Annotated in this window: 86 protein-coding genes, 3 rRNA genes and 25 pseudogenes (2 of these 114 only partly in view); 86 read left to right on the top strand and 28 right to left on the bottom strand. The window is 73.3% G+C overall.

Annotated features, from left to right (window positions below; all coding sequences use genetic code 11):
* Window positions 1-3289, top strand: a pseudogene (gene dnaE, locus QQK45_RS19830) (DNA polymerase III subunit alpha); it begins 244 nt to the left of the window's first position.
* Window positions 3290-3364: 75 nt separating this feature from the next.
* On the opposite strand, the gene QQK45_RS19825 reads toward dnaE, so the two are convergent.
* Window positions 3365-4687: a carbohydrate-binding protein gene (locus tag QQK45_RS19825; protein WP_284294682.1), complete on the bottom strand. Its 1323-nt coding sequence runs from the start codon at window positions 4685-4687 to the stop codon at window positions 3365-3367.
* Window positions 4688-4776: 89 nt separating this feature from the next.
* Here QQK45_RS19825 and QQK45_RS19820 point away from each other — a divergent pair, with 89 nt between their 5' ends.
* Window positions 4777-5217, top strand: coding sequence for a pyridoxamine 5'-phosphate oxidase family protein (locus QQK45_RS19820; RefSeq protein ID WP_431310302.1), 441 nt, complete (start codon window positions 4777-4779; stop codon window positions 5215-5217).
* A gap of 9 nt (window positions 5218-5226) precedes the next feature.
* Here QQK45_RS19820 and QQK45_RS19815 read toward each other — a convergent pair whose 3' ends face one another.
* Window positions 5227-5475, bottom strand: a complete 249-nt coding sequence (locus QQK45_RS19815) for an RNA-binding S4 domain-containing protein (RefSeq protein WP_431310301.1) — start codon at window positions 5473-5475, stop codon at window positions 5227-5229.
* A 79-nt stretch (window positions 5476-5554) separates the two neighbouring features.
* Between QQK45_RS19815 and hisD the strand changes: the two genes are divergently transcribed.
* The 3 genes from hisD to QQK45_RS19800 all read left to right on the top strand — a co-directional run bounded on the left by hisD (window position 5555) and on the right by QQK45_RS19800 (window position 7813).
* The gene (gene hisD / locus QQK45_RS19810; RefSeq protein ID WP_284294680.1) at window positions 5555-6907 is read left to right on the top strand and encodes a histidinol dehydrogenase; all 1353 of its coding nucleotides are present in this window, start codon (window positions 5555-5557) and stop codon (window positions 6905-6907) included.
* The gene (locus tag QQK45_RS19805) at window positions 6904-7341 is read left to right on the top strand and encodes a QcrA and Rieske domain-containing protein (RefSeq protein WP_284294679.1); all 438 of its coding nucleotides are present in this window, start codon (window positions 6904-6906) and stop codon (window positions 7339-7341) included. Before hisD ends, QQK45_RS19805 begins: the two co-directional genes overlap by 4 nt.
* 67 nt (window positions 7342-7408) lie before the next feature.
* Window positions 7409-7813, top strand: a complete 405-nt coding sequence (locus tag QQK45_RS19800) for a VOC family protein (protein ID WP_284294678.1) — start codon at window positions 7409-7411, stop codon at window positions 7811-7813.
* Here QQK45_RS19800 and QQK45_RS19795 read toward each other — a convergent pair.
* Window positions 7741-8520 carry a helix-turn-helix domain-containing protein gene (locus tag QQK45_RS19795; RefSeq protein WP_284294677.1) on the bottom strand — a complete coding sequence of 260 codons (780 nt, stop codon included), beginning with the start codon at window positions 8518-8520 and terminating at the stop codon, window positions 7741-7743. The two genes, QQK45_RS19800 and QQK45_RS19795, sit on opposite strands and share 73 nt — an antisense overlap.
* A gap of 67 nt (window positions 8521-8587) precedes the next feature.
* A pseudogene (locus QQK45_RS19790) lies at window positions 8588-10775 on the bottom strand (RecQ family ATP-dependent DNA helicase).
* A 270-nt stretch (window positions 10776-11045) separates the two neighbouring features.
* On the opposite strand from QQK45_RS19790, the gene QQK45_RS19785 reads away from it, so the two are divergent.
* The 6 genes from QQK45_RS19785 (at window position 11046) to QQK45_RS19760 (ending at window position 15582) form a co-directional block, all read left to right on the top strand.
* Window positions 11046-12221, top strand: a complete 1176-nt coding sequence (locus QQK45_RS19785) for a histidinol-phosphate transaminase (RefSeq protein WP_284295117.1) — start codon at window positions 11046-11048, stop codon at window positions 12219-12221.
* Window positions 12218-12883, top strand: a complete 666-nt coding sequence (hisB, locus tag QQK45_RS19780) for an imidazoleglycerol-phosphate dehydratase HisB (RefSeq protein WP_284294676.1) — start codon at window positions 12218-12220, stop codon at window positions 12881-12883. The genes QQK45_RS19785 and hisB overlap by 4 nt, the downstream gene beginning before the upstream one ends.
* Window positions 12880-13371 carry a hypothetical protein gene (locus tag QQK45_RS19775; protein ID WP_284294675.1) on the top strand — a complete coding sequence of 164 codons (492 nt, stop codon included), beginning with the start codon at window positions 12880-12882 and terminating at the stop codon, window positions 13369-13371. Before hisB ends, QQK45_RS19775 begins: the two co-directional genes overlap by 4 nt.
* A complete protein-coding gene (gene hisH, locus QQK45_RS19770; RefSeq protein WP_284294674.1) occupies window positions 13368-14036 on the top strand; it encodes an imidazole glycerol phosphate synthase subunit HisH in 669 nt (222 codons plus the stop codon). Before QQK45_RS19775 ends, hisH begins: the two co-directional genes overlap by 4 nt.
* An 87-nt stretch (window positions 14037-14123) precedes the next feature.
* The gene (priA, locus tag QQK45_RS19765) at window positions 14124-14855 is read left to right on the top strand and encodes a bifunctional 1-(5-phosphoribosyl)-5-((5-phosphoribosylamino)methylideneamino)imidazole-4-carboxamide isomerase/phosphoribosylanthranilate isomerase PriA (protein ID WP_284294673.1); all 732 of its coding nucleotides are present in this window, start codon (window positions 14124-14126) and stop codon (window positions 14853-14855) included.
* Window positions 14809-15582, top strand: a complete 774-nt coding sequence (locus QQK45_RS19760) for an SseB family protein (RefSeq protein ID WP_284294672.1) — start codon at window positions 14809-14811, stop codon at window positions 15580-15582. The genes priA and QQK45_RS19760 overlap by 47 nt, the downstream gene beginning before the upstream one ends.
* A gap of 18 nt (window positions 15583-15600) precedes the next feature.
* On the opposite strand, the gene QQK45_RS19755 is transcribed toward QQK45_RS19760, so the two are convergent.
* Both QQK45_RS19755 and QQK45_RS19750 read right to left on the bottom strand, forming a co-directional pair.
* The gene (locus tag QQK45_RS19755) at window positions 15601-16266 is read right to left on the bottom strand and encodes a hypothetical protein (protein WP_284294671.1); all 666 of its coding nucleotides are present in this window, start codon (window positions 16264-16266) and stop codon (window positions 15601-15603) included.
* A 95-nt stretch (window positions 16267-16361) separates the two neighbouring features.
* The gene (locus tag QQK45_RS19750; RefSeq protein WP_284294670.1) at window positions 16362-16724 is read right to left on the bottom strand and encodes a DUF1844 domain-containing protein; all 363 of its coding nucleotides are present in this window, start codon (window positions 16722-16724) and stop codon (window positions 16362-16364) included.
* A 153-nt stretch (window positions 16725-16877) separates the two neighbouring features.
* Between QQK45_RS19750 and infC the strand changes: the two are divergent.
* From infC to thpR, 11 genes and pseudogenes are all read left to right on the top strand, one after another.
* Window positions 16878-17543 (top strand): annotated as a pseudogene (gene infC, locus QQK45_RS19745) (translation initiation factor IF-3); the annotation flags it as partial.
* 660 nt (window positions 17544-18203) lie between these two features.
* A complete protein-coding gene (rpmI, locus tag QQK45_RS19740; RefSeq protein WP_036951275.1) occupies window positions 18204-18398 on the top strand; it encodes a 50S ribosomal protein L35 in 195 nt (64 codons plus the stop codon).
* 90 nt (window positions 18399-18488) lie between these two features.
* The gene (rplT, locus tag QQK45_RS19735; protein WP_284294669.1) at window positions 18489-18875 is read left to right on the top strand and encodes a 50S ribosomal protein L20; all 387 of its coding nucleotides are present in this window, start codon (window positions 18489-18491) and stop codon (window positions 18873-18875) included.
* Window positions 18876-18943: 68 nt separating this feature from the next.
* A pseudogene (locus tag QQK45_RS19730) lies at window positions 18944-19812 on the top strand (TrmH family RNA methyltransferase).
* A gap of 77 nt (window positions 19813-19889) precedes the next feature.
* Window positions 19890-20366 (top strand): nitroreductase/quinone reductase family protein, encoded by a 477-nt coding sequence (locus tag QQK45_RS19725; RefSeq protein WP_284294668.1) that lies wholly within the window; start codon window positions 19890-19892, stop codon window positions 20364-20366.
* 7 nt (window positions 20367-20373) lie between these two features.
* Window positions 20374-20754 carry an RrF2 family transcriptional regulator gene (locus tag QQK45_RS19720; RefSeq protein ID WP_284294667.1) on the top strand — a complete coding sequence of 127 codons (381 nt, stop codon included), beginning with the start codon at window positions 20374-20376 and terminating at the stop codon, window positions 20752-20754.
* On the top strand, window positions 20751-20897 hold the full coding sequence (locus QQK45_RS19715) for a hypothetical protein (RefSeq protein ID WP_284294666.1): 147 nt from the start codon (window positions 20751-20753) through the stop codon (window positions 20895-20897). Before QQK45_RS19720 ends, QQK45_RS19715 begins: the two co-directional genes overlap by 4 nt.
* A 137-nt stretch (window positions 20898-21034) precedes the next feature.
* Window positions 21035-22045 carry an extracellular solute-binding protein gene (locus tag QQK45_RS19710; protein ID WP_284294665.1) on the top strand — a complete coding sequence of 337 codons (1011 nt, stop codon included), beginning with the start codon at window positions 21035-21037 and terminating at the stop codon, window positions 22043-22045.
* A 94-nt stretch (window positions 22046-22139) separates the two neighbouring features.
* Window positions 22140-23771 carry a sulfate ABC transporter permease subunit gene (locus QQK45_RS19705; protein ID WP_284294664.1) on the top strand — a complete coding sequence of 544 codons (1632 nt, stop codon included), beginning with the start codon at window positions 22140-22142 and terminating at the stop codon, window positions 23769-23771.
* Window positions 23768-24826 (top strand): sulfate/molybdate ABC transporter ATP-binding protein, encoded by a 1059-nt coding sequence (locus QQK45_RS19700; protein WP_284294663.1) that lies wholly within the window; start codon window positions 23768-23770, stop codon window positions 24824-24826. Before QQK45_RS19705 ends, QQK45_RS19700 begins: the two co-directional genes overlap by 4 nt.
* Window positions 24795-25406, top strand: a complete 612-nt coding sequence (gene thpR / locus QQK45_RS19695; RefSeq protein WP_284294662.1) for an RNA 2',3'-cyclic phosphodiesterase — start codon at window positions 24795-24797, stop codon at window positions 25404-25406. The genes QQK45_RS19700 and thpR overlap by 32 nt, the downstream gene beginning before the upstream one ends.
* 79 nt (window positions 25407-25485) lie before the next feature.
* Here thpR and QQK45_RS19690 read toward each other — a convergent pair whose 3' ends face one another.
* Window positions 25486-25848, bottom strand: coding sequence for a hypothetical protein (locus QQK45_RS19690; RefSeq protein ID WP_284294661.1), 363 nt, complete (start codon window positions 25846-25848; stop codon window positions 25486-25488).
* Between the two features lie 382 nt (window positions 25849-26230).
* On the bottom strand, window positions 26231-26395 hold the full coding sequence (locus QQK45_RS19685; protein ID WP_284294660.1) for a ribbon-helix-helix domain-containing protein: 165 nt from the start codon (window positions 26393-26395) through the stop codon (window positions 26231-26233).
* A 288-nt stretch (window positions 26396-26683) separates the two neighbouring features.
* On the opposite strand from QQK45_RS19685, the gene pheS reads away from it, so the two are divergent.
* The 7 genes and pseudogenes from pheS (at window position 26684) to QQK45_RS19645 (ending at window position 35301) form a co-directional block, all read left to right on the top strand.
* Window positions 26684-27787 carry a phenylalanine--tRNA ligase subunit alpha gene (pheS, locus tag QQK45_RS19680; protein WP_284294659.1) on the top strand — a complete coding sequence of 368 codons (1104 nt, stop codon included), beginning with the start codon at window positions 26684-26686 and terminating at the stop codon, window positions 27785-27787.
* The gene (gene pheT / locus QQK45_RS19675; RefSeq protein ID WP_284294658.1) at window positions 27787-30396 is read left to right on the top strand and encodes a phenylalanine--tRNA ligase subunit beta; all 2610 of its coding nucleotides are present in this window, start codon (window positions 27787-27789) and stop codon (window positions 30394-30396) included. The genes pheS and pheT overlap by 1 nt, the downstream gene beginning before the upstream one ends.
* A gap of 25 nt (window positions 30397-30421) precedes the next feature.
* Window positions 30422-31045, top strand: coding sequence for an alpha/beta hydrolase family protein (locus QQK45_RS19670; protein ID WP_284294657.1), 624 nt, complete (start codon window positions 30422-30424; stop codon window positions 31043-31045).
* 415 nt (window positions 31046-31460) lie between these two features.
* Window positions 31461-33007 (top strand): annotated as a pseudogene (locus QQK45_RS23485) (penicillin-binding transpeptidase domain-containing protein); the annotation flags it as partial.
* A 175-nt stretch (window positions 33008-33182) separates the two neighbouring features.
* Window positions 33183-34031: a bifunctional hydroxymethylpyrimidine kinase/phosphomethylpyrimidine kinase gene (gene thiD / locus QQK45_RS19655; RefSeq protein ID WP_284294654.1), complete on the top strand. Its 849-nt coding sequence runs from the start codon at window positions 33183-33185 to the stop codon at window positions 34029-34031.
* Window positions 34031-34960: pseudogene (locus QQK45_RS19650) on the top strand (MFS transporter); the annotation flags it as partial. The gene thiD and the pseudogene QQK45_RS19650, both read left to right, overlap by 1 nt.
* Before the next feature lie 80 nt (window positions 34961-35040).
* Window positions 35041-35301, top strand: coding sequence for a hypothetical protein (locus QQK45_RS19645; RefSeq protein WP_284294653.1), 261 nt, complete (start codon window positions 35041-35043; stop codon window positions 35299-35301).
* A gap of 4 nt (window positions 35302-35305) precedes the next feature.
* Here QQK45_RS19645 and QQK45_RS19640 read toward each other — a convergent pair whose 3' ends face one another.
* On the bottom strand, window positions 35306-36289 hold the full coding sequence (locus QQK45_RS19640; protein ID WP_284294652.1) for a quinone oxidoreductase family protein: 984 nt from the start codon (window positions 36287-36289) through the stop codon (window positions 35306-35308).
* A gap of 60 nt (window positions 36290-36349) precedes the next feature.
* Between QQK45_RS19640 and QQK45_RS19635 the strand changes: the two are divergent.
* The 28 genes and pseudogenes from QQK45_RS19635 to QQK45_RS19495 all read left to right on the top strand — a co-directional run bounded on the left by QQK45_RS19635 (window position 36350) and on the right by QQK45_RS19495 (window position 73332).
* Window positions 36350-37437, top strand: a pseudogene (locus QQK45_RS19635) (N-acetyl-gamma-glutamyl-phosphate reductase).
* Window positions 37434-38645: a bifunctional glutamate N-acetyltransferase/amino-acid acetyltransferase ArgJ gene (argJ, locus tag QQK45_RS19630; protein ID WP_284294651.1), complete on the top strand. Its 1212-nt coding sequence runs from the start codon at window positions 37434-37436 to the stop codon at window positions 38643-38645. The pseudogene QQK45_RS19635 and the gene argJ overlap by 4 nt, the downstream one beginning before the upstream one ends.
* Window positions 38642-39612, top strand: a pseudogene (argB, locus tag QQK45_RS19625) (acetylglutamate kinase). The gene argJ and the pseudogene argB overlap by 4 nt, the downstream one beginning before the upstream one ends.
* Window positions 39609-40896 (top strand): annotated as a pseudogene (locus QQK45_RS19620) (acetylornithine transaminase). Before argB ends, QQK45_RS19620 begins: the two co-directional pseudogenes overlap by 4 nt.
* Window position 40897: 1 nt before the next feature.
* Window positions 40898-41845, top strand: a complete 948-nt coding sequence (gene argF, locus QQK45_RS19615; RefSeq protein ID WP_284294650.1) for an ornithine carbamoyltransferase — start codon at window positions 40898-40900, stop codon at window positions 41843-41845.
* Window positions 41842-42378 carry an arginine repressor gene (locus QQK45_RS19610; RefSeq protein WP_284294649.1) on the top strand — a complete coding sequence of 179 codons (537 nt, stop codon included), beginning with the start codon at window positions 41842-41844 and terminating at the stop codon, window positions 42376-42378. Before argF ends, QQK45_RS19610 begins: the two co-directional genes overlap by 4 nt.
* Window positions 42379-42434: 56 nt before the next feature.
* Entirely contained in the window at window positions 42435-43664 is a 1230-nt protein-coding gene (locus QQK45_RS19605; protein ID WP_284294648.1) for an argininosuccinate synthase, read from the top strand.
* Between the two features lie 3 nt (window positions 43665-43667).
* Window positions 43668-45166 (top strand): annotated as a pseudogene (gene argH, locus QQK45_RS19600) (argininosuccinate lyase).
* Window positions 45167-45298: 132 nt separating this feature from the next.
* The gene (locus QQK45_RS19595) at window positions 45299-45775 is read left to right on the top strand and encodes a uridine kinase family protein (RefSeq protein ID WP_284294647.1); all 477 of its coding nucleotides are present in this window, start codon (window positions 45299-45301) and stop codon (window positions 45773-45775) included.
* On the top strand, window positions 45772-46521 hold the full coding sequence (locus tag QQK45_RS19590) for a DNA-3-methyladenine glycosylase (RefSeq protein ID WP_348525303.1): 750 nt from the start codon (window positions 45772-45774) through the stop codon (window positions 46519-46521). The genes QQK45_RS19595 and QQK45_RS19590 overlap by 4 nt, the downstream gene beginning before the upstream one ends.
* 63 nt (window positions 46522-46584) lie before the next feature.
* Window positions 46585-47871 carry a tyrosine--tRNA ligase gene (tyrS, locus tag QQK45_RS19585; RefSeq protein WP_284294646.1) on the top strand — a complete coding sequence of 429 codons (1287 nt, stop codon included), beginning with the start codon at window positions 46585-46587 and terminating at the stop codon, window positions 47869-47871.
* A 764-nt stretch (window positions 47872-48635) separates the two neighbouring features.
* Window positions 48636-50154, top strand: a 16S ribosomal RNA gene (locus QQK45_RS19580).
* 534 nt (window positions 50155-50688) lie between these two features.
* A 23S ribosomal RNA gene (locus QQK45_RS19575) occupies window positions 50689-53798 on the top strand.
* An 85-nt stretch (window positions 53799-53883) separates the two neighbouring features.
* Window positions 53884-54000, top strand: a 5S ribosomal RNA gene (gene rrf, locus QQK45_RS19570).
* Together the 16S, 23S and 5S rRNA genes form the textbook arrangement of a ribosomal RNA operon.
* Before the next feature lie 1548 nt (window positions 54001-55548).
* On the top strand, window positions 55549-56406 hold the full coding sequence (locus QQK45_RS19565) for a tetratricopeptide repeat protein (RefSeq protein WP_284294645.1): 858 nt from the start codon (window positions 55549-55551) through the stop codon (window positions 56404-56406).
* Complete coding sequence (locus tag QQK45_RS19560) at window positions 56403-57434, top strand: HAD-IIA family hydrolase (protein ID WP_284294644.1); 1032 nt, start codon at window positions 56403-56405, stop codon at window positions 57432-57434. Before QQK45_RS19565 ends, QQK45_RS19560 begins: the two co-directional genes overlap by 4 nt.
* Window positions 57435-57549: 115 nt before the next feature.
* Window positions 57550-57714, top strand: coding sequence for a hypothetical protein (locus tag QQK45_RS19555; protein ID WP_194174376.1), 165 nt, complete (start codon window positions 57550-57552; stop codon window positions 57712-57714).
* Between the two features lie 3 nt (window positions 57715-57717).
* Entirely contained in the window at window positions 57718-58650 is a 933-nt protein-coding gene (locus QQK45_RS19550; RefSeq protein ID WP_284294643.1) for a TlyA family RNA methyltransferase, read from the top strand.
* Complete coding sequence (locus QQK45_RS19545) at window positions 58647-59582, top strand: NAD kinase (protein WP_284294642.1); 936 nt, start codon at window positions 58647-58649, stop codon at window positions 59580-59582. The genes QQK45_RS19550 and QQK45_RS19545 overlap by 4 nt, the downstream gene beginning before the upstream one ends.
* Window positions 59583-61339 (top strand): annotated as a pseudogene (gene recN / locus QQK45_RS19540) (DNA repair protein RecN). It abuts the gene before it with no gap.
* A gap of 5 nt (window positions 61340-61344) precedes the next feature.
* Window positions 61345-62526, top strand: a complete 1182-nt coding sequence (gene steA, locus QQK45_RS19535; protein ID WP_284294641.1) for a putative cytokinetic ring protein SteA — start codon at window positions 61345-61347, stop codon at window positions 62524-62526.
* Between the two features lie 94 nt (window positions 62527-62620).
* A complete protein-coding gene (locus tag QQK45_RS19530) occupies window positions 62621-63625 on the top strand; it encodes a copper transporter (RefSeq protein ID WP_284294640.1) in 1005 nt (334 codons plus the stop codon).
* Window positions 63626-63773: 148 nt separating this feature from the next.
* A complete protein-coding gene (locus QQK45_RS19525) occupies window positions 63774-64472 on the top strand; it encodes a hypothetical protein (protein WP_348525300.1) in 699 nt (232 codons plus the stop codon).
* Window positions 64469-66148, top strand: coding sequence for a murein biosynthesis integral membrane protein MurJ (gene murJ, locus QQK45_RS19520; protein WP_284294639.1), 1680 nt, complete (start codon window positions 64469-64471; stop codon window positions 66146-66148). Before QQK45_RS19525 ends, murJ begins: the two co-directional genes overlap by 4 nt.
* Window positions 66149-66379: 231 nt before the next feature.
* A pseudogene (locus QQK45_RS19515) lies at window positions 66380-67033 on the top strand (glycosyltransferase); the annotation flags it as partial.
* A 310-nt stretch (window positions 67034-67343) separates the two neighbouring features.
* A pseudogene (pyrG, locus tag QQK45_RS19505) lies at window positions 67344-69070 on the top strand (CTP synthase).
* Window positions 69067-69777, top strand: a complete 711-nt coding sequence (locus tag QQK45_RS19500; RefSeq protein WP_284294637.1) for an NUDIX domain-containing protein — start codon at window positions 69067-69069, stop codon at window positions 69775-69777. Before pyrG ends, QQK45_RS19500 begins: the two are co-directional and overlap by 4 nt.
* 63 nt (window positions 69778-69840) lie before the next feature.
* The gene (locus QQK45_RS19495) at window positions 69841-73332 is read left to right on the top strand and encodes an AfsR/SARP family transcriptional regulator (RefSeq protein ID WP_284294636.1); all 3492 of its coding nucleotides are present in this window, start codon (window positions 69841-69843) and stop codon (window positions 73330-73332) included.
* A 57-nt stretch (window positions 73333-73389) separates the two neighbouring features.
* Here the strand turns inward: QQK45_RS19495 and QQK45_RS19490 are convergent.
* From QQK45_RS19490 to QQK45_RS19465, 6 genes and pseudogenes are all read right to left on the bottom strand, one after another.
* A pseudogene (locus QQK45_RS19490) lies at window positions 73390-74222 on the bottom strand (ABC transporter permease).
* Window positions 74219-75262 (bottom strand): ATP-binding cassette domain-containing protein, encoded by a 1044-nt coding sequence (locus QQK45_RS19485; protein WP_284294635.1) that lies wholly within the window; start codon window positions 75260-75262, stop codon window positions 74219-74221. Before QQK45_RS19485 ends, QQK45_RS19490 begins: the two are co-directional and overlap by 4 nt.
* Window positions 75263-75352: 90 nt before the next feature.
* Entirely contained in the window at window positions 75353-75538 is a 186-nt protein-coding gene (locus QQK45_RS19480) for a hypothetical protein (protein ID WP_284294634.1), read from the bottom strand.
* A gap of 30 nt (window positions 75539-75568) precedes the next feature.
* The gene (locus tag QQK45_RS19475; protein WP_284294633.1) at window positions 75569-76555 is read right to left on the bottom strand and encodes a COX15/CtaA family protein; all 987 of its coding nucleotides are present in this window, start codon (window positions 76553-76555) and stop codon (window positions 75569-75571) included.
* Between the two features lie 66 nt (window positions 76556-76621).
* A complete protein-coding gene (locus QQK45_RS19470) occupies window positions 76622-77413 on the bottom strand; it encodes an ABC transporter permease (RefSeq protein WP_284294632.1) in 792 nt (263 codons plus the stop codon).
* A complete protein-coding gene (locus tag QQK45_RS19465) occupies window positions 77410-78414 on the bottom strand; it encodes an ABC transporter ATP-binding protein (protein WP_284294631.1) in 1005 nt (334 codons plus the stop codon). The genes QQK45_RS19470 and QQK45_RS19465 overlap by 4 nt, the downstream gene beginning before the upstream one ends.
* Before the next feature lie 167 nt (window positions 78415-78581).
* Here QQK45_RS19465 and QQK45_RS22650 point away from each other — a divergent pair.
* The 13 genes and pseudogenes from QQK45_RS22650 to QQK45_RS19400 all read left to right on the top strand — a co-directional run.
* A pseudogene (locus tag QQK45_RS22650) lies at window positions 78582-78713 on the top strand (transcriptional regulator); the annotation flags it as partial.
* Window positions 78714-79337: 624 nt separating this feature from the next.
* Window positions 79338-80771: a Fe-S cluster assembly protein SufB gene (gene sufB, locus QQK45_RS19455; protein WP_284295116.1), complete on the top strand. Its 1434-nt coding sequence runs from the start codon at window positions 79338-79340 to the stop codon at window positions 80769-80771.
* A 78-nt stretch (window positions 80772-80849) separates the two neighbouring features.
* Window positions 80850-82073, top strand: a complete 1224-nt coding sequence (gene sufD / locus QQK45_RS19450) for a Fe-S cluster assembly protein SufD (protein WP_284294630.1) — start codon at window positions 80850-80852, stop codon at window positions 82071-82073.
* Window positions 82070-82408, top strand: coding sequence for a non-heme iron oxygenase ferredoxin subunit (locus QQK45_RS19445; protein ID WP_284294629.1), 339 nt, complete (start codon window positions 82070-82072; stop codon window positions 82406-82408). Before sufD ends, QQK45_RS19445 begins: the two co-directional genes overlap by 4 nt.
* Window positions 82409-82445: 37 nt before the next feature.
* A pseudogene (gene sufC / locus QQK45_RS19440) lies at window positions 82446-83209 on the top strand (Fe-S cluster assembly ATPase SufC).
* 1 nt (window position 83210) lies between these two features.
* Window positions 83211-84532 (top strand): annotated as a pseudogene (locus QQK45_RS19435) (SufS family cysteine desulfurase); the annotation flags it as partial.
* A gap of 10 nt (window positions 84533-84542) precedes the next feature.
* Window positions 84543-85073, top strand: coding sequence for a Fe-S cluster assembly sulfur transfer protein SufU (gene sufU, locus QQK45_RS19430; RefSeq protein WP_284295115.1), 531 nt, complete (start codon window positions 84543-84545; stop codon window positions 85071-85073).
* Window positions 85070-85438, top strand: coding sequence for a metal-sulfur cluster assembly factor (locus tag QQK45_RS19425; RefSeq protein ID WP_284295114.1), 369 nt, complete (start codon window positions 85070-85072; stop codon window positions 85436-85438). Before sufU ends, QQK45_RS19425 begins: the two co-directional genes overlap by 4 nt.
* 166 nt (window positions 85439-85604) lie before the next feature.
* A pseudogene (locus QQK45_RS23480) lies at window positions 85605-85859 on the top strand (MarR family transcriptional regulator); the annotation flags it as partial.
* A 20-nt stretch (window positions 85860-85879) separates the two neighbouring features.
* Window positions 85880-86104 (top strand): hypothetical protein, encoded by a 225-nt coding sequence (locus QQK45_RS19420; protein WP_284294628.1) that lies wholly within the window; start codon window positions 85880-85882, stop codon window positions 86102-86104.
* A 2-nt stretch (window positions 86105-86106) separates the two neighbouring features.
* Window positions 86107-87110: pseudogene (locus QQK45_RS19410) on the top strand (MFS transporter).
* The gene (locus QQK45_RS19405; RefSeq protein ID WP_284294626.1) at window positions 87107-87394 is read left to right on the top strand and encodes a hypothetical protein; all 288 of its coding nucleotides are present in this window, start codon (window positions 87107-87109) and stop codon (window positions 87392-87394) included. Before QQK45_RS19410 ends, QQK45_RS19405 begins: the two are co-directional and overlap by 4 nt.
* A 97-nt stretch (window positions 87395-87491) precedes the next feature.
* Window positions 87492-87761 (top strand): VOC family protein, encoded by a 270-nt coding sequence (locus QQK45_RS19400; RefSeq protein ID WP_284294625.1) that lies wholly within the window; start codon window positions 87492-87494, stop codon window positions 87759-87761.
* Between the two features lie 4 nt (window positions 87762-87765).
* Here QQK45_RS19400 and QQK45_RS19395 read toward each other — a convergent pair whose 3' ends face one another.
* Window positions 87766-88086: a hypothetical protein gene (locus tag QQK45_RS19395; RefSeq protein ID WP_284294624.1), complete on the bottom strand. Its 321-nt coding sequence runs from the start codon at window positions 88084-88086 to the stop codon at window positions 87766-87768.
* A 426-nt stretch (window positions 88087-88512) separates the two neighbouring features.
* Between QQK45_RS19395 and QQK45_RS19390 the strand changes: the two genes are divergently transcribed.
* Both QQK45_RS19390 and QQK45_RS19385 read left to right on the top strand, forming a co-directional pair.
* Entirely contained in the window at window positions 88513-88647 is a 135-nt protein-coding gene (locus QQK45_RS19390) for a hypothetical protein (protein ID WP_284294623.1), read from the top strand.
* A gap of 194 nt (window positions 88648-88841) precedes the next feature.
* A pseudogene (locus QQK45_RS19385) lies at window positions 88842-90143 on the top strand (Nramp family divalent metal transporter).
* 12 nt (window positions 90144-90155) lie between these two features.
* Here QQK45_RS19385 and ypfJ read toward each other — a convergent pair.
* A complete protein-coding gene (gene ypfJ, locus QQK45_RS19380) occupies window positions 90156-91031 on the bottom strand; it encodes a KPN_02809 family neutral zinc metallopeptidase (protein WP_284294622.1) in 876 nt (291 codons plus the stop codon).
* An 87-nt stretch (window positions 91032-91118) separates the two neighbouring features.
* Between ypfJ and QQK45_RS19375 the strand changes: the two are divergent.
* Window positions 91119-92716: pseudogene (locus tag QQK45_RS19375) on the top strand (ABC-F family ATP-binding cassette domain-containing protein).
* On the opposite strand, the gene QQK45_RS19370 reads toward QQK45_RS19375, so the two are convergent.
* From QQK45_RS19370 to QQK45_RS19360, 3 genes are read right to left on the bottom strand one after another with little or no spacing between them, the layout of a single operon-like run.
* On the bottom strand, window positions 92689-93699 hold the full coding sequence (locus QQK45_RS19370; protein ID WP_284294621.1) for an SURF1 family cytochrome oxidase biogenesis protein: 1011 nt from the start codon (window positions 93697-93699) through the stop codon (window positions 92689-92691). The pseudogene QQK45_RS19375 and the gene QQK45_RS19370 sit on opposite strands and share 28 nt — an antisense overlap.
* Window positions 93696-93956, bottom strand: coding sequence for a hypothetical protein (locus QQK45_RS19365; protein ID WP_284294620.1), 261 nt, complete (start codon window positions 93954-93956; stop codon window positions 93696-93698). The genes QQK45_RS19370 and QQK45_RS19365 overlap by 4 nt, the downstream gene beginning before the upstream one ends.
* Window positions 93953-94405: a DUF3099 domain-containing protein gene (locus QQK45_RS19360; protein WP_284294619.1), complete on the bottom strand. Its 453-nt coding sequence runs from the start codon at window positions 94403-94405 to the stop codon at window positions 93953-93955. Before QQK45_RS19360 ends, QQK45_RS19365 begins: the two co-directional genes overlap by 4 nt.
* 221 nt (window positions 94406-94626) lie before the next feature.
* Between QQK45_RS19360 and fabG the strand changes: the two genes are divergently transcribed.
* From fabG to QQK45_RS19345, 3 genes are all read left to right on the top strand, one after another.
* Window positions 94627-95361, top strand: a complete 735-nt coding sequence (fabG, locus tag QQK45_RS19355) for a 3-oxoacyl-ACP reductase FabG (protein ID WP_284294618.1) — start codon at window positions 94627-94629, stop codon at window positions 95359-95361.
* 80 nt (window positions 95362-95441) lie between these two features.
* A complete protein-coding gene (gene fabI, locus QQK45_RS19350) occupies window positions 95442-96218 on the top strand; it encodes an enoyl-ACP reductase FabI (protein ID WP_284294617.1) in 777 nt (258 codons plus the stop codon).
* Between the two features lie 14 nt (window positions 96219-96232).
* Window positions 96233-96805 (top strand): SixA phosphatase family protein, encoded by a 573-nt coding sequence (locus QQK45_RS19345; RefSeq protein ID WP_284294616.1) that lies wholly within the window; start codon window positions 96233-96235, stop codon window positions 96803-96805.
* A 103-nt stretch (window positions 96806-96908) separates the two neighbouring features.
* Here QQK45_RS19345 and serB read toward each other — a convergent pair.
* Window positions 96909-97531 (bottom strand): annotated as a pseudogene (gene serB, locus QQK45_RS19340) (phosphoserine phosphatase SerB).
* A 63-nt stretch (window positions 97532-97594) separates the two neighbouring features.
* Window positions 97595-98831: pseudogene (locus QQK45_RS19335) on the bottom strand (glucose-1-phosphate adenylyltransferase).
* Between the two features lie 78 nt (window positions 98832-98909).
* Here QQK45_RS19335 and glgA point away from each other — a divergent pair.
* Window positions 98910-100154 (top strand): glycogen synthase, encoded by a 1245-nt coding sequence (gene glgA, locus QQK45_RS19330; RefSeq protein WP_284294615.1) that lies wholly within the window; start codon window positions 98910-98912, stop codon window positions 100152-100154.
* Window positions 100151-100564, top strand: a complete 414-nt coding sequence (locus QQK45_RS19325; protein ID WP_284294614.1) for an NUDIX hydrolase — start codon at window positions 100151-100153, stop codon at window positions 100562-100564. Before glgA ends, QQK45_RS19325 begins: the two co-directional genes overlap by 4 nt.
* A 53-nt stretch (window positions 100565-100617) precedes the next feature.
* On the opposite strand, the gene QQK45_RS19320 is transcribed toward QQK45_RS19325, so the two are convergent.
* Window positions 100618-101421: a hypothetical protein gene (locus tag QQK45_RS19320; protein ID WP_284294613.1), complete on the bottom strand. Its 804-nt coding sequence runs from the start codon at window positions 101419-101421 to the stop codon at window positions 100618-100620.
* Window positions 101422-101448: 27 nt separating this feature from the next.
* On the opposite strand from QQK45_RS19320, the gene QQK45_RS19315 reads away from it, so the two are divergent.
* The 3 genes and pseudogenes from QQK45_RS19315 to QQK45_RS19305 form a co-directional block, all read left to right on the top strand.
* Entirely contained in the window at window positions 101449-102234 is a 786-nt protein-coding gene (locus tag QQK45_RS19315) for an ABC transporter ATP-binding protein (protein WP_284294612.1), read from the top strand.
* Between the two features lie 148 nt (window positions 102235-102382).
* Entirely contained in the window at window positions 102383-102856 is a 474-nt protein-coding gene (locus QQK45_RS19310; RefSeq protein WP_284294611.1) for an NfeD family protein, read from the top strand.
* Window positions 102857-102920: 64 nt separating this feature from the next.
* Window positions 102921-104143 (top strand): annotated as a pseudogene (locus QQK45_RS19305) (SPFH domain-containing protein); the annotation flags it as partial.
* Between the two features lie 95 nt (window positions 104144-104238).
* Here QQK45_RS19305 and QQK45_RS19300 read toward each other — a convergent pair.
* Window positions 104239-105393 carry an RNA polymerase sigma factor gene (locus QQK45_RS19300; RefSeq protein ID WP_284294609.1) on the bottom strand — a complete coding sequence of 385 codons (1155 nt, stop codon included), beginning with the start codon at window positions 105391-105393 and terminating at the stop codon, window positions 104239-104241.
* Complete coding sequence (locus tag QQK45_RS19295) at window positions 105375-105749, bottom strand: YciI family protein (RefSeq protein ID WP_284294608.1); 375 nt, start codon at window positions 105747-105749, stop codon at window positions 105375-105377. Before QQK45_RS19295 ends, QQK45_RS19300 begins: the two co-directional genes overlap by 19 nt.
* Window positions 105750-105926: 177 nt before the next feature.
* Between QQK45_RS19295 and QQK45_RS19290 the strand changes: the two genes are divergently transcribed.
* From QQK45_RS19290 to QQK45_RS19280, 3 genes and pseudogenes are all read left to right on the top strand, one after another.
* Window positions 105927-106625 carry a TetR/AcrR family transcriptional regulator gene (locus QQK45_RS19290; protein WP_284294607.1) on the top strand — a complete coding sequence of 233 codons (699 nt, stop codon included), beginning with the start codon at window positions 105927-105929 and terminating at the stop codon, window positions 106623-106625.
* A 70-nt stretch (window positions 106626-106695) separates the two neighbouring features.
* Window positions 106696-108429, top strand: coding sequence for an ABC transporter ATP-binding protein (locus QQK45_RS19285; protein ID WP_284294606.1), 1734 nt, complete (start codon window positions 106696-106698; stop codon window positions 108427-108429).
* Window positions 108426-110503, top strand: a pseudogene (locus QQK45_RS19280) (ABC transporter ATP-binding protein). The gene QQK45_RS19285 and the pseudogene QQK45_RS19280 overlap by 4 nt, the downstream one beginning before the upstream one ends.
* Before the next feature lie 99 nt (window positions 110504-110602).
* Here QQK45_RS19280 and QQK45_RS19275 read toward each other — a convergent pair.
* Window positions 110603-112054, bottom strand: a complete 1452-nt coding sequence (locus QQK45_RS19275) for a chitinase (protein WP_284294605.1) — start codon at window positions 112052-112054, stop codon at window positions 110603-110605.
* Between the two features lie 608 nt (window positions 112055-112662).
* Between QQK45_RS19275 and QQK45_RS19270 the strand changes: the two genes are divergently transcribed.
* A complete protein-coding gene (locus tag QQK45_RS19270; protein WP_284294604.1) occupies window positions 112663-113583 on the top strand; it encodes an MFS transporter in 921 nt (306 codons plus the stop codon).
* Between the two features lie 37 nt (window positions 113584-113620).
* Here the strand turns inward: QQK45_RS19270 and QQK45_RS19265 are convergent, their stop codons facing one another.
* Window positions 113621-114034 (bottom strand): MarR family winged helix-turn-helix transcriptional regulator, encoded by a 414-nt coding sequence (locus tag QQK45_RS19265; protein ID WP_284294603.1) that lies wholly within the window; start codon window positions 114032-114034, stop codon window positions 113621-113623.
* A gap of 54 nt (window positions 114035-114088) precedes the next feature.
* Between QQK45_RS19265 and QQK45_RS19260 the strand changes: the two genes are divergently transcribed.
* Entirely contained in the window at window positions 114089-114700 is a 612-nt protein-coding gene (locus QQK45_RS19260) for a TIGR03086 family metal-binding protein (protein WP_284294602.1), read from the top strand.
* A gap of 35 nt (window positions 114701-114735) precedes the next feature.
* On the opposite strand, the gene QQK45_RS19255 is transcribed toward QQK45_RS19260, so the two are convergent.
* On the bottom strand, window positions 114736-115343 hold the 3' portion of the coding sequence (locus QQK45_RS19255) for an epoxide hydrolase family protein (protein WP_284294601.1). It continues 517 nt past the right edge of the window; only the last 608 of its 1125 coding nucleotides appear in the window; the start codon falls outside the window, past its right edge; the stop codon is at window positions 114736-114738.

The following is a 115343-nucleotide window of genomic DNA, read 5'->3' as shown; positions in this document are numbered from 1 at the left end:
AGACGCGCGTCCGGTTCGGCCAGCAGGGCCAGGAGTCGGACGACGTGTCGGCGCGCGGCGCGTACACGCACATGACGATGTGGGCGCGGAACAACGAGGGCCTGCACAACCTGTTCCGGGCGAGCTCGCTGGCGTCGCTCGAGGGCCAGATGGGCAAGTGGCCGCGCATGGACCGGGACCTGCTGGAGACGTACGCGGGCGGGATGGCGGCCTCGACGGGGTGCCCGTCGGGGGAGATCCAGACGCGGCTGCGGCTGGGCCAGTGGGACGAGGCCGTCCGGGTCGCGGGCGAGCTGCAGGACATCTACGGCAAGGACTACTTCTACGTCGAGCTGATGGACCACGGGCTGGACATCGAGCGGCGCGTCATCAAGGACCTGCTGCGCCTCGCGGAGACGATCGGCGCACCGCTGCTGGCGACGAACGACCTGCACTACGTGCGCCAGGAGGACGCGACGTCGCAGGAGGCGCTGCTCGCGATCAACTCGGGCTCCACGCTGGATGACCCGGACCGGTTCAAGTTCGACGGCGACGGCTACTACGTGAAGTCGGCCGAGGAGATGCGCCGGGTGTGGGCGGAGCTGCCGGAGGCGTGCGACAACACCCTGCGTCTGGCGGAGCAGTGCGAGGTGTCGTTCGACACGGCGGCGAACTACATGCCGCGGTTCCCGGTGCCCGACGGCGAGGACGAGACGAGCTGGTTCGTCAAGGAGGTCGAGGCGGGGCTGCACCGCCGGTACCCCGACGGCGTGCCCGAGGCGTCGCGCAAGCAGGCTGAGTACGAGACCGAGGTCATCCTGCAGATGGGCTTCCCGGGCTACTTCCTCGTGGTCGCGGACTTCATCAACTGGGCCAAGTCACAGGGCATCCGGGTGGGGCCGGGCCGTGGCTCCGCGGCGGGGTCGATGGCGGCGTACGTCATGGGCATCACCGAGCTCGACCCGCTGCAGCACGGCCTGATCTTCGAGCGCTTCCTCAACCCGGAGCGCGTGTCCATGCCCGACGTCGACGTCGACTTCGACGAGCGCCGGCGCGGCGAGGTGATCAAGTACGTGACCGACAAGTATGGGGATGACCGCGTCTCCCAGGTCGTCACGTACGGCACCATCAAGGCCAAGCAGGCCCTCAAGGACTCCTCGCGTCTACTGGGTTTCCCGTTCGCGATGGGGGAGAAGCTCACCAAGGCGATGCCCCCGCCGTGATGGGCAAGGACATCTCGCTGGGCGGGATCTTCAACCCGCAGGACCCGCGGTACGCCGAGGCGGAACAGTTCCGTCAGCTCCACGGCGCCGACCCCGACGCCCAGCGCGTCGTCGAGCTCGCGCGGGGCATCGAGGGACTGAAGCGGCAGTGGGGCGTGCACGCGTGCGCCCTCATCATGTCGAGCGTCCCGCTCACCGATGTCATCCCTACCATGCGCCGCCCGCAGGACGGCGCGATCATCACCCAGTTCGACTACCCGACGTCGGAGACGCTCGGGCTGATCAAGATGGACTTCCTCGGGCTGCGGAACCTCACGATCCTCGACGACGCGCTCGGCAACATCGTCGCGAACGGCAAGGAGCCGGTCGAGATCGAGTCGGTCCCGCTCGACGACGAGGCGGCCTACGCCCTGCTGACGCGCGGGGACACGCTGGGCGTGTTCCAGCTCGACGGCGGGCCGATGCGGGCGCTGCTGCGGCAGATGCGCCCGGACAACTTCGAGGACATCTCCGCAGTCATCGCCCTGTACCGGCCGGGTCCGATGGGCATGAACTCGCACACGAACTACGCGCTGCGCAAGAACGGGCTGCAGGAGATCACGCCGATCCACCCCGAGCTCGAGGAGCCGCTCGCGGAGGTGCTGGGCGAGACGTACGGCCTGATCGTCTACCAGGAGCAGGTGCAGCGCGCCGCCCAGATCCTCGCGGGCTACTCGCTCGGCCAGGCCGACCTGCTGCGGCGCGCGATGGGCAAGAAGAAGAAGGAGATCCTCGACAAGGAGTTCGTGCCCTTCCAGACGGGCATGCGCGAGCGGGGCTACTCGGACAAGGCGATCCAGGCGGTCTGGGACACGCTGGTCCCGTTCGCGGGCTACGCGTTCAACAAGGCGCACTCGGCCGGGTACGGCCTGGTGTCGTACTGGACCGCCTTCATGAAGGCGAACTACCCGACCGAGTACATGGCGGCGCTCCTGACGAGCGTGCGCGACGACAAGGACAAGTCGGCGCTGTACCTGTCGGAGTGCCGACGCATGGGCATCACGGTGCTCCCGCCGGACGTGAACTCGTCCGCGGCGAATTTCACCGCCGTCGGTGACGACATCCGCTTCGGCCTGACGGCGGTCCGCAACGTGGGTGCGAACGTCGTCGACGCGATCACCGCGACCCGTGAGGAGAAGGGCGAGTTCACCTCGTTCACCGACTTCCTGGACAAGGTCCCGGCCGTCGTGTGCAACAAGAGGACCATCGAGTCGCTCATCAAGGCGGGTGCGTTCGACTCGCTCGGGCACACGCGGCGTGCGCTGCTCGCGGTCCACGAGATGGCCGTCGACTCGGTGATCAGCGTCAAGCGCAAGGAGGCGGAGGGGCAGTTCGACCTGTTCGCGGACTTCGCCGCCGACGCCGACGGCGCGACCGTCGGGTTCGCCGTGGACGTCCCGGACCTGCCCGACTGGGAGAAGAAGCAGCGTCTCGCGTTCGAGCGCGAGATGCTCGGCCTCTACGTCTCGGACCACCCGCTGTCCGGGCTCGAGCACGTGCTCTCGCGCGCCGCGGAGACGACGATCGCGAACCTCCTGGCCGACGAGGAACGCGCGGACGGTTCCGTCGTGACGATCGCCGGGCTGCTGACGAACGTGCAGCACCGGTGGTCGAAGAACGGCAACCCGTGGGCGTCGGTCGCCGTCGAGGACCTCGAGGGCTCGGTCGAGGTCATGTTCTTCGGCGAGACGTACCTCGCGTACTCGACGATCCTCGCGGAGGACACCGTCGTGACCCTGCGGGGGCGGGTGCGGCGCCGGGACGACGCGATGCAGCTCCAGGCGATGGAGGTGTCCTTGCCGGACGTCTCGGCGTCGCCCGACGGCCCGGTGACCGTGAGCCTCCCGTCGGTGCGGTGCACGCAGCCCGTCGTGGAGCGGCTGCGGGAGATCCTGCGCACCCACCCGGGTGCGTCGGAGGTGCACCTCAAGCTCACCGAGCCCGGCCGGGCGACCGTCATGCGCCTCGAGGACACGCTACGGGTCGAGCGGACCCCGGCGCTGTTCGGCGACCTCAAGGCGCTGCTGGGCCCGAGCTGCCTGGCCTGACCGAGGCACGACGACGGCCGCCCCGGATGCTCTCCGGGGCGGCCGTCGTCGTGTCGGGCGCCGTGTCGGCGGGTGTCAGCGTCCCTGGAGCGTCCTGACGTTGTCGCCGAACGTCCAGCCCTTCGAGCCGTCCCAGTTGATCGACCACGTCATCAGTCCCTTGAGCTGCCCGCTGAACGCGTTCCACGACTGGCTCACGAGCGACGGCGCCAGGTAGCCGCCGCCCGCGCCGGGCTGGGCGGGCAGACCGGGGACCTGCTTGTCGTAGGGAACGGTCACCGTGGTGCCCTGGATGGTGAGCCCGTTCGCGAGGCACGTGGTCTGTGCGATGAACCCGGCGACGGTGCCGGCGCCGTACGAGTCGCCCGAGCAGCCGTACATGGAGCCGTTGTAGTACTGCATGTTGAGCCACCACAGCCGGCCGTCGTCGACGTACTTCTTGATGATCGGGAGGTACGAGCCCCAGATCGAGCCGTAGGTCACCGAGCCGCCGGTGACGTACGCCGTCTCGGGGGCCATCGTGAGGCCGAACCCGGCGGGCATCTGGGCGAGGACACCGTCGATGATGCGTTCGAGGTTCGCCTGCGAGGTCGACAGGGTCCCGATGCTGCCGCTGCCCGACAGCCCGGTCTCGATGTCGATGTCGATCCCGTCGAAGTGGTTGGCCTTGAGGATCGGGACGATCGTCGCGACGAACCGGTCCGCGACGACGGACGAGCTGAGGTCGATCCCGGCGGTCGCGCCGCCGATCGACATGAGGAGCGTCAGGCCGTTCGCCTTGGCGGCGCACATCTCGGCCGGCGTCGGCACCTTGACGCCCGCGTCCATCCCGTCCTCCCACAGCACGGTGCCGTCGGAGCGGATGACGGGGAACGCCAGGTTCACGACGTCGTAGCCGTGCTGCGCGACCCGCGGGTCCGTGATCGGGATCCAGCCGAGGCCCGGGTGCACGCCGTTCGACGCGCCGTCCCAGTTCTCCCAGTAGCCCTGCAGCACCTTGCCGGCGGGGCGGGCCTTCGTGGCGCAGCCGTCGTCGGGCGGGGTGGTGGGGGTCGTCGTCTGCGTGGGGGTCGGGGTCGCCGTCTCGGTCGGTGAGCCCGTGCCCGACGGCGACCCGGTGCAGGCGCCGGTGTCGCTCCACAGCGTCGGTGTGGCGGCGGGCGTCCAGCCGGCACCGACGTACGCGGTGTGCGTGACGAGCGCGGTGTACGCGTGCCCGGCGTAGGTCACCTGCGTGCCCGCGGTGTAGGTCGAGCCCTCGGCCCACGCGGGTGCGGTGCAGGTTGCGGTCGCTGCCCCCGCCGCGCCCGCGACGGCGAGGGGGACGGCCGCGACGGCGGCGGCCGCCGCGACGGTCGCGACGACGAGCAGGGCGGACGCACGGCGTCGTGCGGTCATGTGTCACCTCCAGGTAGGTGGTACCGACGCTAAGCACCGCAGTGCGCGCGGGGCATCAGGGGAGTCCGCACGGTGGGCCGGACGGTGGAGTGGGTAACCCGTACACGCTCGTAGAGTGGGGCCTCGTGGTCCACCTCAACCCCGAGCAGCGGGTCTTCGTGACGGAGCGGCACCTCGCGACCCTGACGACCCTGCGCGACGACGGCTCGCCGCACGTCGTGCCCGTCGCGTTCACCTGGGACGACGACACGGGCGTGGTCCGCATCACCACGAACCGGCACTCCGTCAAGGCCCGGAACGCGGCGCGCCGTGGCGATGGCACCGCCCCCAGGGCGTCCGTGTGCCAGGTCGAGGGTGGTCGGTGGATCACCCTCGAGGGCTCGGTCGAGGTCGTGCCCGACTTCGAGGAGATCGTCGACGCCGTGGCCCGCTACGCGCGCCGCTACCGTCCGCTCGAGCCCAACCCGGACCGCGTCGTGCTCCGGATCGCGGTCGACAGGGTGATGAGCTCCGCCTACATGGCGGGCTGAGGACGGTCGTCAGCCGACGACGGCGCTGCGTTCGCCCTGCGGGGTCGCCACCACGACGACGTCGCCACGCCCCAGGCGGCGCCCACGGCGCAGGTCGACCTCCCCGTTGACCCGCACCTCGCCGTCGGCGATCAGCTCGCGGGCCTGGGCGCCGGACTCGGCGAGGTCGGCGAGCTTGAGGAACTGGCCGAGGCGGATCTCGTCGTCGGCGATGGGCACGTGCAGGGCTTCGGGGGTCGCGTCGCTCACGTCCCCCATCCTCCCGCACCGACGAGGCGCCCGGTTCGCGCACCGGACGCCCGGCGGACGCCCAGGTCCACCGCACTATGCTCGACACGTGATCCAGCGCATCGACCTCAGGGGCCGCACGCTGTCCCGCCGCGAGCTGACCGACGTCCTGCCGCGCACCGAGGTGCGCGTCGAGGACGCCGCCGAGCGCGTGGCGCCGATCATCGCGCAGGTGCGCGAGCATGGCGCGGCTGCGCTCCGCGACCTCGCCGAGCGGTTCGACGGGGTCAGGCCGGAGCATCTGCGGGTGCCGCCCGCGGCGCTCGCCGCCGCGCTCGAGGGGCTCGACCCGGACGTCCGGGCCGGGCTCGAGGAGGCGATCCGCCGCGTCCGCGCCGTCCACGCGGCGCAGCGCCCCGCGGAGCACACGGTCGAGCTCGCCGACGGCGCACGCGTCCGGCAGCGCTGGATCCCCGTCCGCCGCGTCGGGCTGTACGTGCCGGGCGGGCTCGCCGTGTACCCGTCGACCGTGGTGATGAACGCCGTCGCCGCGCAGGAGGCGGGCGTCTCCGAGCTCGTTGTGACGTCGCCCCCGCAGCGCGAGAACGCGGGTCTCCCGCACCCGACCGTCCTCGCCGCGTGCGCGCTTCTCGGCGTCGACGAGGTCTACGCCGTCGGCGGGGCGCAGGCCGTCGCGATGCTCGCCTACGGCGCGCGCGGGACCGAGCCGCAGGACGGCGACGTGCTCTGCGAGCCCGTCGACGTCGTGACCGGCCCCGGGAACGTCTACGTCGCCGCCGCGAAGCGCCTCGTGCGCGGCGTCGTCGGCATCGACGCGGAGGCCGGGCCCACCGAGATCGCCGTCCTCGCGGACGACACCGCCGACGCCGACCACGTCGCGGCCGACCTCGTCAGCCAGGCCGAGCACGACCCTATGGCTGCGGCCGTCCTCGTGACGCCGAGCACGGCGCTCGCGGACGCGGTCGAGGCCCGGGTCGAGGTCCGCGCCCGTGCCACGAAGCACGCCGAGCGCGTGGCCGAGGCGCTCGAGGGCACGCAGTCGGCGGTCGTCCTCGTGGACGACCTCGAGCAGGGCCTCGAGGTCGTGGACGCGTACGGCGCCGAGCACCTCGAGCTCCAGACGGCCGACGCCGCCGCGCTCGCGGACCGGGTGCAGAGCGCGGGCGCGATCTTCGTCGGTCCGTACGCGCCCGTGTCGCTCGGCGACTACATGGCCGGGTCCAACCACGTGCTGCCCACGGGCGGCTCGGCACACTCGTCGTCGGGGCTCGGGGTGCACAGCTTCGTGCGTGCGGTACACGTCGTCGAGTACTCGCGGGACGCGCTCGGCGAGCTTGCCGACCGGATCGTCGCCGTCGCCGACGCCGAGGACCTGCCGGCGCACGGCGAGGCCGTCCGCGCCCGCTTCGAGACCACCGCGACCGACGGGGAGCACGCATGACGGAGACGCCCGGAGCCTGCTGCGGCGGGGTCTCCCGACGCGCCGTGCTCGCTGGGGCGGGCGCGGGGGTCGCGGCCGTCGCGCTCGCGGCGTGCAGCCCGGGCGGGACCGGCGACGTCCAGATCACCCCGCCCGCGACGCCTGCAGCGGTGGCGCAGCTCGCCGACGTCCCCATCGGCGGCGCGGTCGCGGCCAAGCTGCCGGCGGGTGCGCAGATCCTCGTGACCCAGCCGACCGCCGGCGACGTGCACGTGCTCTCCGCGATCTGCACCCACATGGGCTGCGGTGTGGTGCCCGGCCAGGGCGACCTCGAGTGCCCGTGCCACGGGTCCACGTTCGACCTGACCGGCAAGGTCACGCACGGTCCCGCGAAGAAGCCGCTCCAGGTGCTGACGGCGTCGGTCCAGGACGGGCAGGTCGTCGTCGGCGGCTGACGCGCGCGGCCCGGTGGTGTCCGAATCCTTCAAGACGGTCAGGCCGCCGAGTCCTAGCGTCGGGTCCATGGCACCCACCCTGAACCTCGTCGGCATCGTGACCCGCGACCTCCCCGTGTCCCTGGCGTTCTACCGCCGGCTCGGGCTCGACCTGCCCGAGCCCGACGGCCCGGACGACCACGTCGAGACCACGCTGCCCGGCGGCCTGCGGGTCGCGTGGGACACCGTCGACGTGGTCCGCTCGTTCACCCCGGGCTGGACCGAGCCCTCCGGCTCGGCGCGGATCGGCCTGGCGTTCCTCTGTGCCGACGCCGCGGAGGTGGACGCGACCCACGATGCACTCGTGGCGGCGGGCCACCACAGCGCGCACGCACCCTGGGACGCGTTCTGGGGTCAGCGTTATGCGACGGTCCTCGACCCGGACGGCAACCCGGTCGACCTGTTCGCCTGGCTGCCTGGTTCCCAGCCTTGAGCGGTGCGCGGGGCCGGGACGAGCGTCGTCGGCGACACCCCCGCGAGCGCACGGACGTCGCGGGCCAGGTGGGCCTGGTCGGCGAACCCGGACCGTGCGGCGACGTCGGCCCAGGGCACGCCGCGGCGTGCGAGCCCGACCGCCCGCTGCAGCCGCAGCACGCGGCCCAACGTCGCAGGTCCGTAGCCGAGCGCGGGCAGGGCGCGGCGGTGGAGCGTCCGCTCGCTGACGTCGAGCTCTCTGGCCGTCTCGCCGACGCCGAGCCCTCGCCGGACCGCGGCGACCATCGCCAGGACGAGATCGTCCGCTGGCGGCGCCGCGTCCACGAGAGCCCGCGCGACGGCCTCGAGACCGACGACGAGTCCGGGCGGACCGCCCGGCGCCTGCCGCACATGCTCCGCGGCGCTCACCTGCGCCTCCCACCGGGCGACTCGCGACCCGGCGAGCAGGGCGTCGAGCGGTACCCGCTGCCCGACGGCCTCGTGCGCGCGCAGACCGAGCGTGCGCGGCCCGGTGCCCGGGGCGAACCGGAGCCCGGCGACGAGCGAGCCGGCCGGGCTGCCCGTGGTGAAGGCGACGACGTCGGGTCCTGCGACCTTCAGGTGCGTGCCGGTCCAGAGGAGGTCGACGCATCCGTCGGGCAGGACGCGCTTCTCCGGTGTCTCCGGGCCGGACCGCGACCACCACAGGACCGCACCCGGCACCACGGAAGCCACCTCGTGGTAGCCGTCCGGAGCGGGAGCGTCGTCCGGGGCCGCGCCGCCCACGTTCGCCTCAGCCCACCGCGAGCACGAACGGCAGCACCGCGGTGGCGCCCGCGCGCCGCAGCGCCCGCGCGACGACGGTGAGGGTCCAGCCCGAGTCTGTGCGGTCGTCGACGAGCAGGACGCGCTTGCCGGCGACGTCGAGCCCCTCGTCGGGACCGAGGCGCCGGACCACGCCCGCGAGCCGTGCGGTGGAGTTCACGTCGTGGCTGCCGGGCTCCTCGCGTCCGGGCACCGGCCCGACGGACCCGGCGACCGGCACCCCGAGGTAGCGGGCGAGCCCACCGGCCAGGTGGGCGACGAGCTGGGGGCGGGTCGCCGAGCGGATCCCGACGACGCAGTCGACGGTCCCGGCGCCGTCGGGCCCGAGCCAGTCGTCGAGCACCCGGACGGCCGCGGTGCGCAGCGGTATGGGCGTCTCGCCGTCGGGGGTGGCGGCCGCGAACAGGTCGCGGAGCGGCCCGGACCAGCCGAGGCCGTCGAGCCTGGCCACCGCGCGACCGGTCTCGGCGCGCTCGTCGGGGTCGATCCGACCGCGCAGGTCGAGGCCGAGCGCGTCCATGCCGCTGGGCCACTGCCGTCGCGCGACGATCTCGACGCCGGGCCGGTCCAGGTCGTGCCGGGCTTCGGCCACGGCGTCCGGGTCCGGGGCGCCCGGCAGCTCGACGCCGCCGCAGCGGTCGCAGCGTCCGCACCGCCAGCCCGGCTCGAGCTCGGGGTCGTCGAGCACCTCGCGCAGGAACGCCATGCGACACCCCGTCGTGCGCTCGTAGTCGACCATCGCCCGCTGCTCGTCCGCGCGGGTCTCGGCGACCCGCGCGTAGCGCTCGGCGTCGTACTCCCACGGCCGCCCGGTCGCGACCCAGCCGCCCTGGACGCGCCGGACCGCGCCGTCGACGTCGAGCACCTTGAGCATCTGCGCGAGACGCGAGCGCTTGAGGTCGACGTGCGTCTCGAGCTGCGCGACGGACATCGGCCGCCCCTCGGCCGCCGAGCCGAGCGCGTCGAGCACGACGCGCACCTTCGGCTCGGGCGGGAAGCCGAGAGAGTCGAAGTACTCCCAGATCCGCTGGTCCTCGGTGCCGGGCAGCAGGACGACGACGGCGCGCTCGACCCCGCGCCCCGCGCGCCCGACCTGCTGGTAGTAGGCGATGGGCGACGACGGCGCGCCGAGGTGGATGACGAACGCCAGGTCGGGCTTGTCGAAGCCCATGCCGAGCGCGCTGGTCGCGACCAGGGCCGTGACGCGGTTCTCCTTGAGGTCGGCCTCGAGTGCCTCGCGCTCCGCGGGGTCGGTCTGCCCCGTGTACGCGGCGACGGCGAGGCCGGTCGCACGGAGCTGGCTCGCGACCTGCTCGGCCTGCGACACGGTCAGGCAGTAGACGATCCCCGAGCCCGGCGCGTCCTGCAGGACCTCGGCGAGCCACGCGAGCCGGGTCGACGGGTCGGGCAGGTCGACGACCGCCAGGTGGAGCGACTCGCGGTCGAGCGCGCCGCGCAGCACCAGCACGTCGGCACCCGGTCCCGGAGCGGGGGCGTCGCCGCGGACGCCGAGCTGCTCCGCGACGTCCGCGACGACGCGCGCGTTCGCCGTGGCCGTCGTCGCGAGCACGGGGATGCCGGGCGGCAGGTCGGCGAGCAGGGTGCGGATGCGCCGGTAGTCGGGCCGGAAGTCGTGGCCCCAGTCGGACACGCAGTGCGCCTCGTCGACCACGACGAGCCCGGCGTCGGCGGCCAGCCGGGGAGGACCTCGTCGCGGAACCCGGGGTTGTTGAGCCGTTCGGGCGAGCACAGCAGGACGTCGACCTCGCCCGCGGCGATCGCCGCGTGGATCTCGTCCCATTCGGTGACGTTCGACGAGTTGATGGTCACGGCCCGGATCCCCGCACGCTGCGCCGCGCCGACCTGGTCGCGCATGAGCGCGAGCAGGGGCGAGACGAGCACGGTCGGCCCGGCGCCGCGGGCGCGCAGCAGGGCGGTCGCGACGAAGTAGACCGCCGACTTCCCCAGCCGGTGCGCTGCACGACGAGCGCCCGCCGGGAGTCCGCGACGAGGGCCTCGATCGCGCGCCACTGGTCCTCGCGCAGCCGGGCGTCCTCGCGTCCGACGAGCGCACGCAGGACGCCCTCGGCCTCCTCGCGCAACGCGGCGCGGGCGGTCGGGGCGGCGGGCGTGGGGTGCGTCGTCGGCTCGTTCACCCGGTCGACTCTACGGGCGGCCCCCGACGCCCCGCCCCGCCGTCCCCACGCGCTCAGCGCCGACCCCCTGGGGTTCGGCTCACCCGCCCGTCGGGGGCCTCCTTCCACGGTGGCATCGCGAGGCCCGCGTCGCGCGACGCGATCCCGGCATACGGTGCAGGTCAGGTGCCCGCGTGCCGGACGTCACGTCGGTGTCCCGGGCGTCCTCCGTAGACTGGCCCCGTGACTCCCACGCTGCCTGCGCCGTCGTCCGTGCCGTCCGCCCCCGGCGTGCGGCACCATGACGCGACGCGCGGCACGGGAGGCGGTCGGCTGCCCCTGCGCGCCGACCTCGCGGACGAGGTACCGTACGGCGCGCCCCAGCTCGACGTGCCGGTCCTGCTCAACGTGAACGAGAACCCGTACCCGCCGTCGGACGCCGTGGTCGCGAGCATCGCGCGCCGCGTCACCCAGGCGGCGCACGGGCTCAACCGCTACCCCGACCGCGAGTTCCTCGACCTGCGCGCCGACCTCGCCGACTACCTCGCCGTCGAGTCGGGGGTCCGGCTGGGGCCCGAGCAGCTCTGGGCCGCCAACGGCTCCAACGAGGTCATGCTCCAGCTGCTCCAGGCCTTCGGCGGCCCGGGCCGCACCGTCCTCTCGTTCGCGCCCACGTACTCGATGTACCCCGAGTACGCGCGCGACGCGATGACCGGCTGGGTCGCGGGACGGCGCGAGGAGGACTTCACGCTCGACCCCGACCGTGCGGCCGCGACCGTCGCGGAGGTGCGGCCCGCCGTGATCCTGCTCGCGAGCCCCAACAACCCGACCGGAACTGCTCTGCCGCTCGCCACGGTCGAGGCCGTGCTCGACGCCGCCGCCCGGGTCGAGGTCGACGGCGCGGCGGGCGCGTCGCCCGTCGTCGTCGTCGACGAGGCGTACGGCGAGTTCCGGCGGCGCGGCGTCCCGAGCGCGCTCGAGCTGCTGGCCGGCCACCCGAACCTCGCGGTCTCCCGCACGATGTCGAAGGCCTTCGGGATGGCGGGCGCGCGCGTGGGCTACCTGGCGGCCTCGCGCGAGCTGGTCGACGCGCTGCGCGTCGTGCGGCTGCCGTACCACCTGTCGGCGGTGACGCAGGCGGTCGCGCGCGCGGCGCTCGAGCACTCGGACGAGCTCATGGCCCAGATCGGGTCGCTGCGCGCCGAGCGCGACGCGACCGCCGAGTGGCTGCGCGGGCGCCTCCTCGACGGACGCCCGCTCGAGGTCGCCGACTCGGACTCGAACTTCGTGCTGTTCGGCCGGTTCGCCGACCGGCACGCCGTCTGGCAGGGGATGCTCGACGAGGGCGTGCTGATCCGCGAGGTCGGGCCCGAGGGATGGCTGCGGGTGTCGGTCGGCACGCCGCAGGAGATGGAGACGTTCAAGGCCGCCCTCGTGCGGGTGGCCGGACTGGAGGAGGCACGATGAGCGCACCGACCACGGACGCGGCGGCGGGGCAGGTTCCCGACGCGACGCAGCCGGGCGGGCCGGGGCACCGCACCGCGCGCGTCGAGCGTGCGACGAGCGAGTCGAGCGTCGTCGTCGAGCTCGACCTCGACGGCACGGGCCGGACGGACGTCTCGACGAGCGTCCCCTTCTTCGACCACATGCTCACGGCGCTCGGTAAGCACGCGCTCTTCGACCTCACGGTGCGCTCGACGGGCGACACGCACATCGACGTGCACCACACGGTCGAGGACACCGCGATCGTCCTGGGCGAGGTGCTGCGCCAGGCGCTGGGGGACAAGCGCGGCATCGCGCGCTTCGGTGACGCGACCGTCCCGCTCGACGAGGCGCTCGCGCTCGCGGTCGTGGACGTGTCGGGCCGGCCGTACCTCGTGCACTCGGGCGAGCCCGAGGGGCAGGAGTACCACCTCATCGGTGGTCACTTCACCGGTTCCCTGACGCGGCACGTCCTCGAGTCGCTCGCGCACCACGCCGGCATCTGCGTGCACGTCCGCGTGCTGGCGGGACGTGACCCGCACCACATCGTGGAGGCGCAGTTCAAGGCGCTCGCCCGTGCGCTGCGCGCCGCCGTCGCGCTGGACCCGCGCGTCGAGGGCGTCCCGTCGACGAAGGGTGCGCTGTGAGTGCGGAGAGCGCCCCCGAGAACGCTGCGGAGGCTGCCGTCCAGCCGGCGCGCGCCGTCGTCGTGACCCAGCTCGGCGCAGCCGAGCCCGCAGCCGCGATGTGCGCGATCGCCGGCCTCCCCGTCGACGCGGTGCTGTCGGGCGTCGGGGTGCTGGTCTGGTGCCGCGACACGTCCGTCGGCGGCCCCGAGCAGGTGGCCGCGACGATCACGCGCGCGACGCCCGGGCTGCCTGCGGTGCTGCTCGTGCACCGCGACGGTCAGATCACGGCCCACACGTGGCTCGACGGTGCGGTCGGCGACGAGCTCGCCGCGGGCCTCGCGCTCGACGGCGCTCCCGAAGGCCTGACCAACCTGCTGCTCGGCACCGAGACCGTCGACGACTTCCCGGACGTGGTCACGAGCGTCGGCGTCGGCCGGCTCAAGGCCGTGCGGATGATGACCAAGGCCGGGCGCGCTGCGCGCCGCGACCGGAAGAAGGCAGTGTGAGCGAGTCCGGGCGCCCCAGCGTCGTCGTCCTCGACTACGGCTTCGGCAACGTCCGCTCGGCCGTGCGTGCGCTCGAGCGCGTGGGTGCGGACGTCGAGCTGACCCACGACCGGCGCCGCGCGCAGGAGGCCGACGGGCTCGTCGTGCCGGGCGTCGGCGCGTTCGCCGCCTGCATGGCCGGGCTGCGTGCGGTGCGCGGCGACGAGGTCGTCGGGCGCCGGCTCGCGGGCGGACGGCCTGTGCTCGGGATCTGCGTGGGCATGCAGATCCTCTTCGAGGCGGGCGACGAGCACGGCGTCGTGACCGAGGGCATGGGGGAGTGGCCCGGGACCGTCCGGCGCCTCGACGCACCCGTCGTCCCGCACATGGGCTGGGCGACCGTCGAGGCCGCGGAGGGGTCGCGGCTCTTCGCGGGCGTCGAGCGCGAGCGGTTCTACTTCGTGCACTCGTACGCCGCCCAGGAGTTCCCCCTCGAGGCCGACATCCCTGAGGACTCGCCGTTCGCACGCACCACCATCCGGCCGCTCGTCACCTGGGCCACGCACGGCGACCGGTTCGTGGCGGCCGTCGAGAACGGTCCCCTCTCCGCGACGCAGTTCCACCCCGAGAAGTCCGGCGACGCCGGTGCGCACCTGCTCGAGAACTGGGTCGCGACCCTGCGCTGACGGGTACCGACCCCGCCGTCGCACCCCGCCCGATCCCCGAAGCACCTCGACCGGCCCCGCCGGTCCCGAACCCCTGGAGCACCCTCGATGACCGATCGCCTCGTGCTGCTGCCCGCCGTCGACGTCGCGGACGGCCAGGCCGTGCGCCTCGTCCAGGGCGCGGCCGGCTCGGAGACGTCGTACGGCGACCCGCTGACCGCCGCGCTCGACTGGCAGACCGGCGGCGCCGAGTGGGTCCACCTCGTGGACCTCGACGCCGCGTTCGGTCGCGGCTCGAACGCCGCGCTCCTCGCCGAGGTCGTGGGGCGCCTCGACGTGCAGGTCGAGCTCTCGGGCGGCATCCGCGACGACGTGAGCCTCGAGCGCGCGCTCGCGACCGGCTGCCGTCGCGTCAACCTCGGGACCGCGGCGCTCGAGAACCCCGAGTGGACCGCGCGCGTCATCGCCGAGCACGGCGACCGCGTGGCCGTCGGGCTCGACGTGCGCGGGACGACGCTCGCCGCTCGCGGGTGGACGCAGGAGGGCGGGGACCTGTGGGAGGTCCTCGACCGGCTCGAGGCGGCGGGCTGCTCGCGGTACGTCGTGACCGACGTGACCAAGGACGGGACGCTGCGCGGCCCGAACCTCGACCTGCTGCGCGACGTCGCGGCCCGCACCGCGTCGCCGGTCGTCGCGTCGGGCGGCATCTCGAGCCTCGCGGACCTCGAGGCGCTCCGTTCCCTCGTCCCCACCGGGGTCGAGGGTGCGATCGTCGGCAAGGCGCTCTACGCGGGTGCGTTCACGCTCCCGCAGGCGCTCGACGTCGCGGGCCGTCCGTGAGCGCTGGGGGCGGGCCCTGCCGCCGTCGTCCGGGTTCGCGGGCGACGACGGCTCCGCCGACACCGAGCTGGCCGAACTCCTCGCCGGCCACGTCGCGGGCCGTGCGGCGCTGCGCGACGTCGTCGCCCGGCTGGCCGCGACCCGTGTGCTCGTGCCCGTGCTCGCCGAGCTGGGGGAGCTGGGCGAGACCGAGGACGGCCTCCACGTCGACAAGGAGGCGTCCGCCGGGGTCGTGGCGCTCGAGGCTCCCGACGGCCGCCGCGCGCTGCCCGTGTTCACGTCGGTCGCCGCGATGACGGCATGGCGCGCCGACGCGCGCCCCGTGCCCGTCGAGGCGCCGCGCGCCGCGCTGTCAGCGGTCAGCGAGGACTGGTCGCTCCTGGTCGTCGATCCCGCTGGGCCCGCGACGGTCCTCGTCCCGCGCCCGGCGGTGTGGGCGCTCGCGCAGGGCAAGCCGTGGCGTCCCGCCGTCGAGGACGGCGTCGTCGACCCGGAGGTGGTCCAGGCGGTGACGTCCGCGGTGGCGCCGCTCCAGCACGTGGCGAGCGTCGACGCCGAGCCCGGCCGGACGGCGGAGGTCGCGGTCGTGCTGCGCCTCGACCCGGGCCTGGACCGTGGGGGTCTCGACGGGGTGCTGGCCGCGGTCAACGCGCGGCTGGGCGCGAGCGAGGTCGTCGGCGAACGCGTCGACTCGCTCGAGCTGCGGATCGGCGCGGCGCGCGGCTGACGTGCCCCGGCCGGGGTCTCAGCGGCGACGGCGCCCGATCGCCCACGCGAGCGCGACCGCGGCGACCGCCGCGAAGGCCTGACCGCCGACGATCGTCCGGTTGAGGTCGAAGACCGGGATCCAGCGCGTGGCGCCGTTCTCGACGACCACGACACCGACCGGCTTGACGCGGACGCCGTACGCGCCCCCGCCGGCCCCGGCCTCGCCGCGAGCGTCGCCGGTCGCCTCGCCGTGCGCCTCGCCCTGGAGGTCGCCCTTCGCCTCGGCCTGGGCGTCGCCGTTCGCGCCGTTGCCGTTCCCGGAAGGTGCGTCGTCGGACGCGGGGGCGACGAGGTCCTTGCCCTCCTCGCCGGTGGCCTCGGCGGCCCCGAGCCGCTGGCTGCCGGAGACGGACCCCTGCCGCAGGAACGAGAAGCTGCCCCGGCCGGAGCCGCGGCCGGTCCCGCCGCCCGAACCGCGTCCGGTGCCGTTGCCCGACCCGCTGCCGCTCCCGGCGCCGGAGCCGTTGCCGGCCCCGCCGCCCGCTCCGGTGCCGGCGGCGCCCAGGACGCGCGCCACGGGGATGACGAGCGTCCCCTGGTGCTCGTAGGCCTGGCCGAACACCCGTCCGACCGTGAAGGCGTCGTCGGCGGCCTGCGTGAGGCGGCCGAGGTCAGGGGTCCATTCGCGCGCGTCGTCGCTCATGGCGCCCACGCTACGAGCACCCGGGCGAAGCGGCGCGCCGACGCGCCAGGGGACCCGTCGGGGCCGCGATCCTGAACGGGCACCGTGCGGCAGGCTCAGACCACCGAGCCCGTGTACTTCTCGCCCGGGCCCTCGCCCGGCGCGTCCGGGTACACCGACGCCTCGCGGAACGCGAGCTGGAGCGAGCGCAGGCCGTCGCGCAACGAGCGAGCGTGCTGGTTGCCGACGTCCGGGGCGCTCGCCGTCACGAGGGCGGCGAGCGCGTTGATGAGCTTGCGGGCCTCGTCGAGGTCGAGGTGCTCCCGTGCCTCGGCGTCCTCCGCGAGGCCGCACTTCACGGCTGCCGCACTCATGAGATGGACGGCCGCGGTGGTGATGACCTCGACGGCGTTGACGTCGGCGATGTCGCGGGTGGCCTGCGCGACGTCGTCGGCGGGGCTCGGGGAGTCGGTGCTCATGGCACCATCGTCCCACCCGGGGCGTGCTGCCGATGCGGTGCTCAGGGCGTGCGCCACGCCGTCCGGCTCGCCCGTGTCCTCTGGTAGACTCGATGGCTGACCGACTTGTGCGGCGGACTCCTGAGCGACAGAGCGACGGATCCCACCGTACGAGTGCGCAAGTGGATTCGTCCCACCCGGGTCTCGACCGACGGCTTGAGCCGCGACGGAGGCCGGGTCAGTCGCCGGGCAGTTCCCTCGAGGAGCGGCCCGGTTCCGTGCTGCGGCCCCCGTCGGGGGCCGCCCGCTCGGCGACGGCCTCCACCTGTGTCCAGGTTCGGGGGCCTTTCCCGTTCCTGGGGGTCGGCCATCACGACTGCCAAGGAGCCAGACATCAGCGAGCCTCGCATCAACGATCGGATCCGTGTCCCCGAGGTCCGACTCATCGGTCCCGACGGGGAGCAGGTCGGAGTCGTCCGCACCGAGGTTGCCCTGCGTCTTGCGCAGGACGCCGATCTCGACCTGGTCGAGGTCGCCCCCGACGCCCGCCCGCCCGTGTGCAAGCTCATGGACTTCGGCAAGTTCAAGTACGAAGCCGACATGAAGGCGCGCGAGGCCCGGCGGAACCAGGCGAACACCGTCCTCAAGGAGATCCGGTTCCGCCTGAAGATCGACCCGCACGACTACGAGACCAAGAAGGGCCACGTCGTCCGCTTCCTCTCGGCCGGCGACAAGGTCAAGGTCATGATCATGTTCCGCGGTCGCGAGCAGTCGCGCCCCGAGATGGGCATGCGCCTCCTTCAGCGTCTCGCGCAGGACGTCGCGGAGCTGGGCTTCGTCGAGAGCTCGCCCAAGCAGGACGGGCGCAACATGACGATGGTGCTCGGGCCGGTCAAGAAGAAGGCGGACGCCAAGACGGAGCAGCGTCGCCGCTCGACCGAGATCGACGCGGGTCGCATGACGAAGTCGGAGCGCAAGGCCGCCGAGCGCGCGACCGACGAGACGGCCGAGGAGCTCGTGGCCGAGGCGCCGGCCGAGGTCGAGGCGCCTGTCGCTGCTGCTCCCGTCGTGGAGCCCGCGGCCGTCGAGCCCGCGGTCGAGCCGACCCTCGAGCCCGTCGCGGCGCCGGTCGAGCCCGCCGCGACCGAGCCTGCTGCGGCCAAGCCTGCTGCCGCGAAGCCGGCCACGCCGAAGGCAGCCGCCTCCAAGCCGGCAGCCGCGAAGCCCGCCGCGACGACGCCGAGGCCTGCGGCCGCGCCGAAGCCTGCGACGACGCCCAGGCCCGCGGCCACGCCCAGGCCCGCCGCACCGGCCCCCGGCCGAGCGCGCCGCGCTCGGCAGCGCCCAAGCCGGCAGCCCCCAAGCCCACGCCGCGCCCCGGCGCGCGTCCGGGCGGCGGAGCGGCGAAGGGCTGACCCCATGACATGGGTCGCGTCCGCGCGGCCCGCACCCGTCGGGCACCGTCTGGTGCCCGGCCAGACCCGAGGAGAGACGGCAGCCATGCCGAAGAACAAGACGCACTCCGGCGCGAAGAAGCGGTTCCGCAGCACCGGGAGCGGCAAGCTCATGCGCGAGCAGACCAACGCCCGGCACTACCTCGAGCACAAGTCGAGCCGCCGCACCCGCCGTCTGGCGCAGGACCAGGTCGTCGCCCCCGCCGACGCCAAGAAGATCAAGAAGCTGCTCGGTAAGTGAGTCCCGTGCCGGCGTGACCCGCCGGCCGGAGCCTGAGCCCCGCCGGGCTCGACCCTCACCCCCTGAGCCCCGAAACGCAAGGAGCATCACGTGGCACGCGTGAAGCGGGCGGTCAACGCCCAGAAGAAGCGCCGTACGACCCTCGAGCGCGCCAGCGGCTACCGCGGCCAGCGCTCGCGTCTGTACCGCAAGGCCAAGGAGCAGGTCACCCACTCGCTCGTCTACTCCTACCGCGACCGCAAGGCGCGCAAGGGTGACTTCCGCAAGCTGTGGATCCAGCGCATCAACGCTGCGTCCCGCGCGCAGGGCCTGACCTACAACCGCCTCATCCAGGGCCTCAAGGCCGCTGGCGTCGAGGTGGACCGCCGCGTGCTCGCGGACCTGGCCGTCAACGACGTCGCGACGTTCAACGCGCTCGTCCAGGTCGCCAAGGACGCCCTGCCCGAGGACGTCAACGCGCCCAAGGCTGCAGCCTGACCCGCGGACCCCAGGGGCGCGACGCGCGCCCCACGGACGCCCGGCCGGCGTCCGCCCCTGCCCCCGCGTTGCGCAACCCGCGCAGCGACCGGGTGCGGCAGGTGCGGGCCCTGGCCGGGCGTTCCGTGCGTTCGCGTACGGGGCGGTTCCTCATCGAGGGGCCGCAGGCCGTGCGCGAGGCGGTCAGGTTCGCGCCGGACCGGGTCGTGGACGTCTACCTGACCGAAGCGGCCTCCGAGCGCTATCCCGAGATCGTCGACGCGGCCCGCGGCGCGGGCTGTGGCTCCACGAGACCGCCGACGACGTCCTGGCCGCGATGAGCGCGGACGCCCAGGGCGTCCTCGCCGTGGCACGGACCTGGCGGACGTCGCTCGACGAGGTGCTGCAGGGCGCTGCGGCGGACACGTCACACGGTGGTGCGGTTCCCGCGCCGCGGCTCGTCGCGCTCCTGTCGTCGGTCCGCGACCCCGGGAACGCCGGCACCGTGATCCGCGCCGCCGACGCCGCGGGTGCCGACGCCGTCGTGCTGACGGAAGGCTCGGTGGAGCCGTTCAACCCCAAGGTCGTCCGTTCGACGGCGGGCTCCCTCTTCCACCTGCCCGTGGTCACGGGCGTCCCGGTCGAGGACGCCGTCGCGGCGCTGCGGGTTGCCGGGCTGGTCGTGCTGGCCGCTGACGGCGGCGGCGACCACGACCTCGACGACCTGTCGGACCGTGCCGTCGGCGTCGGGGGACAAGCCGTTCCTGCCGACGGTGGCCCCGACCTGCGCGCACCCACGGCCTGGCTGTTCGGCACCGAGGCGCAGGGGCTGTCCGACGCCGAGCTGGCGCTCGCCGACGCGAGCGTGCGGGTGCCTATCCGTGGTCACGCCGAGTCGCTCAACCTTGCGACGGCCGCGACCGTCTGCCTCTACGCGTCGAGCCGCGCCCAGCGCTGAGGCCGCAGGCGGTCTTCCGCGCCCCGCGCCGTCGTGCCACGATCGTGGGGTCCGGCCCGACGACGGGGAGGCCGATCGTGACCGACCAGCACGACGAGGCGCCCAGCGAGCGCCGCGAGCCCCGGCTGCCGCCGCGGTGGTTCGTCCGGACCGCCTGGGTCGTCCACCGCGGCTACTTCCGCGTGACCGGTGGCCGGCGCGGGCTGTGGCGGCCCCGGTCGGACAAATGGGGCACGATGCTGCTGCGGACGACGGGGCGCCGGTCCGGTCGTGAGCACGACGTGATCGTCGCGTACTACGAGGACGGGCCGGACCTCGTCACGCTCGCGATGAACGGCTGGGCGCCCGCCGAGCCTGCGTGGTGGTTGAACCTGCAGGCGCAGCCCGACGCGGTGGTCGTGACACCGGACGGTCCACGCGCCGTGCGGGCGCGCGAGGCCCAGGGCGCCGAGCGGGAGCGGCACTGGGCCGCGTTCCGGCGGCTGGGAACCGATCTCGACGGGTTCGCCCCGCGACGGCCGCACACCGCCGTCGTCGTCCTCGAGCCCCGATAATGGGCCCGTGCGCATCTCCTCGAAGACCGACAGTGCCGTCCGCGCCTGCGTCGAGCTCGCCGCGCGGCACGAGGCGGGGACGCCGTACATCAAGGCCACGACGGTCGCGGAGGCGCAGGACCTCTCGTTGTCGTTCGTCCTCGTCATCCTCAACGAGCTCAAGCAGGCCGGTCTGGTCGAGAGCCGGCGCGGTTCGGACGGTGGGTACCGGCTGGTCGCGTCCCCGGACCGGATCGTGGTGGCGGACGTCGTCCGGGCGATCGACGGTCCGCTCGCGAACGTCGCGGGCAGCCACGTGGAGGACGTGGCCTACGGGGAGCGGCGGGTTCCGTCCGCGACCTGTGGGTGGCGCTCCGCGCGTCGATCCGGACGGTCCTGGACGAGGTGACCTTGCACGACCTCGCGAGCGGCACGATGCCGCCGGAGGTCGCGGCGCTGATCGACGACGAGGACGCGTGGCGGACCCGCCCGAACCGTCGCCGTGTCGGGGCCGCGATGGGCCGGACGCCACCGCCCTCGGACGCTCGATGACGGGCCCGTAACCTTCCCCGGATCGTGAGACAAACGTCCGTCTGATGGACACGTTCTTGAGTTAACCACTCAAGAAGGGTTGAGTGTGGCCATCCCGGCGCCGCCGGGTCGATACACCGAGCCCGAAGGACTGACCCATGAGCCGCACGTCCCTGCGCCCCGTCGCCCGAGCCGCCGTCGTCGCCACGACCGCCGCCCTCGCACTGGGGCTCGCCGCGTGCTCGGGGTCGAGCTCCGCGGCGGACAAGGTCGCCGTCGTCGGGTACTCCGTGCCCCAGCCCGCCTACGACGCCCTCGAGGCCGCGTTCCAGAAGACCGACGCCGGCAAGGGCGTCACCTTCACCTCCTCGTTCGGCGCGAGCGGCTCGCAGTCGAAGGCCGTCGCCGCCGGGCAGAAGGCCGACTACGTCGCGTTCTCCGTGGAGCCCGACGTCCAGAACCTCGTGCCCGCCAAGGTCGACGCGAGCTGGAGCTCGGACGACACGCAGGGCAACGTGTCCGACTCGGTCGTCGTGATCGTGACCCGCAAGGGCAACCCGCAGCACGTCACCGGCTGGGACGACATCGTCAAGCCGGGCGTGAAGATCGTCACCGCCGACCCGGCGTCCTCCGGCTCCGCCAAGTGGAACATCCTCGCCGCCTACGAGCACGAGCTCGCCACGGGCGGCACCGAGGACGACGCCAAGGCGTACCTGACGAAGTTCTTCGGCAACACCGTCTCCCGCGCGTCAAGCGGCGCGGTCGCGATGACCCAGTTCCTCGGCGGCACGGGCGACGTTCTCATCTCCTACGAGGACGAGGCGATCGCGGCCCGCCAGGCCGGCAACGACGTCGACTACGTCGTCCCCGACGACACGTTCCTCATCGAGAACCCCGCGGCCGTCACGAAGACCGCCTCGAAGCCCGCGAAGGACTTCCTCGCGTTCGTGCAGTCCGACGACGGCCAGAAGATCTTCGCGAGCAAGGGCTTCCGTCCGGTCTCGAAGACCGTCGAGGTGGGAACCGTCGAGGGCGCGAACGACCCGTCGCACCCCTTCCCCGAGGTCAAGAAGCTCACCACCATCGCCGACCTGGGCGGCTGGGACGCCGTGAACAAGAAGTTCTTCGGCGACGGCGGCCTCGTCACCGCGATCGAGGGCGACTCGTGACGGTCGCCACCGCACCGGCGCCGCAGGGGCCGGCCCCCGTCTCGGACGAGACGAGGGCCGGCCCCGGCCGCGTCGTGAGCGCCGCGGGCTGCGCGTGCTGCGGCCGGCGTCCGCGGCGGGCCTCGGGCTCGTCACGCTGTGGCTCAGCCTCGTCGTCCTGATCCCGCTCGCCGCCGTCGTCGTCACGGGCGCGCAGGGCGGATGGACGGCGTTCGTGGACGCGGTCACGTCGCCCGTCGCGCTGTCGGCGCTGACGCTCTCCGCGGGCCTGTCGCTCGCGGTGGCAGTCGTCAACGGTGTCGTCGGCACGACGGTTGCCTGGGTGCTCGTACGCGACCCGTTCCGGGGCTCCCGGCTGCTCGACCACGTGATCGACGTGCCGTTCGCGCTCCCGACGATCGTCACGGGCGTCGTGATGATCGCCCTCTACGGTCCGGCGTCGCCCGTCGGGGTCGACCTCGTAGGGACGCGGGTGGGGTTGTTCGTGACGCTCCTCTTCGTGACCCTGCCGTTCACGGTCCGCACGGTCCAGCCCGTGCTCGAGGCGCTCGACCGCGACGCCGAGCAGGCGGCCGCGTCGCTCGGGGCGTCGGGTCCGACGGTGTTCCGACGGGTCGTGCTGCCCGTCATCCTGCCCGCGATCGCGTCGGGCGCCTCGCTCGCGTTCGCCCGCGCGCTCGGCGAGTACGGGTCGCTCGTGCTCATCTCGAGCAACATCCCGAAGCAGACGCAGGTCGCCTCGGCCCTCATCTACGGCAAGCTCGAGGACGCCACGAACCCCGTGACCTCGACGCAGCAGGCCGCGTCGCTCGCGATCGTCCTGCTCGCGGTGAGCGTGCTCGTGCTCGTCGCTGTCGAGCTGCTCCAGCGGAAGGGGCGGGCCGCCATGGCTGAGCCCACCGTCACCGCGCCGGCCGGCGAGCGTCGGACGGGGCGGCGGGTCGTGCGGACGCTCGTCGTCGCCTACGTGGGCGTGCTCGTGGTCCTGCCGCTCGGGGTCCTCGTGTGGCGCACGTTCAAGCCCGGTCTCGACGCCTTCGTCACGGCCGTCACCGACCCGTTGGCGGTCCATGCGTTCCGGATGACCGCGGAGGTGGCGCTCATCTCCGTCGCCCTGACCACCGTGCTCGGGACGGTCGCCGCGTTCCTCATCACGCGTTCGGGGCTGCCGGGCATGAGGGTCCTCGACACGCTCCTCGGGCTCCCGGTGTCGGTCTCGCCGATCGTCGTCGGCCTCGCGCTGATCCTCGTCTACGGGAGCACCGGCTGGTTCGGGCCGACGCTCGAGTCGCTGGGCATCCAGGTGATCCTGTCCGTGCCCGGGATGGTCCTCGCGACCATGTTCGTCTCGATGCCGCTCGTGACCCGTGCCGTCGCCCCCGTGCTGGTCGCTCGCGGCACGGACCAGGAGCAGGCCGCCGAGTCGCTCGGTGCGAGCGCCCCGGTGAGGTTCTGGCGGATCACGCTCCCCGGGATCCGCACGGCGCTCGTGACCGGCGTCGTGCTCGCGCTCGCGCGCAGCATCGGCGAGTACGGGGCGGTCCTCGTGGTCTCGGGCAACATCCAGGGCCAGACGGAGACCGCGACGCTTCGCGTGGACACCCTGTACCAGACCCTCCTGCAGCCCGACGCGGCCTACGCCGTGACCTTCGTCCTCGTGGCCGTCGCGATCCTCACCATCGTCGCGACGAGCCTGCTCCGCCGCTCCCAGGGAGGAACCCGATGAGCATCCAGGTCCGCGGCCTGACCAAGCGCTTCGGCTCGTTCGTCGCGCTCGACGACGTCGACGTCACCGTCCGTTCCGGTACGCTCACCGCGCTGCTCGGTCCCTCGGGCGGTGGCAAGACCACGCTCCTGCGCGTCGTCGCCGGTCTCGAGCAGGCCGACGCCGGGACGGTCGTGATCGACGACAAGGACGCCACCCGCGTCCCGGCGAGGCGGCGCGACGTCGGCTTCGTGTTCCAGCACTACGCGCCGTTCGGCCACCTGAGCGTCGCGCGGAACGTGGCGTTCGGGCTCGAGATCCGCAAGCGGCCCAAGGCCGAGACCGCGGCCCGGGTGGACGAGCTGCTCCGCCTCGTGCACCTCGAGGCGTTCGCCGACCGGCTGCCGTCCGAGCTGTCGGGCGGTCAGCGCCAGCGCATGGCGCTCGCTCGGGCGCTCGCCGTCGAACCCAAGGTCCTGCTGCTCGACGAGCCGTTCGGAGCCCTCGACGCGACCGTCCGCAAGGAGCTGCGGCAGTGGCTGCGGCGTCTGCACGACGAGGTCCACGTCACGACGGTGTTCGTGACCCACGACCAGGCGGAGGCCCTCGAGGTCGCGGACGAGATCGTCGTCGTGAACGGGGGACGGGTCGAGCAGGTCGGCACGCCGGACGAGGTCTACGACCGGCCCGTGAACGAGTTCGTCATGCGCTTCCTCGGCCCGACGACGTCGCTCGCCGGCGCGCTCGTGCGGCCCCACGACGTCGAGGTGCTGGCGGCCGCCGCACCGGGCGCCGTCGAGGCCGAGGTCGGGTCGCTGCGGCGGGTGGGCTTCGAGGCGCGGCTCGTCGCGCACGTCCCCGGCTCCGGCGACGTGGACGTCCTCGGCTCCCGATCGGACCCGGCGCTGCGCGACCTGCGACCCGGCGACCGGGTGTGGCTGCGCGCCGTCGGACCCGTCGTCGAGGCTGCGCCGTCGGCACCGAGCGTCGACGCGTCGGACGACGTCGCGCCCGGTGACCCGGTGGGCGTGGCAGCATCGTCGGGTGCGCCTGTTCGCGGCGGTGTTCCCGCCTGACCCGGTCCTCGACCACCTCGCCCTCGCGCTCGACGCGGTGGGGGCGGGCCGCACCCTGCCCGACGCTCCCGACGGGCGCCGCGGCTCGCCTCGGTGGGTGCCGCGCGACGCGCAGCACCTGACGCTCGCGTTCTACGCGGACGTCCCCGAGGGGGCCGTCCCGGAGCTCTCCGAGGCGCTGCGCGATCTCGCGCGAGAGGCCGAGCCCTTCGAGCTCCGGCTCCGCGGTGCGGGCTCGTTCGCGGGCCGGGTGCTGTGGGTGGGGGTCGACGGAGCCACCGACGCGCTCCGCGAGCTCGCCGAGGGCGCCCTCGCGGCGAGCGTCCGCGAGGTGCCCGACGACGTCCGCCCGCACCGCGCCCACCTCACCGTGGCCCGGGCCCGGTGGGGCAGGAGCAAGGTCAGCCGGTCGCGCGACGCCTGCCGCTCGCAGCTCGATCCGGCGGCCCGGGCGCTCGCGGTCTACGCCGGCCCGGCGTGGACGGTCGACGGGTTCTCGCTCGTCGAGTCGCGTCCCGGCGAGGGCCCGCAGGGCGGCCCGCTGTATCGGGAGGTCGAGCGCTGGGGCTTCGCCTCCTGACGCCGAGCACGCGGGTTCCTCGCTGACCAAGCGGCGTCGGTCCGCTTGCTCGGCGGGGAACCCGCTTGCTCGGTGGTCGTCATGTGTCCGAGCGTGAGTAGCCGTAGAGGTCCGTCTGCGTCTGGTTGACCCAGATCTCGGTGCCGGCCGGGACGGCCGGCGCGACGCCCGCGTCGGGGTTCGGGATCCGCAGGCTCAAGCCGTAGCTCTCGTCGACCACGGTCGCGGCGATCCCGGCCGCCTCGAGCCGTTCGGCGAGAGCCTGGACGTCCGGGTGCTCGAACGAGATCTGCACGCTCGGCCGCTCGGCCCGGTGCGCGGCGACGAGCCCGCCGCCGGGTGCGGCGAGGTCCACCCAGTCGCCGACGTCGGACGTGATACGACGGCGCAGGCCGAGGCGCTCGAGCGTCGCCGCGACCTCCGCGACGTCGGGGAGTACCACAGCGGCAGGACGCTCGTCCGCCCGGTCGGCGCCGCGCCGCCGTCGGACGACCCGTCGGGCGTCGTGCTGTGCACGCGGAACCGGAGCCCGTCCGCACCGGTCACGGTGATCCCGGGCCCGTCGGCGTCGGCGTCGACAGGGACGCCGACGGCGGCCTCCACGGCGTCGAGGTCGTCGCTCTCGAAGCCGAGGACCTGGGTGCCGTCGAGCGCGTCACCGGGCGGGACGGCGTGCACGGCCACCCGGCCCGAGGCGAGGGCGAGGACGTGCCAGTCGCCGTCGTCGGTGAGCGTCCGCCCGCCGAGCGCGGCGACGACGGCGAGCCAGGCGTCCGGACGGGCGGTGAAGACGATGGGCCGGACGACGAGTCCTGCGGGGGTGGTCATCGTTCCTCCTCGGTCGCGGGCGGGGTGGCCAGGTAGTCACGCAGCGCCCGCTCGACGAGCGCCGACAGGCTGAGGCCTTCGTCGATGCTGCGGTGCTTGACCTCCCGGACGAGGTCGGGGGGCAGGTAGACGTTGAACTGCGCCTTCGGGATTGCTTGCATGACAGGATGCTAGCAAGCGAGTGTCACGATGGAAAGAGGGATGGCCGGAGCGCCCCGTGTGGGACGATGAGAGGGTGCTTCGGGGAGCGGGTCGTCGATTTCCGTGGCCCGTTCGTGGGCCGCGTCGCTGAGCTGCGACGCAGGTGGCGCGAGCGGGCCGCATAGAATCCCACGTCGGCGCTCGTAGCTCTCAGGCAGGTTCAGACATGGCCCTGCGCCCCCGCTCCGGACGCCCGAGCACCCGCCGACCCCGATGGTCCGACCGCGGACCTGTCACGAGAGGCACGCATGCCCAGCCCTGACCAGGCAACCCCGGAAGCCCAGACCGGCGCGGACGCGCCCGCCGCCCCGTCGCCGCTCGACGAGGTCGCGCTCGACGCCGCAGTGGACGCGGCCCTCGCCGACGTCGCCGCCGCCCCCGACCTCGAGGCGCTCAAGGCGGTGCGCACGACCCACACGGGCGACCGCTCCGCCCTCGCGCTCGCCAACCGGGCCATCGGCGGCCTGGAGCCTGCGGACAAGGCACGCGCCGGCAAGCTCGTCGGCCCGCGCCGCGGTCGGCTGAACCAGGCGCTCGCCGCCCGGCAGACCGAGCTCGAGGCCGAGCGCGCCGCGCGGGTGCTCGTCGAGGAGGCCGTCGACGTGACGCTCCCGACCGAGCGCGCGACCCGCGGCGCCCGGCACCCCCTCGAGCTGCTCTCCGAGCGCATCGCCGACCTGTTCGTGTCGATGGGCTGGGAGATCGCGGAGGGGCCCGAGCTCGAGGCCGAGTGGTTCAACTTCGACGCCCTGAACTTCGGCCCGGACCACCCGGCCCGCCAGATGCAGGACACCTTCTACGTCGACTCCGGCGAGCCGGGCGTCGCGTCGAACCTCGTGCTGCGCACCCACACGAGCCCGGTGCAGGCGCGCACGCTGCTCGAGCGCGGCGTGCCCGTCTACATCGCGTGCCCCGGCAAGGTGTTCCGCACCGACGCGCTCGACGCGACCCACACCCCGGTGTTCCACCAGGTCGAAGGTCTCGCGATCGACAAGGGCCTCACGATGGCCCATCTCAAGGGCACGCTCGACCACTTCGCCCGCGCGATGTTCGGCCCCGAGGCGCGCACGCGCCTGCGCCCGAGCTTCTTCCCGTTCACCGAGCCCAGCGCCGAGATGGACCTGTGGTTCCCCCAGAAGAAGGGCGGGCCGGGCTGGATCGAGTGGGGCGGCTGCGGGATGGTCAACCCCAACGTCCTGCGGTCCGCCGGGATCGACCCCGAGGAGTACTCGGGCTTCGCGTTCGGCATGGGCATCGAGCGCACGCTCATGCTGCGCCACGCGATCGCTGACATGCACGACATGGTCGAGGGCGACGTCCGCTTCTCGGCCCAGTTCGGGACGGAGATCTGATGCCGTACGTCGTCACCGAGTGGCTCGGCGAGCACACCGACCTCCCGGAGGGCCTCACGGCCGAGCAGCTCGCCGCGGACCTCGTGCGGGTCGGGCTCGAGGAGGAGGCGATCCACGGGACCGACGTGACCGGACCGGTCGTCGTCGGGCGCGTCGTCGCGATGGAGCCCGAGCCCCAGAAGAACGGCAAGACGATCAACTGGTGCCAGGTCGACGTCGGTGGGCACAACGTGGTCGAGGGCGCCGGGACCGACGACGAGCGACGCGTGCCGCGCGGCATCGTCTGCGGCGCGCACAACTTCGTCGTCGGCGACGAGGTCGTCGTCGCGCTGCCGGGCGCTGTGCTCCCCGGGCCGTTCCCGATCGCGAGCCGCAAGACGTACGGGCACGTGTCCGACGGGATGATCTGCTCCGCACGCGAGCTCGGGCTCGGGCAGGACCACGAGGGCATCATCGTGCTCGAGAAGCACGGCTTCTCCGCGGAGCTGGGGCACGACCTCACGCCCGGCTCGGACGCGATCGCGCTGCTCGGCCTCGGGCAGAAGGTGCTCGAGATCAACGTCACGCCCGACCGCGGCTACTGCTTCTCCTACCGCGGCGTCGCGCGCGAGTTCTCGCACTCGACCGGCGCCCGCTTCACCGACCCGGGGCTGCCGAGCGCGCTCGGCGCGCCGCTGCCCGCGGCCACCCCCGACGGGTTCCCCGTCGAGGTGTCCGACGACGCCCCGATCTACGGGCAGGTCGGCTGCGACCGGTTCGTCACACGGATCGTGCGCGGCATCGACCCGGCCGCGGTCAGCCCGCAGTGGATGCAGCGCCGTCTCACGCTCTCGGGCATGAGGCCCATCTCGCTGCCCGTCGACGTCTCCAACTACGTGATGCTCGACCTGGGCCAGCCGACGCACTGCTACGACCTCGCCACGGTCGAGGCACCGATCGTCGTGCGCCGGGCGCGCGCGGGCGAGCGCCTCGTCACCCTCGACGACGTCGACCGCACGCTCGACCCCGAGGACCTGCTCATCACCGCCTCGCCGGGCCTCGCGGACGGCGACGAGGGCACGCACGTCCTCGGCCTCGCGGGCGTCATGGGCGGCGCCTCGACCGAGGTCTCGGCGTCGACGACCGACGTGCTCGTGGAGGCCGCGCACTTCGACCCGGTGACGATCGCGCGCACCGCGCGGCGTCACAAGCTGGCGTCGGAGGCGTCCAAGCGGTTCGAGCGCGGCGTGGACCCGCAGCTCGCGGCGGTCGCGGCGCAGCGCGTCGTCGACCTGCTCGTGCAGTACGGCGGCGCGACCGCGGACCCTGCGGTGAGCGACCTCGACCGCACGACGGCGCCCGCACCGATCCTCTTCCCGGTCGCTGAGGCCGAGCGCCTCACCGGAGTCGCGTACGCGCCCGAGCGTGTCGGCGAGCTGCTCGCCCTGATCGGCTGCGGCGTCGAGAACGCGGGCGAGCCGGGCGTGCTGCGCGTCGTGCCGCCGACCTGGCGGCCCGACCTCACCACGCCCGCCGACCTGGTCGAGGAGGTCGCGCGGCTCGACGGCTACGACAACATCCCGACGGTCCTGCCGCCGTCGCCGGCCGGCACGGGTCTCACGCCCGCGCAGCGCGGCCGGCGCACGGTCGCCCGCGCCCTCGCGGACGCCGGGTTCGTCGAGGTGCTGACCTACCCGTTCGTCGCGGACGCCCAGCTGGACGCGCTGCTGGTCCCCGCCGACGACCCGCGCCGACACGCGGTCCGGCTCGTGAACCCGCTGTCCGACGAGCAGGACGCGATGCGCACCTCGCTGCTCGTCACGCTGCTCCAGGCGGTCCGCCGCAACGTCGGCCGCGGCCTGACGGACGTGGCCGTCGTCGAGCAGGGTCTCGTGACGCGCCCAGGTGCGGGCGCTCTCGTCGCGCCGTCGCTTCCCGGTGGCACGCGCCCGACGCCCGAGCAGCTCGCGGCGCTCGCGGACGCGCTGCCCGGCCAGCCCCGCCACGTCGCGGGCGTCCTGGCCGGCGAGCACGTGCCGACGGGCTGGTGGGGCGGTGGCCGCCGCGCCGACTGGGCCGACGCGGTGGATGCCGTCCGCCTCGTCGCGGACACGCTGCGCGTGCCCGTCGTCGTCGCCGCGGACCCGGACGAGCGCCCGTGGCACCCCGGCCGCTGCGCGCGGGTCACGCTGGCCGACGGCACGCTCGTCGGGCACGCGGGCGAGCTGCACCCGCAGGTCGTGGAGAACCTCGACCTGCCCGCGCGCACCGTCGCGTTCGAGCTCGACCTCGACGTCCTGCTCGACGCCGCGCCCACCGAGCCCGTCGAGGCCGCCCCGGTCTCGGCGTTCCCGGCCGCCAAGGAGGACGTCGCGCTCGTCGTCGACGACGCCGTCCCCGCCGCGGACGTACGGGCGGCCGTCGCGCGGGGCGCGGGGGAGCTGCTCGAGGACCTCCGGCTCTTCGACGTCTTCACCGGGCCGCAGGTCGGCGAGGGCAAGAAGTCGCTCGCGTTCTCGCTGCGCCTGCGCGCCGCCGACCGCACGCTCACGGCCGACGACATCGCCGCCGTGCGCGAGGGCGTCGTCGCTGCGGCCGCCGATGCGGTCGGGGCGACGCTCCGCGCCTGACGGGGACGACACGGGGAGGGGTGGCGTGACACGGGCGACCCGGCTCGAGGTGCCCACGGCCAAGGGCCCGGGTGAGCTCGTCCTCGAGCGGCCGTCCGGCACCCCGCGCGGCGTGCTGCTGCTCGGGCACGGCGCGGGCGGGGCCGTGGACGCGCCCGACCTCGTCGCCGCGCGTGACGCGGCGCTCGCCTCCGGGCTGCTGGTCGCGCGGTTCACGCAGCCCTATCGAGTCGCCGGCCGGCGCGCTCCGGCCCCGGCGGCGCAGCTCGACGCGGCCTGGCTCGAGGCGGTCGGCGTGGTGCGCGGGCGTCGTGGGCTGCGCCATCTCCCGCTCGTCGCGGGCGGGCGCTCGTCGGGTGCCCGGGTCGCGTGCCGCACGGCGACCGCAGCCGGGGCGGTCGCGGTCGTCGCGCTCGCGTTCCCCGTCCACCCTCCGGGTAAGCCCGAGCGCAGCAGGCTGCCCGAGCTGGACGGCGCGGGCGTCCCGGTGCTCGTCGTCCAGGGCGACCGTGATCCCTTCGGCACGCCGCCGGACGCGCCCGGGCGGCGGGTCGTCGTCGTGCCCGGCGCGGACCACGCGCTCCGGCGCGGCGAACCGGTGGTCGCCGACGTCGTCCCCGGCTTCCTCGACGCGGTCCTCGGGACCTGAGGAGGTTCCGCGTTTCAGGACATGTCGCATAGTCTCCTCGGGACACGATCCACGACACAGGGGAGGCGACGGTGCCGCAGCCCAGCACGCGAGCCACGGTCCGCGCGGCACGACGACGGGGACGCGGCGCGCCGGCGCTGCTCGCGGTCACGGGCCTCGTGCTCGTCGGGAGCCTGGCGGCCTGCACGCACAAACCCGACGACACCTCCCTCCACGACACCGCCGCGCAGCTCGCGACCTCACTGGCGGGTGGCTCCGTGGACGGCGTCGCCCTGACGGGTGCGACGCCCGCGGACGCGACCGCCGAGCGCAAGGACGTGTTCGCGGCCGTGCCCGTGCGTCCGACCGTCACCGTGAAGCAGGTGGCCCGCGTCAAGGACCACGACGACCAGGCGACGGCGACGCTCGCCTGGTCGTGGCCCGTCGCGGCCGGTCACCCCTGGTCGTACACGACGACGGTCCACCTCGCCCAGGGCGCGAAGGACGCGACGGCGACGTCGACCGGCAGCCCGGCGCCGACGTCGTCGGCCGGGAGCAAGGACGCCTGGTCCGTCCGGTGGGACCCGACCGTCCTGCTCCCGGACCTTGCCGACAACCAGCACGTGACGTTCTCGCGGGTGCGCCCGCAGCGCGCGAAGATCGTGGACGGCGACGGGAAGGCGATCGTCCAGGACCGCGCCGTGCACGTGATCGGCGTCGACAAGACCCGCACGACCGGGGCGCACTGGGAGTCGTCGGCGCGCGCGCTCGCCAAGGCCCTCGACCTCGACGCGGACGCGTACGCGAAGCAGGTGAGCGCCGCCGGGCCGAAGGCGTTCGTCGAGGCCATCACGCTGCGCGCCTCCGACCCGACCGACGTGTCGAAGCTCACCGCGATCCCCGGCGTCGTCGCGCTCGACGAGAAGGAGCCGCTCGCGCCGACCCACGACTGGGCGCGCCCCTGCTCGGGACCGTCGGCGACGCGACGGCGGACATCGTCAAGGACTCGGACGGACGCGTCCAGCCGGGGGACCAGACCGGCCTGTCCGGCATCCAGAAGCAGTACGACGCCCAGCTCGCGGGCCAGGCCGGCATCTCGATCCGCCTGGTCGACGACGGCGACGGCGGCCTCAGCAGCGGCGCTTCGGACGGAAGCGACGACGACGGCACCGACCTCTTCTCCGTCAAGGCCGTCGACGGCACCCCGGTGGAGCTCACGCTCGACAGCGCGCTCCAGACCGACGCCGAGGGCATCCTGGCGGACCAGGAGGTCGCGAGCGCGATCGTCGCGGTCACCACGTCGGGCCAGGTCCTGGTGGCGGCGAGCGGCGCGGCAGGCAAGGGGCTCTCCACGGCGACGACGGGGAAGTTCGCGCCCGGCTCGACCATGAAGACCGCCAGCGCGCTCGCGCTGCTGCGCGACGGCGAGAAGGCCTCGACCACGGTCCCGTGCACGCCCTCGATCACGGTCGACGGGCGGAAGTTCACGAACGACGCCGACTACCCGTCGTCGGCGCTGGGCACCATCACGCTCGAGTCCGCGTTCGCGAACTCGTGCAACACGGCGTTCATCTCGCAGGCCGGCAAGGTGTCCCAGCAGCAGCTCCACGACGCCGCCGCCGACCTGGGCCTCGGCGTCCCCTCGACCTCGGCGTGCCCGCGTTCTTCGGGTCCGTCCCGACGACGAGCACCGGCGAGACCGACCACGCCGCGTCGATGATCGGCCAGGGCCGGGTCGAGGCCTCGCCGCTGACGATGGCGACCGTCGCGGCCAGCGTCGCCGCCGGGAAGCGCGTCTCGCCGGTGCTCGTCGAGCCGTCGAAGACGTCCGGGGCGACGGCCTCACCGTCAGCGACGCCGTCCGCGATCGCCCCGCCCAGCAAGCTCACGAAGGCCGAGGCGAGCACGCTGCACGGCTTCATGCGCGCCGTCGTCACGGACGGCACCGGCACGATCCTGTCCTCGCTCCCGGGTGACGTCGGCGCCAAGACCGGCACCGCGCAGTTCGGTGACGGCGACAAGTCGCACGCCTGGATGATCGCGACCGACGGCGACGTCGGGGTCGCGGTGTTCGTCGACGAGGGGAGTACGGCGCGACGACCGCCGGCCCGCTGCTCAAGGAGTTCCTGCAGGACCTCGCGAAGGACCGCACGTCGAAGTGAGCACGAGCAGCAGGCCGCGCGTCCTCACGATCGCGGGCACGGATCCGACCGGCGGGGCGGGCGTCGCGGCGGACCTCAAGACGTTCGCCGCGCACGGTGCCTACGGGATGGCGGTCGTGACGGCGCTCGTCGCGCAGAACACCCGCGGGGTCCGGTCGGTGTACGACCCGCCGGTGCAGGTCCTCGTGGCGCAGCTCGACGCCGTCTCGGACGACGTCACGATCGACGCGGTCAAGATCGGGCTCGTCGGGAGCGCGGCCTACGCACGCGCCATCGGCGCCTGGCTCGACCGGGTCGACCCGCCGCACGTGGTGCTCGACCCGGTGCTCGGGGCGTCGGCCGCGGGCCGCCCCCTGCTCGGCCGGGGCGAGCGCGCCGACGAGGCCCTCGTCGCGCTGCGGGACCTCGCGGCCCGGGCCGACGTCGTGACCCCGAACGTCGCGGAGCTCGCGGCGCTCGCGGGAGCGCCGCCGCCGGCGTCTGGCGCGGAGATCCTCGAGCTCTCCCGGGCCCTCGCGGGCAGCCTCGACACCCGGGTCCTCGTCACGGGCGGGCACCTCGGCGGGCGACGGTCCCCGGACACGCTCGTCGCGCCGTCGGGCGCGGTCGTGACCGTGGACGGCGAACGCGTCGAGACGGCGCACACGCACGGCACGGGCTGCGCGCTGTCGAGCGCGCTGGCAGCGCTCCGTCCCGTCCGCCCGTCGTGGGAGGCGACGCTCCGTGACGCCAAGACGTGGCTGACGGGCGCGCTCCGCGACGGCGGCCGGCTCGACGTCGGACGCGGTCCCGGCCCGGTCGACCACCTGTCGGGGATCTCCGCCCCGGAGCGGCGGACCACCTGATGCCGTCCGACGGCGACCGGCCGGTCACGGCGGAGCCCGGACGCGACGTCCTGAGCGAGCCGGCGTTCGCGCGGCTCTGGACGGCCGCGACGCTCAGCGGGCTCGGCTCGGCCGTCACGACGGTCGCCGTCCCGGTGCTCCTGGTGAACGTCCTGCACGCGACACCGGTCGAGCTGGGGATCGTGAACGCGGTGCAGCTCCTCCCGTACCTGCTGTTCGGGCTCGTCGTCGGCGTCGTGCTGGACCGCGTCCGGCGCCGGCCCGTGCTCGTCTGGGCGAGCGTGGCCCGCGCGGCGGTGCTCGCCGTCGTCCCGGTGGCGTGGTGGGCGGGCGCCCTGTCGCTGCCGCTGGTCGCGGCGACGCTCTTCGTGTTCGGCCTGCTCTCGCTCGTCGGAACGGCCGCCGGCCAGGCGTTCCTGCCGAGCGTGGTGGCGCCCGACCGGCTGCTGCCCGCGAACGCTCGCCTGGACCAGAGCGCCGCGGTCGCTCAGACGGGCGGCCCGGCCGTCGGGGGTGCGCTCGTCGGCCTGCTCGGAGCGCCGGTCGCGCTCCTCGTCGACGCCGTCAGCTACGTCGTCGACGCGGTCCTGATCGCCCGGATCGCCGTCGAGGAGACGGTCGTCGCGCCCGTGGCGCGGGAACGGGTGCGCGACCAGATCGCCGACGGCCTGCGGTGGGCCTACCGGCACCGGTTGCTGGCGCCGATGGCGTGGTCGACGCACGTCTGGTTCTTCGGGAACGCGGTCGCGCTCACGGTCTTCCCGCTGCTCGCGCTCCGGGAGCTCGGCCTGTCCTCGCTCGGGTACGGGCTCCTGCTCGCCGGGACGGGTGTCGGCGCTCTCGCGGGGGCCTTCGGTGCGGCGGCGGCCGGGCGCGCGTGGGGTCCGGGCCGCGTGATCGGGTTCACGCGGCTCGGCTACCCGGTGGCGTGGGCACTGATCGCGCTCGCACCGGCCGGGGGCGGGGCCGGGACCTGGAGCGTGCTGGTGGCCGGGTCGGTGCTCGGGGAGTGGCCGCCGGGCTGGAGAACGCCAACGAGATGGCGTACCGGCAGGTCGTCACCCCGACCCGGCTCCAGGGTCGGACCAACGCCACGCTGCGCTCGGCCAACCGCTCGGCGGCCGTCGCCGGCGCGCTGCTGGGCGGCGTCGTCGCGTCGACCTGGGGCTACCGCCCGTCGCTCTGGCTCGCGGTCGCCGTGTTCGCGGCGGCCGCGCTCGTGGTGCTGGCCTCGCCCGCACGGACGGCCCGCTACGACGACGCAGCGTGACGACTCAGGGGACCAGCAGCACCTTGCCCGTCGTCCGCCGCCCCTCGAGCGCGCGGTGGGCCTCGGCGGCGTCGTCGAGCGGGTACGTCGCGCCGACGCGGACGTCGAGCGTGCCGTCCTCCACGGCCGCGAAGAGCTCCGTGGATCGCGCCAGCAGCTCGTCGCGCGTCGCGACGTAGTCGGCGAGCGTCGGGCGCGTGAGGAACAGCGAGCCGGCGCGGTTGAGTCGCTGGATGTCGAACGGTGGCACCTGCCCGGACGACCCGCCGAACAGGACGAGCATCCCGCGCCGCCGCAGCGACGCGAGGGAGGCGTCGAACGTGTCCTTGCCGACGCCGTCGTACACGACGTGCACGCCCGCTCCGCCGGTGAGGTCCCGGACGACGCGCGGCAGGTCCGCGGTGAGGTCGTCGAGCTCGCGGTAGTGCACGACGTCGGACGCCCCGGCCCCGCGAGACAGCTCCTCCTTCTCGGCGCCGCCGACGGTCGTGATCACGCGTGCGCCGCGCGAGACCGCGAGCTGGGTGGCGAGCAGCCCGACGCCGCCCGCGCCCGCGTGCAGGAGGACGTCGTCGCCGTCGCGGACGGCGTAGGTGGAGGTGACGAGGTAGTGGGCGGTGAGGCCCTGGAGCACGAGCGCGGCGGCGGTCACGAGCGGGACGGCGTCGGGAACGGGGACGGCGCGGTCCGCGGGGACGACGACGCGCTCGGCGTACGACCCGGGCGCGGACTCCCACGCCACGTGGTCGCCCTCGGACACGCCCGTGACGCCCTCGCCGACCCCGACGACGACGCCCGCACCCTCGGAGCCGGGCACGTGCGGGTGGTCGGCGGGGTAGACGCCGGACCGCAGGTAGGTGTCGATGAAGTTGACGCCCGCGGCGGCGAGCTCGACGACGAGCTCGCCGGGCCCGGGCTCCGGGTCGGGACGGTCGGTGACGGCGAGGACCTCGGGTCCTCCGGCCTGGGAGGCGACGACGGCGCGCATGGGCACACGCTACGACGTGCCGCTTTTCCTCGGCGCGCATAGGTATGTAAGATCATGCATATGACGATCAGAGTGGCGGTCGCCGGAGCGAGCGGCTACGCCGGCGGGGAGACCCTGCGGCTCCTCGCCGACCATCCCGAGGTCGAGGTCGGCGCGCTCACGGCGCACTCCAACGCCGGCACGCTGCTCGGCGAGCACCACCCGCACCTGCGCTCCCTCGCAGGCCGCGAGCTGATCCCGACCACGCCCGACAACCTCGCCGGGCACGACGTCGTCGTGCTCGCGCTGCCGCACGGCGCGAGCGGCGAGATCGCGGCGCAGCTCCCGGACGACGTCCTCGTGATCGACCTCGGCGCCGACCACCGCCTCGCCTCCGCCGACGACTGGCGCACCTACTACCGCTCCGAGCACGCCGGCACCTGGCCGTACGGGATGCCGGAGCTTCTGCTCGCGCCGGGCGCGGCGGGGAGCCGACCGAGGACACGCCGCTCACCAAGCAGCGCGAGAACCTCGCCGGCGCCCGCCGGATCGCGGTCCCGGGCTGCAACGTCACCGCGGTCACGCTCGGCCTCCAGCCCGGCGTCGCGTTCGGCCTGCTCGACCCGACCGACCTCGTCGCCGTCCTGGCCGTCGGCTACTCGGGCGCGGGCAAGTCGCTCAAGCCGCACCTGCTCGCCGCGGAGGCGTTGGGCTCGGCCCAGCCGTACGCCGTCGGCGGCTCCCACCGGCACATCCCGGAGATCGCGCAGAACCTGCGGGCCGCGGGCGCGCACGACGTCTCGATCAGCTTCACGCCCGTGCTCGTGCCGATGTCGCGGGGCATCCTCGCGACGGCGACGGCGCGCCTCGCCCCGGGCCACGAAGGCGTGACGACGGCCCATCTCCGCGAGGCGTGGGCCGAGGCGTACGCGGGGGAGCCGTTCGTCGAGCTGCTGCCCGAGGGGCAGTGGCCGACGACGGCCATGACGACCGGCGCCAACACGGCCCTCGTGCAGGTCGCGCTCGACGAGCGCGCGGGCCGCGTCGTGACCGTCACCGCGATCGACAACCTCGTCAAGGGCACCGCGGGCGCCGCGGTGCAGTCCATGAACATCGCCCTGGGGCTGCCGCAGACCCTGGGCCTGACCGTGCAGGGGGTCGCCCCGTGACCGAGCTCGTGACCTGGCCCGCATCCCCGGGCGTGACGGCGGCCGCCGGTTTCCGTGCCGCGGGCGTGACCGCAGGTCTCAAGGCGTCCGGCAACCGCGACCTGGCGCTCGTCGTGAACGACGGCCCGCTCCAGGTCGGGGCGGCGGTCTTCACCACCAACCGCGTCGTGGGCGCGCCCGTGCTGTGGTCGCGCCAGGTGGTCAGCGACGGCGTCGTGCACGCGGTCGTCCTCAACTCGGGCGGCGCGAACGTCTGCACCGGGCCCGAGGGCTTCCAGGACGCGCACGCCACCGCGGAGAAGGTCGCCGAGGTGCTGGGGGCCTCGGCGGCCGACGTGGTGGTCGCGTCCACGGGCCTGATCGGGGAGCGGCTGCCGCGCGAGAAGGTGCTCCACGGCGTCGACCTCGCGGCCGCCGCGCTCGCCGCGGACGCCGCGTCGGGCGAGGCCGCGGCGGACTCGATCCGTACGACCGACACGGTCGCCAAGACGGCGCACGTCGTCGTGGAGACGCCCGCCGGGTCCTTCACCGTGGGCGGCATGGCCAAGGGCGCGGGCATGCTCGCACCGGCGCTCGCCACGATGCTCTGCGTGGTCACGACGGACGCCGTGGTCGACGCGGCCACCGCCGACGCCGCCCTGCGCGCCGGCACGCGCGCGTCGTTCGACCGCGTCGACTCCGACGGCTGCATGTCGACCTCGGACACGGTCGCGCTCCTCGCGTCCGGCGCCAGCGGCGTGACGCCCGACGACGCCGCGTTCGCGGCCGCGGTCCGCGCGGTCTGCGCGTCGCTCGCCCGCCAGCTGGTGGCGGACGCCGAGGGCGCGTCCCACGACATCGCCGTCACGGTGACCGGTGCGGAGACCGAGGACGCGGCGCTCGCCGTGGCCCGGGCCGTGACCCGGTCCAACCTGTTCAAGACGGCCGTGTTCGGCAACGACCCCAACTGGGGTCGCATCCTCGCCCAGGTCGGCACGGTCCCCGTCGAGGTCGCCGCGTTCGACCCCGACCAGCTCGACGTGAGCGTCAACGGCGTCCAGGTCTGCCGGGCCGGCGGCGCGTACCGCCCCCGCGACGAGGTCGACATGGCCTCGCAGCGCGAGGTGCGCGTGGACATCGACCTCCACGCGGGCGACGCGACCGTCACCGTCTGGACCAACGACCTCACGCACGACTACGTCCACGAGAACAGCGCGTACTCCACATGAGCGAGACATCGACCGACCTGCCGCCCGCCCACCCGGGCTTCGACACCCGCACCGGCCTGAGCCCCGACCAGAAGGCCGAGGTCCTCGTGGAGGCCCTCCCGTGGCTCGAGCGGTTCCGCGGCGCGCTCGTCGTCGTGAAGTACGGCGGCAACGCCATGGTCGACGACGAGCTCAAGCGTGCGTTCGCGCAGGACATGGTCTTCCTGCGCAGCGTCGGGCTGCGCCCCGTCGTCGTGCACGGCGGCGGGCCGCAGATCTCCGCGATGCTCGACCGGCTCGGCATCGAGTCCGAGTTCCGCGGCGGCCTGCGCGTCACGACCCCGGAGGCGATGGACGTCGTCCGGATGGTGCTGACGGGTCAGGTCTCGCGCGAGCTCGTCGGGCTGATCAACGCGCACGGGCCGTTCGCCGTCGGGCTGTCGGGGAGGACGGCCGCCTGTTCGAGGCGGAGCGCCGGACTGCGACCGTCGACGGCGAGCAGGTCGACGTCGGCCAGGTGGGCGACGTCGTCGCCGTGCACCCGCGCGCCGTCCAGGACCTGCTCGACGCCGGCCGCATCCCCGTCGTCTCGACGGTCGCCCCCGACGTCGACGACCCGACCCAGGTGCTCAACGTCAACGCCGACACCGCGGCCTCGGCGCTCGCGGTCGCGCTCGGTGCGCGCAAGCTCATCGTCCTGACGGACGTCGCGGGCCTGTACACGCGCTGGCCCGACAAGGAGTCGCTGGTCTCGCAGATCGGCGCCGACGAGGTCGAGGCGCTCCTGCCGTCCCTCGCGTCCGGGATGATCCCGAAGATGGAGGCGTGCTTGCGCGCGGTGCGCGGCGGGGTGCGTGCGGCCACGATCATCGACGGCCGCGTCCCGCACTCGGTGCTGCTCGAGATCTTCACGCCCGAGGGCAACGGCACGATGGTCGTGCCGGAGCTCCTGGGCACCGACACGACCCAGGAAGGCGGCCCCGTATGAGCGAGCTGCTCGCCGCGTCCACCGGCGACCTCACGCACCCCGAGCCCGGCTCGGTGGCCGAGTGGACGGACCGCTACACGCACGCGGTCATGGACACGTTCGGGCCGCCGCAGCGCGTGCTCGTGCGCGGCGAGGGCGCGTACGTCTGGGACGCCGACGGCAACCGCTACCTCGACCTGCTCGGGGGCATCGCGGTGAACTGCCTGGGGCACGCGCACCCGACGCTCACCGCCGCGATCAGCGCACAGCTCGGGACGCTCGGGCACGTGTCGAACTTCTTCGGCTCGCCCACCCAGATCGCGCTCGCGGAGAAGCTGCTCGGCCTGGCCGGCGCCCCCGCGGGATCGCGCGTGTTCTTCACGAACTCGGGCACCGAGGCCAACGAGGCGGCGTTCAAGATGGCGCGCCGCAACAACCCCGACGGCACGCGGACGCGCATCCTCGCGCTCGAGGGCTCGTTCCACGGCCGCACCATGGGGGCCCTCGCGCTCACGTCCAAGGCCGCGTACCGGGAGCCCTTCGAGCCCCTGCCCGGCGCGGTCGAGTTCCTGCCGTTCGGCGACACCGAAGCCCTCCGGGCGGCGTTCTCGCCGGAGGTCGTGCGTGAGCGCGGCGAGGTCGCGGCGTTCGTCCTCGAGCCGATCCAGGGCGAGGTCGGGGTGCGTCCCCAGCCCGCGGGCTACCTCGCGCTCGCCCGCGAGCTCACGGCGGCGGGCGGCGCCCTGCTGATCCTCGACGAGGTCCAGACCGGCTCGGGTCGCACGGGCGCCTGGTTCGCCTACCAGCTCCCCGAGCTCGCCCCCGAGGGCTTCCTGCCCGACGTCGTCACGCTCGCCAAGGGCCTCGGCGGCGGGTTCCCCGTCGGCGCGGTGCTCGCGTACGGGGACCGTGCGGCGCACCTGCTCGGGCGGGGGCAGCACGGCACGACGTTCGGCGGCAACCCCGTCGCGGCGGCCGCGGCGCTCGCGACGATCGGCGTGATCGAGCGCGACGACCTGCTCGCCAACGTCCGCGGCGTCGGCGCCTACCTGGCCGAGCGCGTGACCGCGCTCGGCCACCCCTGGTCACCGGCGTCCGCGGAGCCGGCCTGCTGCGCGGCATCCCCTCGCCGCGCCGGTCGCGGCGGACGTGGCGCAGCGCGCGCTCCGCGCCGGGCTGATCGTCAACCCCGTGGCACCCGACGCGATCCGCGTCGCGCCGCCCTACCTGCTCACGCGCGACCAGGTCGATGACCTCGTCGCGTTCCTCGCGGAGCTCCCGCACGACCTCGGACAGGAGTCCTGACATGGCTGAGCCGCACGCCCCGCGCCACTTCCTGCGCGACGACGACCTCACGCCCGCCGAGCAGCGCGAGGTCCTCGAGCTCGGGCTCGCGTTCCACGACGACCGCTTCGTCCGCACGCCCCTGTCCGGCCCCCGTGGGGTCGCGGTCATCTTCGACAAGCCGTCGACCCGCACCCGCGCGTCGTTCTCGGTGGGCGTCGCCGAGCTCGGCGGGTACCCGCTGGTGATCGACGCGCAGACCAGCCAGCTCGGCCGCGGCGAGCCCGTCGCGGACACGGCCCGGGTCCTGGGTCGGATGTGCTCGGCGATCGTCTGGCGGACGTTCGGCCAGGAGCTCATCGAGGAGATGGCGTCGGCGTCCCCGGTCCCGGTGGTCAACGCGCTCACCGACGCGTTCCACCCGTGCCAGATCCTCGCGGACCTGCTGACCGTGGCGCAGCACCGGGGCGGCGTCGGGTCGCTCCCGGGCACCACGCTCACCTACCTCGGCGACGCCGCGAACAACATGGCGCACTCGTACCTGCTCGGCGGCGTCACCGCCGGCATGCACGTCCGTGTCGCGGGCCCCGAGGGCTATCTGCCGGACCCGCGGATCGTCGCCGACGCCGAGCGGATCGCCGCGCAGACCGGCGGCTCCGTGCTCGTGACGACCGATCCCGACGCCGCGCTCGACGGCGCCGACGTCCTCGCGACCGACACCTGGGTCTCCATGGGCCAGGAGGACGAGAAGGGCGAGCGCGAGGCGCCGTTCGTCCCGTTCGCGATCGACGCGGCAGCGCTCGCGAAAGCGGCCGACGACGCGATCGTCCTGCACTGCCTGCCCGCCTACCGCGGCAAGGAGATCTCCGCCGACGTCATCGACGGGCCGCAGTCCGTCGTGTGGGACGAGGCCGAGAACCGGCTGCACGCGCAGAAGGCGCTGCTGACCTGGCTGCTGGAGCGGTCGTGACCGACCCCGCCGTGGCAGGGCCGTCCACGACCCCCGCCACGACCCCTGCGACGAAGGCCGCACGCCACGCGCGGATCGTCCAGGTGATCGCGCACGGCGAGATCCACTCGCAGGCCGAGCTCGCGCGCGCGCTCGCGGCAGACGGCCTGAGCGTCACGCAGGGCACGCTCTCGCGCGACCTCATCGAGCTGCGGGCCGAGAAGGTGCGCAGCACGTCCGGGGCGCTCGTCTACGCTGTGCCGGGCGAGGGCGGGGACCGCTCGGTCCAGGCCGCGGCCGACGCGGGCTATCTCTCGGCTCGCCTCGCACGCCTGTGCGCGGAGATGCTGGTGTCGGCGGAGGCGTCGGGCAACCTCGTCGTCCTGCGGACGCCGCCGGGTGCCGCGAACTACCTGGCCTCCGCGATCGACCACTCGGTGCTGCCCGACGTGCTCGGCTGCATCGCGGGGGACGACACGATCTGCGTGATCACGCGGGACCCCGCCGGCGGCGACGCCGTCGCACGGCGCTTCCTGTCGCTCGCGGGCGACTGACCCCGCCACCCCAGAACCTCAGACCAGAACCACGGACCAGAAAGAGATGAACCGTCATGACTGATCGCGTCGTGCTCGCCTACTCGGGCGGCCTGGACACCTCCGTCGCCATCGGCTGGATCGGCGAGGCCACGGGCGCCGAGGTCATCGCCGTCGCGGTCGACGTCGGCCAGGGCGGCGAGGACCTCTCCGTCATCCGCCAGCGCGCCCTCGACTGCGGCGCCGTCGAGGCGTACGTCGCGGACGCCCGCGACGAGTTCGCCGCCGAGTACTGCATGCCCGCGCTGCGCGCGAACGGCATGTACGAGGGCCGGTACCCGCTCGTCTCGGCGCTGTCGCGCCCGGTGATCGTCAAGCACCTCGTGCGTGCGGCCCGCCAGTTCGGTGCCGACACCGTGGCGCACGGCTGCACCGGCAAGGGCAACGACCAGGTCCGTTTCGAGGTCGCGACGACGTCGCTCGCCCCCGAGCTCAAGTCGATCGCCCCGGTCCGTGACCTGGCGCTGACGCGCGAGAAGGCCATCGACTACGCCGAGAAGCACGACCTGCCGATCGCGACGACCAAGCACAACCCGTTCTCGATCGACCAGAACGTCTGGGGCCGCGCCGTCGAGACCGGCTTCCTCGAGGACATCTGGAACGAGCCGACCAAGGACGTCTACTCCTACACGGACGACCCGACGTTCCCGCCGGTCGCCGACGAGGTCGTCATCACGTTCGAGCAGGGCCTCCCCGTCGCGATCGACGGCACGGCCGTGACGCCGCTCCAGGCGATCCAGGAGATGAACCGCCGCGCGGGCGCCCAGGGCGTCGGCCGGATCGACATCGTCGAGGACCGCCTCGTCGGGATCAAGTCGCGCGAGATCTACGAGGCGCCCGGCGCGATCGCGCTCATCGCCGCGCACCAGGAGCTCGAGAACGTCACGCTCGAGCGCGAGCAGGCCCGCTACAAGCGCCTGATCGAGCAGCGCTGGTCGGAGCTCGTCTACGACGCGATGTGGTTCAGCCCGCTCAAGCGCTCGCTCGACGCCTTCATCGACGACACGCAGAAGTACGTCTCCGGCGACATCCGGATGGTGCTGCACGGCGGCCGCGCGACGGTCACGGGCCGCCGCAGCGAGGCGTCGCTGTACGACTTCAACCTCGCCACGTACGACGAGGGCGACGCGTTCGACCAGTCGCAGGCCCGGGGCTTCATCGAGATCTACGGCCTCCAGGCCAAGCTCGCTGCCGCGCGCGACGTGAAGTTCGGCAACGGCGTGGACTTCGGCACCGGGGCGCTCTGAACCATGGCCGACGAGACTCCCCAGGGCCCCACGGACGACGGCGCGGCTGCGGTCGCGGCGAGTGCGGCCGGCACCGGCAGTGTCGTGGACGGGCGCGAGGAGCGCGTGAGCCTGTGGGGCGGCCGGTTCGCCGGCGGCCCGTCGCCCGAGCTGCAGGCGCTCAGCCAGTCGACGCACTTCGACTGGCGTCTCGCCCCTACGACATCGCCGGCTCACGGGCGCACGCCCGCGTGCTCGCGCAGGCCGGGCTCCTGACGGACGACGAGCTCGCCGGGATGCTCGACGCGCTGGACCGCCTCGAGCGTGACGTCGCGGCGGGGGAGTTCCTCCCGGTGCTGGCCGACGAGGACGTGCACACGGCGCTCGAGCGCGGCCTGATCGAGCGGGCGGGCGCCGAGCTGGGCGGCAAGCTCCGCGCCGGCCGGTCCCGCAACGACCAGATCGCGACCCTCGTGCGGCTGTTCCTGCGCGAGCAGGCACGCCGGCTCACGAACCTCGTGCTCGACGTCGTCGACGCCCTGGTCGAGCAGGCGGCCGCGAACCCTGCGGCCCCGATGCCGGGCCGCACGCACCTGCAGCACGCACAGCCCGTCCTGCTCGCGCACCAGCTCCTGGCGCACGCCTGGCCGCTGCTGCGCGACGTCGACCGCTGGATCGACTGGGACGTCCGTGCCGCGCGCTCGCCGTACGGCTCGGGGGCGCTCGCGGGCTCGTCGCTGGGTCTCGACCCGGCGGCGGTCGCGACGGACCTCGGCTTCGACGGTCCCGTCGAGAACTCGATCGACGGCACCGCGTCGCGCGACGTCGTCGCCGAGTTCGCGTTCGTCGCGGCGATGACGGGCATCGACCTCTCGCGGTTCTCGGAGGAGATCATCCTCTGGAACACCAAGGAGTTCGGCTTCGTCCGCCTCGACGACGCCTACTCGACCGGGTCGAGCATCATGCCGCAGAAGAAGAACCCGGACATCGCCGAGCTCGCGCGCGGCAAGGCGGGGCGCGTCATCGGCGACCTGACCGGCCTGCTGGCCACGCTCAAGGGCCTGCCGCTCGCGTACAACCGGGACCTGCAGGAGGACAAGGAGCCGGTGTTCGACCAGGTCGACACGCTCGCGGTCCTGCTCCCGGCGTTCGCGGGCATGGTCCGGACCCTCACGTTCGACACCGACCGCATGGCGGCCCTCGCGCCGCAGGGCTTCTCGCTCGCGACGGACATCGCCGAGTGGCTCGTGCGCCAGGGCGTGCCGTTCCGCGTGGCCCACGAGGTCGCGGGCGCGTGCGTGAAGTTCTGCGAGGACCGCGGCATCGAGCTCTGGGACCTCACGGACGCCGAGCTGGCCGAGATCTCCGAGCACCTCACCCCCGACGTGCGCACCGTGCTCAGCGTCGAGGGCTCGCTGGCCTCACGCGACGCCGTCGGCGGCACGGCCCCGGCCCGGGTCGCCGAGCAGCTCGACGCCGCCCGCGCCCGCTCGGCGGAGTACCGGGTGTGGGCGCAGGACTGACCCCGTCGCGACGCAGGACGCCGGGGGCACGCGCATGAGCGTGTCCCCGGCGGTCCTCGCCGAGCTCGTGAGCCGCACCCGCGACGGCGAGCCGCGCCTCGGCCCCCGGGGGACCGGGCGCGGCTCGTCGTCGTGGACGGCCCGGCCGGATCGGGCAAGACGACGCTCGCCGCCCAGCTCGGCGACGCGCTGCCCGCGCAGGTCGTGCACATGGACGACCTCTACGAGGGCTGGTCCGGCCTGCGGGCCGGGACCGACCACCTCGCCCGGCAGATCCTCGCGCCCTGGACGGACGGCCGCGACGGCCGATACGCGCGCTACGACTGGGAGGCGGGCGCGTTCGCGGAGGAGCACGCCGTCCCGCGCGCCCCGTACCTCGTCGTCGAGGGCTGTGGCGCGGGTGCACGCCGGCTCGCGGACCTCACGACGCTGCTGGTCTGGGTCGAGGCGCCCGACGACGTCCGGCTGGCCCGCGGCCTCGCCCGCGACGGCGAGGACGCGCGCGAGCACTGGCTCACCTGGATGCGCGAGGAGCGCGAGGTCTACGCGGCCGAGGGGACCGCGGAGCGTGCCGACGTCCGCCTGGACGGCTGGGGCGTGGTCATGTGACGCTCGTCGACCCCGCCACCGTCCCGTCCCGCTCCTGGTTCGAGCGGGACGTGCACGACGTCGCCCGCGACCTCCTCGGCGCGTTCGTCACCCGCAGGGCCCCGCTCGGCGACGTGACGCTCCGCCTCACCGAGGTCGAGGCGTACGACGGCGAGCGCGACCCGGGCTCCCACGCCTACCGCGGGCCGTCGCAGCGCAACCGGGCGATGTACGGCGAGGCCGGGCGGCTGTACGTGTACCGCCACCTGGGGCTGCACCACTGCGTGAACGTCGTCTGCGCACCGCAGGGCCGCGCGTCGGCCGTGCTGCTGCGGGCTGGCGAGGTGACCGACGGCGCGGAGCTCGCCCTGTCCCGCCGCCTCGCGAAAGGACGTTGCGACTCCGCGCGGCAGATCGCCCGCGGTCCGGCTCGGCTCGCGGTCGCGCTCGACCTCGACCTCGACGAGTACGGCGCCGACCTCGTCGACCCGGCGGGTGCGATCGTCGTCCACCTCCCGCTGGCAGCCGCGAGGGACGGCGCCGGTCCGAAGCCGGCCGCGGGGAGGTCCGCACCGGTCCGCGCGTCGGAGTCTCGGGCGACGGCGGCGACGCCGCCCTCTTCCCGTGGCGCTACTGGCTGGCCGGCGAGCCGACGGTCTCCGACTACCGGGCGGTGCGCGCCCGCAAGCGGTGACGCCGGCGCTGCGGCCGGGCGCGCTCGTCCGCGGAATGTCGGCGCACCGTGGTGCGCCGACACGGCACACTAGGAACGCGGCCCGCCCCGGGCCGCCCAGCGCGCGCCCCGCGGGGCGCCGGACGAAGGAGTGGTTGTGAGCGACGTTCTCGACGAGCTGCAATGGCGGGGCCTGGTGGCACAGTCCACCGACGAGGCCGCGCTGCGCGACGCGCTGGGAGCAGGTCCGGTCACCTACTACTGCGGCTTCGACCCGACGGCGCCGAGCCTGCACCACGGCCACCTCGTGCAGCTGATCCTCCTGCGTCACCTCCAGCTCGCAGGGCACCGGGCGCTCGCGCTCGTCGGCGGCGCGACGGGCCTCATCGGCGATCCGCGGCCGAGCAGCGAGCGTACGCTGAACACCAAGGAGGTCGTCGCGGAGTGGACGGACCGCCTGCGGTCCCAGATCTCGCGCTTCCTCGACTTCGAGGGTGACAACCCGGCGAAGCTGGTCAACAACCTCGACTGGACGGGCGAGCTCACGGCCATCGACTTCCTGCGCGACGTCGGCAAGCACTACCGCCTCGGGACGATGCTGGCCAAGGACATCGTGGCGCGCCGCCTCGACAGCGAGCAGGGCATCAGCTTCACCGAGTTCAGCTACCAGATCCTGCAGGGGATGGACTACCTCGAGCTGTTCCGCCGCGAGGGCTGCACGCTGCAGACCGGCGGGAACGACCAGTGGGGCAACCTGCTCTCGGGCGTCGAGCTGATCCGGAAGGCCGAGCAGGCCTCGGTGCACGTCCTGACGACGCCGCTCATCACGAAGGCGGACGGCACCAAGTTCGGCAAGACCGAGGGCGGGGCCGTGTGGCTCGCGCCCGACATGATGACGCCGTACGCCTTCTACCAGTTCTGGGTCAACGCCGACGACGCCGACGTGGTCCGGTTCCTGAAGATCTTCACCTTCCGCACGCGGGAGGAGATCGCCGAGCTCGAACGCTCGGTGCAGGAGCGGCCGGCGGCGCGCGAGGCGCAGCGGACCCTCGCCTCGGACGTCACGACGCTCGTGCACGGCGAGGACGCGACGAAGGCCGTCATCGCGGCGAGCCAGGCGCTCTTCGGTCGCGGCGACCTCAGGGAGCTCGACGAGGCGACGCTCTCCTCCGCCGTGGCCGAGCTGCCCCGCGTCGACGTCGCACCCGGCACACCGGTGGTCGAGGCGCTCGCCGGCGCGGGACTCGTCGCCGGGCGCTCTGCAGCACGGCGAGCGATCGCCGAGGGCGGTGCCTACGTGAACAACGTCAAGGTGACGGGGGAGGACGCGACCCTCGATCCGGCCGAGCTCCTGCACGGGCGATACGCGTTGCTGCGGCGCGGCAAGCGCACGCTCGCGCTCGCGGTGGTCGACGGCGACGCGGCGGCGGGCGCTCGGGCGTAGTCCCGTCGGGTGATCGTCGGACGGGCAAGACCGTGAGGGCCGGGGCGATGCGCCCCGGCCCTCACGCGTCTGCCTGGTGCGGCCCGCGGATGCAGAGCCGCGCCAACGGCGAGGGTCCGGGCTCCTGACCTGGGACGATGCGGTCGCTCGCGGGTGATCTGTCTCGCCTCGGGGGCCGTGCAGGACCCGAGCGCAAGGGGATTTGACCTCCGGCCCGTGCTCCCCGTACTGTGCTCGATGTCGCCCGGCAGGGAGGAACGGACAGGTCAGCTTCAGCTGGCGTGGCTGGTCCCCCGGGTACATCCCCTGAAGTCGCTTCGGCGGTCGCTCTGCGTCCGGTGACGGCCAGGGGCCCATCTCTACTCGCGGATCGCGGTTCACGTCTTCTTCGGAAGGCCGCCGAGCTCGGTTTGCTGGCGGGGTTGGGGTCGGGTAAGATGGAGAAGTTGCCCCAGTGAGAGCCCGGGAGGGTTTGAGCGGGTGAGCGTCCGTTTCTTGAGAACTCAACAGTGTGCTTGATAGTCAATGCCAATTTAACTCTCGTCGGGTTGCTGGTGGCTGGCCTTGGGGTTGGTTGTTGGTGGCCTGGTTGGGATTCCTTTGGACATGGATCGAATCTGATGGTTTTTTGCCGGATGGTTTGGTTCTGGCCAGTTTGATTGATCGCCCCCTTTTTTGTGGGGGTGTTCTTCGTATGGTTTGTTGACTGTGTCTGTTCTGCTGGGCTTTGGTCTGGTGGGGTGGGTGTGGTTGGCGTTGAAACATTTACGGAGAGTTTGATCCTGGCTCAGGACGAACGCTGGCGGCGTGCTTAACACATGCAAGTCGAACGGTGAAGCCCAGCTTGCTGGGTGGATCAGTGGCGAACGGGTGAGTAACACGTGAGTAACCTGCCCCTGACTTTGGGATAACTCCGGGAAACCGGGGCTAATACCGGATATGAGGCGTGCCTGCATGGGTGTGTCTGGAAAGATTTATCGGTTGGGGATGGGCTCGCGGCCTATCAGCTTGTTGGTGGGGTGATGGCCTACCAAGGCGACGACGGGTAGCCGGCCTGAGAGGGCGACCGGCCACACTGGGACTGAGACACGGCCCAGACTCCTACGGGAGGCAGCAGTGGGGAATATTGCACAATGGGCGCAAGCCTGATGCAGCGACGCCGCGTGAGGGATGACGGCCTTCGGGTTGTAAACCTCTTTCAGCAGGGAAGAAGCGCAAGTGACGGTACCTGCAGAAGAAGCGCCGGCTAACTACGTGCCAGCAGCCGCGGTAATACGTAGGGCGCAAGCGTTGTCCGGAATTATTGGGCGTAAAGAGCTCGTAGGCGGTTTGTCGCGTCTGCTGTGAAATCCCGAGGCTCAACCTCGGGCTTGCAGTGGGTACGGGCAGACTAGAGTGCGGTAGGGGAGACTGGAATTCCTGGTGTAGCGGTGGAATGCGCAGATATCAGGAGGAACACCGATGGCGAAGGCAGGTCTCTGGGCCGCAACTGACGCTGAGGAGCGAAAGCATGGGGAGCGAACAGGATTAGATACCCTGGTAGTCCATGCCGTAAACGTTGGGCACTAGGTGTGGGGCTCATTCCACGAGTTCCGTGCCGCAGCTAACGCATTAAGTGCCCCGCCTGGGGAGTACGGCCGCAAGGCTAAAACTCAAAGGAATTGACGGGGGCCCGCACAAGCGGCGGAGCATGCGGATTAATTCGATGCAACGCGAAGAACCTTACCAAGGCTTGACATACACCGGAAACGGCCAGAGATGGTCGCCCCGTAAGGTCGGTGTACAGGTGGTGCATGGTTGTCGTCAGCTCGTGTCGTGAGATGTTGGGTTAAGTCCCGCAACGAGCGCAACCCTCGTCCCATGTTGCCAGCGGGTTATGCCGGGGACTCATGGGAGACTGCCGGGGTCAACTCGGAGGAAGGTGGGGATGACGTCAAATCATCATGCCCCTTATGTCTTGGGCTTCACGCATGCTACAATGGCCGGTACAAAGGGCTGCGATACCGTAAGGTGGAGCGAATCCCAAAAAGCCGGTCTCAGTTCGGATTGGGGTCTGCAACTCGACCCCATGAAGTCGGAGTCGCTAGTAATCGCAGATCAGCAACGCTGCGGTGAATACGTTCCCGGGCCTTGTACACACCGCCCGTCAAGTCACGAAAGTCGGTAACACCCGAAGCCCATGGCCCAACCCTTGTGGGGGAGTGGTCGAAGGTGGGACTGGCGATTGGGACTAAGTCGTAACAAGGTAGCCGTACCGGAAGGTGCGGCTGGATCACCTCCTTTCTAAGGAGCTTTTGCTTCTGTCGAGCGCCGTGGGCCGGCTGGTCTGCCTCTTGTTGGGGTGGGTGGTTGGTCTGTGGTTCATGCCGGTGCCGAACGTGTGCCGGGTGGTTGCTCGTGGGTGGAACATTGACGAGCTGGCCCTGTCGGGTTGGTCGCTGCTAGTACTGCTGGGGTTCCTTCGGGGGCCTGGGTGTGGAAGGTGGTGGCCGGCTGGTGGGGTGGGCGATGAGCACACTGTTGGGTCCTGAGGGAACGGCCGTGAGCCGCCCGGACCACTGCGTGTGAGGGTCGGTCAGCCTGTGAGGGTTGGTCGAGCTTCGTGCGGGGTGGGTGGTGGGTGGTGGTTGTTGCTTCTGATGCGGGCCGCGGGGATCTCGTGCCGTAGGGCGTGGGTGAGTTGCGGGATCGTCGGTTGCTTGAGAACTGTACAGTGGACGCGAGCATCTTTGTGAATCACAGATGGCATGCCCGCCGGTCGCCTTTCGTGGGTGGCCGAGAGGGTGTGTGTCCGTGGTTTCTGCAATTTTGTTGTTGAGTTAAGTTTTTAAGGGCACAGGGTGGATGCCTTGGCACCAGGAGCCGAAGAAGGACGTCGTAGCCTGCGATAAGCCTCGGGGAGTTGGCAAACGAACCGTGATCCGAGGATGTCCGAATGGGGAAACCCGGCCACAGTCATGTGTGGTCACCTGCACCTGAATATATAGGGTGTGTGGAGGGAACGCCGGGAAGTGAAACATCTCAGTACCGGCAGGAAGAGATATTCCGTGAGTAGTGGCGAGCGAAAGCGGAACAGGCCAAACCGTGCACGTGTGAAAGCTGTCAGGCGTTGCGTGTGCGGGGTTGTGGGACCCTTCTGGATCTGCTGACACGGGTCCGGGGAGTCAGAAAGCTTCGTCATAGTCGAAGGGCATTGAAAGGCCCGGCACAGAGGGTGCGACCCCCGTAGACGAAATGGCGTGGCCTCCCGAAGGGGATCCCAAGTAGCACGGGGCCCGAGAAATCTCGTGTGAATCTGGCAAGACCACTTGCTAAGCCTAAATACTACCTGGTGACCGATAGCGGACTAGTACCGTGAGGGAAAGGTGAAAAGTACCCCGGGAGGGGAGTGAAATAGTACCTGAAACCGTGTGCCTACAATCCGTTGGAGCCTCCTTGGCAGGGGTGACAGCGTGCCTTTTGAAGAATGAGCCTGCGAGTTAGTGCTCAGTGGCGAGGTTAACCCGTGTGGGGAAGCCGTAGCGAAAGCGAGTCCGAACAGGGCGTCTGTAGTCGCTGGGTCTAGACCCGAAGCGAAGTGATCTAGCCATGGGCAGGCTGAAGCGCGGGTAAGACCGCGTGGAGGGCCGAACCCACCAGGGTTGAAAACCTGGGGGATGACCTGTGGTTAGGGGTGAAAGGCCAATCAAACTTCGTGATAGCTGGTTCTCCCCGAAATGCATTTAGGTGCAGCGTCACGTGTTTCTTGCCGGAGGTAGAGCTACTGGATGGCCGATGGGCCCTACAAGGTTACTGACGTCAGCCAAACTCCGAATGCCGGTAAGTGAGAGCGTGGCAGTGAGACTGCGGGGGATAAGCTCCGTAGTCGAGAGGGAAACAGCCCAGACCACCAGCTAAGGCCCCTAAGCGTGTGCTAAGTGGGAAAGGATGTGGAGTTGCACAGACAACCAGGAGGTTGGCTTAGAAGCAGCCACCCTTGAAAGAGTGCGTAATAGCTCACTGGTCAAGTGATTCCGCGCCGACAATGTAGCGGGGCTCAAGTACACCGCCGAAGCTGTGGCATTCACATATTGCTAGGCCTTCGTGGTCCAGGCGTGTGGATGGGTAGGGGAGCGTCGTGTGGGCAGTGAAGCTGCGGGGTAACCCAGTGGTGGAGCCTACACGAGTGAGAATGCAGGCATGAGTAGCGAAAGACGGGTGAGAAACCCGTCCGCCGAATGACCAAGGGTTCCAGGGCCAGGCTAATCCGCCCTGGGTAAGTCGGGACCTAAGGCGAGGCCGACAGGCGTAGTCGATGGACAAGGAGTTGAGATTCTCCTACCGGCGAAGAACCGCCCATACCGAGCCCGGTGATGCTAAGCGCCCGAATCCCCCGCCGTTCCTTCGGGAACACTGGGTGGGCCTAGCGCGCGACCCGACCTGGTAGTAGGTAAGCGTATTAACAGGGGTGACGCAGGAAGGTAGCCCGGCGTGGCGATGGTTGTCCACGTCCAAGGTCGCAGGGTGAGCAGCAGGCAAATCCGCTGCTCGTGAAGCCCGAGGGCCGATGGTGACCGCATCAGCGGGATAACAGGGTGATCCTATGCTGCCAAGAAAAGCCTCGGCGCGAGGTTCTAGCCGCCCGTACCCCAAACCGACTCAGGTGGTCAGGTAGAGAATACTAAGGCGATCGAGTGAATCGTGGTTAAGGAACTCGGCAAAATGCCCCCGTAACTTCGGGAGAAGGGGGCCCCAAGCGTGAAGCCGCTTGCCGGCTAGCGTGGAGGGCCGCAGAGACCAGGGAGAAGCGACTGTTTACTAAAAACACAGGTCCGTGCGAAGTCGCAAGACGATGTATACGGACTGACGCCTGCCCGGTGCTGGAAGGTTAAGAGGACGGGTCAGCTCCCTTGGGAGCGAAGCTCAGAATTTAAGCCCCAGTAAACGGCGGTGGTAACTATAACCATCCTAAGGTAGCGAAATTCCTTGTCGGGTAAGTTCCGACCTGCACGAATGGCGTAACGACTTCTCCGCTGTCTCAACCGCGAACTCGGCGAAATTGCACTACGAGTAAAGATGCTCGTTACGCGCAGCAGGACGGAAAGACCCCGGGACCTTTACTATAGCTTGGTATTGGTGTTCGGTGCGGCTTGTGTAGGATAGGTGGGAGACTGTGAAGCGCACGCGCCAGCGTGTGTGGAGTCAACGTTGAAATACCACTCTGGTCGCTCTGGACTCCTAACCTCGGTCCGTGATCCGGATCAGGGACAGTGCCTGGTGGGTAGTTTAACTGGGGCGGTTGCCTCCTAAAATGTAACGGAGGCGCTCAAAGGTTCCCTCAGCCTGGTTGGCAATCAGGTGGCGAGTGCAAGTGCACAAGGGAGCTTGACTGTGAGACTGACAGGTCGAGCAGGGACGAAAGTCGGAACTAGTGATCCGGCGGTGGCTTGTGGAAGCGCCGTCGCTCAACGGATAAAAGGTACCCCGGGGATAACAGGCTGATCTTGCCCAAGAGTCCATATCGACGGCATGGTTTGGCACCTCGATGTCGGCTCGTCGCATCCTGGGGCTGGAGTAGGTCCCAAGGGTTGGGCTGTTCGCCCATTAAAGCGGTACGCGAGCTGGGTTTAGAACGTCGTGAGACAGTTCGGTCCCTATCCGCTGCGCGCGCAGGAAACTTGAGAAGGGCTGTCCCTAGTACGAGAGGACCGGGACGGACGAACCTCTGGTGTGCCAGTTGTTCCGCCAGGAGCACCGCTGGTTAGCTACGTTCGGAAGGGATAACCGCTGAAAGCATCTAAGCGGGAAGCCTGCTTCAAGATGAGGTTTCCAGACCCTTCGGGGTGAGAGGCACCCAGCTAGACCACTGGGTAGATAGGCCGGATGTGGAAGCGGGGACGAAAGACCCGTGGAGCTGACCGGTACTAATCAGCCGACAACTTACCAACAACACTTTCCGTGTTTCGCGTCCACTGTGCGGTTCTAGAGCCACCGGCACACCCCCGAAAAGGGTCCCGAACAGGTTCATAGAGTTACGGCGGTCATAGCGAAGGGGAAACGCCCGGTCCCATTCCGAACCCGGAAGCTAAGCCCTTCAGCGCCGATGGTACTGCCCTGGTGACGGGGTGGGAGAGTAGGACGCCGCCGAACACCCATTCAACCGAAGGCCACCCCGATCCGGGGTGGCCTTCGGCATTTCCCCACCGAGCGGCGTCGCGGCCCGGTGCAGGACGTCGCGGCCGGCGACTCCGTCCTCGTGTGACCCGCCGAGCAGCGCGCTGCCCGAGCGGGCGGGCCCGGGCTGCGTGTCGTGGGAGAATGGCTGCAGCATGTCGCTGCCCCTGAGCTGCGCAGACCGGTGAGTGCTTCGGGCGCTCGAGCGAAGCCGTTCGGCGGCCGACCGGATACACGGCTGGGAGGCACCAGCGGGGCCAGCCGGCAGGGATGCGGCCCCCTCGAAGCCGTTGAGGGTGTGCCCGGCTGTCGGCCACGGGACGCTTCCGGCGCGCGGCACCATCGAGGGCACGACAGGATCAAGAACAGCGAAGCGCGTCGGGGTGACCCGCGGACACGCGCACGGAACGAGGAGCTACCCACGTGAGCGATCAGCCGGCCAGGTCGGACCGGGGCGACGACGAAGGTCGCCGACGGGACGGATCCGGAGAGCGTCGAGGCCCTGACCCGAGGCAGGGGCGTGGTCGCGACGGGCGTGGGGCCGGTCGGCCTGGCGGCACGGGACGGGGCGACCGCTCGGGCCGTTCCTCGTACGAACGCCGAGAAGGCGACGGATCCGCACGACGCCGAGACGGTTCGTCGTCTGGGCGCGGCGAGAACAGCGCGCAGGCGCGGCGGGACGGTGGGTCCGGCTCGCGCGGTGACGGTGCGCGCCGAGGCTACGGCCGGAGCGGCGGCGACCAGCCGGTCCGCGGGCCCCGTGAGGGCACCCGATCGCAGTACGGACGAGGCGACGGCGACCGTCGCCCCTCGCATGGCCGGGGCGACCGACCGACGTGGCGGCGTGACGACGAGAGTGGCCGCTCGGGTCGCGGCGCGCGTTCGGGCGACGCTCGCGGGCGCGGCTCGTGGGGCGACGGCGGCCGTCCCCGTGACGAGCGCCGCGGGCCGGCGGGGACGACGGACCGGCGCGGGGGAGAGTCGTGGGGCGGCGGCCGGCCTGAGCGGGATCGCCCGCGCGACGAGCGGGGTGACCGTGGTGGCGACCGACGAGGCTCGTACGGCGGCGACCGGCGGTACGGCGGAGGGAACGAAGACCGCCGCGGACCGGGCACTCGTGGCGCGAGCGCGAGCCGCGGCGAACGTGGGCCGGACACGGGGCGCGAGCGTCGTTCGTTCGACGCGGACCGCGGGCCGGGACGCGAGACCGGCGTGTCCTCCTACTCACGAGACGACCGTGGAGCCGACCGCCGTCGCGAGGGGCGGCAGTTCGACCGGCCGCGTCGTGAGGGTGAGCGTGGCGGCTACGACCGACAGGGCCGGGACGGGGCGCGCGGGGAAGCCCGCGGCCGGGACGCGCGTCCGAACCGTGGCGCCTCGTACGACCGTGGCCCCTCGTCCGATCGGGGTCCGGCTGACCGCCGGGGCGGACCCCGCCAGGACCGCGACGACCGCGCGTCGCGCGAGTCCCGTCCGCCTCGTGCCCTCGAGGACCGTCCTCGTGCTCCCGAGCTGCCGGACGACGTGACGATCTCGCAGCTCGACCGTGAGGTCCGTGGTCGTCTCCGTGGGCTGACGAAGGACAACGCGGAGACCGTCGGACGGCACCTGGTGATGACGGGGCGGCTGCTCGACACCGACCCGGAGCTCGCCTACGAGCACGCGCAGGCCGCCGTGCGCCGGGCCGGGCGCATCGACGTCGTGCGCGAGGCTGCCGGCCTCGCCGCGTACCGCCTCGGCAACTACGCGGAGGCGCTCCGCGAGCTGCGGACGGTCCGCCGGCTCAACGGCTCGTCCGAGCACCTTCCGGTGATGGCCGACGCGGAGCGTGGGCTGGGACGTCCCGAGCGTGCGCTCGACCTCGCACGCTCGCCCGAGGCCGAGACGCTCGACGCGTCCGGGCGGACCGAGCTCGCGCTCGTCGTAGCGGGCGCCCGCCTCGATCTGGGCCAGTCGGAGGCAGCGCTCGCGGTCGTCGACTCGATCCCCGCACGCGACGTGCGGAGCGTCGAGCTGCGCCACCGCGTGAGCGGGGTGCGGGCGGACGTCCTCGACGCGCTCGGCCGCACCGATGAGGCGGCGGCGCTCCGGGTCGTGCTCGGTGAGCCCGAGGACGACATCGTCGTCGTCGACCTCGAGGAGGACGACGACGAGGTGACGGTGACCGACGAGCAGGATGTCGCCGGTCCTGCGGACTCCGAGGTCGCCAGCGAGGCCTCGGCCGAGCCCGGGACCGTGCAGGGCGACGGGCCTCCCGTCGAGGACGAGGCGCCCCTCGCCGACCCGGAGTCCGCCGGCGCCGACAAGGACGGCTCGGCCGACAGCCCCTCTTCCGACGACGCGACCTCCGACGAGGCGCCCTCGGACGAGGGCGCTCGGTGAGCGCCGGGCTCCGCGGCTCGGACCGGCCTCTCGTCGCGCTCCACGACCTTGCGCTCGTGGACCTGGACGGCGTCGTCTACAAGGGGCACGAGCCGGTGCCGCACGCTGCGTCGAGCCTGACGCAGGCACGCGCGGGTGGACTGGCGCTCCAGTTCGTGACGAACAACGCCTCGCGCGAGCCCGAGGCGGTCGCCGACCAGCTGACCTCGCTCGGCGTCGAGACCCGGCCCGACGAGGTGTTCACGGCCGCGCAGGCGGGCGCCGCGCTCCTCACGACGCGGCTCGCGCCCGGCGCGCGCGTGCTGGTGGTCGGCGGCGCCGGCCTGCACACGGCCGTCCGGGCCGCCGGCTACGTCGTCGTCGAGTCGGCGACGGACCGGCCCGACGCCGTCATCCAAGGCTTCGCGCCGACGCTCGGCTGGGCGGACCTCGCCGAGGCCGCATACGCGGTGGCGGGCGGGGCGTGGTTCGTGGCGACCAACCTCGATCTCTCGCTGCCCACGGACCGCGGCTACGCACCCGGGAACGGGGCGCTCGTCGGTGCGGTACAGGCCGCGACGGGCGTCCGGCCCGACAGCGCCGGCAAGCCCGAGCCCACGATGTACCGGCTCGCGGTCGAGCGCACGGGGGCACGGTCTCCGCTCGTCGTAGGCGACCGGCTCGACACCGACCTCGCGGGTGCGCGGGCCGCGGGCTATCCCGGCCTGCACGTGCTCACCGGGGTCAGCTCGGCGCGCGACGCGGTGCTGGCGCGCCCGGGCGAGCGCCCCGACTACCTGGGCGCGGACCTCCGCGCGCTCACCGAGGTGCACCCGCTGCCTGCTCGCGCCGACGGATGGTGGGAGTGCCGCGAAGCCGCCGCCCGCGTCGTCGACGGCGCGCTCGAGGTGCGCGGTGACGGCGTCGACGCAGCCCGCGCAGCGTGTGCGGCCGCATGGGATGCGGTGGACCGGGGCGAGGCCCTCGACGCCGACACGGTCCCGGCGCTGGCTGTGGGTTCCGCCCGCGAGGTGGCATCGGACAGGTAGCGTTGTGTCGCCGGAACCGACGCCGTCCGCTCCCCGGGGACGCGGGCGCGGGCGGACGGCACCGTGCAAGGAGCAACGCCGCGGCCGGGCCGCGGCCACACCGACGGGAGTGCAGATGACCAGCGACGCCGTGTACGACGCCCCGACCGGGGACGAGACGGTCGACGGCGCCGTCGGCAGGCTGCGCGAGGTGGGCGAGCTGCCTCTGCGCGAGCAGGTCGCCGTGTTCGAGGCGGTGCACGCGGCCCTGCAGGATCGCCTGTCGGAGACCGAGGGCTGACACGTGGCGGCAAGGCTCGACGCCGAGCTCGTGCGCCGTGGGCTGGCACGGTCGCGGCGCGAGGCTGCGGCGCTGGTCGCCGCGGGACGGGTGCGCGTCGGCGGTGCCACCGTGAGGCGCCCCGCGGCGCCCGCGGACGGCGAGCTCGAGGTCGACCGGCCCGCGGGAGACGCCGGCTGGCCCTCGCGCGCCGCCCACAAGCTCGAGGGCGCCCTCGCGGCGCTCGACGCGGCAGGGATCGGGGTGCCGGTGGAGGGCGCCGCCTGCCTCGACCTCGGCGCCTCGACCGGTGGCTTCACCGACGTGCTGCTGCGCCGCGGGGCGCGCCGTGTCGTGGCCGTGGACGTCGGGCACGACCAGATCGTCGACCGGCTGCGGGCGGACGCGCGCGTCGACGTGCGCGAGGGCGTGAACGCCCGCGACCTGGAGGCGGCGGACCTGGGCGAGCGTCCGGCCGTCGTCGTGGGGGACCTGTCGTTCATCTCGCTCGGCCACGTGCTGCCCGCCGTGGGGCGGGTGGCGGCAGCGGACGGGTCCGCGCTGCTCCTGGTCAAGCCGCAGTTCGAGGTCGGGCGCGACAGGCTCGGTGCGGGTGGCGTCGTCAGGGAGCCCGCGCTGCGCGAGGACGCGGTGCTGGGCGTCGCCGAGGCGGCGGCGCGGTCAGGATGGGCCGTCCGCGCCGTCGTGCCGAGCGCCCTGCCCGGTCCGCACGGCAACCGCGAGTTCTTCCTCCTGCTGGTGCGCACGGCGGCGGCCCCGGCCCCGGGGGCAGGAGGACCGGGCCGTCCGCAGCACGGGTTGGGCGCCGCAGTCCGCGCGGCGGTCGCGGCGCCCGTCGAGCCGGCGACCGACGACTGGAGCGCCCCTCCGACGCCGACGGCCTACGTCGTCGGCTCCGAGGCGGCCGACGAGGACAACGAGGGGGTAGGCGCGTGAGCGCACGCAAGGTGGTCATCGTGGCGCACGGTGGTCGGCCGGAGGCGCTCGCAGCCCTCACGGAGACGATCCGCGAGCTGCAGGCCGCGGGCTTCGAAGCCGTCCTGCACGACGACGACCTCGCCGAGGCGTTCGGGGACCCCGTCGACGTCGTGCGCTCGCGCGAGGGCGTGGGCGACGCCGAGCTGGTCCTGGTCCTCGGCGGCGACGGGACGATCCTGCGCGCGGCCGAGCTCACGCACGGCACCGGCGTACCGCTGCTCGGCGTGAACCTGGGGCACGTCGGGTTCCTCGCCGAGTTCGACCGCGAGGACCTGCACCTGGCCGTGCAACGGCTCGCCGCCGGGGAGTACACCGTCGAGGAGCGCGGCGTGCTCGAGGTGACCGTCACGCGCCCGGGGGACGACGAGCCGCTGCGCGGCTGGGCGCTCAACGAGGCGACGCTCGAGAAGGCCGACCGGTCACGGATGATCGAGGTCGCGATCGCCGTCGACGGACGGCCGTTGTCCTCGTTCGGGTGCGACGGCGTCGTGCTGTCGACGGCGACCGGCTCGACGGCGCACGCGTTCTCCGCGGGGGGACCGGTCGTCTGGCCGGACGTCGACGCGATGCTGCTCGTGCCGATCGCCGCGCACGCGCTGTTCGCCCGCCCGCTGGTGGTGGGCCCGTCGTCGTCGCTCGGGCTCGAGATCCTCGCGACGTCGGTGTCGCCTGGCATGCTCACCTGCGACGGGCGTCGGCGGGTCGACATGCCCGTCGGGTCGCGGGTCGAGGTGCGCCGCGGTCCGCAGCCGATCCGGCTCGCACGCCTGAACCGGGCGCCGTTCACGGACCGGCTCGTCGACAAGTTCGCGCTGCCCGTCGTGGGCTGGCGCCAGCTCGCGGCGTCGCGCGCGGCGCACGAGACCACGCGCGTGGGGAAGGAGGACTGAGTGCTCGAGGAGATCTCGATCGAGAACCTCGGCGTCATCGACTCCGCCCGGATCGGGCTGGGCCCCGGCCTCACCGTCATCACGGGCGAGACGGGCGCGGGGAAGACGATGCTGCTCACCGGCCTGTCGCTGCTCATGGGCGGCCGGGCGGACCCCGCCACGGTCCGCCCCGGCGCCGAGCGGGCCGTCGCCGAGGGCCGGCTGCGCGTCCCGGACGGCTCGCCCGCGGCCGCGGTCGTCGACGAGGCGGGCGGGACGCTCGACGACGACGGCACGGTCGTCGTCGTGCGCACGGTCGCCGCGGAGGGGCGGTCGCGCGCGCACGTGGGCGGCCGCGGCGTGCCGCAGGCCGTCCTGGGAGACCTGGCCGCGGAGCTCGTGACGGTGCACGGACAGGCCGACCAGCTGCGCCTGCGTGCGCCCGCCCAGCAGCGCGCGGCGCTCGACGCGTTCGCCGGCGTCGCGCACGCGGCGACGCTCGCACGCTACCGCGCCGCCTGGACCGAGCGGGCCGTCGTCGCGGCCCGGCTCGAGGAGCTCACGGGCGCCGCGCAGGACCGTGCGCGCGAGGCCGAGCTGCTCCGCCTCGGGCTCGCCGAGGTCGAGCGGGTCGACCCGCAACCCGGCGAGGACGGGGTGCTCGACGCCCAGGTCGCGCGGCTCACGAACGTCGAGGACCTGCGGACCGCGGCGCAGCTCGCGCACGACGCGCTCACCGGGCTCGAGGAGGCGGACGCCCAGGCGGGCGCCGTCGTGCTGCTCGACCAGGCGTGGCGGGCCCTCGACGGCGCCGCCGCACAGGACCCCGCGCTCGCGGGTCTCGCGGCGCGCGTCCACGAGGCGGCGTACGCGCTGCAGGACGCCGCGACCGAGCTGGCCTCCTACGTGTCGGACCTCCAGGCCGATCCGGCGGCGCTCGAGACCGCGCACGAGCGCCGTGCGGCGCTGACGGCGCTCACGCGGTCCTACGGCACGACGATCGACGAGGTGCTGGCCTGGGCGCGTGACGCCGGGCTGCGCCTGCTCGACCTCGAGGACGACGGCAGCCGCGTCGAGGAGGCGAGGAGCGCCTCGCCGCGCTCGACGACGAGCTGCGCGGCCTCGCGGCGGAGCTCACGGCAGGGCGGCGTCAGGCCGCCGACGAGCTCGCCGACGCCGTGACGACGGAGCTCGCGGGCCTCGCCATGGCGGGGGCGCGGCTCGAGGTGCGGGTCGCCGAGGCGGACGAGCTCGGGCCCTGGGGCGCCGACGCCGTGACGCTCGAGCTGGTGCCGCACGCCGGCGCGCCCGCGCGCCCGCTGGGCAAGGGCGCGTCGGGCGGCGAGCTGTCGCGCGTCATGCTGGCCATCGAGGTCGCGCTCGCCGAGCGGCACGGGGACGGGACGGGCACGCCGCTGCCGGCCTTCGTGTTCGACGAGGTCGACGCCGGCGTCGGCGGACGGGCGGCGGTCGAGGTGGGCCGGAGGCTCGCCGAGCTGGCGCGCCGGGCGCAGGTGATCGTCGTCACGCACCTCGCCCAGGTGGCCGCCTTCGCGGACACCCACGTCGTCGTCGCCAAGTCGACGAGCGGGGACCCGGCCGCGGGACAGGCCCTGCCGGTCACCGCCTCGGACGTGCGTGCCGTCGTCGGCGACGAGCGGGTCCGTGAGCTCGCGCGCATGCTGTCGGGCCAGGAGGACTCGGACGCCGCCCTGCGGCACGCCGCCGAGCTGCTGGAGGCCGGCCGGCCGGCCGTCGCACCGGACGTGGGACGATAGCCCCGATGAGACTCACGCTGCGCAGGCCGCCGTCCGACCAGGACGCGAGCGACGTCCAGGGCCCCGCGAGGATCGACCGGCGCACCAAGGCGCTGACGAAGCGGCTCGCACCGGGCGACGTCGCGGTCATCGACCACGAGGACATCGACCGCGTGGCGGCCGACGCCCTCGTCTCGGCGCGCCCCGCCGCCGTCCTCAACGCCGCGCGATCCATCTCGGGCCGCTACCCGAACCTCGGCCCGCAGGTGCTCGTCGAGGCGGGCATCCCGCTCGTCGACGACCTGGGCCCTGCGATCATGGCGCTGCGCGAGGGCACCCGGGTGCGCGTCGACGGCGACGACGTGTACGCGGGCGAGGCGCTCGTCGCGTCCGGGCAGGGCCAGGACGTCTCGAGCGTCCTCGAGGCCATGGACGCCGCGCGCGAGGGCCTGTCCGCCGAGCTCGAGGCGTTCGCGGCGAACACGATGGAGTACCTGATCCGCGAGAAGGACCTCCTGCTCGACGGCGTCGGCGTGCCCGACATCAGCACGCCGATCGACGGGCGGCACGTCCTCATCGTCGTGCGGGGGTACCACTACCGCGAGGACCTGCAGATCCTGCGCCCGTACATCACCGACTACCGACCCGTGCTGGTCGGGGTGGACGGCGGCGCCGACGCGATCCTCGACGAGGGGTTCAAGCCCGACCTCATCGTCGGTGACATGGACTCCGTCTCCGACCGCGCGCTCGCGTGCGGCGCGGAGATCGTCGTGCACGCCTACCGCGACGGCCGCGCGCCCGGCCTCGAACGCGTCCAGCAGCTCGGGGTCGACCCGGTCGTCTTCCCCGCCACGGGCACGAGCGAGGACATCGCGATGCTCATCGCCGACGACAAGGGCGCCGAGGTGATCGTCGCCGTCGGGACGCACGCGACGCTCGTCGAGTTCCTCGACAAGGGCCGGGCCGGCATGGCCAGCACGTTCCTCACCCGCCTGCGGGTCGGCAGCAAGCTCGTCGACGCGAAGGGCGTGTCCCGGCTGTACCGTTCGACGATCTCGAACGTCCAGCTCCTGCTCCTGTCGCTCGCCGGGCTCCTCGCGGTCGTGGCGGCGCTCGCCGCGACCGCTGCGGGGCAGACGGCGTTCGGCCTCCTCGGGGCGCGGTTCGACGACGTCTGGTCGTGGGTCCGCTCGCTCTTCGGAGGCTGAGCCTCCGGGACGGCGCGTCCACCAGGCCGCCGTCCCCGCCCCGGACCCGAACCCCCGTCGGCGCGCCGCCCGACCGTGACCCAGAAAGCGCTTCGTGATCAACTTCCGGTACCACGTCGTCTCCCTGATCTCCGTGTTCCTCGCGCTCGCGGTGGGGATCATCCTCGGCGCCGGCCCGCTCAAGGAGTCGATCGGCAACCAGCTCAGCGGGCAGGTGTCGTCGCTGCGCGCCGAGAAGGAGCAGCTCCGCACCGACCTCGACGACGCGCGGACCTCCACGGACCGCGGCACGACGGCGCTCGCAGCCCTCGCACCTACCGTCCTCGACGGCGTGCTCGCGGCTGACCAGGTCACGATCGTCGAGGTCAGCCCCGACCTCGATGACGAGTTCAAGGCCGTCTCCACCCAGCTCAAGTCCGCCGGGGCGGATGTGCGCGGCCGGATCCGGCTCGAGTCGGCATGGCTGAGCGAGTCCGGTGCCGACGCGCGCAAGGAGGGCGTCGAGGCCGCGCTCGCGGCCGGGCTGCCGATCGACACGACCGCGTCCGAGGAGAAGCAGCTCGCGCAGGCGCTCGCGCTGTCGGTGACGATGTCGGCGAGCGCGACGGACCACCAGCTCGCGGCCGCGGCCCGCACGACGCTCAAGGCCCTCGCCGACGCGAAGCTCGTGACCGTCGAGCGAACGCCGACGGTCGCGTCGACGAAGCTGCTCGTGCTCGCGGGGTCCGCGGACTCGCAGCCCGAGGCCGACGGCACGACGGCGCCCACGGACGCCAAGGCGCTGGCGTACGCGCAGGCGCGCGAGGAGGAGGTCGTCGTGGCGCTGCACACCAGCGTCCCCGGCACGATCGTCGCCGGGCCCGCTGGCGAGTCGGACAGCCTGGTCGCCGCGGTCCGTCACGACGGCGACCTCCAGGTCACGGTGAGCACGGTGAGCGGCGTCGCGACCCTCATCGGCCAGGTCAGCGTGCCGCTCGCGCTCGCCGACCAGGCCCAGGGGACCGTCGGGCACTACGGCTTCGACGACGGCGCGACGCAGGCGGTGCCCCCGCGCCCTGCCGCCGTGGCCGGCTCCTCGACCGACACGAAGAAGGGCTGACGATGGCTCGGGCAGGGTTCGGCCCGGCGCTCGCGGGAGCCGCGACCGCCGCAGCGGCGACCGTCGCGGTCCGGGCTCTCGTCGCTCGACGCGCCCCGGCGGCGCCGAGCGTTGGGAACGGACCAACCACCGGGGCGAGCCCGTGAGCATGCTCGAGGGTCCGTCCGTGGCGGCGGGGCTGACGGCGGGCGCGGCGACCGCCCTCGAGGGCCGGGTCGGCGCCGCAGCCGCGCTCGCGACGGCCGGGGGAGCCGCGTTCGGCGTCGTCGACGACCTCGCGGAGGACACCTCGCGCCGCACGAAGGGCCTGCGCGGCCACCTGGGCGCGCTCGCGCACGGCGAGCTCACGACCGGCGGCCTCAAGGTCCTGGGCATCGGGACGACGGCGTTCGTCGCCGCGTGCGTCCGGGGCTCGCGCGGACCGGAGGGGGCGGCCGGACGTGCGTTCGACGTCGTCGTCGACACGGCCCTCGTCGCCGGGACGGCGAACCTCCTCAACCTCCTCGACCTGCGGCCGGGGCGCGCGCTGAAGGCCGCGGCCGGTGCATCGGTGCTGCTGGCGCCGCTCGCACCGTCGACGGCCGCGGCGGCCGGGCCGGTCCTCGGCGCCGCCACGGCGGCCGCGTCCCGCGACCTCGCCGAGCGCGACATGCTCGGCGACGGCGGGGCGAACGCGCTCGGCGCACTCGTCGGCGTCCAGGCGACCGGGCTGCCACGCCTCGCGCGCGTCGCGGTCCTCGCGGGCGTCGTCGGGCTCACGGTCGCGAGCGAGCGCGTGAGCTTCTCCGCGGTGATCGACCGCACGCCGGCGCTCCGGACGCTCGACCGGCTCGGGCGCCGGGGGTGAGCGTCCCCGGTCGGCTGCGGGGCGCGACGCAGAGCCTCGCGGGCGCCGCGCTGCTCATCACGGTCGTGACGATCGCGAGCCGGCTGCTCGGCTTCGCGCGCCAGCTCGTCCAGGCCTCCGAGGTCGGTACCGTCGGGGTCGGGACGGCGTACGCGAGCGCGAACCTCCTGCCCAACATCCTGTACGAGGTCGCGGCGGGCGGGGCGCTCGCCGGCGCCGTCGTGCCCGTGCTCGCGGGGGCGATCGCGTGCCGGGCACGACTCGACGTGAACCGGTCCGCGTCGGCTCTCCTGACGTGGGCGCTCGTCGTGCTCGTGCCGCTCGGGCTCCTGATGCTCGCGTTCGCCGGGTCGATCGCGTCCCTGATCCCGCACGTCGGTCACGGCGATCCCGCCGCGACGACGACCTACTTCCTGCGGGTGTTCGCGCTCCAGATCCCGCTGTACGGCATCGGGTTCGTGCTCTCGGGCGTGCTGCAGGCGCACAAGCGGTTCTTCTGGCCGGCGGCCGCGCCGATGCTGTCGAGCGTCGTCGTGATCGGCGCGTACCTCGTGTTCGGGCACCTCGACGCCGACCCCACGGACGTCGCGGCGGCGTCGCGGTCCGCGCTCGCCTGGCTCGCGTGGGGGACCACGGCGGGCGTGGCCGCGATGTCGCTGCCGTTGTTCGTCCCCGCCTGGCGCACGGGCACCTCGCTGCGCCTCACGCTCCGGTTCCCGCCCGGCCAGGCCGTGCGGGCGCGCCGGCTCGCGCTCGCCGGCGTGGGCGCGGTGGTGGCGCAGCAGGTCGCGTCGCTCGCGATCCTGTGGGCCGCGAACCGCTGGGGCGGCGACGGCGCGTTCCCGGTCTACCAGTACGCGCAGGCGGTGTACGTGCTGCCGTACGCGGTGCTCGCGGTGCCGCTCGCGACGAGCACGTTCCCGCGCCTCGCGGAGCGTGCGTCGCTCGGGGACCACGCGGGCTTCTCCCGGCTCGTCGCGACGACGACCCGGATCGTGCTGACGGTGACGGCCGTCGGCGTCGCGGCGCTCGTCGCGGCGAGCGACGCGGTCGAGGCGTTGTTCGACGCGTTCACGCCCGGCGGGGTCGCCGGGATGGCGGCGACCGTGGCCTGGCTCGCGCCTGGGCTGCTCGGCTTCGCGCTGGTCTTCCACCTCTCGCGGGTCCTGTACTCGCTCGACCACGGACGGGCCGCCGTCCGCGCGACGGCGCTCGGCTGGGGCGTCGTCGTGGTGGCCTCGCTCGCCCTGCCGCCCGCCCTCGTGCGGCACGCGTCCGATCCTGTCCGCACGCTCGAGGGGGTCGGCGCGGCCACGAGCCTCGGCATGACGGTGGCCGGCGCAGCGCTGCTGTGGACCGTCCACCGTTACGCGCCCGGCCGCCCGCTCGTGGGACTGGCGCGCACGGTGGTCGCGCTGGTCGCGGGTGCCGCGCTGGGATCGCTCGCCGGCCTGCTCACGAGCCGCGCGCTGCTGCCCGACGACGCCGGCTGGGCGGCGGCGCTGGCCATCGGGATCGTGGCCGCGCTCGTCGCGGCGGTGGTCGTGGTCGGTGCCTCGTTCGCGGGCGATCGCCCCACGCTGCGCGGGCTGGCATCGTTGCGCCGCAGCGACCCGGCGCCCACCCCGGACGGCACCGAGCCGGCCGCGGTCGACGACACGCGGGAGGACGCATGAGGGTGCTGCAGGTCCTGGGGTCGAGCGCGGGGGCGTCGGACGGCACGTGGGACAGGCGGCTTCCGCGCTGCGGGCCGCCGGGCACGACGTGGTCGTCGCCGGCCCGGCCTCGGTGCGCCCGCTCGTCGGCGAGGACGTCCCGTTCGAGGCCGTCGAGATCACCGACCGGCCGCGCCCCGGTGACGTCGCCGTCGTCCGGCAGCTCGCCGCGGTCCGGCGGGGGCCGACGTCGTGCACGCGCACGGACTGCGGGCCGGGGCGCTCGCCGTCCTCGCGGTCCGCGGGCTCCGTCAGGCCCCCGCCGACGGCGACCGGACGCCGCGGGTCGTCGTCACGCTGCACAACCTGCCCGTGGGCGGGCGCGCCGTACGCGCGGTCTCGGCGGTGCTCGAGCGCGTCGTCGGGCGGGGCGCGGACGTGGTGCTGGGGGTGAGCCCCGACCTCGTCGTGCTCGCGACGGCGCGCGGTGCGCGGCGAGCCGAGCTCGCGCTCGTCCCGGCGCCCCGGGCTGCGGCGCCCGATCCCGACGCCGCCGGCGTGCGGCGCACGCGCGAAGCGCTCGGTCTCGCCGCCGACGAGCGCCTCCTCGTCACCGTCGGGCGCCTGGCGCCCCAGAAGGGCCTGGGCGTGGCAGTCGCGGCGGCCCGGGAGCTCGCTCGGACACCGCAGCCGTTCCGCTGGGTCGTCGCGGGCGACGGCCCGCTCCGCGGCGAGCTGGAGGCCGACGTCCGCGCGTCCGGCGTGCCAGTCGAGCTCCTGGGCGCGCGCGACGACGTCGGCGCGCTCCTCGCCGCCGCCGACGTCGCCGTCAGCACCGCGCGCTGGGAGGGCCAGCCCCTCTGGCTGCAGGAGGCGCTCGCGCAGGGAGCGGCGATCGTCGCGACCGACGTCGGGGGACGCGTGCCGTCCTCGGCGACGGCGCCGTGCTCGTGCCGCCGCAGCCCCAGGCCACGCTCGCGGGAGCGCTCGCCGCGGCGATCGCGGAACTGCTGTCCGACGACGCAGCGCGGGACGCCCTGCGGACCCGTGCCCGGGCGCGGGCGGCACAGCTGCCCACGGGCGCGGACGTCGTCGCGCAGCTCACGGCCGTCTACACGGCCGGACGCGCCGGAGCCTGAGCGTCGCCGCCGTGAGCGGCGGACTTCACAGCGCGCCGCTCCGGCGCCCGCGCGGTCCGCTGTTAGGATGGAGTTCCGTGGCAGATCACTCGAGCAGGCTCCCCAACCGCCCCGGAACCGCGCACCGACTCCGCGCGGACTCCCCGACCCGACACATCTTCGTCACGGGGGTGTGGCCTCCTCCCTCGGCAAGGGTCTGACCGCCTCGAGCCTCGGGCGCCTCCTGCGGGCCCGCGGCCTGCGGGTCAAGATGCAGAAGCTCGACCCGTACCTCAACGTCGACCCGGGCACGATGAACCCGTTCCAGCACGGTGAGGTGTTCGTCACCGAGGACGGCGCGGAGACCGACCTCGACATCGGGCACTACGAGCGCTTCCTCGACGTCGACCTCGAGTCCTCGGCGAACGTCACGACCGGCCAGGTCTACTCGAACGTCATCGCGAAGGAGCGCCGCGGCGAATACCTCGGCGACACCGTCCAGGTCATCCCGCACATCACCGACGAGATCAAGGCCCGGATGCGCGCGCAGGCCGGCGACGACGTCGACGTGATCATCACCGAGATCGGCGGCACCGTCGGCGACATCGAGTCGCAGCCGTTCCTCGAGGCCGCGCGCCAGGTCCGCCACGACGTGGGCCGCGACGACGTCTTCTTCCTGCACGTCTCGCTCGTGCCGTACATCGGCCCGTCGGGCGAGCTCAAGACGAAGCCCACGCAGCACTCCGTCGCCGCGCTGCGCAGCATCGGCATCCAGCCCGACGCGATCGTCCTGCGGTGCGACCGCGAGCTCCCGGACTCGATCAAGGGGAAGATCGCGAACTTCACGGACGTCGACGAGGAAGCCGTCGTCACGTGCAAGGACGCGCCCAGCATCTACGACATCCCGCGCGTGCTGCACTCCGAGGGCCTCGACGCGTACGTGGTGCGCCGCCTCGGCCTGCCGTTCCACGACGTCGACTGGGCGGGCTGGGACGACCTGCTGCGGCGCGTGCACGAGCCCGCGCACGACGTCGAGGTCGCGCTCGTCGGCAAGTACGTCGACCTGCCCGACGCCTACTTGTCCGTGACCGAGGCGCTGCGTGCCGGCGGCTTCCACCACGACGCGAAGGTGCACGTGCGCTGGGTCGCCTCGGACACCTGCGAGACGCCCGAGGGCGCCCGCAAGCACCTCGGCGGCGCGGACGCCGTGCTCATCCCCGGAGGGTTCGGGGTCCGCGGGATCGAGGGCAAGCTCGGCGCGCTGCGCTGGGCCCGCGAGAACAAGGTCCCGACGCTCGGCATCTGCCTCGGCCTCCAGTCGATGGTCATGGAGTACGCGCGGACGGTGCTGGGGCTGGCCGACGCGTCGTCGTCCGAGTTCGACCCCGACACGAAGCACCCCGTGGTCGCGACGATGGAGGAGCAGCTCGCGATCGTCGGCGGCGACGGCGACCTGGGCGGCACCATGCGGCTCGGCTCGTACGAGGCCGTCCTGACCCCGGGCTCGGTCGTCGCGAAGGCCTACGGGACCGAGCGCGTCTCGGAGAGGCACCGGCACCGGTACGAGGTCAACAACTCCTACCGCAAGCAGCTCGAGGACGCGGGCTTCGTCATCTCGGGCACGAGCCCGGACGGCTCCCTCGTCGAGTTCGTCGAGCTGCCCGCCGACGTGCACCCGTACTACGTCGCCACGCAGGCGCACCCCGAGTTCAAGTCCCGCCCGACCCGCTCCCACCCGCTGTTCGCGGGCCTCGTGGGTGCCGCGCTCGCCGCGCGTACGGGTGCCGCGGAGCCCGCCGAGGACGTCGCGGCCGAGGCGCTGTGAGCTCCCCTGAGGGCGCCGGGGCGTCGCCCGTCGTGCGGGACGTGCTCGCGCCCCGCCCCGTGCTGCGGCGCGAGCTGATCCACCACGGTCGGATCTGGGACGTCGTCGCCGACGACGTCGACCTCGGCGGCGGGACGGTCGTGTCCCGCGAGGTCGTCGACCACCCGGGCGCGGTCGCGGTCGTCGCGCTCGACGACGACGGCCGCGTCCTCCTGCTGCGTCAGTACCGGCACCCGGTCGGGCGCGAGCTGTGGGAGGTCCCGGCCGGGCTGCTCGACGTGCCCGACGAGCCGGCCGACGTCGCGGCGGCGCGTGAGCTCGGCGAGGAGGCGGACCTGCGGGCCGCCCGCTGGGATGTGCTCGTCGACTACTACACGAGCCCCGGCGGCAGCTCCGAGGCGCTGCGGGTGTTCCTCGCCCGCGACCTGTCGGCCGTGCCCGACGCCGAACGGCACGTTCGCGAGGACGAGGAGCGCGACATCGAGCTGCGGTGGGTCGCGCTCGACGACGCGGTGGCCGCGGTCCTCGGCGGCGCGGTGCACAACCCGTCGGCCGTCGTCGGCGTGCTTGCGGCGCACGCCGCCCGCGCCGCCGGCTGGTCGACGCTCCGTCCGGCCGACGTCCCGTGGCCCGAGCGGCGCACCGCGACGATGACGGAGCGCGCCGCGACCGAGGTGCGCGACGCGGGCGCGGCTGACCAGGGGTGACGCGGGTCCCGCCGGGACGCCGGGTGCCGACGGTGCACGCCGCGCGCCGCTAGGGTGGTCGTCGTGCCAGGCACCCCTCCACCCGCGGACGCCGTCGACGTGACGGCCGCCGTGCCGGCGCACCCCTGTGACGCGACGGTCCTCGGCGCCGTCCAGGCCCGCGGAGCCGACGGCGCCCTCGTCGCGCCGGGCGGGGTGCGGTCGCGTGAGCTGCTCGTGGCGCTGGTCCTCGCGCACGGGCGACCCGTCTCCTCGCGTGCGCTCCTCGACGACCTGTGGTGGGACCACGACGACCTCGCCGACCCGCGCGCCGCGCTCCAGACGCTCGTCTCGCGCACCCGTCGGATCGTCGCGCCCGGCCTCGTGGTCTCAGGGCCCGCGGGCTACGCCTGGTCGGGGAGCAGCGACCTCGCGGCGGCGCGGAGCGCGCTCGACACCGCGACGGCCGCGCTCGCCACCGACGACGGCGACGCGGCGCTGGCCGCGGCGCGCGGCGGACTGGCGCTGTGGCGCGGCGAGCCCGGGGCCGATCTGAACGCCGGCTCCCCGCTCGCGGACGCGCTCTCGGCGGAGGCGGCCCGCCTGGCCGGGTCCCTCGAGGAGGTGCTGCTCGCCGCGCTCGTCGCCGCCGGCCAGGACGAGGAGGCCGTGGCGCTCGCGGGGAGCAGGCTCGCGAACCTGCCGTCCGACGAGGCCGCCTGCCTCGCCTACATGACTGCGGCCGCCAGGCTGGGCCGCGTCAACGACGCTCTCCGCGCGTTCGCGGCGCTGCGCGAGGCGCTCGCGGACGAGCTGGGCGCCGACCCGGGCAGCGGGATCGCGGAGCTGCACGAGCGGCTCCTGCGCGGCGAGGTGCCGGGTTCCGCCCGCCCGGGCTCGGCGACGCCCGCGCCCCCGGGTCAGGTGCAGCCGGGCGCCGGTGCGGACGCCCCGACCTCCGAGGCGCCCGACGCGCCGCGGCCCGCCCCCGCGCTCGCGATCGGCCTGCGCGCCGCACCCAACCCGCTGGTCGGACGCGACGGCGACGTGCTGGCGCTCGAGGAGGCGCTCCGACGCTCCCGCCTCGTCACGGTGCTCGGCCCGGGAGGGCTCGGGAAGACGCGCATCGCCCAGGAGCTCGCCCACCGCGCCGCGGGACGCGGTGAGCCGGTCGTGGTGATCGAGCTCGCGAGCGTGCGGACGGACGACGACGTCGAGCTGGCGCTCGCCACGGCGCTCGGGGTCCGGGACGTCCAGGGCTCGCAGCGCATCGGGGACGGCATCCCCCGACCCGACACGCGCGCACGCATCCTCGACCGGCTCCGTGCCCCCGGGACGCTCGTCGTCCTCGACAACTGCGAGCACGTGCTCGACGGCGCCGCGGCGTGGGTCGCCGAGGCGCTCGCGGAGACGGCGGTGCGGGTGCTCACGACGAGCCGTGCCCCGCTCGCCCTGGCCGCCGAGACGGTGCGGCCGCTGCCTCCTCTCGCCAGCCGGGCCGGCGTCGGGCAGGGCCCAGGCGAGTCGGACGCCGGGCCGGCCGTCGTGCTGTTCGAGCAGCGTGCCCGGTCGGCGCGCCCCGAGGCTCCGCTGCCCCGGGACGTCGTCGAGCGGCTCTGCGACCGGCTCGACGGGCTGCCGCTCGCGATCGAGCTCGCGGCGGCGCGCGTGCGGTCGATGTCCGTCGTGGAGATCGAGCGCCGCCTCGCGACGCGCTTCGCCCTGCTGACGTCGGGGGACCGGGCGGCGCCCGAGCGGCACCGGACGCTGCGGGCCGTGATCGAGTGGAGCTGGAACCTCCTGGGCACCGCCGAGCAGGCGCTCCTGCGGCGCGCGTCCGTCTTCCCGGGGACGTTCGGCGCCGACACGGTCGAGGCCGTCACCGCGTCGGTGGACGGGCGCGCGAGCGACCCGACCGCGCTCGACACGCTCGACGACCTCGACGGGCTCGTCGGGCAGTCCATGCTCGTCGTGGTCGAGGACCCCGCCACCGGGACGACGCGGTACCGCATGCTCGAGACGGTGCGCGAGTTCGGTGGGCTCGAGCTCGCCAGGGCCGGCGAGGGCGCCGCCGTGCGGGAGGCCGTCTACGCATGGGCTGTCGCGCTGGGGCGCGACCTGGGCGGCCGGCTCACCGGCCACGAGCAGCTCGAGACCGTGCGCCGGGTCCGGGCCGAGCAGGACATCCTCGTCCAGGTGGTCCGGTGGGGGCTCGAGGACCGTCGGCGTGACGTGCTCGGCCCCGTCTTCGCGCTCCTCGCGCACTTCTGGATGCTGCGCGGCCAGTTCGTCGAGACCGTCTCGTTCGGGCTCGACGTCGCCGAGGTGTTCGTGGGGCACGAACCGACCGCCCGTGACGCGAACGACCTCGCCTGGGTGTACTTCGCGGCGGGCTCGCCGCTCGCGGTCGTCCTCGACCAGGAGCGGTCGCTCCGCTCGACGGCCCGGCTCCGGCGTCTGTCCCGCAGCGGGCTGCCGCTCGCGCCCGAGGCGCGCGCGTTCGTCGAGCTCGCCGTCGGCGTCGACGACCTCGCCTCGCTGCCCGCGCTGCTCGAGCGCCAGCGCGACGACGAGGCCTGGACCGTGTCGATGTTCGCGCACATCATGTCCGCGCAGATCGGCGAGAACATGGGCGAGCTCGATGTCGCCGAAGGGTACGCGCGCCGGGCCTACGAGATCGCGACACAGCACGGGGACACCTGGGGCTCGGCGATGGCCACCCAGAGCCTCGCCGAGCTCGCCGCGGAGTCGGGCCGGCCCGAGGACGCGCTGCGGTGGGTCGAGGTCACGCGTGCCGGCCTGAAGGGTCTCGACCTCGACAGCGACGCCTTCACCTTCCAGGTCGGATCGATCGAGGCGAACGCGCTCGTGTCGCTCGGACGCGGGCGCGAGGCCCGCACGATGCTGCAGGACCTCGCCCGGACCCCGGACGGCGTGGGCGAGTCGTCGGTGCTGCCCGGCGCGGAAGAGGTCTTCAGCGCGTCCGACCGGCGCGTCATGGGCCTCGGCGGGCTGTCGCACGAGGCCTACGCACGCGGGGACGTCCGCGAGGCGCTCGACCTCGCCACCCTGACGTACGACGAGCTCCGGCACCAGCGTCGTGGGGGCTTCCAGGGCGGCCTGGTGCAGGCGGCGAACCGGCTGGCGATGGCGGTCCTCGACGCCCAGGACGCGCGTGCCGACGGGCGCGAGCCGGCCTCGAGCGCCGGCGAGCGTGAGGCGTGGGCGCGCGAGCTCACGACGACGCTGCGGATCTCGCTCCGCGGCCAGGGCGCCGGCGGGTTCGTCGACCGGCCCGTGCTGGGCGCCGCGGCGCTCGCGCTCGGCTCGTACCTGTGGTCGGACCGGCCGAAGATGACCGACCTCGGGCTCGAGCTGGCGACCCTCGCGGGCCGGGTGAGGTCGCGCCAGGACTACGTGGTGCTCGAGCGCGCACGCCATCGTGCCGCCGCCGTGCGTGCGCTCGGCGAGGACGCCGTCGTCGCCGTGGAGCAGCGGGCCCTGGCCGTCCCCGACCCCGTCGCGCGGATCGGCGAGATCGTCAGGGAACGCCCGTGGCGGAGGCCCACCGGCTGAGAGCCGGGGACCCCCGCCACGGGGACACGGTGCAGGACGGCGGCCGCGCCGTCGGGCTCACGCCTTGCGCATGTACGCCTTGACGGTGAGGGGGCGAAGATCACGACGATCGCCGCCGCGCCGAGCAACGAGATCCAGGCGTCCGAGCCGAAGCTGCCGTTGTTGGCGAGCTCGCGGACCGCCGTCACGAGGTGCGAGATCGGGTTCACCTGGACGAAGCCCTGCAGCCAGCCCGGCATCGACTTCGGGTCGACGTACGCGTTGGACAGGAACGTCAGCGGGAACAGGATGATCATCGAGATCCCCTGCACGCTCGAGGCGGTGCGGGCGATCACGCCGAAGAACGCGAAGATCCAGCTCACGGCCCAGGAGCACGCGATCACGAGGAGACCGGCGAGCACGACGGAGCGGAGGCCACCGGCGGGCCGGTAGCCCATGACGTAGCCCATCACGAACGTGAGCGTCGTCGCGATCCCGTAGCGGAGCGTGTCGGCGAGCAGCGCGCCCGACAGCGGCGCGATCCGGGCGATCGGCAGCGACTTGAAGCGGTCGAACACCCCCTTGTCCATGTCCTCGCGGAGCTGGACGCCCGTCACCACCGAGGTCGTGATGACCGTCTGGACGAGGATGCCGGGGATCAGGGTCGGCAGGTAGCTCTTGACGTCCCCGGCGATCGCGCCGCCGAAGATGTAGGAGAACATCAGCGTGAACAGGATCGGCTGGAGCGTCACGTCGATGAGCTGCTCGGGCGTGCGCTTGATCTTGAGCAGGCCGCGCGCGGCCATCGAGACCGTGTTCGCGAGGGTCTGCTTGACGCTGGTCCGGTTCTTCAGCTCCCGCTCGATGCCGGGAACGATCTGGGTGTGGCGGTCGAGGCTCACGGTGGTCATCGCAGCGCTCCCTCGGGGGTCGGTGTGGCGGTCGCCTGGTTGCCGAGGACGTCGGCGGGAGACAGGTGGTCCTCGTTCTTCTCGTCCTCGACCCCGTGCCCCGTCAGGGACAGGAAGACCTCGTCGAGGCTCGGCTTCGACATGTTGAGCGACGCCACCTCGATACGCGCGTCGCGGAGCCGGACGAGAAGGTCCGTGACGGCGTCGGGACCGGGGACGGGGACGGTGATCCGTCGGGCCTCGGGGGAGAGCGTGGCGGAGACACCGAACGTCGTCTCGACGAGGGACAGCGCCGCGGTCAGGTCGCCGGGCTCGACGAGACCGAGCTGCAGCGACTGCTCGCCGACGGCGTCCTTCAGGTCGTCCGAGGTGCCCTCCGCGACGACGCGGCCCCGGTCGATGACCGCGATGCGGTCGGCGAGCTGGTCCGCCTCGTCGAGGTACTGCGTCGTGAGGACGACGGTCGACCCCGTCGCGACCAGGCTGCGGATCGTGTCCCACATCTGGGTGCGGGTCCGCGGGTCCAGACCCGTCGTCGGCTCGTCGAGGAACAGCAGGGGCGGCTGCGCGATGAGGCTCGCCGCGAGGTCGAGCCGGCGGCGCATGCCGCCGGAGAAGTTCTTGAGCGGCCGCCTGGCGGCCTCGGTCAGCGCGAAGGCCTCGAGCAGGTCGGCGCTGCGCTTGCGCGACTCCGCGCGCGACAGGCCGTTGAGCCTGCAGAACAGCATGAGGTTCTCGGTCGCGCTGAGCGTCTCGTCGACCGACGCGTACTGGCCGGTGACGCCGATGAGCTGGCGCACGACGAACGGCTCGCGGAAGACGTCGTGGCCGAAGATCCTGGCCTCGCCCGCGTCCGCCTTGAGCAGCGTCGCGAGCATGCGGATGGTGGTCGTCTTGCCGGCGCCGTTGGGGCCGAGGACGCCGTAGACGCTGCCGGTGCGGACCGACAGGTCGACGCCGTCGACGGCGCGGTTGTCGCCGAAGACCTTGACGAGTCCGTGGGCCTCGACGGCCCAGTCTCCGGAGCTGCGGGTGGACATGCCTACCTACCTCCTGGTTGCGGGAACGGGTCCAGCATCGCCAGGTGCGCTGTCAGGGCGCTGTCATGTCGCTGACGGGAGCACTGACAGTCAGCCCCACTGGTGCGCGTCGCCCGCGAACGTGTGCACGAACCCGCACGCGGCGCAGATCGCGCCGTCGGCCGAGCGGTTCAGCCAGTCCAGGTCGAAGAACGTGAGCCCCGTCGTCTGGAGCTTGATCTCCCGCTGGTAGAACCGGTCGCCGCCGCACGTGCGGCACGTGAGCGGGACGCGCACGCCGCGACGTCGGTGGGCGTGGGCATCGCGTCAGGCCTGGGCGGGGGCTCCGTCGGGGACGGTCGCGGCGACCGGCTTGCGCTCGCGCATCGTCAGCAGCGCCCAGGTCGTCGTGGCCGTGAGGCACGCGGCGAGCAGCATGTGGATCGCGACGAGCCCGATGGGTAGACCGGTGAAGTACTGCACGTAGCCGACGACGCCCTGGACGAGGACGAGCCCGAGGACGGCGAGCAGCGCGCGGCGTACCCGCTGGGGCGTGGGGAAGCGGCGCGTCCGCCACAGGAGCCAGGCGAGGACCAGGACGAAGAGCCACACGGTCGCGGCGTGGAGACGCGCGACGCTCTCGGGGTCGAACGGGAGGCGGTCGTCGTGCACGTCGTCGCCGCCGTGGGGGCCGGAGCCGGTCGTGATCGTGCCGAGAGCGAGCACGGGCACGAGGACGACGCCGAGCACCCGGGACAGCGTCCAGGTACCGGGGTCGACGACGCGGTGCGGCGGCCCGTCACCCTCGTCGAGGCGGACGAGCAACAGCGTCGAGAGCCAGACGAGCGCCATCGAGACGAGCAGGTGCACCGCGACCATCAGGGGCGCGAGGTCGGTCAGGACGGTGATGCCGCCGAGGACAGCCTGCACGAGCACGCCGAGCAGGGGGACGAGGCCGAGCCTGCGGAGCGACGCCGCACGGGACCGCTGCCGCCAGACGAGGACCGCGGTCGCGGCCGCGACGACGACGAGCAGGAACGTCACCATGCGGTTCCCGAACTCGATCGCCTGGTGGTAACCGGTCGCGGCGTGCCGGACGGGCGTGAAGCTGCCCGGGTGGCACTCGGGCCACGTCTCGCAGCCGAGGCCCGAGCCCGTCAGGCGGACGAAGCCGCCCGTGACGATGATCGCGAGCTGACCGACGAGGTTGGCGATTACGACGGCACGGGTCCACCGGGCCGCGCGGTCGAGGACGCGGCCGAGCGCGCTCGGGGCGGGTGGCGCGTCGTCGCCGGTACGGGTCGCGGTGCTCACGCGACCACGGTAAGCGACGGGGGCTCCCGGCCGGAATCCCGGGGCTGTGAGATCGTGCGGGCGCCGTCACTGCCACCGGAACCACCGCCGTGTCGCCCAGCCGAGGACGACGGTCCACGCGAGCAGGACGAGCACCGGCCCGACGGGGATCGACCCGTCGAGGAGGGCGCCGCGCATGGCGTCGCCCAGGGCGCCCGAGGGCAGCAGCGCTGCGACGTGGCTCCACCAGCCGGCCAGGTGCGCGGGCGGGACCAGCACGCCGCCCGCCACGATCAGGACGACGAGCAGCAGGTTGGCGAGCGCGAGGACGCCCTCGGCGCGGAGGGTCCCGGCGACGAGCAGCGCGAGCGCCGTGAACGCCGCGGTCCCGAGGAGCGCCGCGACGACGGCCAGCGGGATCCCGGCCGCGTGCGGGTGCCAGCCGAGCACCAGGGCCACGACGACGAGCACCACCGCCTGCACGACCTCGACGGCGAGGACACCCAGCACCTTGCCTGCGAGCAGGCCGCCCCGCCCGAGCGGCGTGGTCGCCATCAGGCGCAGGACGCCGTTGCGCCGGTCGAACGCGGTCGCGATGGCCTGCGAGGTGAAGGCGGTGGACATCACGGCGACGGCGAGCACGCCGGGCGTCAGGAAGTCGATCCGGCTGGCCCCCGACGTGTCGAGCTCGACGGCGTGCACGCGGTCGAGCCCGATGAGCAGGAACAGCGGGAGCAGGACCGTGACGAGGATCTGCTCGCCGTTGCGCAGGATCGCACGGGTCTCGAACGCGGCCTGGGCGGCGACGCGGCGCCAGGCAGGTGCGGGACCCGCGTGCGGCGCGCCGACCCCGGGCGTGGTGGCGGCGGGCGAGCTCATCGCAGGTTCCTCCCCGTGAGGTCGAGGAAGACGTCCTCGAGCGTGCGGCGGCCGACGCTGACGCGCGACGCGAGCACGTCGCGCGCGGCGAGCGCCTCGGTCAGCGCGACGAGCGTGGCGGGCTCGACGACGCCCTTGGTGACGTACTGGCCGGGCGCGCGCTCGCGGAGCTCGAGGCCGGGCAGGAGGTCGGCGGGCAGCCCGGGAGCGGCCTCGAGGCGCAGGGTCTGCTCGTGCTCCCGGCCGTCGGCGCCCCCGCCGTCGGTGACGAGCTCGCGTACGGAGCCCTGGGCGATGACCTTTCCGCGGTCGACGATCACGACGTCGTCGGCGAGGGCCTCCGCCTCGTCCATGAGGTGCGTGGTGAGGACGACCCCGACGCCGTCGGCGCGCAGCTCGGTGACGAGCTCCCATACCGCGCGCCGCGACTGGGGGTCCATGCCGGCGCTCGGCTCGTCGAGGAAGACGAGCTCCGGCCGCCCGACGACGGCGACCGCGAGGGCGAGGCGTTGCCGCTGGCCTCCGGACAGCCGCCGCACCGTGGTCCGGGCGAACGAGCCGAGGCCGAGACGCTCCGCCAGCTCGCCGACGTCGCGCGGGTCCGCGTACATGCGGGCGACGTGCTCGAGCATCTCGAGCGCGCGGACGCCCGTCGGCAGGCCGCCGTCCTGCAGCATGACGCCGACGCGCGGGCGCAGGGCCGCGGCGTCGGCGAGCGGGTCGAGGCCGAGGACCTCGACGCTCCCGCCGTCGGGGGAGCGTAGGCCCTCGCAGCACTCGACCGTCGTGGTCTTGCCGGCGCCGTTGGGGCCGAGGACCGCGGTGATCGCGCCGCGACGCGCGACGAGCGAGAGCCCGTCGACGACGGCGGTGCCGGCGTACCGTTTGACGAGGCCGTCGACGCGGAGCGCGACGTCGCCGGCGCGGGCACGGCCCGGACCGCCCTCGTGGGGCGTCGTCCGGGGGTGTGCGGCAGGGTCGGTCGCAGGGGTGCGGGGCACGAGGGCCCAGTGTAGGAGGCCCGCCTGACCGTCCGGCCCGCGGCGAGCGCCCGGGGCGTCGGCGGGGGTGTTCGTCTCGTCACGTAAGGGGCGCCTTGCTTGCACGCGCCGATTTTGGCAACGACAATGTTTCCTAACGTCCGGCGACGGCTGAGGGAGGTGACCGGGTGGCGACCATCCATGCCGCGGTGGCGACCGACGAGGTCTCGGCTGACGCCTCGACCCGCGAGCGGGTGCTCGCCCTCATCGCCTCCGAGGGTCCGGTCAGCGCCGCGAGCCTCGCCGCCGATCTCGGTCTCACGTCGGCCGGTGTGCGCCGCCACCTGGCGTGCCTCGAGGAGGACGGCCTGATCGCCGTCCACGACGCGGGCGCGCACGGGCCCGGCAAGGCGCAGCGCGGCCGTCCCGCGCGGCGCTACGTCGCGACCCGGCGCGGGCAGTCGCACATGGCGGGCGAGTATCCCGAGCTCGCCGGCGCCGCGCTGAGGTTCCTGCGCGACCACGTCGGCCCCGAGGCCGTCGAGACCTTCGCCGCCGAGCGTTTCGCTGGGATGGCCGAGCGCTACCGCGAGGGCGTCGACGCCCCCGACGTCGCAGGCCGCGTCGAGCAGCTCGCGGCCCTGCTGGCCGCCGACGGGTACGCCGCGAGCGTCCGACCGGTCTCAGCCGGCCTGCCCGGCGCGAGCGTGCGGCTCGTCCAGCTCTGCCAGGGGCACTGCCCCGTGCAGCAGATCGCCGCCGAGTTCCCGGAGCTGTGCGAGGCGGAGGCCCAGGTCTTCACGGAGCTCCTCGGCACGCACACGCAACGCCTCGCCACGCTGGCCGCGGGCGGTCACGTGTGCACCACGAACGTCCCGGTCGTCGCCTCGGCGGCGGCCGCACCCCCACCGAGCACGTCACCCCGCCCCCGCGGAAGGAAGCAGATGAGCGCCCCCACCCAGGAAACCCGCCGCACCGACGACGAGATCATCGCCGAGATCGGTGGCTACGGGTACGGCTGGCACGACTCCGACGACGCCGGCGCCACCGCGCGCCGCGGCCTGTCCGAGGACGTCGTCCGGAACATCTCGGAGCTCAAGAACGAGTCCGAGTGGATGCTGAAGACGCGCCTGAAGGCCCTGCGGCTCTTCGAGAAGAAGCCCATGCCGCACTGGGGTGCCGACCTGTCCGGCATCGACTTCGACTCGATCAAGTACTTCGTGCGGTCGACCGAGAAGCAGGCCGCGACGTGGGACGACCTGCCCCCGGACATCAAGGCCACCTACGACAAGCTCGGCATCCCGGAGGCGGAGAAGCAGCGCCTCGTCGCGGGCGTCGCCGCGCAGTACGAGTCCGAGGTCGTCTACCACCAGATCAACGAGCAGCTCGAGGCTCAGGGCGTGCTCTTCCTCGACACGGACACGGCCCTGCGCGAGCACCCGGAGATCTTCGAGGAGTACTTCGGCACGGTCATCCCGTCGGGCGACAACAAGTTCGCCGCGCTCAACACGGCCGTGTGGTCGGGCGGGTCGTTCGTCTACGTGCCGCCGGGCGTCCACGTCGAGATCCCGCTGCAGGCCTACTTCCGGATCAACACCGAGAACATGGGCCAGTTCGAGCGGACGCTGATCATCGCGGACGAGGGCTCGTACGTGCACTACGTCGAGGGCTGCACCGCCCCGATCTACTCGAGCGACTCGCTGCACTCCGCCGTCGTCGAGATCGTCGTCAAGAAGAACGCCCGCGTCCGGTACACGACCATCCAGAACTGGTCGAACAACGTGTACAACCTCGTGACCAAGCGTGCGACGGTCGCCGAGGGCGGCACCATGGAGTGGGTCGACGGCAACATCGGCTCCAAGGTCACCATGAAGTACCCGGCCGTCTACCTCATGGGCGAGCACGCCAAGGGCGAGACCCTGTCGATCGCGTTCGCCGGCGAGGGCCAGCACCAGGACACGGGCTCGAAGATGGTGCACCTCGCGCCGCATACGTCGAGCTCGATCATCTCCAAGTCCGTCTCGCGCGGCGGTGGCCGCTCGTCGTACCGCGGGCTCGTGCAGGTCATGGAGAGCGCCCACAACTCGAAGTCGAACGTCCTGTGCGACGCGCTGCTCGTGGACACGATCTCGCGCTCCGACACGTACCCGTACGTCGACGTGCGTGTCGACGACGTCGAGATGGGCCACGAGGCCACCGTCTCCAAGGTGAGCGAGGATCAGCTCTTCTACCTGATGTCCCGTGGGCTCGAGGAGACGGAGGCCATGGCGACGATCGTGCGCGGCTTCATCGAGCCCATCGCGCGCGAGCTGCCCATGGAGTACGCGCTCGAGCTCAACCGTCTCATCGAGCTGCAGATGGAGGGCTCGGTCGGCTGACCCCGACCGCGGCGCCGGGCCTCCCGGCGCCGCGCCCCTCCGTCCCGTTCCCGCCCTGACCTTCCGGAGCCCTTCGTCGTGACCACCTCGACCGACCTGTCCACCGACCACAGCCGCGCCCGGCTCGACGGCGCGCACAGCCACGGCGTCCCCGGCGCCGGGGTGCCCGAGCGCGACCGTGCTGAGCGCCTCACCTCGTTCGACGTCGCCGACTTCACCGTGCCCACGGGCCGCGAGGAGGAGTGGCGCTTCACGCCGCTCGCCCGCCTGCGGCGCGTCTTCTCCGCCGAGGCGTCCGACGCCCGGCTCGCCACCACCACGTCGCTGCCCGACGGTGTCACGCTGACGACCCTCACGCCGGCCGAGGCCCGTGAGCGCGCGGTGCTCGCGCCCGCCGACCTGCCTGCCGCGGGGGCCGCGAGCCTCGCTGGCGACGCCGTCCTGCTCTCCGTCCCGGCGGGCTTCGCGTCCGACGAGCCGGTCGTCGTCGACCTCGCCGGCTCCGGGGTCGGCGACCTCGTCTGGGGCCAGGTGCTCGTCGAGGTCGGCGCGAACGCCGAGGTCGCCGTCGTCGTGACCCACACGGGTTCGGCCACGTACTCCGTGCAGCTCAGCGTGGACGTCGCCGAGGGCGCGCACGTCACGTTCGTCTCGATCCAGGACTGGGACGACGACGCCGTCCACCTCGCCGAGAACGACCTGCGCCTGGCCAAGGACGCGACGCTCAAGCACGTCGTCATGACGTTCGGCGGTGCCCTCGTGCGCATCCCCGTGAACGCCCGCCTCGAGGGCGAGGGCGCGAACCTCGAGCTCGTCGGCGCGTACTTCACCGACGCCGGCCAGCACCAGGAGCACCGCCTCTTCGTCGACCACGCGACCCCGCGGGCCCGCTCGCGCGCGACCTACAAGGGCGCGCTGCAGGGCGACGGCGCGCACGCGGTGTGGGTGGGCGACGTCCTGATCCGGGCCGAGGCCGAGGGCACCGACACGTACGAGCTCAACCGCAACCTCGTGCTCACGCCGGGCGCGCGCGCCGACTCGGTGCCGAACCTCGAGATCGAGACCGGCGAGATCGAGGGTGCGGGCCACGCGTCCGCGACCGGCCGCTTCGACGACGAGCAGCTCTTCTACCTGCAGTCGCGCGGCATCCCCGAGATCGAGGCCCGCCGCCTCGTCGTGCACGGCTTCTTCGCGGAGCTCGTGCGCGAGATCGGCGTGCCGAGCGTCGAGGCACGCCTGCTCGCCTCGATCGAGAAGGAGCTGGCCGTCACGCCCACGGGCGGCGAGCCGGAGCACGCATGACCGCGCAGCTCGCGTGCCGGGTCGACGCGCTGGAGCCCGCCGAGGCTCTGCGCGTCGAGCTGCCGAGCGCCGACGGCGCGCTCGTCGAGGTCGCCGTCGTCCGTGACGAGGACGGCGACTGGCACGCGATCTCCGACATCTGCTCGCACGGGCAGGTCTCGCTGTCCGACGGCGAGATCGAGGGCTGCACCGTCGAGTGCTGGCTGCACGGGTCGACCTTCGACCTGAACACCGGCCGGCCGCTGTCGCTGCCCGCGACCCGTCCCGTGCCCGTCTACCCGGTGACGGTCGACGGCGAGCAGGTGCTCGTCGACGTCGACGCCCGGGCCAACTGACCACCCAGACCGCATCACCCCCGAGGAGCCACCCCCGATGTCCACTCTTGAGATCCGCGACCTGCACGTCAGCGTCGAGACGAAGGAGGGCCCCAAGGCCATCCTCCGCGGCGTCGACCTGACGATCGGCAGCGGCGAGATCCACGCCGTCATGGGCCCGAACGGCTCGGGCAAGTCGACGCTCGCGTACTCGCTCGCCGGTCACCCCAAGTACCAGGTGACCTCCGGCACCGTGACGCTCGACGGCGAGGACGTCCTCGCGATGACCGTCGACCAGCGCGCCCGCGCCGGCCTCTTCCTCGCCATGCAGTACCCGGTCGAGGTCCCCGGCGTCTCGGTGTCGAACTTCCTGCGCACCGCGAAGACCGCGATCGACGGCGAGGCCCCGCGCTGCGCACGTGGGTCAAGGACGTGAAGTCCGCGATGGCGAACCTCCGCATGGACCCCGCGTTCGCGGAGCGCTCGGTCAACGAGGGCTTCTCGGGCGGCGAGAAGAAGCGCCACGAGATCCTCCAGCTCGAGCTCCTCAAGCCCCGCTTCGCGGTGCTCGACGAGACCGACTCGGGCCTCGACGTCGACGCGCTGCGCATCGTGTCGGAGGGCGTGAACCGTGCGCACGAGGCGAGCGACCTCGGCGTCCTGCTCATCACGCACTACACGCGCATCCTGCGCTACATCAAGCCCGACTTCGTGCACGTGTTCGTCGACGGCCGCGTCGCCGAGGAGGGCGGCCCGGAGCTGGCCGAGCGTCTCGAGAACGAGGGCTACGACCGCTTCCTGCCCGCCGGGACGGTCGCCTGACATGACGACGACGTCCGCCGCGCAGGGTGCGCCCGCGCACCCGGGTGCCCGCCTGACCGACGCCGAGCTGGCGGCGGTCCGGGCGGACTTCCCGCTGCTCGGGCGCACCGTGCGTGGGGGCGCCCGCTCGTCTACCTCGACTCGGGGGCGACGAGCCAGAAGCCCGACCCGGTGCTCGACGCCGAGCAGGACTTCTACCTGCAGCGCAACGCGGCCGTGCACCGCGGCGCGCACCACCTGGCCGAGGAGGCCACGGAGGCGTTCGAGCGGGCGCGCGCCGAGGTCGCGGCGTTCGTCGGTGCGGACGAGGGCGAGCTCGTGTGGACGTCCGGGGCCACCGCCGCGATCAACCTCGTCGCGTACGCGATGGGCAACGCGACCGCGGGCCGGGGCGGCGACGCCGCCAAGCGGTTCCGGCTCGCTCCGGGCGACGAGATCGTCGTGACCGAGGCCGAGCACCACGCGAACCTCGTGCCGTGGCAGGAGCTCGCAGCCCGCACGGGCGCCGTCCTGCGCTGGCTCGAGGTCGACGACGACGGCCGCGTGCGGGTGGACCAGGCCGCCGACGTCGTGACGGAGCGGACGCGCGTGCTCGCGTTCACGCACGCCTCGAACGTCACGGGCGCCGTCACCCCGGTGGCGCCGCTCGTCACTCGGGCCCGCGAGGTCGGCGCGCTGACGGTCCTCGACGCGTGCCAGTCGGTGCCGCACCTGCCGGTCGACCTGCACGCGCTGGGTGTGGACTTCGCCGCGTTCTCCGGCCACAAGATGCTCGGCCCGACGGGCGTCGGCGCGCTGTACGGGCGGCGCGAGCTGCTCGAGGCGCTGCCCCCGTTCCTCACCGGCGGGTCGATGGTCGAGGTCGTGACCATGACCGAGACGACGTACGCACCACCGCCGCAGCGGTTCGAGGCGGGCACGCAGCCCGTCGCGCAGGCCGTCGCCCTCGGGGCCGCGGCGCAGTACCTCGGCGAGCTCGGGATGGACGCCGTCGCGGCGCACGACCACGAGCTCGCGGGCGAGCTGCTGAAGGTCGCCGACATCCCCGGCGTGCGGGTGATCGGCCCGACCGAGCCCGGCGCGGTGGGGGAGCGGCTCGCGATCGTGTCGTTCGTCGTCGACGGCGTGCACGCGCACGACGTGGGCCAGGTGCTCGACGCCGCGGGCATCGCGGTGCGGGTCGGCCACCACTGCGCGCAGCCGCTGCACCGCCGGTTCGGGGTCGCCGCGACCGCCCGCGCCTCTGCGTCCGTCTACACGACGGTCGACGAGGTCGTCGCGTTCCGGGAAGCCCTGGCGGGGGTCCGGGCGTTCTTCGGTGCGGAGGAGCGTGATGACGAACCAGCTCGAGCAGCTCTACCAGCAGGTCATCCTCGACCACGCCCGGTCGGCGCACGGCCGCGGGCTCGCGGTCGCGGACGCCGTCGGGCACGCGCACGGCGAGTCGCACCAGGTCAACCCGACCTGCGGCGACGAGGTGACCCTCCGCGTCGACCTGTCCAGCTCCGGCACGGGCGGCGTGGCCGTCGTCGACGAGGTCAGCTGGGAGGGCCAGGGCTGCTCCATCTCGCAGGCGTCGCTGTCCGTGCTGACCGACCTGGTGACCGGCCGGAGCGCCGACGAGGCCGAGCAGCTCGGCGAGACGTTCCGGGCGCTCATGGCGTCGCAGGGCAAGGGGCTCGACGAGAGCCTCGAGGACGAGCTCGGCGACGCGACGGCGTTCACCGGCGTGTCCCAGTTCCCGGCGCGCATCAAGTGCGCGCTGCTCGGCTGGGCCGCGCTGCGCGACGCGCTCGCCAAGGCGGGTGCCGCGTCGGCGACGTCGGCACCCCAGACGCAGGACCTTCCGAAGGAGGACGCATGACCACCGATGCCGAGAACGCGCCGGCCGTGACGCCCGAGGCGGCCGCGGCCGCCACCCCGGCGACCGTCGAGGAGATCGAGGAGGCGCTGCGCGACGTCATCGACCCCGAGCTCGGGATCAACGTCGTCGACCTGGGCCTCATCTACGGCGTGACCGTCGACGCGAACAACCACGCCGTGATCGACATGACGCTCACGTCCGCGGCGTGCCCGCTCACCGACATGATCGAGGACCAGTCCGCGCAGGCCCTCGAGGACGTCGTCACCGGGTTCCGTGTGAACTGGGTCTGGATGCCGCCGTGGGGTCCGGAGAAGATCACCGACGACGGCCGCGAGCAGCTGCGGGCGCTGGGCTTCAACGTCTGAGCGCCTGACGTCGCGCACCCACTCGCCGGCCCCGTCGACCACGGACCAAGGCCCCGCCCGGATCACCGGGCGGGGCCTTCGTCGTCCCTGGGCGTGCGGGTGAGAGGACCGGCACCGGGGGAGGTCCGGTTGTTAGTGCATAGGCAAGTTATGTTATAACTTCATTATGGGGCCACGGGACGAGCGCATGAGCGGGACGAGTCTGGTGACCACGCTGGAGCGGCTGCTGCGTCTCGCGCGCGGGATGTCGACGGCCGGGAACCTCTCCTCGACGGCGGCGTCGGTGCTCTCGCGGCTCGCTCGGACGGGACCGTCCCGCATCACCGACATGGCGCACGCGGCGGGCATCTCGCAGCCCGCGATGTCGCAGCTCGTGGGTCGGCTCGAGCACGAAGGGCTCGTGGCCCGGGCCATCGACAGCGATGACCGTCGGGGGTCCTGGTGGCGATCAGCGAGCCCGGTCGTGCCGTGGTCGCCGCCCGGCGTGCCCAGCTGGCGGACATCTTCGACGAGGCGCTCCGGCACCTCGACAAGACGGACCGGACGACGATCGCAGCCGCCCTCGGCCCGCTCGACCGGCTCGTCGACGCCGTGCTCGAGCTCGAACCAGGAGCCGGTGACGGCGCGCGGCAGCCCGCCCCCGGCAGAACGACAGAGAAAAGGTAGTGATGACAACCCTCGAAACCACAGCCGCTGAGCCCCAGGGATCCGTCCTCAGGCAGCCTCGAGCGGTGTGGGCGGTCGCTTTCGCCTGCGTCGTGTCGTTCATGGGCCTGGGCCTGGTCGACCCGATCCTGACCTCGATCGCCCAAGACCTGAACGCCACCTCCGGGCAGGTGTCCCTGCTCTTCACGTCCTACCTGGTCGTGACCGCCGTGGCCATGCTCATCACGGGCTGGGTCAGCTCGCGGATCGGTGTGAAGTGGACGCTGATCAGCGGCCTGGCGATCATCGTCGTCTTCTCCGCGCTCGGCGGGCTGATGAACAGCGTCGCGGGGATCATCTGGGCCCGTGCGTTCTGGGGCTGGGCAACGCCCTGTTCATCGCCACCTCGCTGGCCACGATCACGAGCCTGGCCAAGGGCCCGCTCAAGAAGGCGATCCTGCTCTACGAGTCCGCGCTGGGCATCGGCATCGGTCTGGGGCCCATCGTCGGCGGCCAGCTCGGTGAGCACATCGGGTGGCGCGGGCCGTTCTTCGGCGTGGCCGTCCTGATGGCGATCGGCCTGGTGGCGACCCTGCTGTTCCTGCCGGCCACCCCGAAGCCCGCGCACAAGGTCTCCGTCGCCGACCCGATCAAGGCGCTGAGGTACCCGGGCCTTCTGGTCGTCGCCGTCACCGCGCTGCTCTACAACTTCGGGATGTTCGTGCTGATGGCGGTCGCTCCGTACCCGCTGGCGCTCGGCTCCACCCACTTCGGTGCCGCGCAGGTCGGCTGGGTCTTCTTCGGCTGGGGCATCTGCCTCGCGGTGATGTCGATCTGGGGCTCGAGCTGGCTCGAGAACCAGGTCGGCACGTTCGCCGCGATCGTGGTCGGCCTGGTCGGTTTCGCGGCGTGCCTCGCTCTCATGGCCGTCTTCTCCCAGGGCAACACCACCGACGGCGTCAGCGGGGGCAACCCTGGGGCATCGTCGCCTGCCTCGTCGCGAGCGGCCTGTTCCTCGGCATCATGAACACGACCGTGACCACGCTCGTGATGGGCGCGGCCCCCGTGCCTCGGCCGGTCGCCTCGGCCGGCTACTCGTTCGTGCGCTTCTTCGGCGGCGCCGTCGGCGCGTACGTCGCGGGGAAGGTCGCCGAGCACACGTTCCAGGGCGCGTTCGTCCTGGGTGCCGGGGTGACCGTGGTGGCGCTGATCGTGCTCACGCTGTTCCGTCGCTTCGTCGGCAGCGCGCCCGTGCCCGCGCACGGCACGGTGGAGGAGGCCGAGGTCCTCGAGCTCGCGGACGCCGACTGACGCTGCTGGACGGCTCGGCGCTCGACGGCGCCCGGAGGCACTGCCTCCGGGCGTCGTCGTGCACGCCGAGACGACGTGGCCGGCCGGAGGCGGCGTCGTGTTCGGGACGTTCCGCGAGAACCCGGCCCGGCCCAAGCAGCCCGGCGGCGGAGCCGGCTACGCCGTCACGGACGTCGATGGGACCCACGCGGCCGCGCTCGCCGCGGGCGGTGCCTCGCTCCGGCCGCCCGAGGACCAGGACTACGGCGGCCGCTCGGCGGCCGTCACCGACCCCGAGGGCAGCATCGGGAGCTTCTGCAGCTCCCGGCCGGAGCGAGTGCCGGGAGAGAGGAACGATTGCAACGGCCTCTGCCGCTGCGACATGTGAGCTGTCAGGAGCCGCGGCGTGCGGCGCGCCGACGCCGTCGGGCCTCGGCGGCCGCGTCCTGCGCGGCGGCGGCCTCCGCCTCGCGGCGAGCCACGTCACGAGCGCTGTCCTCCACGGCCTCGCGCGCCTCGTCGGCGTCGGCGGCGCGCTCGGTGCGCTCCGCGCGCACGCGGGCGAGCTCCGCCTCGAGCCCGGCGACCGCGGCGTCGGCCCGTCCGAGCGCGTCGGTGGCCGCGTCCAGGCCCGACCGGCGCTCGTCGTGGGCCGCGTGCGCCGCGTCGAGCGCCTCCTCCGCGCGGTCGAGCGACTTCTCGGCCTCGGCCACGGAGTCCTCCGGGGCGTCGTGACCGATCGCCTCCGGCCCGGTCGCGCGAGGGGCTCCGCCTGCGTGCCCGGTGCCCGTGGGCCCGCCGGCAGCTCCACCGGCTCACCCGTCTCGTCGACGAGCCCGAAGCCGACGTGCTCGAGACCCCGCGCGAGACGTCCCGCTCGCACCGCGTGCGCCGCTCCCGGATCGGCGACGGCCGCCACCAAGGTGTCCCGGACCGCGCGTAGCGTCGTCTCGGTGAGGGGCCGGCCGCCGGGGCGCACCGCGTCCGCGACGCCGTCGAGCAGGGCGTCCAGGACGCGGCGGCGCTCGCGGTCGAGCGTGACGAGGCGGTCCCGGTCGCGCTGCGCGGTCGCGTCCCGCAGAGCATCACCGATCGCCAGCACCGCCTCCACGCCGTGCGGCACGGTGCGGACCGCCTGGTTGACGGCCCAGGCGGCGACCGTCGGCTTCGGCAGCGCGCCGATCCGCCGGGCGAGCGCCCGGTCGCCGCCGGCCCGCGCCTCGCGCGCCGCCGCGTTCCTCGCCGTGACGAACTCGTCGAGCCCCAGCCCGTAGAGCCGGTCGGCGAGCGGGGCGGGCACACCCTCGTCCGCGGGGTCGGCGTCCGGCGTGTCGGGGGTCACGGTCCCAGCCTGCGCCGTCCGTGCGTCGGCTTCCTGCCGGGGTCGACGGCGTCGCACTGCCCGCCTGCGGGAGAACGCAAGTTCGGTAATCCAAACTTTGGACTGCACATGTCCTAAGATCACCGTATGTCGGAGAGGGCAGCAGCCACGGCGCCGGTGCGCACGCCGGACGAGCAGCGGGACCGTCGTCGGACCCGACCGTCGCTCGGACGCGGGCTCCTGCCGCTCCTCGGCCCGGCGTTCGTCGCCGCGATCGCCTACGTCGACCCCGGCAACGTGGCGGCCAACATCACCTCGGGGGCCCGTTACGGCTACCTGCTCGTGTGGGTGCTCGTGCTCGCGAACGCGATGGCGGTGCTCGTCCAATACCAGTCCGCGCGGCTGGGGATCGTCACGGGTCGCTCGCTGCCCGAGCTCCTCGGCGAACGTCTGCCCCGGGGCCGGCGGATCGCGTTCTGGGTCCAGGCGGAGGTCGTGGCCGCCGCGACCGACGTCGCCGAGGTGATCGGGGAGCGATCGCGCTCCACCTGCTGTTCGGGCTGCCGCTCGTGGTCGGCGGGGTGATCGTCGGCGTCGTCTCGCTCGGCCTCCTGACCGTCCAGGGCGCGGCCAGCGGCGGTTCGAGGCTGCCGTCGTGGCGCTGCTCGCCGTGATCACGATCGGCTTCGTCACCGCGCTGTTCGTCGCGCCACCCGATGCGGGCGCCGTGCTCGGCGGCCTGGTGCCGCGCTTCGAGGGGACGGGCTCGGTCGTGGTCGCGGCGTCCATGCTCGGCGCCACCGTCATGCCCCACGCCATCTACCTGCACTCCGCGCTCGCGCGCGACCGGCACTCGCGAGGCACCGCGACGACCGGTCCCGACGCCACCCCGCCGACCATCGCCGCACCCGCCGCCTGCTGGGCGCGACCCGCTGGGACGTCGTCGGGGCCCTCGTGCTCGCGGGCGCCGTCAACGTCGCGCTGCTCCTCGTCGCCGCGGCCAACCTCCAGGGTGCTGACGGCACCGACACCATCGAGGGCGCGCACGCCGCGATCGTGGACGCGCTCGGGCCGACCGTGGGCGTCGTCTTCGCGGTCGGGCTGCTCGCCTCCGGGCTCGCCTCCACGTCCGTGGGCGCCTACGCGGGCGCCGTCATCATGGGAGGGCTGCTGCGCGTGCGCGTGCCGCTGGCCGCCCGGCGCGTCGTGACGCTCATCCCCGCGCTCGTGCTCCTGGCCGGTGGCGTCGAGCCGACCTGGGCGCTCGTGCTGAGCCAGGTCGTCCTCAGCTTCGGCATCGCCTTCGCGCTCGTCCCGCTGCTGTGGCTCACCGGGCGGCGCGACGTCATGGGCGACTACGCCGACGGCACCTGGATGCGGCTCGGCGGCTGGACCTGCGCCGTCCTCATCGTCGGCCTCAACGTGGCGCTGCTCGTCCTCGGGATCTGACGGGCGCGCCGCTCAGAGCCGCTCGGTGAGGATCCGCGCGCACTGGTCGTACTGCCCCGTCTGGTACCCGAGGCGGAACGCGGCGTCGCGCTGGGCGCTCGAGCCGTGGGTCCACGAGTCCGGGTCCACCTGCCCGGTCGCGGCCTGCTGGATCCGGTCGTCGCCGACGGACGCCGCGGCCGACAGCGCGTCGGCGACGTCCTGCTCCGTGAGGGGCTCGAGGAACGTGGTGCCCGATGCGTCGAGCGTGGTCGCCGCGCCCCGCGCCCACATCCCGCCGAGGCAGTCGGCCATGAGCTCCGTGCGCACCGAGCCCTCGCCGGCGCCCACCTGCTGGCCCCCGGACCGGTCCAGCACCCCGGTGAGGTCTTGGACGTGGTGCCCCACCTCGTGCGCGACGACGTACTCCTGCGCGAGCGGGCCGCCGCTCGACCCGTACTGGCTCGTGAGCTGGTCGAAGAAGCCGACGTCCAGGTACACGGTCTGGTCCGACGGACAGTAGAACGGTCCCGTCGCGGCGCTCGCGGTGCCGCACGGCGAGGACGTGGAGCCGCTGAAGCTCACCGCTGCGGGCTCCGTGTACCGGACGCCGGTCTGGGCGGGGAGCGCCTGCGTCCAGTAGGAGTCGAGGGACTCGACGGTCGCGACGTAGCGGCACTCCGCGCTCTGGTTCGCGTCCGCGCCCGTGAGACAGGTCGAGGCCGCCTGGGCGTTCGTCGACTGGTCCTGGTCGGTGAACGACGACAGGTCGAGCGTGCCCGTCCCGGTGAGCGCGGCGAGCAGCGCGACGAGGAGTGCTCCGATTCCGCCACCGACCGCGACGCCCTTGCCGGGCCCGCGCCGCTGCACGCGGTCCGGGTCGAGCTGGGACCCGCTGGTGAAGGTCATGGGACCACGGTAGGGCGACGTGACGCGCGTCACCTGCCGGGCGATCGCTGCGAGGGGAAGAGGGCGGCGCCCGTAGGATGGTTCGTCGTGATCTCAGCCCAGAACGTCGAGCTGCGCGTCGGCGCACGCGTCCTCCTCGAGGACGCCTCCTTCCGCGTCGGCCCCGGCGACCGCGTCGGGCTGGTGGGCCGCAACGGTGCCGGCAAGACGACCCTGACGAAGGCCCTCGCAGGGGAGACCCAGCCCACCGGCGGGCAGATCGTGCGCTCGGGCGACGTCGGCTACCTGCCGCAGGACCCGCGCACGGGCGACCTCGACCAGCGGGCCATGGACCGGGTCCTGTCCGCGCGCGGCCTCGACGACCTCGTGCGTCGCATGCGGGAGACCGAGGGCGAGATGGCGAGCGCGGACGCGGACACGATGGTGGCCGCGCTCGACCGGTACCCGAAGCTCGAGGCGCGGTTCCTCGCCGCCGGCGGGTACGCGGCCGAGTCCGAGGCCGAGCGCATCACCGCCAACCTGGGCCTCGACGAGCGGGTCCTGAACCAGCCGATGCGGACCCTGTCCGGCGGTCAGCGTCGCCGGATCGAGCTCGCGCGGATCCTCTTCTCCGGCGTCGACACGCTGCTCCTCGACGAGCCGACGAACCACCTCGACGCGGACTCGATCATCTGGCTGCGCGACTACCTCAAGTCGTACTCGGGCGGCTTCGTCGTCATCAGTCACGACGTCGAGTTGCTGCGCGCGACCGTCAACCGCGTGCTCTACCTCGACGCGAACCGTTCGGTCATCGACACGTACGCGATGGGCTGGGACGCCTACCTGCAGCAGCGCGAGTCGGACGAGCGCCGTCGCCGCCGCGAGCGGGCGAACGCCGAGAAGAAGGCCGGAGCGCTGATGGCGCAGGCCGAGAAGATGCGGGCCAAGGCCACGAAGGCCGTCGCGGCGCAGAACATGATCCGGCGTGCCGAGAAGATGCTCGGGTCGCTGGAGGGGAGCGCGTGAGCGACAAGGTGGCGCACCTGCGCTTCCCGACGCCCGCGCCCTGCGGCCGGACGCCGCTCACCGCGTCGGGTCTGTCCAAGGCGTACGGCTCGCAGGAGGTCTTCACCGACGTCTCGCTCGCGATCGACCGCGGCAGCCGCGTCGTGATCCTGGGTCTCAACGGGGCCGGCAAGACCACGCTCCTGCGCATGCTCGCGGGCGTCGAGAGCCCCGACACCGGCGAGGTCGTGCCCGGCCACGGTCTCAAGCTCGGCTACTACGCGCAGGAGCACGACACCCTGGACCTCGACGTGAGCGTCGTGGAGAACCTGCGGCACGCGGCACCCGACCTCACGGACACGCAGGTGCGGTCGGTGCTCGGCTCGTTCCTGTTCTCGGGCGACGACGCCGACAAGCCCACCCGGGTGCTCTCCGGTGGGGAGAAGACGCGCCTCGCGCTCGCCACGCTCGTGGTGTCCGCGGCGAACGTCCTGCTGCTCGACGAGCCGACCAACAACCTGGACCCCGCGTCGCGCGCGGAGATCCTCGGCGCGCTGCGCTCGTACGAGGGCGCCGTCGTCATGGTGACCCACGACGACGGCGCGGTCGAGGCCCTCACGCCGGAGCGCGTCCTGCTGCTCCCGGACGGCGACGAGGACCTCTGGAACGACGGCTACGCGGAACTCGTCTCCCTGGCCTGAGCGTCCGCGCCGGGCGAGGTGCCCGTGGGCGGGCTGTCGTCGGTCGCGCTCGAGGCCCAGCGGTCGGCCGCGAGCTGCGCGTCGACGATCGCGTCCTCCTCGTCCTCGAGGGACACCTTCTGCGGGCGGCCGGAGCGCCGCGCCGCCAGACGCGCGGTGCGGGCCTCGTCGACGTCGTCGTACCCGGCGAGCAGGTCGCCGGCGGTGAGCCGGGGGCCGCGCTCACGGCGCCACAGGACGGCGTACGCGGCGAACATCCCGACGGCGAAGATGACCCACTGCACCGTGTAGGACAGGTTGGTGTCGGGGTCGGGCGCGTCGGGCGCGGGCAGCGCCGCGATCGGGTCGGTCGCCGCGGGCGTCTCGGAGCTCATGACGCCGTACGCGGACGTGGTCCGGCCGTCGGCCCACGAGCTGCCGCCCGGCGCCGCTGCGAGCACCGCGCCCGTGCTGATCGCCTGGACCTGGCCGCTCGGTGCGGACTTCGTCGGGGGCGGCTCGTCGGCGCGCAGCCGGGCGACGAGCGTGACCTCGCCGGTCGGCGGCGCGGGGACGGCGTCGGGCCGCTCGGCGCTGCGCGACGACAGGGGTACCGTGCCACGGTTCACGACGAGCACGACGCCGTCCACGGGCGTCCCCGGCTCGTCGACGACGAACGGCACGAGCACGTGGAACACCGCCGAACCGTCGACGGGGCGGTTGCGCAGGAGCACGGTCCGGTCGGCCTCGTAGTGACCGTGCACCGTGACGGAGCGCCAGACGTCGTCGGCGGGCAGCGGCTCGCCCGGGGCGGGAAGCAGGTCGGCGGCGGGCACGGGGTCGGCCCCGTACGCGGACGTGATCTGCTCGGCCTGGGACTTGTGAAGGTCGTAGCGGGACCACTGCCACTTCGCCGCGACCAGGCACACGGCCGCGAGCAGGACCGCGCCGATCGCGAGCACGACCCACTGCCGGCGGGTGCGGGCGCCGCGCACCTCGCTCATGCGCCCGCCCCTTCGACCTGCTCGTCCGCCCGGTCCAGCTCGGCGACCGGCACGACATCGCGCAGGAAGCCGCGCAGCTCGAGGAACTCGGACAGGCTCTGCCGGTGCGCGTCGCACGCGAGCCAGACCTTGCGCCGGTCCGGCGTGTGTAGCTTCGGGTTGTTCCACAGCAGCCCCCAGGCCGCCGTCTCGCGGCAGCCCTTGGCGCTGCACACGAGGTCGCCGACGGCGTCCGCCCGCGGCTGCGCCCCGCTCATGCGGCGTCCCCGTGGTGGCGTGCGTCCGGTCCCTGCTGGTCGTCGCCGAGGTCGGACGTGTCGTCGCGCGGCTCCTGCGCGCCGTCGTCGGGCTGCTGCTCGAGGACGACGCCGGGCGCGATCGCCGGGAGCCCGGGCTCGTCGGCCGAGCCGGGGAGGTTCGGGTACTCCATGCCGACGGAGTCCCCGCCGCGGCGCTGGCCGCTCGCGTTCGCGAAGATGACCGCGGTGTACGGCAGGACGACGGCGCCCACGATCAGCACGATCCGCACGGGCCAGCTCGGGATCAGGATCGCGCCGACGAAGCACAGGACGCGGACCGTCATCTGGATGGCGTAGACGCGCATCCGGCGCGACTGCTCGTCGTGCCGTGACTCGGGGGCGGAGGTGATGGAGACGACCTCGTGGTCGTCCCCCTCGCGCGGGTCGTGCCCTGGCGTCCTGCTCACCGACCCAGTCTAGGTGCGGCGGCTGGGAGCGACGGGCTTGTCGGGTCCGCACAAAAGCGAGAGGGGCGGCTGGCGCGCGGCGCCAGCCCGCCGAGGTGCCCGGACGGGATAGGTTGTACGACGGCCACCAGAGGTCCGGCGCCCGCGGGGCCGGACGGCCGGCGGGGACCTCCCGGCCGGCGGCGGGGCCCCACCGACCCCGACGATCGAGCGGAGCAGCAGTGAGCGAGACGACGAACGACGTGACCCCGGAGCCGCGCACCGTGGTGGTCACCGGCGCGAACCGCGGCATCGGCCGCGCGATCGCGGAACGCTTCGTCGCCCAGGGCGACCGGGTGGCGACCATCTATCGGGGCGGCGACCTGCCCGAGGGCGTCTTCGGCGCCGTCGCCGACGTGCGCGACTCCGACGCCGTGGACGCCGCCTTCACCCGGATCGAGGCCGAGCTCGGACCGGTCGAGGTGCTCGTCGCGAACGCCGGCGTGACCAAGGACGGTCTCCTGCTGCGCATGCGGGACGAGGAATTCACGGACGTCCTCGACGTCAACCTCACGGGCACCTTCCGGTGCGTGCGACGCGCCTCCAAGGGCATGATCCGGCTGCGCCGCGGCCGCATCGTCCTCATCTCGTCCGTCGTCGGGCTGTACGGCGGACCCGGCCAGGTCAACTACGCGTCCTCCAAGGCCGCGCTCGTCGGCATGGCCCGCTCCATCACGCGCGAGCTCGGCGCCCGCGGGATCACGGCGAACGTCGTGGCCCCCGGCTTCATCGAGACCGCGATGACCGCGGAGCTCACCGACGCCCGGCAGACCGAGATCAAGGCGCAGATCCCCGCGGCCCGCTACGGCACCGCGCAGGAGGTCGCGGGCGTCGTCGCGTTCCTCGCCTCGGACGACGCGGCCTACGTCAACGGCGCGGTGATCCCCGTCGACGGCGGCCTCGGCATGGGCCACTGAACCACCCCGAACCTCCTCGACCCGCCCGGCCGGGCACGCCCCGGTACGCTCAGGTCGAGCCCTCTGTAGAAAGGACACCGATGGGCCTGCTCGACGGCAAGAAGATCCTCGTGACGGGAGTCCTCACGGACGCCTCGATCGCGTTCCAGGCTGCGCGTCTCGCGCAGGAGGAGGGCGCCACCGTCCTGCTCACCTCGTTCGGCCGCCAGGCCAAGCTGACGCAGGCGATCGCCAAGCGCCTGCCCGCCGAGGCGCCGGTGCTCCAGCTCGACGTGCAGAGCCAGGAGGACCTCGACAACCTCGACGCCGCAGTGCGCGAGCACGTCGACTCGCTCGACGGCGTCGTGCACTCGATCGGGTTCGCGCCCCAGTCCGTGATGGGCGGGAACTTCCTCGCGGCCGAGTGGGCCGACGTCGCGACCGCGCTGGAGATCTCGGCGTTCTCGCTGAAGTCCCTCGCCGTGGCGACGCAGCAGCTCCTCAAGGACGGCACCCCCGGTGGCTCGGTCGTGGGCCTCACGTTCGACGCGACGCTCGCGTGGCCGGTCTACGACTGGATGGGCGTCGCGAAGGCGGCCTTCGAGTCGACCGCGCGCTACCTCGCCCGCGACCTCGGCCCCGACAACATCCGCGTCAACCTCGTGTCGGCCGGGCCGATCAAGACGGTCGCCGCGAAGTCGATCCCCGGCTTCGAGAAGCTCGACGCCGAGTGGCCCGAGCGTGCCCCGCTCGGCTGGGACAACTCGACCGCCGAGCCCGCGGGCCGTGCGATCGCGGCGCTCCTGTCCGACTGGTTCCCCGCGACCACGGGCGAGATCGTGCACGTGGACGGCGGCTTCCACGCGATGGGCTCCTGAGTGAGGTCCGCCGCGTGACGGGCACCGCGCCCCACGAGACGACGCGCGCCACCGACGCCCCGGCCGGGTCGTCCGGTGACGCGCGTCGTCTCGTCCTGCTCCGCCACGCCAAGGCGGAGCCCGCCGGGTCCAGCCCTGACCACGCGCGCCCGCTGGCGCTGCACGGCAGGGCGCAGGCGACCCAGGTCGGGCAGACGCTCACGGCGTCCGGGCTCGTGCCCGACGTGGTGCTCTGCTCGTCCGCGCTGCGGACCCGGCAGACGTGGGACCTGGTCGCCGGCCGGCTGCCCGCCGCGCCGAGCGTGACCGTCGACGACGCCCTCTACGAGCTCACCGTCCGCGGCCTGCTCGCGGTCGTGCGCGAGCTGCCGGACACGGCCCGGACGGTGCTCGTCGTCGGCCACGAGCCGACCATGGGGGCGGGGTCGGCGTTCTTCGCCGGTCCGGGCTCCGAGGCGGGATCGCTGGCGCTCGCTCGTGTCGGGCTGCCGACGGGCGGCTACGGGCTGCTCGAGGCCGACGCCCCGTGGTCCGACTGGGACCGCGGGACCGCGATCCTGCGCTACGCCGGACGCCCCGCCGCCTGAGGGTCGAACCGCACCCGGCGGCCCTCGGAGACCACGTCGGCGACGCCGGCGACACGCGGCTTGGAGCGTGAGGACCTGGCGCGTGGGCAGGCGGCTCGTGTTCCTACCGGTCCGCGTCGGCGGCGTCCACGACATCGAGGACCTCGTCGAGGCGCCCGTCGACGGCGTAGGGCGCCTGCTCCTTGACGACGGGCTTGGCGCGGAACGCGATCCCGATCCCGGCCGCACCGATCATGTCGAGGTCGTTCGCTCCGTCCCCGACGGCGACGGTGTCCGCCATCGGGATGTCGAGGTCGGCCGCGAGCTCGCGCAGGGACCGCTCCTTCGCGGCGCGGTCGATCACGGGGCCGACGGTGCGGCCGGTGAGGCGCCCGCCGGAGACCTCGAGCCGGTTCGCGCGGAAGAGGTCGATGTCGAGCGCTCGGGCGAGCGGCTCGACGACCTCGGCGAACCCGCCGGACACGAGCGCCACGACCCAGCCGCGCCGGTGCGCCTCGGCGACGAGCTCGCGCGCGCCGGGCGTGTGCGTCGCCGACGCCCGGACGTCGTCGAGCGCGGAGACCGGGACCCCTCGAGCGTCGCCACGCGCTCGCGCAGCGACGCCGCGAAGTCCAGCTCGCCGCGCATCGCCCGCTCGGTCACCGCGGCGACCTGCTCGCGCGTGCCCGCGTGGTCCGCGATGAGCTCGATGACCTCCTGCTCGATGAACGTCGAGTCGACGTCCATCACGAGGAGGCGGCGACGGTGGGCGGTCTCGGGCACGGCTCGGGCTCCTCGGGTACTCGGCGACTAGTCGACGACCGTCCCCTTCGGGACGACCGTGATGCCGGACGCCGTCACGGTGAACCCGCGGGCGCGGTCGGCGTCCGGGTCGAGACCGATGCGCGCCCGCGCGCCCACGACGACGTTCTTGTCGAGGATCGCGCGATGCACCTGCGCGTGGCGGTGCACCTGGACGCCGTCCATCAGGACGCTGTCCGACACGGACGACCACGAGTGTAGGTGGACGCCGGGGGACAGCACCGAGCCGACCACCGTGGCGCCCGAGACGAGCACGCCCGGCGAGACGATCGAGTCCGCCGCGTGGCCGAGGCGGCCCGGGCCGGCGTGCACGAACTTCGCGGGCGGCAGGCCCGTGTAGCCCGTGTAGAGGGGCCACTCGTCGTTGTAGAGGTTGAAGACCGGGTTGATCGAGATGAGGTCCTTGTTCGCGTCGAAGTACGCGTCGATCGTCCCGACGTCGCGCCAGTAGTTCCGGTCGCGGTCCGTCGACCCGGGCACGTCGTTGTCGATGAAGTCGTACACGCCCGCCGTCCCGCGCTCCACGAACCAGGGCACGATGTCGCCGCCCATGTCGTGCGCGGAGTCGTCGTTCGCGGCGTCGCGGGTCACGGCGTCGACGAGCGCGTCCGCGTTCGCGACGTAGTTGCCCATCGACGCGAGGACCTCGCCGGGGAGTCGGCCAGCCCGACCGGGTTGGTCGGCTTCTCGAGGAACGCACGGATGCGTCCGGGGCGGTCGGGGTCGACGTCGATCACGCCGAACTGGTCCGCGAGCGCGATCGGCTGGCGGATCCCCGCGACCGTGAACTCGGCCCCCGAGGCCACGTGGGCGTCGACCATCTGCGAGAAGTCCATCCGGTACACGTGGTCGGCGCCGACCACGACCACGATGTCGGGGCGCTCGTCCTCGATGATGTTGAGGCACTGGTAGATCGCGTCCGCGCTGCCGAGGTACCAGTGCTTGCCGACGCGCTGCTGCGCGGGCACCGGCGCCACGTAGTTGCCGAGCAGCGTGGACATGCGCCACGTCTTGGCGACGTGCCGGTCCAAGCTGTGCGACTTGTACTGCGTGAGCACGATCACGTGCAGGTAGTGCGAGTTGATGACGTTGGACAGCGCGAAGTCGACCAACCGGTAGATCCCCCGAAGGGGACCGCGGGCTTGGCCCGCTGGGCCGTCAGGGGCATCAGTCGCTTGCCCTCGCCGCCGGCGAGGACGATCGCGAGGACTCGCTTCGTCGCCATGGCTGCACCCTACGGTCTTTCCTGCGGCGACGTGCGCCGACTCGGCCGCCGCGTACGACGGCACGCTAGGTTGTCGCCATGCGCGTCGACCTGCTGTCCCGTGAGTACCCGCCGAACGTCTACGGCGGCGCCGGCGTGCACGTGGCCGAGCTCTCGCGGGTGCTCGCCCGCAGGCTCGACGTGCGCGTCCACGCGTTCGGGCCCGGGGATCCCCTCGGGGCTCCCGCGCCGGCGGGACCGGGCGAGCCCGTCGTCACGCGCTACGGGGTGCCGGCCGAGCTCGCGGGAGGCGATGCGGCGCTCGCCACGTTCGGGGTCGACCTCCAGATGGCGGGCGACCTCGCCGGGAGCGACCTCGTGCACTCCCACACCTGGTACGCGAACCTCGCCGGCCACCTGGGGTCGCTCCTGACCGGGGCGCCGCACGTGCTGTCGGCGCACTCGCTCGAGCCGCTGCGGCCGTGGAAGGCCGAGCAGCTCGGCGGCGGCTACGCGCTGTCGAGCTGGGCCGAGCGGACGGCCTACGAGTCGGCCGCCGGCGTCGTCGCCGTGAGCGCGGGCATGCGCGCGGACATCCTGCGGGTGTATCCCGCCGTCGACCCGGCGCGCGTCCACGTCGTGCACAACGGGATCGACCTGGACGGCTGGCAGCGGCCGGGCACGCCTGAGGAGGTCGCGGCGGCACGGGCCACCGTCGAGCGGCTCGGGATCGACCCCGACCGGCCCACGGTCGTGTTCGTCGGCCGCATCACCCGCCAGAAGGGGCTGCCCTACCTGCTCCGCGCGGCCGAACGCCTCGCGCCCGAGGTCCAGCTCGTCCTGTGCGCCGGCGCTCCCGACACGCCCGAGATCGCCGCGGAGGTCTCGTCCGCCGTCGCCCGCCTCGCGACCGAGCGCACGGGCGTCGTCTGGATCGAGCAGATGCTGCCGCGCGACGAGCTCGTCGCCGTGCTCGCGGCGTCCACGGTGTTCGTCTGCCCGTCCGTGTACGAGCCCCTCGGCATCGTGAACCTGGAGGCCATGGCCGTCGGCCTGCCCGTGGTCGGCTCTGCGACCGGGGGTATCCCCGAGGTCGTCGACGACGGCGTGACCGGGCTCCTCGTCCCGCTCGACCAGGCGGACGACGGCACGGGCACCCCGCTCGACCCCGAGCGGTTCGTGACGGACCTCGCCGACGCGCTGACCGCCGTCGTCCTCGACCCGGAGCGTGCCGCGGCCATGGGGCGGGCCGCGCGCCGGCGCGTCGAGGAGCACTTCTCGTGGGACGCGATCGCGGGCCGCACCGTCGCCGTCTACGAGCAGGTCCTCGAGGGGGCGCGGTGAGCGCGCCGGCCGAGCGGGTGATCCGGGTCGCTGCCGCCGTCGTCACCGACGACGCCGGCCGCTACCTCCTGGTCCGCAAGCGCGGCACGACGGCGTTCATGCAGCCGGGCGGCAAGATCGAGCCCGGCGAGGACCCCCGCGCCGCGCTCGTCCGCGAGCTCGCGGAGGAGATCAGCGTCGTCGTCGCGCCCGACGTGCTGGTCCCGTGGGGCACGCACCACGCGCCCGCGGCCAACGAGCCGGGCCACGCGCTCGTCGCCGAGGTCTTCGCCGTGCCGGGCGTCCTCGAGCCGCGCCCGGCCGCCGAGATCGAGGAGCACGTCTGGGTGGACCCGGCCGCGCCGGGTGCCGTCGAGCTCGCTCCGCTCACGCGCGACCTGCTCCGCGCCGCGACCCGATCGCCGACGTAGGCCTCCGGGAGGCCTCCGTCGCGAGGTAGTAGGGCGGCCGGTGTACCTCGCGGTCAGCGGAGGTGGAACGTCGCCGCCTCGAGCGCCCGACGCGCGGCCTCGCCCACCTGGTGCAGGGCGGCGCCGCGCTGGTCCGACTGCCACACGTTGACGGCGCCACCGTCGTCGACGGTCGCGAGCTGGACGATGGTCCGCAGCCGGACCGCCTGGGACAGCGCGCGCACCCGGCGCGGGTCGAGGGCCGCGGGCACGCTCGCGCCCAGGTCGACGGGGCCGCGGAGCCGGGCGATGGTGTCGGCGGCGTCCTCGCGCCAGCTCGCGACGTCGAGCGAGTCGAGCGCCTCCGTCGCCGTGACGAGGGCCGCGCGCAGCTCCCGCTCGGCGTCCTCGACCGTCCCGACGGCGCCGAGCACGCGGGTCTGCCAGGGGTCGACCTCCACCACGTCCCACCGGACGAGGTGGCCCGGTTCGAAGTCGCTGCCGAACCGCCGGACCTCGGGGACGGCCGCGAACGCGCGGCCACGGAGCTCCACGAGGACGCACTCGCCCGTCTCGACGGCCGCGTGCGAGACGGCCGCGGGGACGGCGGCCGCCCGCCCCGCCTCCGGCAGGAGCGCCACGACGGCGTCGGCCCCGGACCATGCGGCGAGCAGCGTGCCGACGCCGTTCGGCGGGCCGTCGGCGTCTCGGGCGGCGCGCTCGTCCTCCGGGTCGAGTCCTGCGACCTCGTGGGGCTCGTCGTCGCCCTGGACGAGCCGTGCGGCCCGGGTCCGAGAGGCGGTGTCGCGCGGCCCGAGGGCCAGCCAGAGCGCGAGGAGCGTGCTCCTCGCGAGGGCGGGTGGCGTGTACGGATCCATCGCGCCCAACCTATAGGGTCGGATGCCATGAGCTGGGTTCTGGACCTGTCCGACATCACCGTCCGCCGCGGGGCCAAGACGATCCTCGACGGGGTCGACTGGAAGGTCGCGGAGGGCGAACGCTGGGTGGTCCTGGGCCGCAACGGCGCCGGCAAGACGACGCTCGTCCAGATCGCCGCGGGACGCATGCACCCGACGTCGGGCCGGGCGACGATTCTCGACCAGGAGCTCGGGAAGTCGGACCTGTTCGAGCTGCGCCCGCGCGTCGGGCTGGCGAGCGCGGCGCTCGCGGACCGGATCCCCGGCTCGGAGAGCGTGCTCGACGTCGTCCAGACGGCCGCGTACGGGGTCACGGGACGCTGGCGCGAGGCGTACGAGGAGCTCGACACCGAGCGCGCGCACGACCTCCTGAAGCTGTTCGACGTGGACCAGCTCGCGGACCGGACGTTCGGCACCCTGTCGGAGGGCGAGCGCAAGCGCGTGCAGATCGCGCGGTCGCTCATGACGGACCCGGAGCTGCTGCTCCTCGACGAGCCGGGCGCGGGTCTCGACCTGGGCGGGCGCGAGGAGCTCGTGCGCGCGCTGTCGGAGCTCGCGAGCGACCCGGCGTCCCCGGTCCTGGTGCTGGTCACGCACCACGTCGAGGAGATCCCGCCGGGCTTCACGCACCTGCTGCTGCTCAAGGACGGCGCGGTGCACAGCGCGGGGCCGCTCGAGGAGGTGCTCACGTCCGACAACCTGTCGTCGGCGTTCGGGCTGCCCCTGGTGGTCGCGCACGGCGGGGGTCGCTGGGTGGCGCGCGCCGCCCGCTGACGCGAGCTTCGACGACGCCGGAGCCCACCCGGACCGGTTGCGACGAGGGTGGTGCGCGAACGTCGGAGATTTGGTAAAGTCTGGGCAAAGGTCATAAGGTCACGCGTTCGAGGTCGAACGCACGTCGCACCGCCCGGGAGGGGACGCCATGGACTGGCTCTGGTGGATCGGAGCGGCGCTGCTGTTCGCCGTCGTCGAGGTCGTCACGCTGAGCTTCGTGCTCATCATGTTCGCGGGCGGCGCGCTCGTCGCGGCGGTCGCGAACGCCCTCGGCTGGCCGTTCTGGGTGCAGGTCGTCGTGTTCGGCGTGGTCTCGACGATCCTGCTCCTGACCTTCCGGCGGTGGCTGGTGCTCCGCTTCCACCGGTCGACGCCCCGGACCCTCACGAACGCCGACGCCCTGGTCGGGCGCGAGGCCGTCGTGCTCGCTCCGGTTTCGGAGTCGGGTGGACGCGTCAAGCTGTCCGGCGAGGTCTGGACCGCCCGCGTCCCGCGCGGTGCCCTCGAGCTCCCCACCGGTGATCACGTCCGTGTCGTGCGGATCGAGGGCGCGACCGCGGTCGTCGAGCCGCTCGCGCTCGGCACCGGGACCGCCGACCCTGCCACGGCCGGAGGCGCGTGACCGCGGCCCGCCGTCCGTCCTCGACCGCTCGACCCCGCTCGCACGAGAACACGGAAGGACCTGCATGAACAACGACCCCTCGGCCGGGACGATCGTCGCCTGGATCGTCATCGCCCTCGTCGCGATCTTCGTGATCGTCTCCCTGGTCAAGGCGGTACGCATCGTGCCGCAGGCCGTCTCGCTCATCGTCGAGCGGCTGGGCCGCTACTCGCGGACCCTCGACGCCGGCTTCCACCTGCTGGTGCCCTACGTCGACCGCGTCCGCGCGGGCGTCGACCTGCGCGAGCAGGTCGTGTCCTTCCCACCACAGCCGGTGATCACGAGCGACAACCTCGTGGTCAGCATCGACACGGTCATCTACTTCCAGGTGACCAACCCGAAGGCCGCGGTCTACGAGATCGCGAACTACATCACGGCGATCGAGCAGCTCACCGTGACCACGCTCCGTAACGTGATCGGCTCGATGGACCTCGAGCAGACCCTCACCAGCCGTGACCAGATCAACGGGCAGCTGCGCGGCGTGCTCGACGAGGCCACGGGCAAGTGGGGCATCCGCGTCAACCGCGTCGAGCTCAAGTCGATCGACCCGCCCGCGTCGGTGCAGGGCTCGATGGAGCAGCAGATGCGCGCCGAGCGTGACCGTCGCGCCACGATCCTCACGGCCGAGGGCGTCAAGCAGTCCCAGATCCTCACGGCCGAGGGCGAGAAGCAGTCGAACATCCTGCGGGCCGAGGGCCAGGCGCAGGCCGCGATCCTGCGGGCCGAGGGTGAGGCGCGCGCGATCCTCCAGGTCTTCGACGCCATCCACGAGGGTGACGCCGACCCCAAGCTGCTCGCGTACCAGTACCTGCAGATGCTGCCGCAGATCGCGAACGGCACGGCGAGCAAGCTGTGGGTCGTGCCGACCGAGTTCACGGCCGCGCTCGGCTCGATCGCCAAGGGCTTCGGCGGCGACGGCGGCCCGGTCGGGCCCGGGGCGGACCCGACGAGGGCGGCCCCGAGGGCCGCGCCCCGCGCCCGCGCGTCGAGCGGGAGCGTCCGGCGCTCGGCGAGCAGGCGCTCACGGACCCGGCGGAGGCGCTGGCCGAGGCCCGGCGCCAGGCCGAGGCCGCGACGGCCGACGCGACCAGCGCCGGGACGCAGTCCGGCGTGCCGTTCGACCCGGGGGCCGAGCGTGGCCAGCGCCCCGGTGGCGGGACGGTGCCGCCTGCGTCGCCCGGGCAGCGCGGGGTCGATCCTCGTCCCCTCGGCGGCGCGACGCCGCCGCCGGCACCGCCGGCCGACCCCGGTACGGACGGTCCGGCCGGACCGCCGGCGCCCGACGCCCCCAGCAGTGACGGCTCGCCGCTAGCCCGAAGCCTCTCGAACGCCGTCTTGCACGCTCAGCCGAGCGATGCGAGGCGGCGTTCGAGGTACCGGCGGGCGGGCAGGTCGGTCGTCAGGTCGACGGCGCGGGCGAACGCGACGCGGGCGGACGCGTCGTCGCCGGCCGCGGCGAGCAGGTCAGCGCGGGTCGCCCAGTAGGGCTGATAGGCCCGGCAGGCTCCGGCGAGGTCGTCGAGCAGGTCGAGTCCGGCGCGGGGACCCTCGACCTGCGCGGCCGTCGCCGCGAGGGCGACCCGGGCGCCCAGGGTCGGCGCCACGTCGACCAGCGCCCGGTGGAGCCGCAGGACGGCGTGCCGGTCCGTGCGGCCGGTGCGGGCCCGGGCGCAGTGGGCGGACTGGACGGCCGCCTCGAGCTGGAACCGTCCGGGCGTGCCGCGGTCGTGGGCGCGGTGCAGCAAGCTTTCGCCCTGCCCGATCAGCCGCGCGTCCCACAGGCGCACGTCCTGCTCGTCGAGCGGGACCTGCACGCCGTCCACGACCCGGGCAGCCAGCCTGGCGGAGGACAGGCACAGGAGGGCCGCGAGACCGAGCGCCTCGGCGTCGTCGAGCAGGGTCGCGAGGAGGAGCGCGAGCTCGCGGGCCTCGACGGCGAGCGACTCGCGCACGTGCGGTCCGGCGGTCCGGGACCACTCGACCGTGTAGGCGCCGTAGACGGCCTCGAGGACGGGCGGGAGGCGGCGGGGGAGCTCGTCGCGGCGCGGCACACGGAAGGGGATGCGGGCGTCGCGGATGCGCCGCTTGGCCCGGACGAGGCGCTGCGCCATGGTCGCCGCCGGCACCGCGAACGCCGCCGCCACGCGGGCGGCCTCGACCCCGAGGACGACCGTCTGGAGCATGAGCGGCGCCCGGACGGCCGGGTCGATCGCCGGGTGGGCGCACACGAACAGCAGCTCGAGGCGGCGGTCGGGCAGCGCGTCGGGGTCGACGTCGTCGGGACCGGGGTCCGGCGCGGCAGGCGCGACGGCCTCGTCGAGCGGCCAGGACGTCCGGCGGGCGGCGGAGCCGAGGAGGTCGAGTGCCCGGCGACGCGCGACGCGGTGGAGCCACCCCGCCGGGTTGCCGGGCGCGCCGTCCGTCGGCCAGGTGCGCACGGCGCGCTCGACGGCGTCGGCGAGTGCGTCCTCCGCGAGGGTCAGGTCGAGGGTACCCATGCGCCGGACTCCACGTAGGTGGCGCTCGGCCGGACCTCGACGTGGCCCCACGCCACCGAGGGCGCCTTCTCGGCCCAGGCGAGGGCCGCGTCGAGGTCGGGCACCTCGATCACGAACTGGCCTCCGAGCTGCTCGTGCGTGTCGACGAACGGGCCGTCCTGGACGCGCAGCGTGCCGTCTGCGGCGGTGAGCGTCGTGGTGGCCGAGGACGGCTGCCAGACCTCGCCGGACACGAGCACGTTCGCGTCGTCGAGGTCGCGGGCGTAGGCCTGGAGCGCGGCCTGGCCTTCGGCGAGGGCGTCCCCGAGGTCCTCGGAGCTGCGCTCGGGGTAGTGGAGCAGGATGGCGTAGCGCATGGTGTCTCCTTCTCGTCGTGGGTGTGCTGCTACGGCCTTGTGACGATCGTGACGCCGCTCGATCGACAGCGCGCCACGGTTCGCGCGAGCGGACGGGCTCTGTTCGCTCTGGGCGAACATCCGCGCATGACATCTGTCACTTGTGAGTGAGTGCTCACTCACTTAGTGTCGGGTGTCATGACCGAGACCGACACGGGCCTGGACCCGCGGGTGCGGACGGCGGGCGCCGGGATCGCGCGGAGCGGCCGAGCGGCACCGCTCCCGCCCGACGAGCGCCGCGCGGCGATCCTGCGCGCGGTGCGTCCGGTGCTCCTCGAGCGCGGAGTCGCCGCGACGACGCGCGAGCTCGCCGAGGCAGCCGGCGTCGCCGAGGGCACGCTGTTCCGCGTCTTCTCCGACAAGCTGACGCTCATCGGGCAGGCGGCCTTCGTCGCCGCGGACCCCGCCGACGCCGTCCCGGACCTCGACGCGATCGACCGGGCGCTGTCGCTGCGCGACCGGCTCGTGGCCGTGATGGAGATCGGACTCGCGCGGATCGAGACCACCATGCGGTGGATGGCCATCCTGCACGAGATCGGCCGCGTCGACCCGCGGCCGCAGGCGGAGCGCGAGACCGCGGGCCGCGAGGGCTGGGCCCAGTGGGTGCAGCGCCAGACCGAGGGCGAGGCCGAGGTGCGTGCCGCCGTCGAACGCGTCTTCGGCGCGGACCCGGGGCTGCGCGTCAGCCGCGCCCGTGCCGTCGAGCTCTTCGACGTGCTGCTCCTCGGCTCCTCCATGCGCGTGATCGACGCACGCCGGCGCGGCGTCGAGCTCGAGCCCGTCGACCCGGCCGAGCTCGTCGACCTCTTCCTCGACGGCGTCGCGCACCGCACCTGACCGTCGTCGCTCGCCCGTCTGCGACGCCCCCGAAACCGGAACCACCCCGTCCGACCTCCTTGGAGCCCCGATGCTCGTCCAACTGCTGCGGCAGTTCCTGTCCCAGTACGCGAGACCCATCGCGCTGCTGCTCGTCTTCCAGCTCGTCCAGACGATCGCCGCGCTGTACCTGCCCACCCTCAACGCCGACATCATCGACAAGGGCGTCGCCCAGGGCGACACGGGCTACATCTGGCGCGTCGGCGGCATGATGCTCATGGTCACGCTCGTCCAGGTCGCGTGCACCGTCGCCGCCGTGTTCTTCGGTGCACGGGTCGCGATGGGCTTCGGGCGCGACGTGCGCCGCGCCCAGTTCGTCCAGGTCGAGTCCTTCTCCCAGCAGGAGATCGGGACGTTCGGGGCGCCGTCCCTCATCACGCGCGCGACGAACGACGTGCAGCAGGTCCAGATGCTCGTCCTCATGAGCCTGACGATCATGGTCATGGCGCCGATCATGATGATCGGGGGCGTGATCCTCGCGCTCCAGCAGGATGTGCCCCTGTCGAGCCTGCTCCTCGTGATCGTCCCCGTGCTGGCGGTCGTCGTCGGGCTGATCATCTCGCGGATGGTGCCGTACTTCCGGGCCATGCAGAAGAAGATCGACACCATCAACGGCGTCCTGCGTGAGCAGATCTCCGGCATCCGCGTGATCCGCGCGTTCGTCACCGAGCCGCGCGAGCGCCGCCGCTTCGGCGACGCGAACACCGACCTGTACGACACGTCGGTGCGCGCGGGCCGGCTCATGGCGATGATGTTCCCCGCCGTCATGCTCGTGATGAACCTCTCGACCGTGGCGGTCATGTGGTTCGGCGGGCACCGCGTCGACTCGGGCGGCATGCAGATCGGCGCCCTCACCGCATACCTGAGCTACATCATGTACATCCTCATGGCCGTCATGATGTCGACCTTCATGTTCATGATGGTCCCGCGCGCGTCGGTCGCCGCCGAGCGCATCCGCGGCGTGCTCGACACCGACGCGTCCGTCGTCGAGCCGCTGCAGCCGCGCAAGGACACCGAGCACGCGGGCGTCGTGCGGTTCGAGCACGTCACGTTCGCCTACCCGGGTGCCGAGAAGCCCGTGCTCCACGACGTGAGCCTCGAGGCCCTCCCCGGGCGCACGACGGCGATCATCGGCTCGACCGGGTCCGGCAAGTCGACGCTGCTCAACCTCGTGCCCCGGTTGTACGACGTCACCGACGGCGCCGTCCTCGTCGACGACGTCGACGTGCGCGACCTCGCGGGCGAGGACCTGGGCTCGCTGCTCGGGCTCGTCCCCCAGAAGGCCTACCTGTTCACGGGGACGATCGCCGACAACCTGCGCTACGGCAAGCCCGACGCGACCGACGAGGAGATGTGGGCGGCGCTCGACGTCGCGCAGGCTCGGTCGTTCGTCGAGGAGCTGCCCGACGGCCTCGCGTCGCCCGTCGCGCAGGGCGGCACCAACTTCTCGGGCGGCCAGCGCCAGCGGCTCGCGATCGCGCGCGCGATCGTCCGCGACCCGCGCGTCTACCTGTTCGACGACTCGTTCTCCGCGCTCGACTACGCGACCGACGCCGCGCTCCGGGCGGCGCTCAAGCCACGGACGCGGCGCTCGACCGTGATCGTCGTCGCCCAGCGCGTCGCGACCATCCGCTACGCGGACCAGATCGTCGTCCTCGACGAGGGGCGCGTCGTCGGGACCGGCACGCACGCCGAGCTCCTCGAGACGTGCGAGACCTACCAGGAGATCGTCTACTCGCAGCTCTCGGTGGAGGAGGCAGCATGAGCGACCAGGACGCCACGAGCGAGCAGAAGAGCCCGGCGGCCGCGCCCGAGCGCCCGGCCGGCCCACGGCCCCCGCGCCGCGGGCCCGGCGGAGGCGGCGGTCCGTTCGGCGGCATGGGCATGCCCGCCGAGAAGGCGATGAACTTCGGTCCGTCGCTGCGACGGATCGCCCGGTACCTCGGCAGCGAGCGGTGGCGGGTCGCCGTCGTCGCGCTCATGACCGTCGCGTCGGTCGCGGCGGCGGTCGCCGGGCCGAAGCTGCTCGGCTCCGCCACCAACGTCATCTTCGACGGCGTGACCTCGAAGATGCTGGCCCAGTACTTCCCGGCCGGGACCACGTCCGCGCAGGCTGCCCAGGCGCTGCGCGACCAGGGCCAGAGCACGCAGGCCGGGCTCGTCGAGTCGATGAAGGACCTCGTCGTCGGGCACGGCGTCGACTTCCACAAGCTCGCCGTGATCGTCGGCTGGGTGATCGCGGTCTACGTGGCCTCGTCCGTCTTCCAGTGGATCGCGGGCCGTGTCACGACGATGGTCGTGCAGAACACGGTCCGCCGGCTGCGCGACGAGGTCGAGGCCAAGCTCCACCGCCTGCCCCTGTCCTACTTCGACAAGCAGGCGCGCGGCGAGGTCCTCTCGCGCGTCACCAACGACATCGACAACGTCGCCCAGTCCATGCAGCAGACGCTGTCGCAGCTCATCAACGCGGTGCTCACCGTCGTCGGCGTGCTCGTCGTGATGTTCTGGATCTCGCCGCTCCTCGCGGTCATCGCGCTGGCCACGGTGCCGGTCTCGGTGTGGCTCGCCACGGCGATCGCCAAGCGGTCCCAGCCCCAGTTCATCCAGCAGTGGGCGAGCACCGGGCGCCTCAACGCGCACATCGAGGAGATGTTCACGGGCCACACGCTCGTCAAGGTCTACGGGCACCAGCGCAGCGCCATCGAGGACTTCGACGCCGAGAACGACGGCCTGTACAAGGCGAGCTTCAAAGCGCAGTTCATGTCGGGCATCATCCAGCCGGCCATGGGCTTCGTCGGGAACCTCAACTACGTGCTCGTCGCCGTCGTCGGCGGGCTCAAGGTCGCCACGGGGCAGATGAGCCTCGGCGACGTGCAGGCGTTCATCCAGTACTCGCGGCAGTTCACGCAGCCGCTCACGCAGGTCGCGTCGATGATGAACCTGCTGCAGTCGGGCGTGGCGTCGGCCGAGCGCGTGTTCGAGCTGCTCGACGCCGACGAGCAGACCCCCGACCCCGTCCCGGCGGCCGAGGTGGGGCCGGTGCGCGGGCGCGTCGCGTTCGAGGATGTGTCCTTCAGCTACACGCCCGACGCGCCGCTCATCGAGCACCTCGACCTCGTCGTCGAGCCCGGCCAGACGGTCGCGATCGTCGGGCCCACCGGCGCCGGGAAGACGACGCTCGTCAACCTCGTCATGCGCTTCTACGACGTGGACGCCGGGCGGATCACGCTCGACGGCGTCGACACGCGCGACCTGACGCGCGCCGACCTGCGGTCGAACGTCGGGATGGTGCTCCAGGACACCTGGGTGTTCAAGGGCACGATCGAGGAGAACCTGCGGTACGGGATCCGCGACGGCCGGACGGTCGACGAGGCCGAGTTCCTCGCGGCCACCGAGGCGACGCACGTCGACGGGTTCGTCCGCACCCTGCCGGACGGGTACGCGACCGTGCTCGACGACGAGGGCTCGTCGGTGAGCGCGGGGAGAAGCAGCTCCTCACGATCGCCCGCGCGTTCCTCGCGGACCCGCCGATCCTCATCCTCGACGAGGCGACGAGCTCGGTCGACACCCGCACCGAGCTGCTCGTCCAGAACGCCATGAACGCGCTGCGCCAGGGCCGGACGTCGTTCGTCATCGCGCACCGCCTGTCCACGATCCGCGACGCCGACACCATCCTCGTGATGGAGCACGGCTCGATCGTCGAGCAGGGCACGCACGACGAGCTGCTCGCGGCGGGCGGCGCCTACGCGCGGCTGTACGAGAGCCAGTTCGCGGGCGCCGTCGCGGACGAGGAGGACGCCGTCGTCGGGGCGGGACCGGTGCCGCCGGCCGCCGGCTGAGCGGTCCCTGCTCCCGCCGAGCAAGCACGGACGGCGCCGAGCAAGCAGCCACACGCTGCTTGCTCGGCGCCGTCTTCGCTTGCTCGGCGCGGGGACGCGTCAGCAGGTGCCCGCGTCGCTCCAGACGTCCTGGCTGTTCGCGCCGGGGACGTCACCCTGCGTCCACCACTTCGCGGTCCAGCGGTGGCCGCCGTAGGACACGGTCGCTCCGCCCGAGTACGCGGCCTGCGACGACCATGCGGCCGCGGTGCACGTCGCGGGGCTCGTCGGGTCGGTCGGCGACGAGCCGCCGCACGCGCCCTGGTCCGCCCACACGTCCGACGAGCCGGGCTCCTCGCCCTGCGTCCACCACTTCGCCTTCCACGTGTGCCCGGCCGACGAGACGAGCTGGCCGCCCGTGTACACGGCCGACGACGACCACGCGGCCGCGGTGCACGCCGGGCTCGTCGGGTCGGTGGGGTCCGTCGGGTCGGTCGGCGGGGTGGTCGGGTCCGTCGGGTCCGTCGGCGTCGTCGTGCCCGACGTGAACCCCTTGAACGTCTGCGTGAACTGCCACGTCGACTGGCTGATGCCGGAGCACGAGTCGCTCCCGCCCTGCCCGACGCAGCCGCCGTTGTCGCGCTGCAGCGCCCAGAACGACAGGAAGCCGATGCCTCGCTGGGTGGCCCAGCTCGCGACCGCCGTGGCGTCGGCCGTCGTGAAGGTCTCGGCCGCGCCGTAATCGTCGATGCCCGGCATCTCGGTCACGCCGACCATGCCCCAGAGCTGCGCGTCCGACTTCGTCGGGTAGAGGTCGCGGAGCTGGTCGACGAGGCCCGCCGCCGCGCTCTTGGTGTCGTCGGCCATGTGGTGCGTCTGGCCGTCGTAGTAGTCGAACGTCATGAGGTTGACGAGGTCGACGCGCGCCCCGTTGCTCACGGCGTTGCGCAGGACGGCGAGGCCCGAGTCCGCGAGGCCGTCCGTCGTCGTCGGGAGCGTGTACTGGAACTGGACGGTGCGGCCGTTCGCGGCGGCCCAGTCCTGGACCTTCTTGATCGCCTGGTTGCGCCGGGTGATGCCGGCGCTGTTCGTGAGCGAGTTGTCCTCGATGTCGAGGTCGATGCGGGTCACGTCGTAGGTCGTGACCACCTTCTCGAACGTCGCGGCGATCGAGTCGACGCTCGTGCACGAGTCGGCGAGCTCGGTGCCCTCGTTGTCGGCCGTGTACCCGCCGAACGACGGGATGACGTCACCGCCCGCGGCCCGGATCCTCGTGACGTCGCCGCCGAACGACGACGACGCGACGGGCAGCGACGTGTCGCCGCTCCAGTACACGTCGCACGAGCCCTTCTGCGCCGCCTGCAGGAACGCCCACGTCTGGTAGGTCGCCCCGGACTGCGTCGCGAGCGTCGCCGGGCTGTCGCCCGTCCACATCTCGACGAAGGGCGCGAAGACGTGCGGTGGCAACGCCGTCGCCGCCTGGGCGGGTGCGACGGCGGCGAGGACGCCGCCTGCCGCGAGCGCGGCCGTCGCCGTCGCGACGAGCGCGGCGGTTCTTCTGGTGCGGAGCATGAGCACACCTTCCGGGTGGGGAGCCGGCGCTCCGGGCGGGGTGCCGGCGGGTGCGTGCGGCGTCACCGACGACGGCGCACGGAAGGCCCCTGCGGACCCTCTGCCGACCGACGCTAGGGACGGGGCCCGAACCCGGACAATCGGGGAGAGCACGTAGATCGGGGCGGCGGCGTACGAGGTCGTGCGTACGCCGAGGCCGCCCTCGGTGAGCGTCGGAGGGCACCGCGGTCGTGCGACGATTCTCCGGTGGGTCTGCGCGCGTATCGAGAGGTCCTGCGCGAGCCGCAGCTGAGGCGACTGATCGCCGTCGCGATGGTCGCCCGCATCCCCAACTCCGCCGCGGCCCTCGTGCTCACGCTGCACGTCGTCCAGACGCTCCACCGCTCGTACGCCGAGGCGGGGATCGTCGCGACGGCGGCCACGATCGGCATGGCGCTCGGCTCGCCCTGGCGCGGCCGGCTCGTCGACCGGGTGGGCCTGCGCCGCGCGGTCTGGCCGTCGGTGGTCGCGGAGCTCGTGATCTGGCCGCTCGCCGGCGTCGTCCCGTACGCGGCGCTGATCCCGCTCGCGGTCGTCGGGGGCTGCTCGCGCTGCCGATCTTCACGGTCGTGCGCAAGTCCATCAGCGTGCTCGCGCCGGCCGGCCAGCAGCGGTCCGCGTACGCGCTCGACTCGATCGCGACCGAGCTCGTCTTCATGGTGGGTCCGGCGGTCGGGGTCGCGGTCGCCACGCAGGTCGGCACGACGGCGGTGCTCGCGGCGATCGGCGTCGCCGTCTCCGGGGCGGGCGTGCTGCTGCTCGTGTTCGACCCGCCGACGCGGGCCGACCAGGTCGTCCGGGCGACGTCGCCGTCGGCGGACGGGACGGTACCGCCGGTGGAGCCCGTGTCGCCGTCGGCCCACGGAGCGTCGCCGTCGGTGAAGGACGCGGCACCCGCGACCGGGCCCGCCCGGCGGCTCTCCTGGCTCACGCCGACGGTGGCCGCGGTCCTCGCGGCGTCGGCGGGCGCGACGATCGTGCTCGTCGGCACGGACCTCGCGATCCTCGCGCACCTGCGCGCGCACGACCAGGTGGGCTCGCTCGGCATCGTCTACTTCGCGTGGTGCCTGGGCTCCGTCGTCGGCGGCCTGGCGTACGGGTCCCGGCACCGGGCGACGAGCTCGATGCTCCTGCTGCTCGCGCTGGGGGCGCTGACGATCCCGCTGGGGCTGGCGCACTCGGTGCTGGGGCTGACGCTGCTCGCGTTCGTCGCGGGGCTGCCGTGCGCTCCGGTCATGACGGCGACCGCCGAGGAGGTCGCCCGCATGGTGCCCGAGGAGCGGCGCGGCGAGGCGATGGGGTGGCAGGGCACGGCGTTCACGGTGGGCAGCGCCGTCGGCTCGCCCGTGCTCGGGCTCGTGATCGACGCCGCGGCGCCGTGGGTCGCGTTCGTGGCCGCGGGTGGCGCGGGTGTGCTGATCGCGGTCGTCGGCCTGGTGGTGCGGCGGGCGCGCCGGGCGGCCGACCCGCAGGGCGAGCTCCGGTTCTGAGCCGCCGACGGCGCAGCATCGCCGCCGCGGACCGGGCTCAGGCGGGTTCGGCGAGCCGGGGCAGGGCGCGCAGCAGCACCGTGCGCTCGGCGGCGTCGAGCTCGCCGAGGACGCCTTCCTCCATCGCCCGGATGTCCGTGCGCGCCTCGGCGAGGACGCGGACGCCGTCGGCGGTGAGGGAGACGACGCGCGCGCGGCGGTCGGCCGGGTCGGGGTGCCGCGTGACGAGGCCGCGGGTCTCGAGCCCGTCGAGGAGCGCGATGAGGCGGGTCTTGTCGTAGCGGATCGTCCGGGCCAGCACGAGCTGGGTGGGGGCGGCCTCGCGCTCGAGCGCGCTGAGCGCGACGTACTCCCACATCGTCAGCGCGTGCGCGGCGAGGATCGGCGTCTCGGCGTCGACGAGCCGCCGGGTGACGTGCGCGAACAGGGCGCCGAGGTCGGGACGGTCCACCACGTCAGGGTAGCGGGCCTTGACGGATGATAAGCAGAGATAGACGATCTACCTATGCGTATCGACAGGGGAGCCCTGGACCGTCACCGCCGTGCCGTCGAGGGGTCCGTCGCGGTCGTCGCACGCGTGACGCCGTCGGACCTCGGGCGCCCCACGCCGTGCGCGGGCTGGACGCTCGCCGACCTCCTCGCCCACATGGTCGTGCAGCACGACGGCTTCGCGGCCGCCGCGCGCGGCGAGACCACCGAGCTCGCCGACTGGGCGCCGCGCCCGGTCGGCGACGACGTCGTCGCGGTCTACCGGAAGGCCGCGGACGGCGTCGTCGGCGCGTTCGGGGAGTGCGCTCCGGACGCCGAGCTGTGGCTGCCCGAGGTCCGCGGCGGCGTCGGCGTGCCGGCGCCGACCGCCCTCGGCTTCCACCTCGTCGACTACGTGGTCCACGCGTGGGACGTGGCCGCGAGCCTCGGGGTCGCGAGCTCCTTCGCGCCCGACGACGACGTCGCGGCGCATGCTCTGGCCGTCGCCCGGCAGGTCCCGGACGGAGCTGCGCGCACGGTCCCGGGAGCGGCGTTCGCCCCCGCGCTCGCCGAGGACGGCGGCGGCGCGCCCGCTCAGATCCTCCGTCTGCTCGGACGCGACCCGGCATGGGCGCCCGACGGGTCCTGAGACCGCCCAGGTGGCAGGGCGCCGTCGGGCGCTCGTCACGCGGCCGGGACGGCCTGGGTGAGGCCGTCGAAGAACCCGACGACGTCGGCCGCGAGCTGCTGCGGCGCGACGTGCGCCTGGTAGTGGCCCCCGTCGTCGTACACCGTCCACTGCCGGAGGTCTGCGTGGTCGCGCTCGGCGAACCGGCGGATCGAGGCGAAGTCGCCGCGTGCCGCGGCCAGCGCGGTCGGGGCGGTGGTCGGTCCGGCGGGCTCGGCGGGCGCCGTCGGGTGTGCCATCTCGTAGTAGAAGCGCAGCGACGACCCGGTCGTCCGGGTGAACCAGTACACGGCCGCGTTGGCGACGACGAACGCCGGGTCGAGGCCGGTCATGAGCTGGGAGTTCCAGCCGAGCAGGCCGGCAGGGGAGTCGGCGAGCGCGTGCGCGAGGGTCTGCGGCGCCTGCGACTGCAGCACGTTGAACGCGCCCATGGTGTCCCAGAACCACGTCAGGTGCGCGAGCGCGGCCTGCTCGTCGGGCGTCAGGTCCGCGAGCTCGGCCGGGTCGCCCGACGGGAACGAGAAGAGCTGGGTCACGTGGACCCCGACGACGTGCTCGGGGTCGAGCCGGCCTACCTCGGGCGAGATCATCGAGCCTCCGTCGT

It is taken from the genome of Luteimicrobium album (assembly GCF_030161555.1).
GTDB lineage: Bacteria > Actinomycetota > Actinomycetes > Actinomycetales > Cellulomonadaceae > Luteimicrobium > Luteimicrobium album.
The sequence above is the reverse complement of the archived record's forward strand: the minus strand, read 5'-3'. Positions and strand labels throughout refer to the sequence as shown.

Excerpts from the sequence above, each read along its gene's own strand:
- sufU (WP_284295115.1), top strand. The coding sequence starts at position 84,543 with ATGACGAACCAGCTCGAGCAGCTCTACCAGCAGGTCATCCTCGACCAC.
- QQK45_RS19370 (WP_284294621.1), bottom strand. The coding sequence starts at position 93,699 with ATGAGCGAGGTGCGCGGCGCCCGCACCCGCCGGCAGTGGGTCGTGCTC.
- QQK45_RS19470 (WP_284294632.1), bottom strand. The coding sequence starts at position 77,413 with ATGAGCTCGCCCGCCGCCACCACGCCCGGGGTCGGCGCGCCGCACGCG.
- QQK45_RS19285 (WP_284294606.1), top strand. The coding sequence starts at position 106,696 with ATGCTCGTCCAACTGCTGCGGCAGTTCCTGTCCCAGTACGCGAGACCC.
- glgA (WP_284294615.1), top strand. The coding sequence starts at position 98,910 with ATGCGCGTCGACCTGCTGTCCCGTGAGTACCCGCCGAACGTCTACGGC.
- QQK45_RS19485 (WP_284294635.1), bottom strand. The coding sequence starts at position 75,262 with ATGTCCACCCGCAGCTCCGGAGACTGGGCCGTCGAGGCCCACGGACTC.
- QQK45_RS19825 (WP_284294682.1), bottom strand. The coding sequence starts at position 4,687 with ATGACCGCACGACGCCGTGCGTCCGCCCTGCTCGTCGTCGCGACCGTC.
- QQK45_RS19710 (WP_284294665.1), top strand. The coding sequence starts at position 21,035 with ATGAGCCGCACGTCCCTGCGCCCCGTCGCCCGAGCCGCCGTCGTCGCC.
- QQK45_RS19275 (WP_284294605.1), bottom strand. The coding sequence starts at position 112,054 with ATGCTCCGCACCAGAAGAACCGCCGCGCTCGTCGCGACGGCGACGGCC.
- priA (WP_284294673.1), top strand. The coding sequence starts at position 14,124 with ATGACCGATCGCCTCGTGCTGCTGCCCGCCGTCGACGTCGCGGACGGC.
- QQK45_RS19300 (WP_284294609.1), bottom strand. The coding sequence starts at position 105,393 with ATGGGTACCCTCGACCTGACCCTCGCGGAGGACGCACTCGCCGACGCC.
- steA (WP_284294641.1), top strand. The coding sequence starts at position 61,345 with ATGAGACTCACGCTGCGCAGGCCGCCGTCCGACCAGGACGCGAGCGAC.
- QQK45_RS19685 (WP_284294660.1), bottom strand. The coding sequence starts at position 26,395 with ATGCAAGCAATCCCGAAGGCGCAGTTCAACGTCTACCTGCCCCCCGAC.
- QQK45_RS19800 (WP_284294678.1), top strand. The coding sequence starts at position 7,409 with ATGGCACCCACCCTGAACCTCGTCGGCATCGTGACCCGCGACCTCCCC.
- QQK45_RS19605 (WP_284294648.1), top strand. The coding sequence starts at position 42,435 with ATGACTGATCGCGTCGTGCTCGCCTACTCGGGCGGCCTGGACACCTCC.
- argF (WP_284294650.1), top strand. The coding sequence starts at position 40,898 with ATGGCTGAGCCGCACGCCCCGCGCCACTTCCTGCGCGACGACGACCTC.
- QQK45_RS19755 (WP_284294671.1), bottom strand. The coding sequence starts at position 16,266 with ATGAGCGACGACGCGCGCGAATGGACCCCTGACCTCGGCCGCCTCACG.
- QQK45_RS19290 (WP_284294607.1), top strand. The coding sequence starts at position 105,927 with ATGACCGAGACCGACACGGGCCTGGACCCGCGGGTGCGGACGGCGGGC.
- QQK45_RS19555 (WP_194174376.1), top strand. The coding sequence starts at position 57,550 with ATGACCAGCGACGCCGTGTACGACGCCCCGACCGGGGACGAGACGGTC.
- QQK45_RS19525 (WP_348525300.1), top strand. The coding sequence starts at position 63,774 with ATGCTCGAGGGTCCGTCCGTGGCGGCGGGGCTGACGGCGGGCGCGGCG.
- QQK45_RS19405 (WP_284294626.1), top strand. The coding sequence starts at position 87,107 with ATGAACACGACCGTGACCACGCTCGTGATGGGCGCGGCCCCCGTGCCT.
- QQK45_RS19805 (WP_284294679.1), top strand. The coding sequence starts at position 6,904 with ATGACGGAGACGCCCGGAGCCTGCTGCGGCGGGGTCTCCCGACGCGCC.
- rpmI (WP_036951275.1), top strand. The coding sequence starts at position 18,204 with ATGCCGAAGAACAAGACGCACTCCGGCGCGAAGAAGCGGTTCCGCAGC.
- QQK45_RS19320 (WP_284294613.1), bottom strand. The coding sequence starts at position 101,421 with ATGGATCCGTACACGCCACCCGCCCTCGCGAGGAGCACGCTCCTCGCG.
- fabI (WP_284294617.1), top strand. The coding sequence starts at position 95,442 with ATGGGCCTGCTCGACGGCAAGAAGATCCTCGTGACGGGAGTCCTCACG.
- pheS (WP_284294659.1), top strand. The coding sequence starts at position 26,684 with ATGCCCAGCCCTGACCAGGCAACCCCGGAAGCCCAGACCGGCGCGGAC.
- QQK45_RS19750 (WP_284294670.1), bottom strand. The coding sequence starts at position 16,724 with ATGAGCACCGACTCCCCGAGCCCCGCCGACGACGTCGCGCAGGCCACC.
- hisB (WP_284294676.1), top strand. The coding sequence starts at position 12,218 with ATGAGCGCACCGACCACGGACGCGGCGGCGGGGCAGGTTCCCGACGCG.
- QQK45_RS19310 (WP_284294611.1), top strand. The coding sequence starts at position 102,383 with ATGGACTGGCTCTGGTGGATCGGAGCGGCGCTGCTGTTCGCCGTCGTC.
- pheT (WP_284294658.1), top strand. The coding sequence starts at position 27,787 with ATGCCGTACGTCGTCACCGAGTGGCTCGGCGAGCACACCGACCTCCCG.
- QQK45_RS19315 (WP_284294612.1), top strand. The coding sequence starts at position 101,449 with ATGAGCTGGGTTCTGGACCTGTCCGACATCACCGTCCGCCGCGGGGCC.
- QQK45_RS19815 (WP_431310301.1), bottom strand. The coding sequence starts at position 5,475 with ATGGGGGACGTGAGCGACGCGACCCCCGAAGCCCTGCACGTGCCCATC.
- QQK45_RS19295 (WP_284294608.1), bottom strand. The coding sequence starts at position 105,749 with ATGCGCTACGCCATCCTGCTCCACTACCCCGAGCGCAGCTCCGAGGAC.
- QQK45_RS19260 (WP_284294602.1), top strand. The coding sequence starts at position 114,089 with ATGCGTATCGACAGGGGAGCCCTGGACCGTCACCGCCGTGCCGTCGAG.
- QQK45_RS19365 (WP_284294620.1), bottom strand. The coding sequence starts at position 93,956 with ATGAGCGGGGCGCAGCCGCGGGCGGACGCCGTCGGCGACCTCGTGTGC.
- ypfJ (WP_284294622.1), bottom strand. The coding sequence starts at position 91,031 with ATGACCTTCACCAGCGGGTCCCAGCTCGACCCGGACCGCGTGCAGCGG.
- QQK45_RS19425 (WP_284295114.1), top strand. The coding sequence starts at position 85,070 with ATGACCACCGATGCCGAGAACGCGCCGGCCGTGACGCCCGAGGCGGCC.
- QQK45_RS19640 (WP_284294652.1), bottom strand. The coding sequence starts at position 36,289 with ATGCGCGCCGTCGTCGCCTCCCAGGCCGGAGGACCCGAGGTCCTCGCC.
- sufB (WP_284295116.1), top strand. The coding sequence starts at position 79,338 with ATGAGCGCCCCCACCCAGGAAACCCGCCGCACCGACGACGAGATCATC.
- QQK45_RS19445 (WP_284294629.1), top strand. The coding sequence starts at position 82,070 with ATGACCGCGCAGCTCGCGTGCCGGGTCGACGCGCTGGAGCCCGCCGAG.
- QQK45_RS19700 (WP_284294663.1), top strand. The coding sequence starts at position 23,768 with ATGAGCATCCAGGTCCGCGGCCTGACCAAGCGCTTCGGCTCGTTCGTC.